The sequence below is a fragment of the Tessaracoccus terricola genome (assembly GCF_054776555.1).
Genome location: NZ_BAAHBS010000001.1, coordinates 284,002 through 399,344, shown reverse-complemented (window position 1 = coordinate 399,344; position 115,343 = coordinate 284,002). Strand labels below are relative to the sequence as shown.

90 protein-coding genes, 2 tRNA genes and 1 pseudogene (2 of these 93 only partly in view) are annotated in these 115,343 nt (G+C 68.6%); 36 read left to right on the top strand and 57 right to left on the bottom strand.

Annotated features, from left to right (window positions below):
- The 9 genes from ACYU7G_RS01755 to ACYU7G_RS01715 all read right to left on the bottom strand — a co-directional run.
- A protein-coding gene (locus ACYU7G_RS01755; RefSeq protein ID WP_461104132.1) for a carbohydrate ABC transporter permease crosses the window boundary here: on the bottom strand, positions 1-738 show its 5' portion. The gene continues 81 nt to the left of window position 1, outside the view; the window shows 738 of its 819 coding nt (coding positions 1-738); it begins with the start codon at positions 736-738; the stop codon falls past the left edge of the window.
- Entirely contained in the window at positions 735-1,661 is a 927-nt protein-coding gene (locus ACYU7G_RS01750) for a carbohydrate ABC transporter permease (RefSeq protein WP_461104130.1), read from the bottom strand. The genes ACYU7G_RS01755 and ACYU7G_RS01750 overlap by 4 nt, the downstream gene beginning before the upstream one ends.
- A 75-nt stretch (positions 1,662-1,736) precedes the next feature.
- Complete coding sequence (locus ACYU7G_RS01745) at positions 1,737-3,038, bottom strand: ABC transporter substrate-binding protein (protein ID WP_461104128.1); 1,302 nt, start codon at positions 3,036-3,038, stop codon at positions 1,737-1,739.
- A 239-nt stretch (positions 3,039-3,277) separates the two neighbouring features.
- On the bottom strand, positions 3,278-4,645 hold the full coding sequence (locus ACYU7G_RS01740; RefSeq protein ID WP_461104126.1) for a hypothetical protein: 1,368 nt from the start codon (positions 4,643-4,645) through the stop codon (positions 3,278-3,280).
- A 210-nt stretch (positions 4,646-4,855) separates the two neighbouring features.
- Positions 4,856-5,098: a metallophosphoesterase family protein gene (locus ACYU7G_RS01735; protein ID WP_461104124.1), complete on the bottom strand. Its 243-nt coding sequence runs from the start codon at positions 5,096-5,098 to the stop codon at positions 4,856-4,858.
- Positions 5,099-5,128: 30 nt separating this feature from the next.
- Positions 5,129-6,055 (bottom strand): CAP domain-containing protein, encoded by a 927-nt coding sequence (locus ACYU7G_RS01730; protein ID WP_461104122.1) that lies wholly within the window; start codon positions 6,053-6,055, stop codon positions 5,129-5,131.
- A gap of 79 nt (positions 6,056-6,134) precedes the next feature.
- The gene (locus tag ACYU7G_RS01725; protein ID WP_461104120.1) at positions 6,135-6,944 is read right to left on the bottom strand and encodes a carbohydrate ABC transporter permease; all 810 of its coding nucleotides are present in this window, start codon (positions 6,942-6,944) and stop codon (positions 6,135-6,137) included.
- Complete coding sequence (locus ACYU7G_RS01720) at positions 6,941-7,870, bottom strand: carbohydrate ABC transporter permease (RefSeq protein WP_461104118.1); 930 nt, start codon at positions 7,868-7,870, stop codon at positions 6,941-6,943. Before ACYU7G_RS01720 ends, ACYU7G_RS01725 begins: the two co-directional genes overlap by 4 nt.
- The gene (locus ACYU7G_RS01715) at positions 7,845-9,212 is read right to left on the bottom strand and encodes an ABC transporter substrate-binding protein (RefSeq protein WP_461104116.1); all 1,368 of its coding nucleotides are present in this window, start codon (positions 9,210-9,212) and stop codon (positions 7,845-7,847) included. Before ACYU7G_RS01715 ends, ACYU7G_RS01720 begins: the two co-directional genes overlap by 26 nt.
- A gap of 227 nt (positions 9,213-9,439) precedes the next feature.
- Between ACYU7G_RS01715 and ACYU7G_RS01710 the strand changes: the two genes are divergently transcribed.
- Positions 9,440-10,036: a hypothetical protein gene (locus ACYU7G_RS01710; RefSeq protein ID WP_461104114.1), complete on the top strand. Its 597-nt coding sequence runs from the start codon at positions 9,440-9,442 to the stop codon at positions 10,034-10,036.
- Between the two features lie 45 nt (positions 10,037-10,081).
- On the opposite strand, the gene ACYU7G_RS01705 is transcribed toward ACYU7G_RS01710, so the two are convergent.
- Positions 10,082-10,612 (bottom strand): GNAT family N-acetyltransferase, encoded by a 531-nt coding sequence (locus ACYU7G_RS01705; RefSeq protein WP_461104111.1) that lies wholly within the window; start codon positions 10,610-10,612, stop codon positions 10,082-10,084.
- A gap of 81 nt (positions 10,613-10,693) precedes the next feature.
- On the opposite strand from ACYU7G_RS01705, the gene ACYU7G_RS01700 reads away from it, so the two are divergent.
- The gene (locus ACYU7G_RS01700) at positions 10,694-11,461 is read left to right on the top strand and encodes a hypothetical protein (protein WP_461104109.1); all 768 of its coding nucleotides are present in this window, start codon (positions 10,694-10,696) and stop codon (positions 11,459-11,461) included.
- Between the two features lie 146 nt (positions 11,462-11,607).
- Here ACYU7G_RS01700 and ACYU7G_RS01695 read toward each other — a convergent pair whose 3' ends face one another.
- A complete protein-coding gene (locus ACYU7G_RS01695) occupies positions 11,608-12,924 on the bottom strand; it encodes a CAP domain-containing protein (protein ID WP_461104107.1) in 1,317 nt (438 codons plus the stop codon).
- Between the two features lie 402 nt (positions 12,925-13,326).
- Between ACYU7G_RS01695 and ACYU7G_RS01690 the strand changes: the two genes are divergently transcribed.
- Positions 13,327-13,479, top strand: a complete 153-nt coding sequence (locus ACYU7G_RS01690; RefSeq protein WP_461104105.1) for a hypothetical protein — start codon at positions 13,327-13,329, stop codon at positions 13,477-13,479.
- A gap of 47 nt (positions 13,480-13,526) precedes the next feature.
- The gene (locus tag ACYU7G_RS01685) at positions 13,527-14,744 is read left to right on the top strand and encodes a tyrosine-type recombinase/integrase (protein ID WP_461104103.1); all 1,218 of its coding nucleotides are present in this window, start codon (positions 13,527-13,529) and stop codon (positions 14,742-14,744) included.
- A gap of 599 nt (positions 14,745-15,343) precedes the next feature.
- On the opposite strand, the gene mobF is transcribed toward ACYU7G_RS01685, so the two are convergent.
- The 7 genes from mobF to ACYU7G_RS01650 all read right to left on the bottom strand — a co-directional run bounded on the left by mobF (position 15,344) and on the right by ACYU7G_RS01650 (position 25,239).
- On the bottom strand, positions 15,344-19,315 hold the full coding sequence (mobF, locus tag ACYU7G_RS01680; RefSeq protein WP_461104101.1) for a MobF family relaxase: 3,972 nt from the start codon (positions 19,313-19,315) through the stop codon (positions 15,344-15,346).
- 2,594 nt (positions 19,316-21,909) lie between these two features.
- Entirely contained in the window at positions 21,910-22,521 is a 612-nt protein-coding gene (locus ACYU7G_RS01675; protein WP_461104099.1) for a response regulator, read from the bottom strand.
- Between the two features lie 222 nt (positions 22,522-22,743).
- The gene (locus ACYU7G_RS01670) at positions 22,744-23,595 is read right to left on the bottom strand and encodes a nucleotidyl transferase AbiEii/AbiGii toxin family protein (RefSeq protein WP_461104097.1); all 852 of its coding nucleotides are present in this window, start codon (positions 23,593-23,595) and stop codon (positions 22,744-22,746) included.
- A gap of 95 nt (positions 23,596-23,690) precedes the next feature.
- Positions 23,691-24,281 carry a type IV toxin-antitoxin system AbiEi family antitoxin domain-containing protein gene (locus ACYU7G_RS01665; protein ID WP_461104095.1) on the bottom strand — a complete coding sequence of 197 codons (591 nt, stop codon included), beginning with the start codon at positions 24,279-24,281 and terminating at the stop codon, positions 23,691-23,693.
- A gap of 65 nt (positions 24,282-24,346) precedes the next feature.
- Entirely contained in the window at positions 24,347-24,565 is a 219-nt protein-coding gene (locus ACYU7G_RS01660) for a hypothetical protein (RefSeq protein WP_461104093.1), read from the bottom strand.
- Positions 24,566-24,845: 280 nt separating this feature from the next.
- Positions 24,846-24,919: transfer RNA gene (locus ACYU7G_RS01655), tRNA-Ile, on the bottom strand.
- Positions 24,920-24,939: 20 nt separating this feature from the next.
- Positions 24,940-25,239: a hypothetical protein gene (locus ACYU7G_RS01650; RefSeq protein ID WP_461104091.1), complete on the bottom strand. Its 300-nt coding sequence runs from the start codon at positions 25,237-25,239 to the stop codon at positions 24,940-24,942.
- Position 25,240: 1 nt separating this feature from the next.
- Between ACYU7G_RS01650 and ACYU7G_RS01645 the strand changes: the two genes are divergently transcribed.
- The 3 genes from ACYU7G_RS01645 to ACYU7G_RS01635 all read left to right on the top strand — a co-directional run bounded on the left by ACYU7G_RS01645 (position 25,241) and on the right by ACYU7G_RS01635 (position 27,646).
- Positions 25,241-25,438, top strand: coding sequence for a hypothetical protein (locus ACYU7G_RS01645; protein ID WP_461104089.1), 198 nt, complete (start codon positions 25,241-25,243; stop codon positions 25,436-25,438).
- Between the two features lie 117 nt (positions 25,439-25,555).
- Positions 25,556-26,575: a LacI family DNA-binding transcriptional regulator gene (locus ACYU7G_RS01640; RefSeq protein ID WP_461104087.1), complete on the top strand. Its 1,020-nt coding sequence runs from the start codon at positions 25,556-25,558 to the stop codon at positions 26,573-26,575.
- 48 nt (positions 26,576-26,623) lie between these two features.
- Entirely contained in the window at positions 26,624-27,646 is a 1,023-nt protein-coding gene (locus ACYU7G_RS01635; protein WP_461104085.1) for a LacI family DNA-binding transcriptional regulator, read from the top strand.
- A 49-nt stretch (positions 27,647-27,695) separates the two neighbouring features.
- Here the strand turns inward: ACYU7G_RS01635 and ACYU7G_RS01630 are convergent, their stop codons facing one another.
- From ACYU7G_RS01630 to ACYU7G_RS01600, 7 genes are all read right to left on the bottom strand, one after another.
- A complete protein-coding gene (locus tag ACYU7G_RS01630) occupies positions 27,696-31,022 on the bottom strand; it encodes a family 43 glycosylhydrolase (RefSeq protein WP_461104083.1) in 3,327 nt (1,108 codons plus the stop codon).
- 260 nt (positions 31,023-31,282) lie between these two features.
- Entirely contained in the window at positions 31,283-32,920 is a 1,638-nt protein-coding gene (locus ACYU7G_RS01625; protein WP_461104081.1) for a hypothetical protein, read from the bottom strand.
- Positions 32,917-33,825: a hypothetical protein gene (locus tag ACYU7G_RS01620; protein ID WP_461104079.1), complete on the bottom strand. Its 909-nt coding sequence runs from the start codon at positions 33,823-33,825 to the stop codon at positions 32,917-32,919. The genes ACYU7G_RS01625 and ACYU7G_RS01620 overlap by 4 nt, the downstream gene beginning before the upstream one ends.
- A 403-nt stretch (positions 33,826-34,228) precedes the next feature.
- Entirely contained in the window at positions 34,229-35,350 is a 1,122-nt protein-coding gene (locus ACYU7G_RS01615) for a DUF3566 domain-containing protein (protein WP_461104077.1), read from the bottom strand.
- Entirely contained in the window at positions 35,343-37,979 is a 2,637-nt protein-coding gene (gene gyrA, locus ACYU7G_RS01610; RefSeq protein WP_461104075.1) for a DNA gyrase subunit A, read from the bottom strand. Before gyrA ends, ACYU7G_RS01615 begins: the two co-directional genes overlap by 8 nt.
- Before the next feature lie 54 nt (positions 37,980-38,033).
- Entirely contained in the window at positions 38,034-40,037 is a 2,004-nt protein-coding gene (gene gyrB / locus ACYU7G_RS01605; RefSeq protein ID WP_461105130.1) for a DNA topoisomerase (ATP-hydrolyzing) subunit B, read from the bottom strand.
- A gap of 262 nt (positions 40,038-40,299) precedes the next feature.
- Positions 40,300-41,631, bottom strand: a complete 1,332-nt coding sequence (locus ACYU7G_RS01600) for a serine hydrolase domain-containing protein (protein WP_461104073.1) — start codon at positions 41,629-41,631, stop codon at positions 40,300-40,302.
- A gap of 18 nt (positions 41,632-41,649) precedes the next feature.
- On the opposite strand from ACYU7G_RS01600, the gene ACYU7G_RS01595 reads away from it, so the two are divergent.
- The 3 genes from ACYU7G_RS01595 to ACYU7G_RS01585 all read left to right on the top strand — a co-directional run bounded on the left by ACYU7G_RS01595 (position 41,650) and on the right by ACYU7G_RS01585 (position 43,268).
- Positions 41,650-42,102, top strand: coding sequence for a helix-turn-helix transcriptional regulator (locus tag ACYU7G_RS01595; RefSeq protein WP_461104071.1), 453 nt, complete (start codon positions 41,650-41,652; stop codon positions 42,100-42,102).
- 49 nt (positions 42,103-42,151) lie between these two features.
- Positions 42,152-42,553 carry a VOC family protein gene (locus tag ACYU7G_RS01590; protein ID WP_461104069.1) on the top strand — a complete coding sequence of 134 codons (402 nt, stop codon included), beginning with the start codon at positions 42,152-42,154 and terminating at the stop codon, positions 42,551-42,553.
- A 163-nt stretch (positions 42,554-42,716) separates the two neighbouring features.
- Entirely contained in the window at positions 42,717-43,268 is a 552-nt protein-coding gene (locus ACYU7G_RS01585) for a Dps family protein (protein ID WP_461104067.1), read from the top strand.
- Here ACYU7G_RS01585 and ACYU7G_RS01580 read toward each other — a convergent pair.
- On the bottom strand, positions 43,263-44,180 hold the full coding sequence (locus ACYU7G_RS01580) for an SDR family oxidoreductase (RefSeq protein WP_461104065.1): 918 nt from the start codon (positions 44,178-44,180) through the stop codon (positions 43,263-43,265). The genes ACYU7G_RS01585 and ACYU7G_RS01580 overlap by 6 nt on opposite strands.
- A gap of 103 nt (positions 44,181-44,283) precedes the next feature.
- Between ACYU7G_RS01580 and ACYU7G_RS01575 the strand changes: the two genes are divergently transcribed.
- A complete protein-coding gene (locus ACYU7G_RS01575) occupies positions 44,284-45,024 on the top strand; it encodes a DUF6882 domain-containing protein (RefSeq protein ID WP_461104063.1) in 741 nt (246 codons plus the stop codon).
- 60 nt (positions 45,025-45,084) lie between these two features.
- On the opposite strand, the gene ACYU7G_RS01570 is transcribed toward ACYU7G_RS01575, so the two are convergent.
- From ACYU7G_RS01570 to ACYU7G_RS01525, 10 genes and pseudogenes are all read right to left on the bottom strand, one after another.
- Positions 45,085-45,633, bottom strand: a complete 549-nt coding sequence (locus ACYU7G_RS01570) for a DciA family protein (protein ID WP_461104061.1) — start codon at positions 45,631-45,633, stop codon at positions 45,085-45,087.
- A 102-nt stretch (positions 45,634-45,735) separates the two neighbouring features.
- Positions 45,736-46,896 carry a DNA replication/repair protein RecF gene (recF, locus tag ACYU7G_RS01565; protein WP_461104059.1) on the bottom strand — a complete coding sequence of 387 codons (1,161 nt, stop codon included), beginning with the start codon at positions 46,894-46,896 and terminating at the stop codon, positions 45,736-45,738.
- A gap of 123 nt (positions 46,897-47,019) precedes the next feature.
- Positions 47,020-47,973: a class C sortase gene (locus tag ACYU7G_RS01560; protein WP_461104057.1), complete on the bottom strand. Its 954-nt coding sequence runs from the start codon at positions 47,971-47,973 to the stop codon at positions 47,020-47,022.
- Positions 47,974-48,083: 110 nt separating this feature from the next.
- Positions 48,084-49,706, bottom strand: a complete 1,623-nt coding sequence (locus ACYU7G_RS01555; RefSeq protein ID WP_461104055.1) for a SpaH/EbpB family LPXTG-anchored major pilin — start codon at positions 49,704-49,706, stop codon at positions 48,084-48,086.
- 100 nt (positions 49,707-49,806) lie between these two features.
- Positions 49,807-53,790, bottom strand: coding sequence for a hypothetical protein (locus ACYU7G_RS01550; protein WP_461104053.1), 3,984 nt, complete (start codon positions 53,788-53,790; stop codon positions 49,807-49,809).
- A 270-nt stretch (positions 53,791-54,060) separates the two neighbouring features.
- Positions 54,061-59,346, bottom strand: a complete 5,286-nt coding sequence (locus ACYU7G_RS01545; RefSeq protein ID WP_461104051.1) for a carbohydrate binding domain-containing protein — start codon at positions 59,344-59,346, stop codon at positions 54,061-54,063.
- Between the two features lie 169 nt (positions 59,347-59,515).
- Positions 59,516-62,665, bottom strand: coding sequence for a DEAD/DEAH box helicase (locus ACYU7G_RS01540; RefSeq protein ID WP_461104049.1), 3,150 nt, complete (start codon positions 62,663-62,665; stop codon positions 59,516-59,518).
- A gap of 40 nt (positions 62,666-62,705) precedes the next feature.
- Complete coding sequence (gene dnaN / locus ACYU7G_RS01535; protein ID WP_461104047.1) at positions 62,706-63,866, bottom strand: DNA polymerase III subunit beta; 1,161 nt, start codon at positions 63,864-63,866, stop codon at positions 62,706-62,708.
- A 108-nt stretch (positions 63,867-63,974) separates the two neighbouring features.
- Positions 63,975-66,533 carry an ABC transporter permease gene (locus ACYU7G_RS01530; protein ID WP_461104045.1) on the bottom strand — a complete coding sequence of 853 codons (2,559 nt, stop codon included), beginning with the start codon at positions 66,531-66,533 and terminating at the stop codon, positions 63,975-63,977.
- A gap of 288 nt (positions 66,534-66,821) precedes the next feature.
- Positions 66,822-67,547, bottom strand: a pseudogene (locus tag ACYU7G_RS01525) (ABC transporter ATP-binding protein); the annotation flags it as partial.
- 546 nt (positions 67,548-68,093) lie between these two features.
- Between ACYU7G_RS01525 and ACYU7G_RS01520 the strand changes: the two are divergent.
- Both ACYU7G_RS01520 and ACYU7G_RS01515 read left to right on the top strand, forming a co-directional pair.
- Positions 68,094-68,246 carry a ribbon-helix-helix domain-containing protein gene (locus ACYU7G_RS01520; RefSeq protein WP_461104043.1) on the top strand — a complete coding sequence of 51 codons (153 nt, stop codon included), beginning with the start codon at positions 68,094-68,096 and terminating at the stop codon, positions 68,244-68,246.
- Complete coding sequence (locus tag ACYU7G_RS01515; RefSeq protein ID WP_461104041.1) at positions 68,243-69,004, top strand: VOC family protein; 762 nt, start codon at positions 68,243-68,245, stop codon at positions 69,002-69,004. The genes ACYU7G_RS01520 and ACYU7G_RS01515 overlap by 4 nt, the downstream gene beginning before the upstream one ends.
- 97 nt (positions 69,005-69,101) lie before the next feature.
- Here ACYU7G_RS01515 and dnaA read toward each other — a convergent pair whose 3' ends face one another.
- Positions 69,102-70,418, bottom strand: a complete 1,317-nt coding sequence (gene dnaA, locus ACYU7G_RS01510; RefSeq protein WP_461105128.1) for a chromosomal replication initiator protein DnaA — start codon at positions 70,416-70,418, stop codon at positions 69,102-69,104.
- Between the two features lie 427 nt (positions 70,419-70,845).
- Here dnaA and rpmH point away from each other — a divergent pair, with 427 nt between their 5' ends.
- The 10 genes from rpmH (at position 70,846) to ACYU7G_RS01460 (ending at position 79,971) form a co-directional block, all read left to right on the top strand.
- Positions 70,846-70,983: a 50S ribosomal protein L34 gene (gene rpmH / locus ACYU7G_RS01505; protein WP_461104039.1), complete on the top strand. Its 138-nt coding sequence runs from the start codon at positions 70,846-70,848 to the stop codon at positions 70,981-70,983.
- 9 nt (positions 70,984-70,992) lie between these two features.
- Entirely contained in the window at positions 70,993-71,334 is a 342-nt protein-coding gene (gene rnpA, locus ACYU7G_RS01500) for a ribonuclease P protein component (RefSeq protein ID WP_461104037.1), read from the top strand.
- Positions 71,335-71,634: a membrane protein insertion efficiency factor YidD gene (gene yidD, locus ACYU7G_RS01495; protein WP_461104035.1), complete on the top strand. Its 300-nt coding sequence runs from the start codon at positions 71,335-71,337 to the stop codon at positions 71,632-71,634. It begins immediately after the preceding gene.
- Positions 71,631-72,755: a membrane protein insertase YidC gene (yidC, locus tag ACYU7G_RS01490; RefSeq protein WP_461104033.1), complete on the top strand. Its 1,125-nt coding sequence runs from the start codon at positions 71,631-71,633 to the stop codon at positions 72,753-72,755. The genes yidD and yidC overlap by 4 nt, the downstream gene beginning before the upstream one ends.
- Positions 72,756-72,792: 37 nt before the next feature.
- Complete coding sequence (locus ACYU7G_RS01485; protein ID WP_461104031.1) at positions 72,793-73,284, top strand: Jag family protein; 492 nt, start codon at positions 72,793-72,795, stop codon at positions 73,282-73,284.
- Positions 73,281-73,931: a 16S rRNA (guanine(527)-N(7))-methyltransferase RsmG gene (gene rsmG / locus ACYU7G_RS01480; RefSeq protein WP_461104029.1), complete on the top strand. Its 651-nt coding sequence runs from the start codon at positions 73,281-73,283 to the stop codon at positions 73,929-73,931. Before ACYU7G_RS01485 ends, rsmG begins: the two co-directional genes overlap by 4 nt.
- A 163-nt stretch (positions 73,932-74,094) precedes the next feature.
- Complete coding sequence (locus tag ACYU7G_RS01475; protein ID WP_461104027.1) at positions 74,095-76,602, top strand: glycoside hydrolase family 3 protein; 2,508 nt, start codon at positions 74,095-74,097, stop codon at positions 76,600-76,602.
- A 987-nt stretch (positions 76,603-77,589) separates the two neighbouring features.
- Positions 77,590-78,594, top strand: a complete 1,005-nt coding sequence (locus ACYU7G_RS01470; RefSeq protein WP_461104025.1) for a ParA family protein — start codon at positions 77,590-77,592, stop codon at positions 78,592-78,594.
- Between the two features lie 2 nt (positions 78,595-78,596).
- A complete protein-coding gene (locus tag ACYU7G_RS01465; protein WP_461104023.1) occupies positions 78,597-79,496 on the top strand; it encodes a ParB/RepB/Spo0J family partition protein in 900 nt (299 codons plus the stop codon).
- A gap of 85 nt (positions 79,497-79,581) precedes the next feature.
- A complete protein-coding gene (locus ACYU7G_RS01460; protein ID WP_461104021.1) occupies positions 79,582-79,971 on the top strand; it encodes a DUF3817 domain-containing protein in 390 nt (129 codons plus the stop codon).
- A gap of 22 nt (positions 79,972-79,993) precedes the next feature.
- Here ACYU7G_RS01460 and ACYU7G_RS01455 read toward each other — a convergent pair whose 3' ends face one another.
- The 10 genes from ACYU7G_RS01455 to ACYU7G_RS01410 all read right to left on the bottom strand — a co-directional run bounded on the left by ACYU7G_RS01455 (position 79,994) and on the right by ACYU7G_RS01410 (position 89,254).
- On the bottom strand, positions 79,994-80,521 hold the full coding sequence (locus ACYU7G_RS01455; protein WP_461104019.1) for a hypothetical protein: 528 nt from the start codon (positions 80,519-80,521) through the stop codon (positions 79,994-79,996).
- 55 nt (positions 80,522-80,576) lie between these two features.
- Positions 80,577-81,341, bottom strand: a complete 765-nt coding sequence (locus ACYU7G_RS01450) for an SURF1 family protein (RefSeq protein WP_461104017.1) — start codon at positions 81,339-81,341, stop codon at positions 80,577-80,579.
- A gap of 1 nt (position 81,342) precedes the next feature.
- Positions 81,343-82,278, bottom strand: a complete 936-nt coding sequence (locus ACYU7G_RS01445) for a D-alanine--D-alanine ligase family protein (RefSeq protein ID WP_461104015.1) — start codon at positions 82,276-82,278, stop codon at positions 81,343-81,345.
- A 17-nt stretch (positions 82,279-82,295) separates the two neighbouring features.
- Positions 82,296-83,603 (bottom strand): aminotransferase-like domain-containing protein, encoded by a 1,308-nt coding sequence (locus tag ACYU7G_RS01440; protein WP_461104013.1) that lies wholly within the window; start codon positions 83,601-83,603, stop codon positions 82,296-82,298.
- Between the two features lie 60 nt (positions 83,604-83,663).
- Entirely contained in the window at positions 83,664-84,425 is a 762-nt protein-coding gene (locus ACYU7G_RS01435; protein ID WP_461104011.1) for a hypothetical protein, read from the bottom strand.
- Positions 84,426-84,427: 2 nt separating this feature from the next.
- Positions 84,428-84,748 carry a thioredoxin gene (gene trxA / locus ACYU7G_RS01430; protein WP_461104009.1) on the bottom strand — a complete coding sequence of 107 codons (321 nt, stop codon included), beginning with the start codon at positions 84,746-84,748 and terminating at the stop codon, positions 84,428-84,430.
- 66 nt (positions 84,749-84,814) lie between these two features.
- On the bottom strand, positions 84,815-85,753 hold the full coding sequence (gene trxB / locus ACYU7G_RS01425) for a thioredoxin-disulfide reductase (RefSeq protein WP_461104007.1): 939 nt from the start codon (positions 85,751-85,753) through the stop codon (positions 84,815-84,817).
- Positions 85,666-87,378, bottom strand: coding sequence for an MFS transporter (locus ACYU7G_RS01420; protein ID WP_461104005.1), 1,713 nt, complete (start codon positions 87,376-87,378; stop codon positions 85,666-85,668). Before ACYU7G_RS01420 ends, trxB begins: the two co-directional genes overlap by 88 nt.
- Positions 87,379-87,487: 109 nt before the next feature.
- Positions 87,488-88,087, bottom strand: a complete 600-nt coding sequence (locus tag ACYU7G_RS01415) for a TetR/AcrR family transcriptional regulator (protein ID WP_461104003.1) — start codon at positions 88,085-88,087, stop codon at positions 87,488-87,490.
- Positions 88,088-88,285: 198 nt separating this feature from the next.
- A complete protein-coding gene (locus tag ACYU7G_RS01410) occupies positions 88,286-89,254 on the bottom strand; it encodes a sugar-binding transcriptional regulator (RefSeq protein WP_461104001.1) in 969 nt (322 codons plus the stop codon).
- 111 nt (positions 89,255-89,365) lie between these two features.
- Between ACYU7G_RS01410 and ACYU7G_RS01405 the strand changes: the two genes are divergently transcribed.
- The 7 genes from ACYU7G_RS01405 to ACYU7G_RS01375 all read left to right on the top strand — a co-directional run bounded on the left by ACYU7G_RS01405 (position 89,366) and on the right by ACYU7G_RS01375 (position 97,192).
- A complete protein-coding gene (locus ACYU7G_RS01405; RefSeq protein ID WP_461103999.1) occupies positions 89,366-90,424 on the top strand; it encodes an ABC transporter permease in 1,059 nt (352 codons plus the stop codon).
- A gap of 73 nt (positions 90,425-90,497) precedes the next feature.
- On the top strand, positions 90,498-91,526 hold the full coding sequence (locus tag ACYU7G_RS01400) for a substrate-binding domain-containing protein (protein WP_461103997.1): 1,029 nt from the start codon (positions 90,498-90,500) through the stop codon (positions 91,524-91,526).
- A gap of 38 nt (positions 91,527-91,564) precedes the next feature.
- Positions 91,565-93,085, top strand: coding sequence for a sugar ABC transporter ATP-binding protein (locus ACYU7G_RS01395; protein ID WP_461103995.1), 1,521 nt, complete (start codon positions 91,565-91,567; stop codon positions 93,083-93,085).
- A 26-nt stretch (positions 93,086-93,111) separates the two neighbouring features.
- Complete coding sequence (locus ACYU7G_RS01390; RefSeq protein WP_461103993.1) at positions 93,112-93,771, top strand: SIS domain-containing protein; 660 nt, start codon at positions 93,112-93,114, stop codon at positions 93,769-93,771.
- An 18-nt stretch (positions 93,772-93,789) separates the two neighbouring features.
- Positions 93,790-95,241, top strand: a complete 1,452-nt coding sequence (gene xylB / locus ACYU7G_RS01385; RefSeq protein ID WP_461103991.1) for a xylulokinase — start codon at positions 93,790-93,792, stop codon at positions 95,239-95,241.
- Entirely contained in the window at positions 95,234-95,878 is a 645-nt protein-coding gene (locus ACYU7G_RS01380) for a hypothetical protein (protein WP_461103989.1), read from the top strand. Before xylB ends, ACYU7G_RS01380 begins: the two co-directional genes overlap by 8 nt.
- Before the next feature lie 303 nt (positions 95,879-96,181).
- Positions 96,182-97,192: a LacI family DNA-binding transcriptional regulator gene (locus ACYU7G_RS01375; protein WP_461103987.1), complete on the top strand. Its 1,011-nt coding sequence runs from the start codon at positions 96,182-96,184 to the stop codon at positions 97,190-97,192.
- A 6-nt stretch (positions 97,193-97,198) separates the two neighbouring features.
- On the opposite strand, the gene ACYU7G_RS01370 is transcribed toward ACYU7G_RS01375, so the two are convergent.
- The 4 genes from ACYU7G_RS01370 to ACYU7G_RS01355 are packed head-to-tail and all read right to left on the bottom strand — an operon-like array spanning position 97,199 to position 101,167.
- Positions 97,199-97,990 carry an alpha/beta hydrolase gene (locus ACYU7G_RS01370; RefSeq protein ID WP_461103985.1) on the bottom strand — a complete coding sequence of 264 codons (792 nt, stop codon included), beginning with the start codon at positions 97,988-97,990 and terminating at the stop codon, positions 97,199-97,201.
- A gap of 29 nt (positions 97,991-98,019) precedes the next feature.
- The gene (locus tag ACYU7G_RS01365; RefSeq protein WP_461103983.1) at positions 98,020-98,862 is read right to left on the bottom strand and encodes a carbohydrate ABC transporter permease; all 843 of its coding nucleotides are present in this window, start codon (positions 98,860-98,862) and stop codon (positions 98,020-98,022) included.
- Entirely contained in the window at positions 98,849-99,805 is a 957-nt protein-coding gene (locus ACYU7G_RS01360) for a carbohydrate ABC transporter permease (protein ID WP_461103981.1), read from the bottom strand. The genes ACYU7G_RS01365 and ACYU7G_RS01360 overlap by 14 nt, the downstream gene beginning before the upstream one ends.
- Positions 99,806-99,826: 21 nt before the next feature.
- A complete protein-coding gene (locus tag ACYU7G_RS01355; RefSeq protein WP_461103979.1) occupies positions 99,827-101,167 on the bottom strand; it encodes an ABC transporter substrate-binding protein in 1,341 nt (446 codons plus the stop codon).
- Between the two features lie 212 nt (positions 101,168-101,379).
- Between ACYU7G_RS01355 and ACYU7G_RS01350 the strand changes: the two genes are divergently transcribed.
- Both ACYU7G_RS01350 and ACYU7G_RS01345 read left to right on the top strand, forming a co-directional pair.
- A complete protein-coding gene (locus ACYU7G_RS01350; RefSeq protein ID WP_461103977.1) occupies positions 101,380-102,753 on the top strand; it encodes an FAD-dependent oxidoreductase in 1,374 nt (457 codons plus the stop codon).
- Positions 102,750-104,201, top strand: a complete 1,452-nt coding sequence (locus tag ACYU7G_RS01345) for a mannitol dehydrogenase family protein (protein ID WP_461103975.1) — start codon at positions 102,750-102,752, stop codon at positions 104,199-104,201. Before ACYU7G_RS01350 ends, ACYU7G_RS01345 begins: the two co-directional genes overlap by 4 nt.
- A gap of 34 nt (positions 104,202-104,235) precedes the next feature.
- On the opposite strand, the gene ACYU7G_RS01340 is transcribed toward ACYU7G_RS01345, so the two are convergent.
- Entirely contained in the window at positions 104,236-105,186 is a 951-nt protein-coding gene (locus ACYU7G_RS01340; RefSeq protein ID WP_461103973.1) for an enoyl-CoA hydratase/isomerase family protein, read from the bottom strand.
- A gap of 76 nt (positions 105,187-105,262) precedes the next feature.
- Positions 105,263-106,234 (bottom strand): sugar-binding transcriptional regulator, encoded by a 972-nt coding sequence (locus ACYU7G_RS01335; RefSeq protein ID WP_461103971.1) that lies wholly within the window; start codon positions 106,232-106,234, stop codon positions 105,263-105,265.
- Between the two features lie 125 nt (positions 106,235-106,359).
- Between ACYU7G_RS01335 and ACYU7G_RS01330 the strand changes: the two genes are divergently transcribed.
- The 3 genes from ACYU7G_RS01330 to ACYU7G_RS01320 are packed head-to-tail and all read left to right on the top strand — an operon-like array spanning position 106,360 to position 110,254.
- Positions 106,360-108,087: a glycerol-3-phosphate dehydrogenase/oxidase gene (locus ACYU7G_RS01330; RefSeq protein WP_461103969.1), complete on the top strand. Its 1,728-nt coding sequence runs from the start codon at positions 106,360-106,362 to the stop codon at positions 108,085-108,087.
- A 35-nt stretch (positions 108,088-108,122) separates the two neighbouring features.
- Positions 108,123-109,574, top strand: a complete 1,452-nt coding sequence (locus ACYU7G_RS01325; protein ID WP_461103967.1) for a TIGR01777 family oxidoreductase — start codon at positions 108,123-108,125, stop codon at positions 109,572-109,574.
- On the top strand, positions 109,571-110,254 hold the full coding sequence (locus tag ACYU7G_RS01320; RefSeq protein ID WP_461103965.1) for a hypothetical protein: 684 nt from the start codon (positions 109,571-109,573) through the stop codon (positions 110,252-110,254). Before ACYU7G_RS01325 ends, ACYU7G_RS01320 begins: the two co-directional genes overlap by 4 nt.
- Positions 110,255-110,320: 66 nt before the next feature.
- On the opposite strand, the gene ACYU7G_RS01315 is transcribed toward ACYU7G_RS01320, so the two are convergent.
- Positions 110,321-110,770, bottom strand: a complete 450-nt coding sequence (locus ACYU7G_RS01315; RefSeq protein WP_461103963.1) for an Hsp20/alpha crystallin family protein — start codon at positions 110,768-110,770, stop codon at positions 110,321-110,323.
- A 170-nt stretch (positions 110,771-110,940) separates the two neighbouring features.
- On the opposite strand from ACYU7G_RS01315, the gene ACYU7G_RS01310 reads away from it, so the two are divergent.
- Positions 110,941-113,649 (top strand): ATP-binding protein, encoded by a 2,709-nt coding sequence (locus ACYU7G_RS01310; protein ID WP_461103961.1) that lies wholly within the window; start codon positions 110,941-110,943, stop codon positions 113,647-113,649.
- Between the two features lie 187 nt (positions 113,650-113,836).
- Here the strand turns inward: ACYU7G_RS01310 and ACYU7G_RS01305 are convergent, their stop codons facing one another.
- The 3 genes from ACYU7G_RS01305 to ACYU7G_RS01295 form a co-directional block, all read right to left on the bottom strand.
- A complete protein-coding gene (locus ACYU7G_RS01305; protein WP_461103959.1) occupies positions 113,837-114,760 on the bottom strand; it encodes a proteasome assembly chaperone family protein in 924 nt (307 codons plus the stop codon).
- A gap of 276 nt (positions 114,761-115,036) precedes the next feature.
- Positions 115,037-115,109 (bottom strand) — tRNA-Ala (locus ACYU7G_RS01300).
- Positions 115,110-115,170: 61 nt separating this feature from the next.
- Positions 115,171-115,343 carry the 3' portion of a hypothetical protein gene (locus ACYU7G_RS01295; protein WP_461103957.1) on the bottom strand. It continues 40 nt past the right edge of the window, so 173 of the gene's 213 nt are visible here — the last part of the coding sequence; the start codon falls outside the window, past its right edge; its stop codon occupies positions 115,171-115,173.

Here is a 115,343-nt window from a genome sequence, read left to right as displayed (position 1 = left end):
GAGGACGACGACGCCCGCGGTGGTGATGCCGTAGTCGATGACCCCCATCACCTGCTGGCGCATGTTCACCAGCGCCAGCGGCAGCGGCGCGTTGTCCATGCTGAGCAGGTAGAGCGCCACCATGAAGTCGTTCCACGCGGCCAGGTAGGCGAACAGGCCGACGGTGATGAGTGCCGGGGTGGCGGTGGGGAGCATGACGCGGAAGAACGCGGTGAAGGCGGAGCAGCCGTCGAGCTTGGCCGCCTCCTCCAGCTCGCCGGGGATGGAGGCGAACGAGTTGCGCATCATGAACACGCCCATGGGCAGCTGGAACAGCGTGAGCACCAGGCCGACGCCGGGCAGCGAGTTCTGCAGGCCGATCTTCTGCATCCACACGATCAGCGGGATCAGCAGGGCGGCGACGGGGACCATCATCACCGAGAGCACCAGGATGAACAGGACGTTCTTGCCCCGGAACCGGAAGCGGGCGAAGGCGTAGCCGCCGGTGGCCGCGCAGACCAGGGTGACGACGATGGCCACGAGGGAGATGACCAGCGAGTTGACCAGGTAGACCGGCAGTCCGCGGCCGTAGGAGAAGAGGGCGACGTAGTTGCCGAAGCCGAAGCCCGACGTCTGCGACGTTCCGGGGGCGGGCGAGACGGAGCTGATCACGGCCCACACCAGCGGTGCGAGGAAGGTGATGGCGATGCAGGAGGTCAGGAAGTAGAACAGACCCTTGGACAGCGGTGTGGACTTCACTTGTCCTCCTTGTCGGACACGCCCATGGCCTTGAGCTGGATGGCGTTGATGACCACCAGCGCGACGAGCACCAGCACGGACAGCGCTGCGGCCATGCCGAGGTCTCGCTTGGTCTCGAAGGCGTAGCGGTAGATGAGCAGGACGACGGTCATCGTCGAGTTGTTCGGGCCGCCCTTGGTGAGGACGTAGAACTGGTCGAAGGCCAGCAGCGAGCCCGTGATGGACATGATCATCGTCATCGCGATCGTGGGCTTCAGCAGCGGCAGCGTCACCTGGGTGAAGGTGCGCCAGCGGGAGGCACCGTCGATGCGGGCGGCCTCGTAGACGTCCTGCGGGATGCCCTGCAGTCCCACCATGGTGAGCAGCATGTAGAAGCCGGCGAAGCGCCAGACCACCAGGAACACCGTCGCCCACAGCGCGCCGTTCGGGGTGCCCAGCAGCGAGGAGTTCTGGTCCATCAGGCCGAGGCTCGCGAGGAGCTTGTTGATGGGGCCGACCTGCGGCGAGTAGAGCGCGTAGAACAGCACCGACGCCGACGCGATGCCGAGCGCGGAGGGCACGAGGATGGCGGTTCGCAGGATGTTGTTCCAGCGTCTCGCCTCCTGCACCAGCAGCGCCAGCCCGAGCGCGATGGGCATCAGGATGACCGTGGTCAGGACGGTGTACTTCAGCGTGAACCAGACGGAGTCCAGCAGCATCGGGTCCGCGAGGACCTTGCTGAAGTTCTCGACGCCGTTGAGGCCCTGGTTGCCGCCGAGCAGCGTCCACTTGGAGCCCGACATGATCACCACGAGGACGATCGGGGCGAAGAAGAGCACGGCCAGGACGACCGTCACCGGCGTGGCGAATGCCCAGCCTGTGGCCGCCTCACGTCTCACGTGAGCGCTGCGGGTCCTGCCCGCGACGATGCTCGGTGCTGTCATGAAAGTTCCTCTGTCTCCGGGATGGTGTGGGGGTGGGGCGGTGCCGCCCCACCCCCACAGTTGCCTCGCCGCGGACTAGCCGCCCAGAGTGGCGGTGATCTGCTCGTTGAGGGAGTCGACCTGCGAGCCGTCGGCCCAGACCGCGTCCTGGATCAGGAGCTGCCAGTTGGAGCCGGCCGCGTTGAACGCCTCGTTGAAGTAGATGGCCACGGGGGTGCGGCCGTCCTTGATGGTGGCGTTGGCGATGAGGGTCCGCTCGTCGGCGTCGGCGTAGCCGTTCTCGAGGACGCTGAGGCTGGAGGCGGTGTCGTCGTTGTCGGCGAACACCGTCTGCTGGGCCTCGTCGGACATCAGCCAGGACATGAAGTTCCAGGCCTGCTCGACGTTCTCGGAGCTGCGGGAGATGCCCAGGGCGTCACCGCCGAGGAAGGTGGACTGGTTGCCGTCGACACCGGGGATGCCGGCGACGCCGATCTCGAAGTCGACGGTGTCGAACAGGCCCGTCACCGCGGTGTAGGGGTACTGCATGACGCCGATGTTGCCCTCCTGGAACGGGGCGGTCCAGGTGGCGCCGGTCTCCTCCTTGGAGCCTGCGCCGAGGCCGTTCTCGGTGCTGGCGAGTTCGTTGTAGGCCGCGTAGACCGCCTTGGCGTTCTCGGAGGCGACGTTGGCCTGGGTGCCGTCGGCGCTGAGGGGCTCCTCACCGCTGGCCCACATCATCGGGAACAGCGTGAACACGAGCGCACCGCCCGACTGGCCGGCGAGGTAGCTGCCCGCCACGCCGTCCTTGCCGAGGTCCGCGACGGCCTTGGCCTGCTCGAGGAACTCGCCGACGGTGGTGGGGCCCTGCTCGGGATCGATCCCGGCCTCCTCGTAGAGGTCCTTGTTCCAGACCATCACGGAGATGTCGGTGACGAACGGCAGGGTGTGCATGCGGCCGTCGATGGTGCCGGCGTCGATGTGGCCCTTCTGGAGGTTGTCCACGTCCAGCGTGGAGATGTGGTCGGTGATGTCTGCGAAGACGCCCTGCTCCACCCAGTACGGGATGCGCACGACGTCACCGGCGAGGATGTCGGGAAGCGTGTCGGTCTGGATGGCGCCGCCCACCTTCCCCTCGACGTCGTCGTTCGGCAGGATCTCGAGGGTCACCTGGTTCTCGTGGGTGGCGTTGTAGGCCTCGACGGCGTTCTTGGCCTGGCGCTCCAGCGGGGCGCGCGTCCACATGGTCAGTTCCGTGCCGTCATCGATGCCCTCCGCGGACACTTCTCCACCGTTGGTGGCCCCTTCGGTGGGGTCCTCCGCCGGGGTTTCGCCGCCACAGGCGGTAAGGGCGAGGCTCAGGGCCGCGGCAGCGGCCAGGATCGAGCGAGACTTCATTTTGATCCTCTCTTCTTTGAGGTGTTGTGCTGCCGGTCCTGTCCCCCGGCTTTCGAAACCTTCGTAAAGGGTTGCGTGAATCATTTCACGCGTGATCAAGCAAGTCAAGAGTTCTAGAACCGACCAAGCCTTTAGGAGTTTTCGAAAGCTTTCGGATGTTCGAGCCGTCGATGTCCAGGCGTGTGTGCACGCCACCGGAGCTGGTGGGTCGGGTGGTGGGCTTGCGACTTGGTGGGCGGTCAGCCCTTCGGGAGCAGGATGCGGATGCCGACTTCGCCCTCGCCGCTGCGCTCCTGGATGCTCAGGTAGCCGTCGACGACGAGGGTGTCCACGTAGTTGCTGGTGCTGAACTCAGCGATCACGGCTCCGTCGGAGACGCGGTGGATCGTGGGGCGGTCGTAGTTGTCCATGACGGCCACCACGGAGCCGTCGGGGCTGACGGACAGCGGATTGCTGGACGGGATCGGTTCACCCCGGTTGTTGAACTGGAGCCCGATGTCGCTCAGGAGCGCCTCCCCGTCAGGGGAGAACATCACGGAGGTGGGGATCTTCTCCACCCCGATGCCCAGCATCTCCAACGGGTAGGTGGGGGTGAGGCCCAGGAAGACATAGGGGAAAGGCTGCACGGCGTACCCGCCCGCCGGGTTCGACAACTCGTTGCCCTCCCAGTCGAAGAACGCGGTGCCCGCCCCGTCGGTGTAGACACCGAAACCGTCCCACTGCACGTCAGTGAAGGCGTCATCGCTGTCCTGCTGGAACACCATTGATCCATCCGCCAGGTCTATGAGCTGGAGCACGTTGCCCGCCAACAGCGCCAGCCTGCCACCCTCCACCAGCGCGGCCTGGCCAAGTACGTCGTCGATGCCGGTGCTGTGCCGCCAGGCCACCTCGCCGGAGGGACCGAGCGCCAGCACCTCGATCTGGCCGAAGAGCGCACCTGATGCCGCGTGGTCGGCCACCAGGTAGATCGCCAGCTCGTCATGTGACCCGACCATCCGGATGTCCGACGGAAGGAACTGGGCGTCAACCTCGTAGGCGACGGTGCCGGCAGCGATGTCGACGCCGACCAGCGGCGCCGTGGTCTTGCCGGGGAAGTAGTCCTGCGGGACCTCGATGCTCGAGCACAGCGCCACGCCCTCGCGGGTTCCCACGGAGCACAGGTAGCTGGGGAACTCCCACACCTGTTCTCCCGTGGCCGTGGAGATCCCGTGCAGCACGTCGTCGAGCATGAACGCGTAGACGGAGCCGTCCGCGCTCAGCCCGACGGGCCGCGCGTTCAGACCCTCGAAGGAGACCTCGGTGGCGCCGGAGGCGTAGCCCTCGTCCAGCCAGCTCCCAGCCAGACCGCGCGGGTGCAGGTCCTCGGACGTCGGGGAAGGCGAGGGCGAGGGCGAGGGAGAGGGTTCCGGCCCGCAACATGTGGGGGACGGGGTACCCGACACGCTGGGTGACTGTGATGCAGGTCCGACGGGCGCGTCCTCTGCGTCGGAGGTGAGCAGTCCGTAGGCGACGAGTCCGCCGAGCACACAGGCCAGGACTCCGACCACCACCCACCAGAGGGAGCGGGTGCCGGATCGACGGGGCTGCGGGTGCGGGTGCTGGCTCACGGGTGACCAATCTAGGCCGTCCCGGGTTCGCCGCCCGGCCCGCTGGGCCGGAGACCACGCTGAAACGCTTCTGAACTCAGGCCATGGTGGCTACTGGGCGACGGTGTGGTCGCGGTGGTTTCGACTCGGTCCGGCTCGCTTCGCTCGCGCGGACCGGCTCAACCGGCGAGAAGCCCGAACCGGCTCAACCGGCGAGAAGCCCGGACCCGCTCAGTCGGCGAGGAGCCCGGACCGGCTCAACCGCAGGAAGTCGTCCCAGTTGCCGCGCACGTTCACCTCGCACACCTCGCGGCAGCGACGCACGGCCGCCTCGCCGCGGGGGCCCTTGCCGGCGGTGTCGCCGAGGTTGAGGACGCGGGTGATCCCACGGGCGGCGATGTCTGCCAGGACGGCCTCCAGCGCGGTCAGGTTGCCGTGGACGTCGGAGATGAGGGCGATTCGGTCCAGGGTCACCCGGCCATCCTATTCATGGCCGGGAACCGTTCAGGACGTGAAGCGGACGATGTTGTTGAACACCCAGTCGGTCTTCTGGCGGTACTGACGCTGGCCATTGCCGTCGAGGTAGCCCTCGTGGAAGGTGGCGAGCACGAAGCTGCGGCAGCCGTCGGGCCCGGTCCAGGAGTCCCCGCAGCTGGTGCGCCACTGGCGCCCGTCGTCGGCCCGCCACTGGCCCTCGTTGGCAAGCGGGTTGTTCTTCCACTGGGACCGCGGCGAGGGCAGGTAGGTGAGGTTGTTGAACACGAAGTCGTTGACCTGCTGCAGCCTGCCGCCCACGTTCTTGACCTGGGTGGCGTAGATCTCTGCCCGGCAGCGCACGACGGTGGTGCTGTAGTCGCTGCACTCGGTGCGCCAGTGGCGCCCGTTGACGTAGTGCTCACCCGGGGTGGTGTAAACGTCCACGTCCGGGGTGTTCCCGTCAGGGTTGCCCGAGTACTGGAAGAAGTTGATGGTGGCGTACCAGAGGCCTCCGGAGGCGCGGGCGATGCCGATGCCGACGTGGGTGTACTTCGCGTCGCGCATGATCGCCTCGTGGCCGGGTGAGTTGATCCACTGGTTGATGAACTGCTGCGCGCTGCCCGACGAGTTCAGGGCGATGATCTCGCCCGCGGCGCGCCAGCCGGCCGGCACGCGGGAGTCGTCGTGGTAGTGCGGGTTGTGGTTGAAGTCTCCGGTGTCGGCCATGTGCACCGTCCAGTCGCGCGCGACGGGGGTCAGCGCGGTGCTGACGGTGACGGCCGGGGCACCCTTCTGGGCGCGGTAGGAGTTGAGTCCGGCCAGCATCTGCTGGACCTTCGCGGGCTCGTTGACGTTCGTGGCCGCCTGCGCGCCCTGTGGCACGACGAAGGCGGTCCCCAACAGCACCAGTAGCGCCGCCAGGCGGGTGAACCAGGCATTCCGGGTCTTGTTCATCGGGGCTCCTCGAATCGGTCAGAGTTCCCCCGGGGCGGCAAGCGTAACCCCGACGTGGGTCACTCCCCGATGCCCCGTCTCAGCCGCGGGTGGCCCCCTCGAGCATGCCGTTGATGAAGTAGCGCTGGCCGAACACGAACGCGACGACGATGGGCGCGGCGATGATGACACCCGCCGACGCCATCAGAGCGGTGTCGGCGGTGTACTGGCCCTGGAACACGTTCAGCGCGAGGGGCGCCGTTGCCCACGTCTTGTAGGGCGACATCACCAGCGGGATCAGGAACTCGTTCCACGTCCACATGAACATCAGCACCGCGACGGTGGCGAGCGACGGCAGCAGCGGCGGCACGCAGATCCGCCAGAGCGCGCTCCAGCTGGTGCTGCCGTCGATGGCAGCGGCCTCGAGGAGGTTCTCGGGCAGCGCCCGGAACTGGGCTCGCATCCAGAACGCTCCGAACGCCGTCGACTGCGCGATCTGCGGCAGCGCAACACCCCAGATGGTGTCGGTGAGGCCGATGGCCTGGAAATCGAAGAACAGCGGGATGACGATGGCCTCGGCCGGGATCATCAACCCCAGCAGGAACAGGTAGAACAGCAGTGTGGAGCCGGGGAAGCGCATCGTCCCGAACGCGTACCCGGCGAGCACGGACAGCGCCAGCGCCGACGTGACGACGAGCGCGGCGACGGCGAGGGACCGGCTGAGCGCGCTCCCGAAGTCGCCCTGCGCCCAGGAATCGGCGAAGTTGCCCCAGTGCAGCCCGCCGGTGGCGACGCCGAGCTGCGGCCCCAGCGCGGTCGCGAAGATCGTGGCCACGGGGGCCACGGCGAACAGCGCGAACAGCGTGAGGACGACGTAGTTGAGCGTCCGTTCGGTGCTGGAGACCCTCATCGCGGCCTCCGTTCCTCACCGACGCGGCTGACGAAGACGTTGATGATGAACACCAGCACGGTCAGCACCACCGCCACGGCCGCGGCCGAGCCGATCTGCTTGTGGTTGAACGCACGGTTGAACACCTCGAAGGCCGGCACCGTCGTCGCCGTCCCGGGGCCGCCGCGGGTGGTCATGTAGACGAGGTCGAAGGTCTTCAGGGCGGCGATGATGGTCAGCACCAGCGCCGTCGCGATCTCGCCGCGGATACTGGGCAGGGTGACGGCGAAGAATTCGCGGACGGGTCCCGCGCCGTCGAGCCGGGCCGCCTCGTAGAGCTCGCCCGGGATGCGCGTCATGCCGGCCAGGAGCAGGAGCATCACCAGGCCGGTCTCCAGCCAGAAGCCGATGATGCCGACGGCGGACAGCGCGAAGTCGGCGCTGCCGAGCCAGCCGACGTCGGAGTCGATCCCGAACAGGCCGAGGAGGCTGTTCAGACCGCCGGATGGTGCGTAGATCTGGCGCCAGGCGACGGCCACCACCACCAGCGCGATCACCTGCGGCAGGAAGATCAGCGCCCGGTAGACGCCGAGGCCGCGCACCTGTCCGCGGCGCAGCACGGCGGCCAGCACCAGCCCCACCGCAAGCGGCAGCAGGGAGTAGAACACGATCAGCACCAGGGCGTGCCAGATGGCGGCGAGGAAGGCGCGGTCGCCCAGCAGCGACGTGTAGTTGTCCAGGCCGACGAAGGTGGCCGCGCCGAAGCCGGACCACTCGTAGAACGAGTAGCTGATGGTCCGGCCCAGCGGGTACAGCATGAAGGCGCCGTAGACCACCAGGGCCGGCAGCAGGTAGAGGTAGGGCGCGGCCCGGGAGCCGGCGACGGCCGACGGCCGCCCCCAGCGCCGGGGCGCCCGGACCTCAGCCCGTGAAGGCGGCGTAGTCATCCTCGAACGCCTGCAGCACCTCTTCGGGCGTGCGCTGTCCGTCGAGTGCCTCCTGCAGGCCCTGACCGGCGGTGTCGGCGAAGGTCGGGGTGGCGTAGTCCAGGTACGGCAGCAGCGTGCCCTCCTCCGAGACCGTGCTGAAGGCGGTGTAGATGTCGTTCTGCACGCCGCTCTCCGGCGCCAGGTCCGCCGTGTTCAGCACCGGCATGCCACCGTTCTCGGCGATGATCTCCATCGCCTCCTCGGTGGTGATGAAGTCGATGTAGGCCGCCGCCACCGCGACGTTGTCCGCCTTGGCCGGGACGGAGAACGGAATGCCGGTGCCGCCGGTGGTGGCCACCTGGCCGTCGAGTCCGGGCGGCGGGGCCATGAAGCCGAGGTCGTCGCCCATCACGGCCTCCATGTCGGTGCCCAGCCAGTTGCCGGCGGGCAGGAAGACGCCCGTGCCGGTGGTGAAGTCCGCCCAGGCGGCGTCGTAGTCGGTGCCGTTCGGGGAGGAGCCGAAGTAGCCCTCGGCGCCCCAGGTGGCGAACTGTTCCATCGCGGCGACGTTGCCCTCGTCCAGCCAGGACGCCCCGGCATTGCCCATGCCCAGGGCGACGATGTCGTCGGCCGGGACGTGGTTGGCCTGCAGCGGACCGAAGACGTGCAGGGCCGGCCACTGGTCGATGTTGCCCAGCACCATCGGCAGCTCACCCGCCTCCAGCGCGGCGTCCAGGGCTGCGTGGTACTCGTCCCACGTCGTCGGTACCTCGAGGCCCAGCTCGTCCAGCTTGGACCGGGAGTAGAAGATGCCGACGATCTCACCGGTCTGCGGGAGACCGTAGAGGTTGCCCTCGCCGAAGGTGGTGCCGTCGGCGGAGTAGCGGACCTTGCCGAGCACCGAGTCCGGGAACCGGTCGGTCCAGCCGTAGGCGTCGGCGTACGGGGAGAGGTCCGCGAGCTGCCCGGCCGCGACGTACTGACCCATGTCGCCGCGGGCGTTGTTGACCTGCACCACGTCCGGGACGTCGTCGCCGCCGAGCGCGAGCGCGATCTGCTGCTGCAGGTCCTCGTTGGCCTGGCTGGTGCGGTTGATGGTGACGTTGGGGTACTTGTCCTCGAAGGCGGCGTTCAGGGCCTCGAGGGCGTCGTTCTGGGACCCGCGGACCTCCTGGTCCCAGACCACGAGTTCGACGTCGCCGAGCGAGCCGATGTCGGTCTCCACGTCGATGATGGTCTCCCCGCTGTCAGGTTCCTCCGACGGGGTTCCGCTGCCCGGCGCGCAGGCCGTGAGGGCCAGGGCACTGACCAGCAGTGCGCCTCCGAGTGCGCGCAGCGAGCTGGATGGTCGAGACTTCATCGGGATCCTCCTGGGTACAGAACCGGTGGGTCCATCGTGCCAGAGTGGCGCCGTGGGAGATCCACTTGTTCGCCGAGGGCGGGGAGGTGGTGCACGGCGATGCCCCGTCGTAGTGACCGGGGTGCCCGGCACAATCGATGGGTATGAGTGGAACCGGAACAGACCCCCGAACCGCCCGCCGCCGCAAGCAGCGACGCACCCGGAGCTGGGGGGAGGACCTCCGCAGCATGCTATTCAAGTCCGCTCTGGGAGCGGTGTTCTGGACCGGCGCGGTGTTCATCGCCGCCACCGGTCTCCTGCAACAACCCAATGGCGACGTCATCGAGCCCACCGCCGTGTGGGCCGGCATCGTCGGTGGTCTCGCGGCGGGGGTCTGGGGGTTCCTGCAGGTGGACCTCCAGCGCCCCGGCGGTGGTCTGCGCACCGATGGGCTGCCGAGCCTGCTCTCCCTGGGCGTGCCCATCTCGGCAGTCATCCACCTCGCGGGCGTGATGCTCTGGCCCTTCGCGATCGACGGGTCCCACGGGAGCTTGGTCACGCAACTGCACTCCGAGCCCACCGCAGTCGTCCAGGTGGCGCTGTTCCTGGTGGGGACCATGGCTTGGTCGATGACTCCAATGTTCGGCTTCGCGAGCGGGAGGATGATGCTCGGGTTGCTCTCCGGCCTGCTGTTCCTGGTGGTCCTCGGCCTCGGGCTCTGGCAGGGGTTGGTGCTGTTCGACTCACCCGTCGAACCCGGCAGGACGCTCCTGTGGGCCGTGGTGGCCGCCCTCGGGTTCGCCGCGATGACTGCCGGAGCCGCCACCTTCGCCAAGAAGGCGTAGGGGTGCGCCGGTTCGGGATGACGTGCCGGACCGGCGATCCCGGGTCTACAACTCGATCCAGTAGCGACGCAGGCGCGGATCCCCCGGCTCCTCGCCGTCGACCACGTCCTCCAGCACCCCGCCGGCACCCTCGATGGTGCGGTAGGAGCCGACGTTGTCGTCGTCGCAGGTGACCAGGACGCGCTCCAGCCCCAGCTCGCGGCAGCGTTCCAGCGCGAGCGCCAGGCCGGCACGGGCGTATCCGCGTCGTCGCCGCGAGGGCCGCACCGAGTACCCGATGTGGCCGCCGAAGCGCCGCAGCCAGTCGTTCAGCTCGTGCCGGATGGAGACGAACCCCACCACCTCGTCGGCGTCGGTGATCCAGAACAGGTCGTTGTGGACCAGCCCCTTGGGCGGCGCGACGGACGTGTCGGCCATCGTGCGGGCCTTCTCCACGAGCAGGTCCAGCACCGACGGCTCCCCGGCCACCGGCGCCTTCAGGCCGGAGCCGTCGATGTGGACGCCGGCGAACTCCGCCACGGCTTCGGCCCAGCTGGGGAACAGCGCGACGGTGGGAGGGGTGAGCGCGATGGTCATGGCGCGAGCGAACCAGATCCCCGCTGCGGGCCGCAACCGCACGCTTGGCTTCCGGCCTCCCAGGCGCCCTAGAGTTCCCCCGTGCCCACCCGCGAAGAAGTCCTGAACACCGCGGCCGCCTGGCTGTGGATCCCCTACGACGCCGAGGTCCACGAGACCGAGCACGCCAAGGTGGTGGTCAAGGACGGCAAGGGCAGCGTCCACCGCGCCGAGGGCCTGCCCGCCGCGGAACTGGTGGCGCACGTGCGGGCGCTGACGCCTTCGGTCCCCACCGAGTGGGCCGTCCACGACCTGACCGTGCCCACCGACCTGGCCGAGACCCTCCTCGGGCTGGGCGCGAGCGTGAAGGAGGACTTCGACGTCCTCGCCCTCGACCTCGCCGGCGGCGTCCCGGACCTGGCCGTGCCCGACGACGTCGAGGTGCGCCGCGCGGACGGGCCCGAGGTCCTGGACCTGATCTACCCCGTCACCGCGGCCGCGTTCGGCACCCCCGTCGCGAGTCCTGCCTTCCGCGAGGGCGACATCGCCGACGTCGCCCGCCAGGTGGCCGCCGGAAGGGACCGCACCGTCTTCCGCTACCTCGGACTGGTCGACGGCGTCCCCGCGGCCCACGCCGGACTCACGCTCGACGACGGCGTCGCCAAGCTGTGGGGCGGTGGCGTCGTGGAGCAGTACCGGCGTCGCGGCGCCTACCGGGCCGTGATGGCCGCCCGGTTCACCGAGGCCGTCGAGCACGGCGCCCGCTACGCCCTGGTGAAGGCCCGCAAGGGCACCTCCAGCCCCATCCTGCGCCGCGCCGGGTTCGAGGTGTACGGCAACGAGGTGCACTACCTGCTGCCTCCGACCTGACGCCCGCCAGGCGCCCTGAGGTGCACTACCTGCTGCCCACGAGCGACACCCACCAGTCGCCCTGAGGTGCGAGCGCCAGCGAGCCTCGAAGGGTCTCCCGTCGAGCGCCTCAGTCCGAGTGCGCCGTCGCCGCGGTCTGAACCAGCTCAGCCGAAGCGCACGATGTTGTTGAACACCCACTTGGTGACAGTGCGGTAGCCACCGGCGGGGTTCACCTCGATCACGGTGCTGCGGATGTAGGCGCGGCAGCCGTTGCGGCCGGACGTGGCGGTGTCGCACTCGGTGCGCCAGGCCCGTCCCTCGCTGGTCCACTGCTTGTCGTAGCCCGCCTGCGCGTAGCCGCCCAGCGGGTTGTCCTTCCAGATGGAGCGCGGGCTGGGCAGGTAGGTGAGGTTGTTGAACACCCACCCGGTCCGCTGCACGTAGCGGCCGTCCACGAGTGCGATCTGCGTGGCCCGGATCTCCGTGCGGCAGCGCTGGGTGGTGGAGTAGGGCTGGCAGGTGGTGCGCCAGTCGCGGCCGCCGACGTGGTGCTCGCCGGGCGTGGTGTAGACGTCCACCCAACTGCCGTCGATGACGTCGACGTTGTACGTGTGCGTCCGCGGGGCGCCGTCGCCAGTGATGCCGCTGACGGTGACCGCGTAGCGCACCGATCCCTGCCCCTCCACCTCCGGCAGCTCCGGCATCTCCCACACCAGCCGGTCGGCGGCGCCGTAGATCACCCGGGCGGCCAACTCCCCCGTCGGCCCCGTCACCCGCACCGTGGCCGCGCTGAGCCTCGCCGTGCCCGTGGCCTGGATGGACCAGCGCCTGCTGGTGGGCACCCACTCGCTCGGGAAGTAGCCGGCCACGGGCCAAGTGGTCAGCTGCGGGGCCGTGGCGCGCGGCGACTCGTCGATGACCCACAACGCGTTGGTGTTGTTGGTGCTGCCGGAGCCCATGGTGGTGGTCTCCGGGCGCAGGATCCACCAACGGTGGCCGACGGCGGTGTTGTGGTAGCCGTAGTCGTCCATGTAGAGCTGGATCGGGTCCGGCACCACGTCCAGCGCGTCGAGGCCCCAGCTGATGGCCAGGTTCGACTTGCCGGCGGCCGTCGCACCCGCCTCCGAGTAGCAGCGCGATTCCGCTGCCGGGTAGTGCTCCAACGTGTCATTGGCGGCCATGATCAGGGCCGCGGCCTGCGCCGAGGCGCTGTACGACGGTGAGAACTGGACCGGCTCCAGGCCCGCCAGTCCGCGCACCAGGTTCACCCGGCGCAGGATCGCGGACTGGTAGGCGGCCGACACTGTGCCGGGGGCGCAGCTCGCCACCGAGCCGGTCCACCCCACGGGCGTCTGCGCCAGTTTCGTGTACTCACGATATGCGGCCCGCACCGCGTCAGCCTTCGAGGCATCGACGGTGGGTGCCGCGGCGGCATCGATCGGTGCCAGCACCGACGAGCCCAGCACGAGCGCAAGACTCACGAGGAGTGTGCGCAGAAGTCCCCCAAGTTTTTCCCCCATGAGAAATGAAAGCACGGATTCCGCGTCTCGGAGGGATCGGACTCGATCGGGCCGGGGCCGTTGGGTGCAACCGAGAGCTGGACTGTTGGAGACCTCGGTCACAACGGCCCGCTGAATGACGAAACCCGCACCGGCCGGGGCGGGTGCGGGTTCTTCGGTGGGCCTAACTGGACTTGAACCAGCCCCACCGCTCAATCATCTTTGGACCCTCTGAACCCAGTGAAATCAGCGGTCACTGCAGTTTGACTAGGAGTTATGGACTGATCCACAGGATACTTTTACGGCACAGCGCAGGAGGCTCAACGGGCTACACTGGACCCAGATCGTCCCCTATTCGTCCCCTGTCCAAGGGAGTAGGACACCATGAGCAAGCGCAAGGCGACGCTGGGAACCGTGGTCCGTAGCGGCCGGAACTGGCGAGCCCGCTACGAGCGGCTCGGCATCCGCCACACCCCGGGTCATACGTTCTCCACCGAGGCCGCTGCCTGTCATGGCTGCGCGGCGAGCAGACGTTGATTGACCGGGACACCTGGACCCCACCTGCCGCCCGCCGGGCTGGGGCCATGGCCGAGCAGGCCGCCACCGAGCTTACATTCGACATCTACGCCCGGGAGTGGATCACCAACCGTGTCACACCCAAGGGAAGCCCGCTGCATCCACGCACCCGCGCCGAGTACCTGAGGTATCTCACGGGCATCCTGCAGCCGCTGGCAGCCCGTCCACTGGTCAGCCTGACCGCCTCGGACGTGTCTCGTTGGCACGGATCCAATGCGTCGACCCCGAGCCTCAGACACAAGGCGTACGCGTTTGCCAAGTCCGTCATGGCCAGCGCCGTCGAGGTTGATGAGTTGGTATCAAAGAGCCCATTCATCGTTGAAAACGCCACCCGTAAGCCCGGTGCGAAGGTGAACCCCGACAGGGCCGTGAGGGCTCTGGACCATAACAAGGTCCGCCAACTGGCTGAACTGGTGCGCCCGAGGGATCGGGTACTCGTGTTATTGCTGGCGTACTGCTGCTTGCGCACCGGTGAGGCGTGCGCGTTGCGTCGCCGCGACGTGGAGTTCGGTACCGCCGACGGGTTGCCGTACGGCTGGCTGACCGTGGAGCGAGCAATCTCGAGCTACGGCGGTCAACGCCACGAAGGCGACACCAAGACCGGCGCGCAGGGTGAACGTGTAGTACCGATCCCGCCACACCTGCTGCCCGAACTCGACGCCCACCTGAGCCAGTGGGCCGGGACTGGCCGGGACGGCCTGCTGTTCCCGTCAACCAACCCAGCCATGGACTTCCGGACAAGTCAGCAGATCAACGGGCACGCTGAAGTGCTGGACAAGTCCGGGCGTGTACGGAAGGCAGGGTTCGGCTGGTATCACGCTCGCCGTGAGCTCGGGTTGCCACTCTTTCGGTTGCACTGGCTGAGGCACTGGGGAGCCACGCTGTGGGACGAGGCAGGCACGCCCGAGGCGATGCGCCGTGCCATTCTGGGACACGCCCAGCCGGGCATGACCGGGAGCTACACCCATCCAGACACTACGAAAGCGTCACCCTACGCGCTGCGCGTCTCCGAGTTGGCCGGGTGGACCTCGCACCGGTCACCAGGGCCCACGGCCACGTTCGGCCCACTGTTGGCTACCTTGGACGACGCCACGCTGGCCCAAGTACTCAGCAGACTCGAAGCCGACCAAGTAGCCGAGCTGGTCCCACAGCTTCCAGCGAAGCGCATCGCGGCTGTGCTGGGACAGATGAGGCACTCGGGATGGCGGCCACAGAATTCACCGTGAAGCAACGGAGACCGGAACAAGGTCCGAACCGTGAGCTGCCGGACCTTTGCGGTGACGGCCTTCGGCGTCGAACAGCCGAAGGGGGTACCCCATTCCGGCCACCCTGAGAAGCTGTCGTCGTTATCCCAGATGGAGACTCAATGACACTTCAACGCCGACTGCGACCCCGGTCTGGTCATGTCAGCCGACTCAGTCACATCGAGACTTCGAACCGGTCACAGCAAGGAACCCGCTCGGGTACTGGCGGTTCATGAATAGCTGCTCCGGTCGCCACGGCCAACCGTAAATCACGCCACACCAGATACACGAAGTTGCCGACATGCCCCGCGCAGGGCTGCGCGATTGAAGAGAAGAATGACACACCCCAACCGGGTTGCCAACACGGGGGTCAAACAACACCACAGAAATGACGACCACAACCCGCGCAGCAACACGGAATCGCATTAAAGGCGGCTGTCCCCCGCACGCTCAACGGCCGGAAACTCGCAGATCCATGAACGCCACCAGGGCACCGAACAGCAAACCAGAAGACAATCCTAGAAAGTCACCTTCGCCGTCTCAGCCCGCCGTCACGGGCCCACCGACACGAAGGATCGTGGCTATCGCCGAGGACCCACGGCTCGCGGTCCCTGCCGATTCGCATTCTGTCGATGTAGCTGACGGACGCGATCCGATTCAGCTTGACGATCCACGGGCTGCGCCCTGCCCCCAGCCACGACATGTGGTTCTGCCGCTCGTACCGCCCTCGGGACAGGCACATCGACCGTTGATCCCAACAAGACGACGCCCGTCTCATGCCGGCCCGGGAGGTCCTCACCACCTGGTTCCGGATCGTCAAGATGGCGGGACAAGCGCCACCACAACGCTGCTGCAGCGTGCTCCACAGGCAGTGGACCCTCCGCGATAGCTTCCCCCAGTAACTTCTCGATGGGGACTCCTTCGCCATGGAGTCGAGAGATGTTCCTGCTGAGAGTGGCAGCGAAGGGATCACCACGGAGCGCGGGTTCGAGGTGGGCAAGCAGTTTGGTGCCCATGATGGTGTCGGGTTCGAGCCTTGATTCGAGGCGTCCTTGCCAGAGTCGTGCAGCGCCGAACTGAACGGGACCGGTTGGGCGTCGATCCGATGGGTCGACCCCGACGGTGGCTCGCCAGGTCTCCACGTCTGTGATCAGATCCGTGGTGAGTTGCTGCCCTGACGGAACCCATGGCGGTGTCCCGCCGGCTGGGGTTTCGGCGGCAAGTGCGCGGACGCTACGCATGATCTGGCCTGCGCGTCCGCTGAGATAGCGTCCCCAGTCGGGGTGGTTGTTGAGGGTGTCGGGGATCGGGGGTAGCCACGGGAGCGGTCCACCGGTTGGGGTGTGGATGCGCCACGTCAGGACGGCTGCGGGGTCCTTGGCGGAGTCCAGTTCGTGGCCCGCGGCCGCGGCCCGGAGATCGTCGATCGGGTCGTGGCCGAAGAGGGAGTTGAGGAGCAGGGCCGCGCGCAGTGTTGTCCATGCGGGACAGTCAGTCAGCCCGTCGACGACTTGGTCAGCTTCACGGTCCAGGGCCTTCACGTTCTCGGCTCCCAGGACGTCGGCGGCTGCGACGTGCAGGCCGTCAAGGTACTGCACGGTCGCGTCTCTGAGTTGGGTGGCGGCTGCGGTGGCTTCCCGGTGCGCGGTGGTGGCCGATCGTGCGGCTTCGTCTCGGGCGAGGATGTTCTCCACGACATCGACGCAAGTCTCGGGCCGAAGTGTGTTGGGGTGCAGCAGGCTGTGCTCATCGCCGTCGCCAACTATGGGTGTGTAGATGTGGTTGGCGTGCCGGCCGCGGGTCATCATCACATACAGCTGCTGCCTCGACTCGGCCCCCGACAGGACGCCCCGGGTGACGTCGACGCTGACGCCCTGGGCGCAATGGACGGTGACGGCGTAGCCAAGTTGGACATGCTGTACGACGTAGGCGGCAGGCAGCGTGACCAGCAGACCAGAGGTGCGGTGACGGGCACGGATGCCGGCCTTGGTGATCTTCTCGACGCTCCAGCGGTCGCCGTTCTTGACCCAGTCCGTGGCCGAGACCGGCAACCGGCGGGCGTTCATCCGCGTCACGATCACATCACCCCTCGAGGCATGGTTCCCATCACCCAACACCACCGACGGCCCCGACGGTCCGGTGCTTGTGGCGAGGCGGTGTTCGCGTGCCAACCGGTTGAGGTCCGCGACTGTCGCTTTGGTGCTGGCGAGCATCAGGCTGTCCAAACCCTCGTCGATGTCGTGGGTCCAGGCTTGGAATGCGGCCTCGATGCTGCCCTGTCCGGTGCCGGCATGGATCCGGTCCTGGTCCAGGTAATAGCCCAACGCCTCGGGACGGCCCTCACGCAGGGCGAGGGAGGCGGCGGCCTCGGCAGGGTCGGTGAACCGCATCAGTTCGGTCAGCTCCACGGCGCCATGGGTGGTGGCGATGTCCCGAAGGACGCCGCCGGCGTTGACCGCGGCCAGTTGCTGATCATCCCCGACCAACCGCACCGACCCGCCACGGTCCACGACGTGGTCGATTACCCGCGCCAAGGAGATGGTGTCGACCATTCCCGCCTCGTCAACCACAACCAGAGTCTCCGGACCAATCCGGTGGCCAGGGCGGTTGTGGTCCAAATCCCACACCAGTTTCGCAACCGTGTCCGCATCACCAGTCTGCTCGCGGAGCAAACCCGCGGCCACTGCTGATGGTGCCAACCCGAGGACCTGTCCTCCGCCTTCTCGCCACGCATCGGCAAGCACTCTCAATGCGGTCGTCTTGCCTGACCCCGCGGGAGCCAACGCGAGCTGGACGCGCGCACCGCTAGCGGCCATCCGACCAACCAGATCTCTCTGCCCCTGGTTCAATGTGACGCCGTTCGCAGTCGAGGCCAGCAGCGCCAACGGCACCTCAACCTCCCCCACATGGTGACCGTCGTAGCGATCGGCAAGCTCGACGATGCGCTGTTCCGCAGCGACGATCCGCGCCGACGTGTACTGCCGGGACCCAGCCACCGAATACATCGACGACCCATCCCGTCGCCGCAGAACCGCAGGCGCCCCCTGTCCCGTATGTGGGTCACCGATGGGCTGGCAGATTCGCAGGGCCCGGCGGAGCAACTCGGCGGTGAGAGCCTCGGTGGTGGCGGGATCCAGCACGTGCTCGCGGACACGGCGGGACGCCTCGGCCCGCAGATGCCACGACTGCCACACAGCACGCGACTGCTCCACAGCAGCCACGACCTCGGCAGCCGTCGCATCGACCCAACCCTCAGTGACCCGGGACGGGGTCCGGTCACCGCCGGTGGCTTGCGCGACCATGGCGGCGATGCCGGGTTCGCCGATCACCGCGGCGGCTTCGGCCCGCCAGGTTGCCCGCTGCTCGGCGAGGCTGCGGGGTTCATGTTTCGCGCCGCGGGTCTCCAACGTGGCCTGCTGCGCCAACTTCAACGCCTCCCCCGGCGTCGGAGGCCGATGATGATCCCGCTGGAACCGCACCGCCAACTCCTGCTGCCGAACCGTAATCACCGCCCGCCGAGACGACCACCGTCCGCTCAACGCGGCCGGGACACCGACGATCTCACGCACCGGCCGCTTCCCCGGATCATCACCCGCCCGCTCAGCGAAACGGATCCCCAGACCGGCGAGATGGGCCTCGAGCTGGGAGTTGTAGGTCTCCGAGATCGCCACCTTCGCCTTGAACATCAACCGGCCATCAATCGCCAACCACTTCCCCGACAACGTCTGCACCTTGTTCGCCACAGCAACGTGCGTGTGCAGATTCGGATCCCCAGCCCGGGAGTCCCGATGCACAAACGCCGCAGCCAGCAAACCAGTCACATCGACCTGCCGGACACCACCAGCACCCTCACGCGAAAACAACGCGTTCTCCTCCAGGAACCGCAACGCATCGGCCACAGCCGCGTTGTGGGCCTCCTCAATCTTGGCCGCCAACCCCGGCGGGGCCACTGCCCACAACGCCGACACCGACTTCACCGGCGTGAACGACACATCAAACCCAGCACACGCCGTCGACACATCCCTCGACAACCGCGCCACCTCCGACGACAACTCCAAGATCCCCGGCGCTCGACCCATCCGTCTGAGGAATCCCGCAGTGGCCACGGCGTTGCGGATCTCCGCCCTCACCCCCTCTGGAACCTCCGAAGCCCCGGGGTGCTGCCGCTCCCACGCCGCGCACCGCAGCGCCACCTCGCTCTGGAACTTCGAGGCCCCCGCATGGACCGGGAACGGCCGTCCCAGCCTGACCGCGGCAGCCACCTCCCCTTCCGTTGCGTCCGCCCGCAAGGCCGCCTGCCGCGCCCTCATGTTCGGGTGGAACCCGCCTCCGAACAGTGCCTTCATCTGCTCCGCCGAGACCGGATCACCGGCGCCCACATCACCGAGCGAGACCAGGCCGCTGCCACACCAGGACCCGGGGATCTCACCCTTCTCCGAGTAGTACGACGCCAACGAAGCCCGGCCCTTCTCAGTGGTGTCCTGGGCAGCGACCTGCCGGGTCAGGTAGTCATACCCCGACCCAGCCGTCAGCTTGTGGAGAGAGGCCGTCATACTCTCTATATCCCGCCAGCCGGCTCCTACAGCGCAAACGAAAATTCCGTGGTGCAGTAGGTGTGTTCAACTCCAAAGACTCAGGGGGTACGTGGCGACGGTGGTAAGGCGCTGCCTGGTTGCGTGCTGCATGGGATCTGTGGTCGGAGGTTCAGAGGGTTCTTCCGATCGTGTCACGACAACACTTGTATGGGTGGGGACAAGTGTCCCAGTCGAAGTGATGCCAAGTGATCGCGCCAGTGGTGGCCGGGTTCGGTGGCCGCGAGGGATCGCCACATCCCATGTGGAGGCCGAGACCCGCGACCCATTCGCCGCATGCATGTCGCTCTGCATGACGCCGTACAGCCGGTGCCGATGCTCGCTAAGCCGGCACTGCAGCAGCTCCCGCTAATCCACGATCGGCGCGAACTGATCGCCTCCAACCTCAGCGGCTCGCACCTGAGCCCGGGAACCCCGGACGCGCTAGCCTCATGGTATCGAGCAGGCCGACGCCTGCTGGTGCACCGACTCGTGGTGGCGCCCCCATATACAAGGAGTGACGAATGTTCGCGACACTATTGACCGCGCTGCTCATCGGCGGATGGGTGGGCTACGCCGCACCCCTCGGCCGGAACGGATCCCTCCGCACACGAGCAGGCCTGGGTCGCGCACTTTTGTGGCTCCTCTGGTTCGCGGCGTTCGCACTGCCCGCCTACGCACTCCCGATCAGCGACGGGACCATTGCTTACTGGGCTGGTTGTGCCGTAGGCGTAGTGGCACAACTACTCGTCCCCGCGGTCTCCCAGCCTGCGCCGTCGGCCGTTCAGTCAGTTCCTGCCGGCGATCGGAGTCCCACCCAAGGAGGCCTGGGGAACGCGACCAAGGATGAGTCCTGAGCAGACTTGCGCTGAACGCGTGTTGGATGCCGCTTGCGGCGGTTGGCTGGGGTCCCGGCGCATCTATTGACCGGCAACGCGAAAACGTGACGATCGACCACGTGGCTGGGGTCACGGTCCGGCATCCACAGATCTTGGAAGTCGGCGCCGCTACGGCAGTCAGGTCTACACGTGTCCCGTTCGACCCCGAGAGCAGGGTGGGACCGAGGCCACGGTCCGGTTAGCGAAGCCGACCTGGTCCACCGAGGCGAACCTACTCGATGATCTGCGCATCGTTCCGGAGTTGGAGCAGGCGTGTGCGGAGTTCATGGCCAAGGTCAACGGTCGCCAGCACCGAGACCGCACGCATCCCGGCCGAAGTCCCTCATCGCACAGGCCGTCCGCTGGGCTGCCTCAATCGGGCCATCGCGGTCTGGTCTGAGGTATTCACGGCCGCAGTCCAGGTCCGGAGACAGCGCAGAAGCGGGTGTGCGGCCAAGTCAGGGTACGAAAGTCCCCTCTCTCGCTGCGCGGCAGTTTGATCAGCATTCTGCTGGCTAGCCTGCACGCACAGACACGAAGGTCTGAATGCCGAAAGGAAGTTGCAGTGATTCGAAAGCTCTTGGCCTCAGTGGTCTTGGGATGCCTCGTAATGGTGGGGGCAGTGAGCACAGCCAGTGCCGCCGGTCCCACCGTCCCGAGCGCCACAATCTACATTCCAGATGAGAGGCCGACACCTGGAACGGTGACGCCGAACGCCCAGCTCGGATGGTCATGGGGCGGACCGGCGGTCTTCTTCAACAAGACGGAGACCCGACAGGCCCGCAGTGCGTCGGGTTGGGTCGCTCTGTGTGCGACCCTCCCCAGGCCGGTTGCCATCTTCTGCGGTCTCCAGGTGGCTGCGATCACAAAGGCCGCCAACGCGGCCTACGACTCGGGCAAGTGCCTTATGGTCTACACCACGCCGCTTGGTGGCGTCCCGACGGTGTACACGGGTAAAGAGTGCTTCTAATACTGAGCGCGCTGCTCATCGGTGGTTGGGTGGGCTGCGCCACCCCACTGGCTCGGAATGGGTTCCTCCGCACGCGGAGGAGCCTGTTCCGGGCGGTGTTGTGGCTGGTTTGGTTTGCGGCCTTCGTGCTGCCGGTGTATGTGGATCCATCCCATGCCTGGACGGGGGCGTACTGGGCAGGTTGTGCCGTCGGCGTCGTGTTGCGTCTCATTGTTCCGGATTCTCGCGAACCATCGCTGCCGACGCCACAACCTGCGACGTCAGCGGATGTCGTCCACAACCACGCATACAGTGACGACCCTGCTGCGCTCAGATGGGTTCGATAGTGAACAACATGCCCCCGAGGCGACGGGGCTGAACCGACTGGTCAGTGAGCTCGACCTCACCATCCCGGAGACAACCGCCTGGGTTGTGGATCGGCGCAAGCGTTTCGCTGTCAGGGTGGTCACAGGCCTCCGCAGCGTATGAACGGAATCCCACACCTTTCACGAAGAGAGGGCACAGGTCACGACAACAGCCAACGAGACCCGAGATGATCCGCTCAGCAGACCCGGTTCAGAGTCGACGGCTCCGAGTACAAGACCAGACAGCCCGATGGCGCGCGCCGGCTCGTTATTCGTGCCAGCACGAGTCGTGACCTGCTTTCTCGGTGCGCGATCTCACGCGAGGCCGTCGTGGACTGGCGGCCCTTCCAGCCTAAGAGCGTGGCAACCCTGCGTGCTGGTCCGCTATCCGTGTCCTGACCCGTAGAGCTTGGCCATAAGCATTGGTCTGGAGGCGACTCCGGCGCGTTGCATCAGCTTGTTGATGCGCTTCTTCAGCCCAGACTCGGAGAGGTGTAGCGCCTTGGCCATCTCGCGATTGGATTGACCTGCCAAGATCAAGCGCGACAAGTCGACATCGACGTTGTCTGTAGCGAACTGATTCAGGTCGGGGCTGGGGCGGGTCTCCACCAAGGTGGCAACTGCTGCTCGGCTCCCGACACCCAGTCCTGCCGCGACTGCCCTCACTGCTGCAATGATGTTTTCCGGACGCTCGTCCTTGTAGAGGTAGCCGTGTGCGCCAGCCCTCATGCTCTCCTCTACGCACTCCTCGGGGAAGGAGGTGAGGAATACGACACGCGACTTCGAGTTACCTGCAAGGAGCGCCTCGCACGCTGCGCGACCGCCCATGCCTGGCATTCGAAGGTCCATGTGCCAGTCCTTCTTCGGGCATTGGACGCAGAAGGCTGTGGAAGTGGTGTCGTAACGGCGCTCGAGCAACTCCAGGAGCATGCTGCGCATGCTCTCGTCGGGCGGGTCGAGGAGCCACTCATCGATCCCGCCGCGTGCCCAATACACGCGGCGGGAGGAGCCTAGAATTCAGCGGCACCCAGCCACGCCACGGCTGGCCCCCAACGAGACGATCAGCACCGCGAGCCCGTGGCCTCCAAGCACACGATCAGTGGGCCCAGCGGCGCTGATATTCAGACTGAGGTGAGCATCGCCGCCGCGGTCGACGAACTTGATGGTCAGCGCGCGCTACTGCGCTCCCCACCCATTCATCCAGGGTCGATACACGGATCAACCTGTCCGCGGCCACGAATCTAGCGGCGACGGGGAAGCTCCTTCGGGTTTCCACTGGCGCGTCGACGGATCCCATACGGCGCCGGCGCCGAGCCCTTCGATGACTGGGTCAATGAACGCAACCACCCCGGCGATTGCGTCGACGAACCGCTGCGGGAGTCCGTGGACAGTCGATCCCAGGCCCTTGCGGTAAGCGGCGTACGTCGTTGCTCGCAGCGTCCCCAGACCCGAGGCTGCGTGCGCCAGGGGCGTGAGAGCGACACTCCGGAAGGCTGCAGTCGCTTCGACCGCCGCACGTAGCTCACCGCAGCGAACGGTCTGCGTGCCAGTGAGGATGTGAACGTCGACGAAATCCCGCATGCGAGTGTTGGCACGCCCCAAGTCGATCGCGGTGACGAGCTTCTCAGCCAGCACCGTCTCGATCGGGTACCCCAGAACCCGGATCATGGCAGCACCGGGGAGGAGGGCAGGCAGGTGCACAATGCGGGGCGCCGGGGTGACAGGGTCGCCGAAATTGATGTCGAGACGCAACTTCACCTGGGCGGTCGCGAGCTGCGCGTCCATCGTCACCCGAACGCCGGCATAGTGCGCGGCCTCACGGATCACGGCCGTCGTGACCGAACTGGTCAGGAACTCCACGCCGTCGTCAAGGTCCTCGAGCGACGCGATCTCGGCAACGCGACGGGCGACGGTCGCGTGGTCGGATGGCATGTTCCTGGCCAGCGCATCCGCATCGATGGTAGGGCGACGGGTGCCGAATGACGCCAACAACATCCCGCCCTTGAGCACGACGTCGTCCGCGAAGGGCGAGACGGACAAGCGCGCCAACCATCGCTCCACGACGTACATCGTCAGCAGTTCTTGTGTCCCGCGCTTCTCCCGTCGGGCACGGTTCTGCAGATCCAGATATGCGCGTCCTGCCGCGCTATCTCGGGTAGGCCGGTTCATCGGGCACTCGCGACGTCGAGAGCCGCACGCACCGGCCCGAACGTGCCCAGCGCCTCCGCATACTCCAGGAGCAGCACGGGTCGAGCGCCGGGGGAAGAGAGGTACCGGTGGAGGGCTCCGTGCGCGAGGGGCTCGCCGAGTCGGCGGCGGAAGCGCATTAGGTCCACCACTGTGCGCGCAGCGTCGTAGACCCGGACCTCCTCGCCCGGTCCCGCTTCGAACGACGACAGGCCACATTCGAACGTTGTCTCCTCGAAGCGGAACACCGTCACCGGCGGGTAATCGATCACGGGGGTGTGAGAGCGCTTCGACACTGCGATCTGCACCGCCGGCACCATCTCGTCGGTCAGGTCATGGATCGCAGCCGCTGACACACAGCAAACGATGGCGCGTGGTGATCGATACGCCACGGCCAGCGCATCCGGATAGGACGCAGGCGGCGCGTCGGCACGTCGAAACACGCCACGGGAGAGCTCCACCACCAGCCCGCCATCCCGCCACGCATACAGATCACGCGGATGCACCCCGCGGGAGAGCGCCACTTGCGTCGTGAACGTCGACGGCAGGGACTCACTGATCACCTTCATGGATACGATCCTCACACATAAGAGCTTACTGTGCGCGTATTCTATCCCACCGACGGGGAGCGTCTTCAAACCACCCGTTGAATCAGAGCTGCCACATCGGAGGTCCGAAGCCGCAGCACGCGCGCGCGGCCAATCTGGTACACCGGCAAATCACCGGCCGCCGTCAGACGCTTCAACGTCCGGACGCTGGCAGTCGTGATCTCAGCTGCCTTGGGATAACTCACGAATCGGCCGTACTCGGATTCGAGCGCGTCTAGCTCGCTGCGCAACTGGGTCCTCTTCATACTTCACCCCTCAGGTCTGAAACAGGCTTGTCCATGACTCTGCTAGGCCCGCAGCACTGACTCCCAGGCGCAATCCGCTACCGACTCGTTACCCGGAACCTCGGCGCTTCTTCAGACGACCGGCAGGGCCTACCACCGTCCGCACGGCTACGAGGCACTCGGTCGACGGGGTGGTTTTCCCTCCCTGAAACGTCGCACCCGGGGCTGCGAATCGTCCCGTATTCGTCCCCTGCATAAACAGCGAACCCGCGTTGACCGAAGTCAAACGCGGGTTCATCGGTGGGCCTAACTGGACTTGAACCAGTGACCTCTGCCTTATCAGGGCAGCGCTCTAACCGTCTGAGCTATAGGCCCGAGTCAACCGACGACAAACTCTAACGCACCGCGTCGGCTCGGGGCAAAACGGAGCGCAGACCACCCAGCAGGAGGTCCACCATCCGGTGCGCGTCGTAGTAGGGATCGGGTCCCGCCGGTTGAGGCCGTGCTTGGTGCCGAGGAAGGCGACGAAGCCGTGCACCCATGCCACCACCGCCTGGAACGGCTGGCTCGGACGCCAGCAGTTCCGGTCCCGCCTCGGCGCAGTCCTCCACCTGTTGCCGGTAGACGGCCACCACCAGGTCCGAGCGCGTCGGGAAGTGGCGGTAGAGCAGCCCCGGATCCCGCGCCCTGGTCACGGTGCTGGGCGGCGAGCACTACCTCGGCGGCATCCAGGGCTACAACCGCACTGAGACCACCGACGAGAGCCCCCAGCGGGTGGAGGCGGTCCGAATCACGTCGACGGCGTTCCTCCGCACCGCCCTCGGGCGGGGCATCGGCGCGTGGCCCGCTGTGGTGGCCGCGCTGCCCGTCGGGTCCCGGATCGAGGAGGTCTGATTCTCGCCATCAGACGAAATGACTCGAAAACCCTTTCGATCTCGGCTAGAGTGCTGGTGGCGACGCCGCTCCGCACGGCGGGCTGCCGAAGATTTTCGGGGATCGAAAGGAGTTGCGATGTCCGCAGGCAACGACCGTGCCACCACCCTCAGCGAGGTCGCGCGCGTGGCCGGCGTCTCGTTGGCGACGGCGTCCAAGGCCATCAACGGCCGGGCCGACGTGGCCGAACGCACCCGCCGTCGCATCCTCGAGGTGGCCGAGGAGCTCCACTTCACCCCCAACCCCATGGCCCGCGGGCTCCTGACCAACCGCACCAGCACCGTCGGGATCCTCACCAGCGACCTGGAGGGCCGCTTCGTGCTGCCCATCCTGATGGGCGCCGAGGACGCGTTCGGCGCCGGCAAGGTCAGCGTCTTCCTCTGCGACGCCCGCGGCGACGCCATCCGCGAGCAGCACCACCTCAAGGCGCTCCTGAGCCGCCGCGTCGACGGCATCATCGTCGTCGGTCGCCAGACCGACCCCCGCCCCTCGATCGGGCGCGACTTCCCCATCCCCGTGGTCTACGCCTACGCCCCGTCGGTGAACCCCGCCGACACCTCGCTCACTCCTGACAACGAGGCGGGCGGCCGCATCGTCGTGGAGCACCTGTTGGCCTGCGGACGCTCCCGCATCGCCCACATCACGGGCGACCGCTCCTACGCCGCCGCCAGGGACCGCGTCGTCGGGATCGAGGACGCCCTGTCCGAGGCGGGCCTCGGCCTCATCGGCCCTTCCATGTACTCCGAGTGGACAGAACGCTGGGGCCGCAACGCCACCGCCGTCCTGTTGCAGCAGCACCCGGACGTCGACGCCATCATCTGCGGCTCGGACCAGATCGCCCGCGGGGTCATCGACACCATCCGCGACGCCGGGCGCACCGTCCCCGACGACGTCGCCGTGATCAGCTTCGACAACTGGCAGGTGCTCGCCACCAACGCCCGTCCCGAGCTCACCACCGTCGACTTCAACCTCGAGAACCTCGGCAAGACGGCCGCGCGCTACCTGCTCACGGCCATGGGCGAGCGCAAGCTGGAGCCCGGCGTCCACCGGCTCCCCGTCAGCCTGGTCATCCGCGGCTCCACCATTACCCAGCGCTGACGGCGCCCCCGTGTGCTTTGATACTCGCAAGATGCACATGGGAGTGAAGTGAACAAGAACAAGCGCAGCAGCGCCCCGACACTCAGCCAGGTGGCGGAGCTGGCCGGGGTCTCGATCGCTACCGCGTCCAAGGCCATCAACGGCCGCGACGACGTCGCCGCGGCCACGCGCGCCCGCGTCCTCGAGGCCGCGGAGAGCATCGGGTTCACACCCAACGAGGTGGCGCGCTCGCTCCTGAACGGCAGCACCGGGACGGTCGGCGTTCTCACCAGCGACCTCGAGGGCCGCTTCGTGCTGCCCATCGTGATGGGGGCCGAGGACGCGTTCGGCGCCGGCAAGGTCAGTGTCTTCCTGTGCGACGCCCGCGGCGACGCCATCCGCGAGCAGTACCACCTCAAGGCCCTGCTCAACCGGCGCGTTGACGGCATCATCGTCGTCGGTGCCTCCACGGACCAGCGCCCCTCCATCGGCAACCTGCCCGTACCCGTCGTCTACGCCTACGGCCCCTCCGACGATCCCTCGGACATCTCCCTCACCCCGGACAACGTGGCCGGGGGCAAGCTGGCGGCCGAGCACCTCATCAACTGCGGCCGCACCCGCATCGCCCACATCAGCGGGGACCCCGCCTACGCCGCAGCCCAGGACCGCACGCTCGGGATCCGGCAGGCGCTCGAGGAGCACGGCCTCGAGCTGCAGGGCAAGACGATGTTCTCCCAGTGGTCCGAGCGCTGGGGCCGCGACGCCACCCACGTGCTGCTGGAGCGCCACCCCGAGATCGACGGCATCGTCGCCGGTTCCGACCAGATCGCCCGCGGCGTCCTCGACACCCTGCGCGGCCTCGGCCGCAAGGTGCCCGACGACGTCGCCGTCATCGGCTACGACAACTGGGAGATCCTCGCCACCAACTCCCGGCCCGAACTCACCAGCGTCGACGCCAACCTGCAGCAGCTCGGACGCGAGGCCGCCCGCTGCCTGTTCCAGGCCATGGGCGACGACGAGCTCATCAACCCCGGCACCCACCACCTGCCCGTGCGGCTGGTCATCCGCGGCTCCACGATCCGCGAGAGCTGACGCCTCCACGGGCGGTGGTGACCAGCGTGAACGACTGTCACCAGGGTTGTCAGCCGCCGAAGCGCACCATGTTGTTGAACACCCAGTCGGTGGTCCAGGCGTAGGTCCAGGTGCCGTCGGCGGCGCGGGTGCCGGCGACGAAGTCGGCCTCCACCCAGGTGCGGCAACCGTTCCTGCCGGTGACGGCGGTGTCGCACTCGGTGCGCCACTGGCGGCCGTCGCTGGTGAACTCCCCGGCGTTGGCAAGCGGGTTCTCACCCCACTGCGCGCGAGTCATCCACGGCAGGTAGGTGAGGTTGTTGAACGTCCAGCCGTTGGTCTGGACGAACTCACCGTTGCGCTCCGCCACGGTGCTGGCCCAGATCTGGGTCTCGCAGCGGGCCGTCTGCGAGTACGCCTCGCACTCGGTGAACCACCAGCGGCCGTTCACGTTGTGGAACCCGGGCACCGAGTACACGTCCACCTGCGCGGGAGCACTGGGCTCCTCGGACGGTTCCTCACTGGGCTCCTGCGAAGGTTCCTCGCTCGGCTCCTCACTGGGCTCCTGCGAAGGCTCCTCGGACGGCTCCTCGCTAGGCTCCTCCGAGGGTTCCTCGCCCGGGTCGGTGTCGGCGGCGAAGACCTGCCACTCGGTGATGCCGGCGGAACCGCCGCCCTCCTCCTCGCCCCAGCTCTGCATGACGGCACGCAGGGAGGTGGTGGTGACGGGCTCGAACGTGACGGGGTTCCACTGGTCGCGGGCCCGGTCGTAGGTGGCGTCGTCGGTGAGGACGACGTCGTGCCACTCGGAGTCCTCGCCGAGGTACTGCAGCACCCAGTCGGCCGGCGCGATCATGCCGGCGTTCGCGGCGTCGTCGGAGTCCTGGAACCACCAGATGGCGGAGCCGTCGATGGTGACGTCGTAGCCCCACTCGAGCGTGGCCACCTGCTCGCCGACCTCGGGCCAGGTGCCCCACGGCACGCCGAGCTTGCCGGGCGCGTCCTCCAGCGGTGCGGCGGTGCCGTCGTTGACGCCGTCGACGGTGTTCCACGGCGCGGTGTAGGTGGCGGTGGCTGCCGCGTAGGGGGCGATGTTGCCGCTCAGCTGGGACGGGTCCGCGATCGGGATGGAGACGCTGCCGGCGGTCTCGTTGCCGGCGACGTCGGCGGCCCGGTAGGCGAGCTCGTGCGGGAGCGCGTCGGGTGCCGGGATCGCGTCGCCGGATGCGACGTCGCGCCACTCGCCCCCGTCCAGGCTGTAGCGCAGCGACGCCAGCCCGGAGAGCGCGTCGGTGGCGGTGATGGTGGTGGCCCGGGTCTCGGGGTCCACGACGGCCGATGCGTCAGGGGCGTCGGTGTCGATCCTGACCTCGCGGGTCACCACGTCGGAGGTGTTCCCGGCGGTGTCGGTCGCGCGGGCGCTGATGGCGCCGGAGGCATCCAGCACCACGTCGACGAAGCGGGCGTCGGCGTTGGCCTCCCAGTCGCCCTCGTCGAGGCGGACCTCGATGTCGGTGCGGTAGTCGACGGCGTCGTCGGCCGTGACGCGGGCGGTCACCTCGGAGGAGAACCAGCCCTCGTCGCCCTCGTCACCCAGCAGCGAGATCCCCACCACGGGGGCCTGCTCGTCGGTCGACGGAGTGGGCCCGGCCTCGTCGTCCACGACCACCGTTGCCGTGACGTACTCGACGGCGTGTCCGAGCGCGCGGCCCTGAACGGTGAAGCTGCCCTCGGCGGCGTAGTCAGCCGGGTCCACGGGGAACCAGGTCACGGGCGCCCAGGCGGTGCCTGCGTCGCCGAAGTCCAGCCGGACGGCCTCGGGCAGTTCGGGCGCGACGCCCGGGCGGGTGGCCACCTCGACCGGCGCGACGGCGTCGGCCGCCACCCCGTACACCTCGAGCTCGGAGACGGAGACCGAGTGGAAGTAGGGACCCTCGGGGGCCCCGTTGAAGGTGGCGCGCAGGGCCGTGGTGGTGACGGGGGTGAAGTTGACCTCGTTCCAGGTGTTCACGGCCGTCGGGTGGGTGTCGGCCTCGACGGGCTGCCAGGCGCCGTCGGCATCCAGGTACTCGAGCACCCAGCTGGCCGGCGGGCGGATCCAGTTGCTGTCGCGGTGGAACTGGATTCCGGCGCCGTCGATGCGGACGGGCGCCTCCCAGGTGTAGGCCACCCAGTCGGACTCACGGGTGTTGTCCGTGCCGCGGTAGTTGCCCCACTGGTCCGGCGGCAGCAGCGCGGTGGGCTGGCGGCCGTCGTTGAGGGCGCCGATCCGCATCGGCGGGGTCTCGGTGAAGGAGGCGACGGGGGTGGCGTCGAGGGCGACGTTCTCGGTCAGCTGCAGCGCCGGGTCGTCGGCCCAGGTCTGGGTGACCGGCAGGATGGTGTCGCCGTCCCAGAACACCTCGTCGATGGCGACGGAGCGGCGGAAGTGGCCGCCGCCGTCGGCGTCCTTGGTGTGGTAGGTCACGTACCAGGAGCCGTCGAACTCGATGATCGACGGGTGCACGGTCGTCGACGAGGTGCCGCCCAGGATGATGCCCTGGTAGTCCCAGGGGCCGAGCGGGTTGTCGGCGGTGGCGTAGGCGATGCAGGCCTGGTAGTTCGACGGCGTGCAGTCGCTGCCGGCGTCCTTCCAGTCGTAGGCCATGTAGTAGAGGTCTCCGCGCTTGAACACCCACGGGGCCTCGAAGAAGCTGTCGAGGCCCTCCTGGACGTGGATCTCGCCTACGAGCTCGGTCATGCTGGGCGCGAGTTCGATGGCGCGGGCGACGTACCAGGAGCCCCAGTAGAGGTACCAGGTGCCGTCGTCGTCGCGGAAGACGTGGGGGTCGATGATCTCCTGGCCGTTGGTGGAGGTGCCGAACACGTCGGCCCAGTCCAGCAGCGGTTCGCCCAGGGCATCGGTCCAGGGGCCGACGGGGGTGTCGGAGACGGCGACGCCGATGGCCATGCGGTTCGGCTGCGAGGCGTCGACCGTCTGGACCGGGGCGTACCAGTAGAAGCGGCCGTCGTCGCCCTGGACGGTGTGGCCGGCGTAGGCGCCGTCGCCGGTGGCCCACGCGAAGACGTCGCCGGGGATCAGGTTCTGCGGGTGGTGCACCCAGTCACCAGAGGCCACGTCGGCGGTCTCGAGGACGCTGTAGTCATGCATGTTGAAGGTGCCCTGCTGGGGGTCCGCCTCGTCGTGACCGGCGTAGATGTAGAGCTTGCCGTCGGCCACCAGCGGGGCGGCGTCGGCGGTGTAGTACGAGCCGTCGGCGATGATCGGGTTGCCGTCGGAGTGGAACGGCACCGGGTCCGCCGCGGCGGCCGGTAACGACGGCGCCGCGAACGCGGCCACCATGGCCACGGCCAGTGCGGGCGCCGCCCAGGCGCGTCTACGGGTTGTTGTTGTCATGCGAGCCACTCCCTCGTGTCCAGTCCTGCCGGGTGACTGCGACGGTCCCGGCCCGGCGCTTGCCGCGCCCTCGACAGCGAGACTAGACATGGAGAACGGCGCTTCGCAACCCTTTTCGAAACCTTTCGCATGGGGCGCCTGTCCTTGTCACCCGTCACCTGCGTTGCAAGGCGGGTGACGGCGCGGGAGGCAGGTGTTGGCGCTCGCGACGCGACGACGCCCGCCCGGATACCACCGGGCGGGCGTCGTCGCTGTGAGCATCAGGGCATCAGGGTGCGCTCCCCCAACGACTCCTTGGCCAACTCACGGTCCTTGTAGATCCGCTCCCAGGCCTCCTCGTTGGCGATCATCTGCTCCTCCTCCCAGGCCGCCTGCTGCGGGTCCGTGGGCTCGACGGGGGGCGGCACCGGCTCCGCGGTCCCCGCACCGGGCTGCGCGGGCGTCGTCGGCATCGGGTCGGGCACGGGCTCCGGCTGCGACGGCGCGGGCTCGGGCTGCGGCTGGGGCACGGGGTCGGGGGCAGTCTCCGGTTCGGGTGCCGGATCTGGCTGCGGCTCGGGTGCAGGATCCGGTTCCGGAGCGGGCTCCGGCTCCGGTACGGGGTCGGGGTCGGGCTCAGGTGCGGGATCTGGTTCCGGCGCAGGTTCTGGCTCGGGTTCCGGTGCGGGGTCGGGCTCCGGTTGGGGTTCGGGGTCCGTCGGGTCGGGCTCGGCAGGTGTCTCGTCCGGGGCCGGTTCATCCCCCGACTCGGGACCGGAGTCCCCCTCTGCGCCGGAGTCCTCGCCTCCCGGAGCCTCCTCGTCCTCGGCGCCCGGAGTCTCGTCCTGGCCGGGCTCGTCGGACCCCGTCTCGTCGGTGGCCGACTCGTCCCCGGGGCCGCCCTCGCCGTCGGCGGCCTCTTCATCCGCGCCGCCGTCGGTGGGCTCCTCGTCGGCGTTCTCGTCGCCGTCGGTGGGTTCCTCGTCGGTGACCTCGTCGCCGTCGGCGGGCTCGTCGCCGGTGCCGTGCTCGTCGTCGCCGGGCTCGTCGCCGGTGCCGTGCTCGTCGTCGCCGGGACGCGGACCACCTGGGCCGGCCGGACCGCCGTGACCGCCGTCGCGTTCGTCCTCGCCACGCTTCTTGCGATCGCCGGGGTCCTTCTCACGGGTGGCCCTGGGCCACTCGAACCCGATGCCGGACGTGGCGTCCTCGAGCCCCTGGCTGAGGTCCTGCGCCGACTGCTTCCAGGTGCCCTCGCCCGAGAACTGCTGGTCAAGGGCCTTCAGGAGGGCATCCAGGATGCTCACCAGCGCCACCGTGCGGCGGTAGAGGACGGCGGGCACGACGTCACCGGGCGGACGCACGTCCACCTGCACTGCGGCGGCCACCATCAACAGCGCGGACGCCTCGAATATGGTGTTCTGCAGGGCTCCGACCGCGATCACGGACTCGCCTGCGGTCACGGCCTGGCTGCGGAGGCTGCGCAGCGCCTCGATCTGGGCGGGGATGGCGCTGAGGTGAGCCTCGGCAGCGGTGCCCTTCCACTCGGGCGCCTCCAGCAACGTCTGCGCCGTCTCGATCATCTCGTCGATGTGCGCGATCTCCTGGATCCAGGAACGTCCCAGGTGGGCGGTCCTCGGCGGGGTGGTGATGACGCGCATCAGGTGCTCGAGCATCGAGTCGACTTCCACCAGCTGCTTCTGTGCCCGGTCGATCCAGCCGCGCGCCTCCAGCTCGACCGCCGCGACGGCGGGCTCCAGGACGCCACCGAGGTGTTGGAACACGATTTGCTGCTCCCGGGTGTCCAGCATGATGGCCGTGTTGGCGCGGTCCCGCAGCATGGCGTGGGCGCGCACCACGGACTCCACCTGTTCCCGGTCCGCGATGGTGAGCAGTTCATCCATTCGCTCCGTGCTCATTCGGTCAGTCCCCCCAGGCTCGCCGTGGCGTCGTCCTCAGTGGCGCGGAAGGCCGCGGCGCTGGCGGCCAGGCCGGCCGAGATCTGCTCGAACTCCGCGGCGGCACCGCCCGATCGGCGGCTCAAACCGTCGGTCATCTTGCCGTAGACGGGTTCCGGGTCGCGGACCATGCCGAAGGCCCCGGCGTCGGCCTGCAGGTTGCTGATGTTGGTGCTGAGTCCGGTCATGGAGTCGGACAGGGAGGACCACTCCTTGGCCAGCCGTTCGATCTCGGCCGGATTGACCTCCACCACGTCGTCGGGCGGGAGGTCCGTGTTGGTGGGCGGGAGCGGGTTGATCCGGCCGATGCCGTCCACCGGACCGCCCTCCCCGTCGTCCTCCTCGGCGACCGGATCGGGGTCGGTTCCGGGGGATTCCGGCTGGTCCTCCCCGACTCCGGGATTCCCCGGGTCCTCCGACTGGGCCGCGACCACACCGGCACCGAGCCCCGCCGTCGGAACCCCGCCACCCCCACTGGGGAGGCCGCCCCCGCCGAACGACGGCGTCGAGCCGGCCCCGGCGGTGCCCGCACCCGCTCCGGGGGAAGCGACCGGGGCGGCGGTCGTAGTACCGGCGGCCATCGGGCCGGGGACCGCGCGGGCAGTGGCGCCCGCCGTCGAGACCGCTGCTGCCTGGGAGGCGCCGGCCGAGGCCGCCGCGGAGGACCCGCCACCCGCTCCCGCGCCGCCCATCATCATCGGCGGCATCATGCCGCCCCTGCCCTTGTTGCCCCCGGAGTTGGCCTCCTTGGGGTTCACCAGCGCCTCGTAGACCTCCAGGTTGTCGACCGTGTCCTCGGTCTCGGCGTCCACGCCGACGACGCCGGTGCGGTGCGCCCGCCTGCCGCTCTCGCCATAAACGTCCACCCGAATAGCCCCCTCTGGAAGGATTGCAGTCCGCTTCCGAAGATACTTGGGCCCGGGGTCAGCGCGGGCGGGCCGTGCGCCGTCGGCCCGGGTCAGCACGGGCGGGCCGTGCGCCGTCGGCCCGGGTCAGCACGGGCGGGCCGTGCGCCGTCGGCCTGATCTCCCGTCGACCCGACTCGCCGACAGAAATCGCCGGAAGGGGTGCGGGTGCCCCTTCCGGCGATTTCTGTCGGCGTGTCGGGTCAGTGGCAGTCCAGTCGCGGCAGTCGTGTCGGCCGGGAGCAGCAGTGGCGCCGACCCGGGGCGCACCAGTGGCGCCAGCCCAGGCGCACCAGTGGCGTCGGCCCGGCCCACCCAGTGGCGCAGCTCGGGCGCGCCCCAGTGGGTCGCGGGCGAGAGGAGCTCAGTCCTCGGCGAGGGTGACCTCGAGACCGCCGATGACGGTGGCGGCGAGGTTGTACAGGAACGCGAACAGCGTGGCGACGGCGGTCAGGATGACGATGTCGATGGCAGCGAGCACGGCCGCGGCACCGAGGACACGGGGCCCGTTCACGTAGTTCTCCACGTTGAACTGCTCACCCTCCTGCCCGATCAGCGTGGTCATGAACTGGTTCAGGGACTCCAGCGCACCGGAGCCGGCGAGCACCGTCCACAACACCCACGCGACCACCATCAGGATGACGCCGAACGCGATGGAGAACAAGAACGTCGTCTTCATCACGGACCAGGGGTCCAGGCGCGCTAGCCGGAGACGGGCCTTGCGGGTGCGGCGCGTGCCGGTGCGACGGGTGGCCGCCGCACTCGGCGTGGAGGTGGCGGGCGACGGGGTGGTGCGGCGCGTGGTGGCCGCTTGCTTGCCCTGGTCCGCGGCGCGGGCGGCGGCACCGGAGATGGCACCCCCGACGGCGGCGGCCGCCGGAGCGGAAGCCCCGGAGGCGGGACGGATGGTGGTGGCACTGTCCGCGGCGGAGCCGGCGGAGCGGGCCGACGGCGTCGCGTCGGGCTCGGCGCCGAGCGGCTGCCAGGCCCAGGACGCAGCGGACTCCTGCAGCTTCGGGTCCTGGCCGGAGGCCTGGGAGGCGGGGGTCTCGGGTGCCGCCCCGGGTGTGGGTGCCTCGGGGGCGGCGGTATTGGGGGCCGACGGCTTCGAGTCCGCCGGTTCCGAAACGGCCGCATCGGCCTTCGGCCGGGTGTCGCCGGAACCGGGTGCCGACTGGGCGGCGGATGCGCCGTCGCCGGTGCGGGGCGGGGTCTCGACGGAGACCGCGGCACCGGGCTGCGCCGACGTCTTCGGTGTGGCGTCGCCGGAAGGAGGTGGGGTGGGCCGGCTGCCGGCGGGACGGGCCGAGGCACCGGGTTCGGACGGACGGGAACCGGCCGAGCCGCCCTGGACTCCCTGCGAACCGTTCAGGCGCGCGGCGGGGCCGTTGGAGCCTGCACCGCCGCCCGCAGCGGGAGGCCGCGGGGAGAACTCCAGACCGGGGGATCCGTTGGACCCCGGCCAGCGTGGCGAGCTATCACTCATCGCCATCCTCCTCGATCACTGTGGCCGCATCTTCGGCCACGTGTTCGTCTACGGTACCCGCTTCGGGTGCGGATTCACCTTCGGCGGTCTCGTCCTCCACCTCCTCGGGCTCATCACTCTCGGGGTAGAGCGCGATGGCGGCCACCGCGTCCTTGCCCTTGATACCGACGAACTTCACGCCCATGGTGTCGCGTCCCTTGACGGGGACGTCGGCCACGGCACTACGCGTGATCTGTCCGGAGTCCTTGATCGCGATGACCTCGTCGTTCTCGCCGACGATGAGGCCGCCGACGAGCTGGCCACGGCCCTCGGCCAGCTTCATGGCCTTGATGCCGAGGCCGCCGCGGCCCTGCTGGCGGTACTCGTCCACCAGCGAACGCTTCGCGAAGCCGCCGTCGGTGACGGTGAACACGAACCGGTCGGAGAGGTCGACGTCGCCCTCCAGGACGGCCATCGACAGCAGCTCGTCGCCGTCGCGGAACTTCATGCCCGTGACGCCGGAGGTGGCGCGACCCATGGGGCGCAGCTGCTCGTCGTTGGCCTGGAAGCGAATGGCCTGGCCCTTGCGGGAGATCAGCAGCACGTCGTCCTCCGTCGAGCACAGGGCGGCGCCGATCAGGCGGTCGTCCTCCTCGCGGAAGTTGATGGCGATGACGCCGGCGGTGCGGGCCGAGTCGTAGGCGGACAGGGCGGTCTTCTTCACGAGGCCGTTCTTGGTGGCCAGCAGCAGGTACTCGGCGTCGGAGTAGCTGCGCAGCGTGAGCACCTGTGCGATGGTCTCGTCGGGCAGGAAGCTCATGATGCCCGCGATGTGGCCGCCCTTGGCGTCACGACCGGACTCCGGCAGGTGCCAGACCTTCTCCCGGTAGACGCGGCCCATGTTGGTGAAGAACAGGATCCACTCGTGGTTGCTGGCGGTGAACAGGTGCTGGACCTCGTCCTCGGCACGCAGCGTGGCGCCGCGAACGCCCTTGCCACCGCGCTTCTGGACGCGGTACTGGTCACCGCGGGTGCGCTTGACGTAGCCGCCGTGGGTGATGGTGACCACCATCTCCTCGTCGGGGATGAAGTCCTCGTCGGAGAAGTCGCCGTCAGCGGCGACGATGCGGGTGCGGCGCTCGTCACCGTAGCGCTCCACGATCTCGGCCAGCTCGTCGGTGACGATCCGGCGCTGCCGCTCCTCGCGGGCGATGATGTCCTTCAGGTCGGCGATCTTGAGCTCGAGGGCCTCCAGCTCGTCGATGATCTTCTGCCGCTCCAGCGCCGCGAGGCGACGCAGCTGCATGTCCAGGATGGCGGTGGCCTGCAGCTGGTCGATCCCGAGCAGCTGCATCAGGCCCTCACGGGCCGCCTCCGTCGTGGGCGAGCGGCGGATCAGGGCGATGACCTCGTCGAGCGCGTCGAGCGCCTTCACCAGGCCGCGGTAGATGTGGGCCTTCTTCTCCGCCTCCTCCAGCTGGAACTGGGTGCGGCGACGGATGACGTCGAGCTGGTGCTTGATCCACTGCGTGATGAACTGGTCCAGGCGCAGGGTGCGGGGCACCTCGTCGACCAGCGCCAGCATGTTGCAGCCGAAGGTGTCCTGCAGCGAGGTGTGCTTGTACAGGTTGTTCATCACGACGCGCGGCTGGGCGTCGCGCTTGAGCACGATCACCAGGCGCAGGCCGGTGCGGGCGGAGGTGTCGTCGCGGACGTCGGCGATGCCGGTGAGCTTGCCGCTGTTGACGAGCTCGGCGATGCGGGCGGCCAGCGAGTCCGGGTTGCACATGTAGGGCAGCTCGGTGATGACGATCATCTGCCGGCCGTTCCTGTCCTCCTCGAGGTCCATGACGGCACGCATCACGACGGAGCCGCGGCCCGTTCGGTAGGCGTCCTCGATGCCCTGGCGGCCGACGATCAGGCCACCGCCGGGGAAGTCGGGGCCCTGGATGCGCTCCATGGCCGCCTCCAGGATCTCCTCCTGGGTGGCCTCGGGGTGCTCGAGGGCCCAGTTGACGGCCTGTCCCACCTCGCGCAGGTTGTGGCTGGGGATGTTGGTGGCCATGCCGACGGCGATGCCGGTGGAGCCGTTGACCAACAGGTTCGGGAACCGGGAGGGCAGGACGACGGGCTCGTGCTCGCGGTTGTCGTAGTTGGGCTTGAAGTCGACGGTGTTCTGTTCGATGTCGCGCACCATCTCGGCGGCCGGCGGGGCCAGCTTGCACTCGGTGTATCGCATGGCGGCGGCCTTGTCGTCGCCCTGCGAGCCGAAGTTGCCCTGCCCCTGCACCAGCGGCAGCCGCATCGCCCACGGCTGGGCGAGGCGCACGAGGGTGTCGTAGATGGCCGAGTCACCGTGGGGGTGGTAGAGGCCCATCACCTCGCCGACGATGCGGGAGCACTTGTTCCAGCCGCGGTCCGGGCGGTAGCCGCCGTCCCACATCGCGTACAGGACGCGACGGTGGACCGGCTTGAGGCCGTCGCGCACGTCGGGCAGGGCACGCCCGACGATGACGCTCATCGCGTAGTCGAGGTAGGACTTCTGGATCTCGTCCTGGAGGTCGACGGGCGTGATGGTTCCCATCGACGGCGGCACGAGGCCGTGCTCCTGGCCCTCGTTGTCCTCGGGGCCTTGGGGGGTGTCAGTCATCGGTTACCTTCTCAGGGATCGATCTGCAGTCGGGGCAGCGGGCTAGAGGGTGGCTCAGATGTCCAGGAAGCGGACGTCGCGGGCGTTGTGCTGGATGAAGTTGCGTCGCGGCTCGACCTCTTCGCCCATCAGGATGTTGAACATCTGGTCCGCCAGGGCGGCGTCCTCCAGGGTCACCTGCAGCAGGATCCGCTTGTCGGGGTCCATGGTGGTGTCCCACAGGTCGTCGGCGTTCATCTCGCCGAGGCCCTTGTAGCGCTGGATGGGGTTTACGTTCGGCAGCTTCTTGCCCTCGGCCATTCCCTTTTCCCGCAGGCCGTCGCGCTCGGCGTCGGTGTAGGCCAGCTCGTGGGGGGCGTTGCTCCAGCGCAGCCGGAACAGCGGCGGCTGCGCCAGGTAGACGTGGCCGGCGTCGATCAGGGGCTTCATGAAGCGGAACAGCAGCGTCAGCAGCAGCGTGCGGATGTGGGCGCCGTCGACGTCGGCGTCGGCCATCAGCACGATCTTGTGGTAGCGCAGCTTGTCGACGTCGAAGTCCTCCTGGATGCCGGTGCCCAGCGCGTTGATGATGGCCTCGACCTCCTTGTTGGCGAGGATCCGGTCCATGCGGGCCTTCTCGACGTTCAGGATCTTGCCGCGGATGGGCAGGATGGCCTGGGTCCTCGGGTCCCGGCCACCGCGGGCGGAGCCGCCTGCGGAGTCACCCTCGACGATGAAGACCTCGCACTCGGCGGGGTTGGTGGACTGGCAGTCCACGAGCTTGCCGGGCAGGCCGCCGGAGCCGAGCAGCCCCTTGCGGTTGCGGGCCATGTCGCGGGCCTTGCGGGCGGCGATCCGGGCGGCGGCCGCGGCCTGGGACTTGCGGACGATGTCCTTGCCCTCGGCGGGGTTGCGCTCGAACCAGTCGCCCAGGCGGTCGTTCATGACGCGCTGCACGAACGTCTTGGCCTCGGTGTTGCCGAGCTTGGTCTTGGTCTGGCCCTCGAACTGCGGCTCGCCCAGCTTGATGGAGACGATGGCGGTCAGGCCCTCGCGGCAGTCGTCACCGGAGACCCGGTCCTCCTTCTTCTTGATCAGGCCCCAGGTCTCGCCCCACTTGTTGACGTTTGTGGTCAGCGCGGTGCGGAAGCCCTCCTCGTGGGTTCCGCCCTCGTGGGTGTTGATGGTGTTGGCGAAGGTGTGGACGTTGCTGGTGTAGCTGGTGTTCCACTGCATCGCGATCTCGAGGCCGAGCTGCAGCTCCTCGGAGTGCGCCTCGACGTCGATGACGCTCGGGTGGATCGGCTCCTTGTTGCCCGAGAGGTACTTCACGTAGTCGATGAGGCCGTCTTCGAACATGAAGGAGTCGGAGCGCTTCTCGTCCTCGACGTCCTCCTCCTCGTTGGGGACGGTGCGCTCGTCGGTGATGCTGATGCGCAGGCCCTTGTTGAGGAAGGCCATCTCGCGGAAGCGGTTGGACAGCGTCTCGTAGCTGAACTCGGTGGTCTCGAAGATGTCTCTCGAGGCGTAGAAGGTGATGGTGGTGCCGGTCTCGTCGGTCTCCTCCAGCTCCTGCAGGTCACCGGTGGGCACGCCCAGCTCGAAGCTCTGCTCGTAGCGGTGCCCGTCGCGCTTGACCTCGACGGTGAACCGCTCGCTGAGCGCGTTGACGACGGACGAGCCCACGCCGTGGAGGCCGCCGGAGACCTTGTAGCCGCCGTCGCCGAACTTGCCGCCGGCGTGCAGCACGGTCAGCACGAGGGTGACCGTGGGGATCTTCTCGACGGGGTGCTCCTTGACCGGGATGCCGCGGCCGTTGTCGGAGACGCGCACGCCGCCGTCGTCGAGGAGGGTGACGTTGATGGTGTCGCAGTGACCGGCGAGGGCCTCGTCGACGGAGTTGTCGACGATCTCGGACACGAGGTGGTGCAGGCCGCGTTCACCGGTGGAGCCGATGTACATGCCGGGGCGCTTGCGGACCGCCTCCAGGCCCTCGAGAACGGAGATCTGGTCTGCGTCGTAGTCGCCGATCGAGGAGGTGTCGGCCTTGTCCGTAAGGCCCTCCAACCGCTCGGTCACGAGTTCCTCTGCGTACTCTTCCGACACCGAATCTCCTTGTTCACGAAACAGCCGTCGGAATCCGACGGCCCGGGCAACGACCCCACTCTACCGTGAAACGGCTCCAAACCGGAGTCCGTGCCCGGCGTGCCGTTGCCCCCCAAACGCCGGGGAGGCCGGTTCGTAGCGATTTCGGGGGGTCGGGCCTAGGCCCGATACACCCCCCGGCCCCCGGAGGCGGCAGAATCGCGGAATTCGCCTCCGGGTCCGGCCGGGTCCCGGCTCACTCCCCGAGCACGTCCAGCACGCCCGCCACCAGGTCCGGCACGCCAAGTGATTCGATGCCCCGGTTCGGGCTGAAACCCATCCGCACCACCACGGTGTCCTCCGACGGGACGACGAAGACCCACTGCCCGTCGTGGCCGCTCATCCAGTACGCGTCGGCGGGCAGGTCCGGGAAGCGGAGTCCGCCGTCGGCGCCCTCGTTCAGCCACCAGCTGGCGCCGTAGGGGTCCACGCCGGGGAAGTGGCCGGTGGGTGTGGTGGCCTCTTCCATCCAGCCCTCGGGCAGCAGGGCCTCGCCGGCGACGACGCCGTCGTCCATCGCGAACTGGCCGAGGGCCGCGAACTCCCGCGGGGTGGCCCACAGGTAGGAGCCGCACGCGGGCACGCCGGCGGCGTCGGGCTCCCAGACGGCGTGGGTGAGGCCGAGCGGCGCGAGCAGCAGCTCGCGGGGGAGGTTCGCGTCGCCGTCGACCGCGTCCAGGGCCACGCTGCACAGCAGGTTGGTGGAGCCGGTGGAGTACTCGAGCACCTCGCCGACAGGGAACTCGAGTTCCTGCGAGGCGACGAAGGCGCCCATGTCGTCGGCGATGTAGAGCATCTCGGTGATGGGAGTGCCCAGGTCGTAGGTCTCGTCCCAGGCCAGACCGCTGGTCATGCGCATCAGGTTGTCGGGGGTGATCTGTGAGCGCTCGTCGCCGGCCCATTCGGGGCGCAGGTCCGTGGCGTGGATGTCGAAGCCGTGCTCGGCCACCAGCCGCCCGATGAGCAGGTTGGTGACGCTCTTGGACATGGACCAGCCCAGTTGCGGCGTCTCGGCGGTGAAGCCGTCGGCGTAGCGCTCGGCCACCAGTTCCCCGTCCTTGACGACGACGACGGCGCGGGTGCCGTAGTCCTCGCCGAAGGCGGCGTCGATTGCGGCGTCGATCCCCGACGGGGCGGCGGCGGGTGCTGGTGCGGCCACCAGTGGGTGGGCATGCGTGACGGGGAGCGGCTCGGGCAGGTCGGGGCGCTCGTCGGCGCGGGTGCAGCCGAAGCCCTCGGTCCAGGCGGCGCTCTGGCCGGCGAACAGGCCGAGGATGGTGGCGGTGACCGAGCCGTCGTCGGAAGTGGTGCGCAGGTAGGGCACCAGCGGGTTGGGCGGGAGGTCGTTCTCCGGGTCCGTGCGGTCCGAGACGTGGGTGACGGCGCAGGCGTTGTGGGCGGCGTAGCCGGTGCCGGTCAGCAGCAGCGGCCGCATGTACCAGTAGACCGCGACGAGGGCGGTCACCACCACCAGCACCAGCGCGAGCAGGATCTTCCACCAGAGGCGACCACGTCGTCGTTCAACCATGCCCCGACGATAGCGGGATTGTCAGGAGCGAACATCCCCGGCGCGCGCTGTAATCTGGCGCTCGTGGCCACCTCGGAACCCCAGTCGCCGGAGGTGCTGGTACACCTGCGGCGCGCTCGAGACCTGATGGACCGTGACTACGCCAGTCCCCTGGACGTACCGGCGATGGCCCGCCGCGCCCTGATGTCCCCGTCGCACTTCTCGCGCGAGTTCAAGCGCGCCTACGGCGAGACGCCGCACTCCTACCTGCTGACCCGACGGATCGAGCGCGCGATGCACCTGCTGCGCGCCGGCTGGTCGGTGACCGATGCGTGCATGGAGGTGGGGTGGACGTCGCTGGGCTCGTTCAGTTCCCGGTTCACCGAGGTGGTGGGCGAGACCCCCACCGCCTACGCCGCCCGCGAGCACAGCGCCACCGAACCGATCCCCGCCTGCATGGCCAAGATCCTGATGCGGCCCCCGCGGTTCTGAGCAGTTTTGGAGAAGCGGGTAACGGCGAGGGCTTTGTAGCGTTGCCGCCATGACCGAAACCACAGTGAAGTACGTGCCAGTGACCGTCCTGGACGTCGACGAGGCACTCGGGTTCTACCGCGACGCCCTGGGACTGGAGGTGGTCCAGGACGTCTCCAACGCCGGGTGGCGCTGGGTCTCGCTCGAGATCCCCAGCCAGAAGCTGAACCTGGTGCTGTCCGCGCCGGGGGCCGGCCGCTCCGACGAGGACGCCGCCGCACTGGAGCGGCTCGTCGCCAAGGGTGCCATGGGTGGGCTGGTGCTCGAGGTGGCGGACCTGCAGGCCACGTTCGAGACGCTGAGCGCGGCCGGGGCCGAGGTGCTGCAGGAGCCCATGGACCAGCCGTGGGGCCCGCGCGACGCCGCCTTCCGCGACCCGTCGGGCAACATGCTGCGCCTCAACCAGGCCTGAGGCGATCCAACAAGTGGTTCCGGCCCCGTTCCCGGGCCTGGAACCACTTGTCGAGTTCCTCCCATGCCGTCGTCGGCTGGACCGGTCCCGCACTAGCGTGGCGGGTACAACAGTTGGGCTCCCCCGACCTTCGGCGCCGGAGCCCACGAGGACAGGAGCAACGATGGCAACGAAGAAGAAGTCCACCGCGAAGTCCCACTACGGCCAAGTGGGCCCCAGCACGGTGCCCGGGCTGACCAAGACGGCCGGGCACAAGCTGGCCAAGGAACTCCAGAGCTGCCTGCACCAGCTCAACGAACTGCACCTCACGCTCAAGCACGCGCACTGGAACGTCATCGGCCAGCGCTTCATCAGCGTCCACGAGATGCTCGACCCGCAGGTGGACGCCGTCCGCCTGATGGCCGACGAGGTGGCCGAGCGGATGGCGACGATGGGCGTCGCGCCGATCGGGACCCCGGGCCACCTGGTGGCCAGCCGAAGCTGGGACGACTACGCCGTCGGGCTCGGGCAGGCCAACGAGCACCTCACCGCGCTGGACGCCACCTACTCGCGCGTGATCGAGAACCACCGTCGCGTGATCGAACCGGCCGGCGAGACCGACCCCATCACCGAGGACCTCCTCATCGGCCAGACCGCCGAGATGGAGAAGTTCCAGTGGTTCATCCGCGCCCACCTGACCCACGACGACGGGGTGGTGGACTCGCCTGCCTCATGACCGTTGCTGCGGGCGGATGAGTTCCTCCGCGACGTCCCACATCCGGCGCGCCGAGGCCGGCTCCGTGATGGAGCGCGCTGGGCGCACCAGCTTGGGGGCTCCGGCGAACTGGAGCATCCCGGCGGGGGCGAAGGCCGAGCCGGTGGGGACGTCGGCGGTGAGCGCGGCAAGCGCCGTTCCGGCCGCCCGCTGGGGCGAGTTGCCCAGCCGCTGGACCAGCTTCTTGCGGCCGGTGTTGCGGGCGCGGGCGCGCACGATGGCCGCGATCCCGGTGTCCGGCACCACGCCCGGGTGGCAGTGCACCACCCGCAGGCCCCAGCCCTGGTTGGCCGAGCGCCAGGCCAGTTCCGTGCCGAACAGCCCGAGCGCCACCTTGGAGCGGGCGTAGGCGGTGAGGGGTCGGTAGCCGCGCTCGAGTTGAAGGTCCGCCCAGTCCGGGCGCGCCGTCCGCGCGGCGAGGCTGCCCTGCACCGCCACGCGGGCACCGCCGTCGCGCAGGAGGGGCAGCAGACCGAGGGTCAGCACGTGGTGTCCCAGGAAGTTGGTCTGGAAGTGCAGTTCGTGGCCGTCCTCGGTGACGTGCCGCTCCGGGTCACCGAGCATGACCACGCCGGCGTTCAGCACCAACAGGTGGATCGGCTCCGCCGCGGCGACGAGCTCGTCCACCAGGCCCTGCACCGAGCCGAGGCCCGCCAGGTCCAGGTGGCGCAGCACCAGCCGGGCCGACGGCACCGCCTCCCGGATCCTCGCGGCCGCGCGCTCCCCCTTCTCACGGTTGCGCACCGGCATCACCACCCGCGCCCCCGCCCCGGCCAGCGCCTGCGCTACCTGCAGGCCCACGCCGTCGCTGGCGCCCGTGACCAGGGCGTTGCGGCCGGTCAGGTCGGGCAGTGTTTCGAAAGTCGTCGTCATGTTCCCCCAAGGACGAGTGCATCGGTTCCCGGGGAAAGAGTCAACGGGGTAAACCCTGATACATCGCCCGCGGGTTGGACCGGTGCGCCCGTAGGCTCGGGCCATGTTGACGCAGGTTAGGCGGGTCGGACAGCACGCGGCGCTCTATGCCCTGGTCCGGCAGGAACTGCTCTCGGAACTGCTCGAGGCCAACACCGACGGCGGTCGCTTCAGCCTGGACATCCTCAGCCACGAGATCCGGTTCTCCGACGCCGTCCACGGCCGCTGCCACCTGCTGGCCTCGATCGCCGTCAACCCCGCCTCGCTGGTGTGGGGCTGGTCCCCCATGTTCGCCGAGCACGTCAGCCCGGATCCGGCGGCCGAACGGATCCGCCAGTTCGGGACCCAGCACAACCTGCCCGAGCTCACCACCGAGGAGGTGGCCTACGCGGTCGCGGAGGGCCACGACCAGCTGCAGGTGATCACCGACCTCTCCCACGACGTCGGCATGCTCGGAGTGGAGGTGTTCGGGCCCGACGTCGTCTACTACTCCTTCCCCACCGGCAGCGCCGGCTCGCGGATGGTGGTTGTGGTCGACCAGCTGTCCGTACCCGTCCGGCGTCTCGAACTCGTCGATGTGATGGTCCGACTGCCGCGGCTGGCGCAGCAGGTGGACGACCTCGACTGGTCACTGGAAGGGCTTGCCACCCTCGCCGGCTGGCAGCTGGACCGCAGCCAGCCGGGCCCGACCTCACAGGGCTACCGGCTCACCGACACCACCGGTGCCTGGTTCAGCGCGGAGATCACCCGTGACGAGTACGGCCGCATCAGCAACATCAAGTTCCAAGGTGTGAACCAGGCCTGAGGGGTTTCGACTCGCGCTGGCTCGTTCCTCGCCGGCGCGGCTCAACCGGCGGTGGGTGGCTCAGCCGTAGGTGTCGCGCGGGCCGCGGCCGTCGCGGACCGAGCGTGGGCCCTTCTTCCAGCTGGGCGCGTTCGGGCCGCGGACGTCGACGCGCTCGACGCTCTGGTCCCCAAGTTCCTGGTTCAGCCTGGCCACCAGCTTGGAGGCGGCGTAGCGCATGCCGGTGGCCCAGGCGGTGGAGTCGCACACGACGGTGAGGACGCCGTCCTCGAAGAGCACCGGTTTGCTGTGCTTGGCGTTGTCCTCACCCACGAGGTCGGCCCAGCCCTGCAGCACCGTCGACAGTGAGATCCGCTTCTGCCAGCCGCGACGGGCGCTGACCTGGCCGAGGACGGAGCCGAGGGCCTGCGGGTCGCGGTCGTCCGGGCGCGCGCCGGAGCGCTGCTCCTCGAACACACGCGAGCGGAACTTGCGTGGCTGCTGCTTCTTCACCGGGACCGGCGGGAGCGCCTCGGTGTTGGCCGTCTGGCGGGCGATCTGCGCCGCGAGGTCCAGGCCGGTGGGGTCGTGCTCGACGGGTTCGTCGAACTCGTTCGGAGTCTCAGTCATCGGGTCTCCGAACCGGCTGGTGACCAGCGTCGGCGACACGCCGTCGGCCCATCCTCCAGAACGAGTTCACCGGCGTGTCGTCGGCTCTCGTCACCACGGGTCTCAGTCATCGCCGCCCTCCTCCAGGGAGACGGTGCCCGCGCTGACCCGGAACCGGCGCTGGGAGGGGAATTCCGGGACGTCGGCGCCGACGGCGGCGGTGATCAGCACCTGCTCGGCGTCGGCGACGGCCCCGGCCAGGCGCTCGCGACGGGTGGTGTCCAGCTCGGCGAACACGTCGTCGAGCACCAGCACGGGCTCGGTGCCCTCGTCTCGGACCAGCTGGAAGCCGCCCAGCCGTAGTGAAAGCGCAAGCGACCAGGACTCGCCGTGGGAGGCATAACCCTTGGCCGGCAGCTCCCCGATGAACAGCTCGACGTCGTCCCGGTGCGGCCCCACCAGCGTCACACCCCGCTGGATCTCCTCGTCGTGGCGCAGCTGGTAGGCGGTGAGCAGCCTCTCGGTCAGAGCCGTGCGGACGTCGTCGGAGCCGGTGACACCGTCGAGGTCCAGCGACGCCTTGTAGCGGGCGTCAATGACGTTGTTCACCGGGGCGATCCCCTCGTAGGCGCCGCGGGCGTGCGGGAGGACGTCGGCCAGGGTGTCGAGCCGGGCGTGCAGCAGTTCGGCGCCGATGGTGGCGAGCTGCTCGTTCCACACCTCGAGGGTGGACTCCTCGTCGCCGCGCATCTGGCGCATGGAGCGCCCCGACATGGACTTCAGCAGGGCGTTGCGCTGCTTGAGCACCTTGTCGTGGTCCTGCTTCACGCCGGCCATGCGCGGCCAGCGGGTCATCACCAGGGAGTCGAGCCAGGCGCGGCGGTCCGACGGGTCGCCGCGGACGATGACGAGGTCCATCGGGGAGAACACGACGGTGCGCAGCGCCCCGACGATGTCCCGGTTGCGCGGCACCGGAGCCCGGTTGAGGCGGGCGACGTTGGACTTGCCGTTGGCGATCTCCAGCTCGATGGAGATCACCCTGTCGTCGTCGAGTCCCCGCTGCACGCGGACGCGAGCGATGGCGGCGTCGCACCCGGCCCGGATCAGCGGGGCCGTGGCCGAGACGCGGTGGGAGGTCATCGTCGAGAGGTACTCGACGGCCTCCACCAGGTTGGTCTTGCCCTGGCCGTTGGAGCCGACGAACACGTTGACACCGGGCGCGAGGTCAAGCCTGGCCTCGGAGTAGTTGCGGAAGTCCGTGAGGGACAGCTCGGTGACGAACATGGTGTCCCCGATCCTAGGCCAACGTCCAACACAGCGGCCGGGCACGGCCGTCGGGGAGAGGATGCCCCGGCGTGCCGCAGCAGGCCGCGTGGAAACTCACCGGCCGCTCCTCGTCGGCGCACCTCAGCCGGCGGCGTTCCCGGTCCGCCGGGAACGGGGCGGGTAACCGCTCAACCAGACGTAGCCCACCACCACCACCAGCACGCCGCCGCCGATGACGGCCCACCAGGGGAAACCCGGCAGGTCGGAGGTTTGGCCGGCGGCGGCGATGTCCTCCTCGGGGGTGGGCGTGATGCGTTCGGCCGTGACGATGATGCGGTGGGTGTTGATGCCCAGCGGGGTGCAGGTGACGAGGGTGACGAGGTCCTTGGTGGGAACCGCAAACAGCTCCTCGGTGTCCTCGGGGGCGATCACCTTGATCTCGGTCACCCGGTACGACAGGACCTCACCGAGGACCTCGATGACCAAGGTCTCACCGACGGCGGCCTTGTCGAGGTTGTTGAACATGGTGGCGTGGGCGAGGCCGCGGTGCGCGGTGAGGACCGCGCGGGTGCCCACGCCACCCACGGGCAGTGAGGTGCCCTCGAGGTGCCCGACGCCGACGTCCAGGGTGGCGTCGCTGGTGCCGTGGTAGACGGGCAGGTCGATGTCGAGCGCCTCGTATCGCAGCCTTGCCATCAGGCCGGTGTGGGAGGCGGCGAGGAGTCGGTTGTAGTCCAGGGCAGGGTCGGCCTGTTGGCCACTGCCGGTGGGGACGTTGGTGTTGGCGCCCACGGTGGCCCCCGATGCCAGTGCCTCGTTGTAGCGGCGGGCCAGTTCCAGCTGCTCGGCGCGGTACGCGGCGTCCTCGTTCGAGGGTTGGTCCCAGTCGTTGAGACCCAGCGCAATCACGCGGGCCTGTTCCGCCTGGGCGAACCAGGCGGCGGTCTGCGGGTAGAGGAAAACCCCTGTCCCCGTCAGGATCAGCAGCCCGGCGACGAACGGGAGCACCGGGAATCTCCAACGTCGTCCGGCCTTGGCGGGCATGGGCGACGGCGGCACCGACGGTCCAGCCACTGCCGTGTCCGTGGTTGCCATGCCCACCTCCTTGGGGTGTGGTTGTGCTGATGACTCTGGCGGCAGCGCCGTGGGGCGCCACCGCCAGAGCCGGGGATCCGCAGTTCGCTCAGCGGATCATGGTGTCACGCTCAGGCAACCGCGTGGTTGCGCTTGCGGGCGAGCAGCACGGTGCCGACGCCCAGACCGACGAGGGCCAGGCCGCCGAGCGACATCAGGATGGTGCCGGCGCCACCGGTGACGGGCAGGCCGGGGCCGTCCTTCTGCGGGTTCTCCCACACCAGGTCAGAGGCTTCGGTCAGATCACCGGCGTTGATGGTCACCTGCTGGACGTCCGTGGCGGTGTAGCCGGCCGGGGCCTGGGTCTCGTAGACGCAGTAGTCCTTGGTGGGGTTGTCGAGCTGGGTGTCGCTGTTGGCCACCCACAGGTTCAGCGGGGAACCCAGCGGGGAATCCCCGGAATCGAACCACTGCACCACACCATTTTCATCGGAGTCACCGGTGGCGACGGTTTCCTGCTCGCCCAGGTCCGCGACGCACTCATCGGTACCTGCGGGCAGCTCGACGACGGCGAACTCGGCGTTGGCGAGGACGGTGGCCGGGTTGGACTCATCAACCTTCAAGATGGCCAGCTGACCCCAGTAGGTGTAGGGCATGGTGGTGGGAACGGTGGTTTCGTTGAAGGTGAAGTCGGCCGGGTTGTTCACGCCGTCGCCACCGTTGGTGATCTCACCCACGCCGGTCACCTGCGTGTTCAGCGTGATGACGATCTCCGCGCCCTGGTTGGCGAGCAGGAAGTCCAGGCCCGCCGGGGCGGTGAGGGTCCACAGCGCATGGTCGTCGTCGACGTCGGTGGACAACGCAACGATGTCGGCCACGTCCACGGTGGTGTCGTCGACGTCGGAGTAGACGACGACGCCACCGACGGTCACGGTGGAGCTGGAGTAGGTCAGGCGGTCATTCAACTTGTCACGCAGCACAGCGTCGGTGAAGGCCACGTCTTCGCCGTTCAGGCTGGGGACAGTGCCCGTGATGGTCCAGGTGACCTCGCTGCCCGTCACGAGGTCTGCAGGACGGTCGCTGATCACCTTCTGGGGCTGCTGAATGATCTGGTTCTTCGGGTAGACGTGGACGTTGTAGTTCCAGTCGTAGACGGCGGCATCGCCCTCACCGGTGACGGTGGGCAGCGGGATGGTGACGAAGAACGGCGTGGCCTCCTGGACGATGTTGTTCTCGCCCGGGTCCGTCTCCTCCACGTGGTAGAGGCCAACGGGCAGCGTCCAGGTGAGGAGGCCTAAAGGCTCTGTCGAGCCGTCTCCGGTGGTGTCGACGTACACGTCCGAGGTAGCGCAGAGGTCACCGGCGACGGCGAGGGCCTGGTCCACGATCTCACCGGCGGCGCCGGCACCCAGCACGGACTCGGCTGCGTCCCAGCCTGCCGGGTCGGTCAGGTCGATCGCGACGCACTCAAGGGTGCCGGCATTGTCGGTCCAGGCGCCCACGCGGGTGGCGGTGAACTCGACGCCACCCAGCAGATCTCTGTCGGAGAAGTCGGCTGGGTCGAGCTCGGTGCCGTCGTTGGGGGCACCGGTGGGGCTACCCGCGTACTTGTGGATGGTGAGGGTGCCCTCGGTGGGCGCACCCGGCTGGTCCGGGCCGACGGCACTGGCAAGGGCGGTGGTTGCGAAGCTGAGCCCGGCGACGGCGACGCCTGCCAGAGCAGTCCTCCCGAGCTTCCGCATCGTGTTGGTCATGTTGTTTCCTTTCGGTGCCCCCGCACCTCGCAGGGAGCCGTTCTTTGGTGGTGTGTGTTGCAGATGGCGGTCTGAGTTGCCTCTGGCCGCCCAGGTGGCATCAGATGGTTGTGCGCCTCCTTCGTGCCAGGGCCGCGGTTGCGGCGGCGCCCAGCAGGAGCAGGCCTCCGATGACCGCAAAGAGTTCTGCGCTGGTGCCGCCCGTGAAGGGCAGTACCGGAGCAGCAGGCGTGGTGTTGACGAAGCGGAAGATCCCGCGCTCGCCGGGCTCGAGACTCACCTCAGCGGAGTCAACGTCGCTCCAGCAGTCGTCGTCAGCGAAACTGCCGGTGGTTGGGGTGGCGGGGCACTCGTCGCCGGGCACGTAGCGCTGCAGTCCGCGCTGCAGGTACGGCAGATCCGGGTTCTTGGGTGCCTCACCCAGGGTGTAGTCGGCCCCGGGCAGGACCAGCACCGAGTTCTCCGCGGTGGCTTCCTCGGAGCCGTCCGTCTCCAGGCCGGGCAGGCCCTCGGGGGTATCGGGTGCCACGGCGGTGAGCGTGAAGTCCGCCGGCGCGAACCTGTCACCGACCACCTGCTTGAGGACGGTGAGCTCGGCCGTGGAGTTGGTGAGCGCACAGGTCACGTCCTGGCCGGGTCCGACATCGACGACGCCGTCGCTGACGGGCACCTCCACTGCCTGGCTGTCCTCATCCGGTGCGGTGCAGCTCCACAAGCTGGCCGCGTAGGCCACACCCGGGACTGCATCCGAGGTTTCGGCAAGCCGGTAGCTGTCAGCCGCCACCGCGACGGTCTGGGTTGCGAGCGTTGTCACGTCACCCTCGCTGACCTCGACGGTGGGGGCCTGGCTGATGGCAGGATCCGCGCCGACGGCGGTGGCGCTGAGGATCCAGTCACCCGGTGCCAGGTAGGTGTCATCCAACAGGCCGTCCGGGTTCACCAAGGTCTTGACCAAGGTGAGTGTGGAGCAGGTGACCGAGTTGGTGATCTCCACCGTGTTGAGCAGTGGGGAGGCGGTGACGGTGTGGTTGAAGCCGTCACCCAAGGCAGTGTCCGTCGCGGATCCGTTGACGGCGGTCACGCTGCTGGTGAGCTCGCAGGTGTCCGGGATGGTGACGTCCTCGCCGATGGTCACGATGTCGTCGACGTCGTACGGGTAGCGCTCACCGAAGGCGGGCTCGGTCACCCCCGTCGGCATCGGGGCCAAGGTGGGCTGGGCCTCCCCGAAACCGTCGGGCAGCGCGGGCAGCGCATCCTCGTCACCGGCGGGCGGGGTCAGGTAGTTGCCGTACTCCACACCGTTGATCCACCAGACCTTGGTGACATGCAGTTCAGGGGTCACCTCGATTTGTGCCGTGTCGGTGTTGTTTTCCAGGTTGTCCTCCTGCGGCCCGCCCACGGGGCTGGCCGCCACCACTGCGGTGTTGGGGTACCACTGGTCAGCCACAATCTCGGACTGGCCGTCGGTTCCGTCGGAGACGGCCCCGACGAAGGTCACGGTGATGCCGGACTCGTCCGCCCCGACGGTGGTCCGTGACGGCGCATACCAACGCAGTGGGTTGTCCTGCGTCAGCGCTCCGGTGCCGGTCAGTTCGGTGTCCCAGTCCCTGCAGACGTTGGCGTCAGTGTCCCAATCGGTGCACAGCAGTGCACCGTCGGTGGCGGTGGCCGTCCAGGTGACCGCTGCCACGTCGCCGAACGGGACGGCATCCAGACCGTCGACGAGCGTGGCGGGGTAGGCCGGGAGCATGTCGGAGGCACCGTTGTTCCATGCCTGCACCCGGTAGGCGACGTTCTCGCCGGCGCGGCCGGTGTCCTCGTCAAGCCAGGTGACGGTCTCTGGAGGAGTGGTGTCGTCCCCGATGAACGCCACCTGCTTGGCCACCTCGAGGTCGATGACGGAGGTCACCGTCACGTTTCGGATCTGGTGGTAGTTCACGGCCCAGCCGGTGGAGGCGGAGAAGCCCAGCCGGAAGTTCGCGGGCAGGTCTGCCTGGTAGCTGCTGGCCGCAAGGTCATAGCTGAACATCTCTTCGTACGCCAGCGAATCACCCTTGTCATGGCTCCAGGTTCCGGCGTCGCCGTCCGTCGGGTTGAGGCAGGTGTCGATGCTCCCGTCTGCGTAGCGGCCCTCGAGCTCCACGCCCTGGCTGGTGTAGCACTTGTCGTCTGCCACATTCAGCTTCTCCTTGGTCCAATACACCCTCACCGTGCGGGTGCCGTCCGCCTTGGGGGTCAGGGTGACGCGGATGCGGCGATACTTCGTGGAGTCCGTCGCGCTGTTGTCGATGACGGCCCCGCGCCGGGCTGCGTCGTTGGCCCCGATCAGGTCCGTGTTGTTCGGGTTCGGGTAGGCCGAGAGGTTGTCCGTCCCCGCCAGCCAGCGGTAGCCGCCCACGTAGCGGTAGAGCGGCGTGTAGTCGGGGGCGTTCCCGAGGCTGACGTCGCCATCACCATCTGCGCTGCCGTTGATGTTCTGGAACGGGTCGCCCGCCGAGACCCCGTCCCGGCTGTACCGGAAGTCGAAGGCCGCCACGGTGTCGACCTTGAACATCACGTAGCCCCTGGGGTCACTGAAGCCGCTGGGCAGGTCTGCCGCAGGCACGTCCAGCGCGGTGACTGCCGTCCAGGCGGAGCCGTCGGTCGAGTACTGGCCGACGTACAGCGACGCGGCATCGCCTGAATTCCACTTCACCTGGAACAACGTGGTGTGATCAGCATTGGTCACGAGGCGCTTCTGGATCATGCCGTAGGCCGCGTTCATGCCGCCGCTGGAGCCGGAGTTGCAGCCCGGCGTGCTGTTGTAGCGGACGCCCGAGCCCCTGAGGCCGATCGACTGTGGGATGCGCGCGGCGTTCAGCGCCGAGGACACACCCTCGAAGGCCGCCGGGTTGCCCGAGGCCACACCGTAGGGCCTGGTGGCCCGGTGGTACGTGCCGAAGCCCTGGGCGGTCTCTGCCTTCTGGTAGTTGCCGTAGACGTCGAAGCCCACGCCGATGTAGCCGCCGGCCACACCCTGCTGGGCCGGGCACCAAGCGTTACCGGTGTCCGAGACGGCGGAGTAGCCGAGGCCCGCGCCGTAGCCGCCGGCCTTGCCGACGGAGGTGTCGACGGCGGTGTTGCCGTAGTTCGGCGGGGCGGCGTCGGTCAGGTACACGGCAATGCCGTCGCCACCACCCTGGTTTGCCGGGGTGCCGTCCTGGCGGCCATCGTTGGTGCGGTAGACGCGCTGATCATACTCGAGCACCACGCCCAGGTCCGAACTGAAGTCCTCCGTGTGGAGCGCAGTGCCGGCCTGGCCCGCACCGTCGTTGGTGTTGTCCGTGGTCAGCGTGAGCCAGGCAGAGTCTCGCGTATTGTTGCGCGTTGCCGTGCAGCGGGGCCAAGCGTCATCGGTGATGCCCACACCACAGTATTTCGTGTTGTAGCTGTGGGGAAAGTTGTTGTTGTCAGACACCGTCGTCTGGCGCGGGGTCCAGGACGTACCCCGGCTGCCGTTGCTGTTGGACTCGTTGCCGGAGCCCTGCAACTCCCAGTTGGTCAGGGTGCCGCCCTGGAGGGGCTCGTCGATGTAGACCGAGCCCTCACCCGCAGCCAGGGAAACCTGGCTCTGGGAGGGGGTGAAGGCCGGGGCATCCGGATCAGCCTGCACCCGGGCGGCACCCAGCTCCCGGGCGGCGTCGGTCTCGGTGGTTCCGTCCTGGCCCGCAGGAGCAGGACCGGCGGAGGCGTCGCCCTCCTGGGGGGATGCCGTGGCATCGCCTCCGCCGTCCTGCGGTTCCTGGGTGGGGATGGTGGCCGACGCCGTGGTCTCGCTGGTGGCGGTGGCCCGACCGGCGGGATCCTCGGTGGCCGGGGCGTTTGTGGTGGGCACCCCGGTGGCCGGGAGCTCGGAGGCGGCCTCGGCGGTGACCACTGGCGCGGTGGGGGCCTGCGAGGTCTCACTGACGCTGGTCCGGGTGGGCCCCTGGGACGCGATGGCGGCCATGCCCTCCAACGACTGGGTCAGCACCAGCGCGCCCAGCAGGAGTCCCCCGCCGGTTGCTGCAACAACGCGTCGCAGCGCTTCCTTCCTCGTGGCCATGCATGCCCCCATCCCTGTGGCTGGGCGGACTCCACGACTACTGGGAAGCCCCCTGATCTACCTGCCGCGCAACGTTACTGCAAGTTTCATTTTGTTTGCGCGTTTTTTTTCAAATTGTCCCAATCTTTGGGTAGTATTTGGCTTCTGGCAAGGTTTCTTGCAGGATCCTTGATTGAAAGCCGCAAACGGTTACAGAACTGGGCCAAAGAGAATCAGGGATCCGGCGCCGGTGACTGGCGCCGGATCCCTGATTGTTCTTGCGGGCTCTACCTACTTCAGGAAGGGGCTGCCGTCACCCACCTTTCCGGGTGCCGGGTTCCCGGGAAGGTCAAGCACGTAGGCGCGAAGATTGCCCTGGCCGGACAGTGAAACGGTCAGGGTGCCGTTGCCGACCACCTGCGTGTCACCTGTTACGGCGTCGACGTAGGTGCCATTCGGGATGCCGCTGAACGTGGCCCCCTGGGACACCGCCACCAGCACGAAGCTGTCCACCCCGCCGTCGGTGTAACGGCGCTTGAACGCCATGTTGCCGCTCACGCCCTCCGTCGAGTACTGCCCCTTCTGCAACGCCGGCACGGCCCGCCGGATCTGGTTCAGCGTCTGGACGTGCTTCACCAACGGTTGCTGCAGCGTCTGGGCCACCTGTCCGGAGGCCGACTCCACCACGCCGTAATCGCTCGCGACGACGGTGCCCTCGAGGTGGTCACCGAAGTAGGCACGCCCCGTGGTGGCCAACGGGCAGGTGGGCCCGCAGTCAATCTGCTCGCCCGCCTGGAACTCGATCTCCGAGCCGTACAGCAGCACCGGGATGCCGCGGAACGTCCACATCAGGGACATGTTCTCCGCCCACGCATCCGTGCCGCCCGAGTAGCGCTCCTGGGACTTGCCCGGACCGTAGTCGTGACTGTCCACGTAGACGGCGTTGTAGGTGGCGTCATTCGTGGCGTCGTCGGAGTCCATTCCTGCCCAGAACGCGGTGGAGGCATCCGAGAAGTTCATGTGCATGCGCATGTCGATGATGCTCATGCCCGAGGACTGCGAGTGGTCCGGCTCGTGGTAGCTGTTGCCCTCCAGCGCATGGTTGGTGCTGGTGGGCTGGTTGCCCGTGCCCATGTCGTTCTCGTAGGCGAACTGCTCGGCCGCCGCCACGACGTCGTCCAGCGAGTACTCCTTGCGCTCCTTCCACGTGTAGAACGGCGCCGAGTGGTTCACCGAGCCCCGGTTCCACTTGTCGTGGACGAACTGGGCAACCTCGCCGAAGACGTAGAAGTCCTTGCCCTTCTCCCCGTGCACCTCGACGGCGTGCGCCTGCAGTGCCGGCAGGAAGTGGCGGTTCCACATGATGCGCGGGATGTGCACTGCGGTATCCACCCGGAAGCCGTCCACACCCATGTCGATGTACTTGTTGTAGGTCTCGATCAGGTAGTCCTGGACCTGCTGGCTCTCCGTGTTCAGGTCAGCCAGGTCCTCGTGGATCCAGCAGTCCTGGGAATCCTTGCCCTCCCAGTTGCCGATCCAGCACTGGTGGAACAGGTCCGCCGGGAACATCCCGGAGGTGGCGTTGGGCCACTGGCAGTTGTAGACCTTGTAGCCCTCGGCTGACCATCCACTCTGGGTGCCCCAGTTCTGGCAGTTCTGGCCCTCCGGCTGGGTCTCGCTCCACAGGTCACCGTTCCAGGTGCTGCCGTCCTCGTCGGTCTGGGTCGGATCATAGATCCGGTCCTCGTCGTGGTCGTCGTAGTACCAGCTCCACTCCTCGTCCTGGACGCCGTAGACCGTGGGCACGAACAGGTTCTTCTCACCCCACCGCGACGAGTGGTTGTAGACCACGTCCTGGTAGATCTTGATGCCCTTGGCGTGCGCCGCGTCGATCAACTCCTGGTAGGTGGCACCCTCGGACTCCAGCCGCGGGTCGATCCGCTGGAAGTCCCAACCGTGGTAGCCATGGAAGTCGTAGTCGCTGCGGTTTGTGACCACTGGGGTGATCCAGATGGCCGAGAAACCGAGGCCCACGATGTAGTCCAGCTTCTCGATTACGCCGGAGAAGTCCCCCCGGAACATCGGGTCGTCGTAGTCCGCGTTGCCGGACTTGACGTGCTGGTTGCCACCCATGTTGTTGGACTCGTCACCGTCGTAGAAGCGCGCGGTCATCATGAAGTAGATGCTGTCCTCGCGGGGGTCCCCACCCAGCATCTCGCCGGTGGTGGCACCCGCCTCGGAACCGGGACCGTCGGAGCTGACCGCATCCTTCGTGGTGACCGTGACCGGGTCCGATGCGGCCCCCACGATGCCCTGCGCATCCACCGCGGCGACGGTGATGGTGTAGGTGGTCACCGGCGCCAGCCCCGTGACGGCGATGCTGTCGGAGGCGGTGGAGACCGTTCCGGAGTTGCCGTCACCATCGGCCCAGGTGACCCGGTAGCCGGCGGCACCGTCGACGGTGTCCCAGCTGACGCGCAGCGCGGTGGCGCTGGTGGCCGTGGCCACCAGGTTGGTGGGGACGTCGAGTGGTCCCGCCTCGTCAGTGGTCACGCTCACGGCTTCCGAGTACTCGGACTGCACCGAGTCGTCGGCCGTCCCGGCCCGTACCGCGAACGAGTAGGCAGTCTCCGGCTGCAGGCCGGAGACCACCAGGGAGTTGTCGGCGGTGCCCGAGCGGTACGACGTCGTCCCGGCGGCCGTGTCCTCGACGGCCACCACGTGGTGTTCAGCGTTCTCGACGGCATCCCAGCCGAGCGTCACCGAGGTGGCGCCGACGGAGGTGGCCACGAGGTTCACCGGGGTGTCGAGTTCCGTGACCACCGGAGACTCACCGCAGGGGTTGGTGGTGCTCACCACACCGTCGCTGACCGCGGCGGTGCTGGTGGTGAAGGTGTAGTCCTGGGAGCTGTTGTTGTCCCACGAACCAGCACCGTTGTTGAAAGCAGCCGTGACGCTGGCGGCAGTACCCGTGTCAATCGTGGTGGAATACCAACCCTCCCCAGCCTCACACGATGCCACCCTCGTCATCTCCACACCCGGAACCGAAGTCCAGGAACCAGAACCCACCCGATAGTGCACATAGGCGGTGTTCCAGCCGGAGCCAGCCTGGTAGTAGACGATGGTCTGGCCGGTCTCTTCCTCGCCGTCATCATCGCCATCGTCGTCACCGTCATCGTCGCTCGTGCCGCAGGGGTTGGCGGTGCTCACCACACCGTCGCTGACCGCGGCGGTGCTGGTGGTGAAGGTGTAGTCCTGGGAGCTGTTGTTGTCCCACGAACCAGCACCGTTGTTGAAAGCAGCCGTGACGCTGGCGGCAGTACCCGTGTCAATCGTGGTGGAATACCAACCCTCCCCAGCCTCACACGATGCCACCCTCGTCATCTCCACACCCGGAACCGAAGTCCAGGAACCAGAACCCACCCGATAGTGCACATAGGCGGTGTTCCAGCCGGAGGCGGGCTTGTAGAACAGCGTCAGTTCGCCGTCGAGGAGCTCGGTCTTGACGGGCTTGCCCGCGGTCACCTTGCCGGAAGCCACCGAGACATCACCGCCAGCGGCGATGGTGTAGTCGCTGCCGGAGTTGTTGTCCCAGGTGCCGGAGCCGTTGTTGAAGGCAGCCGTGATGGACTCGCCCTCCGCCACGTCCAGCTCCACGCTGTACCAGTTGTCAAAGCCGGCCGCGGACATCGCGACGCCCGGGGGCTGCGTCCACGCTCCGGAACCGACGCGGTAGTGCAGGTAGGCACTGCTCCACCCTGTGGGGGCCTGGAAGTGGACCGTCGTGCCAGCAGACTGCTCATCGGTGGTGGCGGACACGGCTTCGGACCACTCGGAGGCGGGGGCGCCCTGGTTCTTCGAGACCGCCCGCACCTTGTAGGTGTAGGTGGTGAGCGGCTCGAGGCCGGCGTCGGTCAGGGAGGTGCCGGCTGCCGTCAGGGAGACGGTGCCGGTGGTGCCGCCGGTGCGCTCGACCTCGTAGGCGGAGATGCCGCAGGGGTGGCTCGAGGCCCCCCAGCCCAGCGCGGCCGCCGTGCCCGAGGCCGTGACCGTGACGTCGCCCGGCGTGCTCGGTGCGCTGGTGTCCTCACACGTCTGCTCACCGTCGGTACGGGCGCCGGTGTGCAGGGCAACAGCACTCTTGGCCGGGACCCGGGCGGTGAACTTGCCGCCGGAGACCGTGATGGTCTCGCCCTCCCAGGCCGCGCCGTCGCGCGTGGCGGAGATCACGTTGTAGTAGTCCCCGTCGGGCAGCGACGTGGTGAACTCGCGCTCCAGGTCACCGTGGCCGTTGTTGATGGCAATCGAGCCCTTGTCGCCGCGGTCGAAGGACACCGCGGTGCCGTCGCTGCTGGTCCACTTGTTCGACACCTCGGTGCCGTAGGTCTCGTTGCGGAAGCCCACCATGTTCACGATGTCGTTCTGGGCGTGCTTGAACGTCCAGCCGTTCTGGCCGGGCTTCGGGTCCACGACGCGGCCGGAACCGTCGAGCGCCGGACCCCTGTCCTTGTCGCTGAACTCGTAGCCCGAGTGGATCGACGGCGAGCCGTAGTCCCACGCCAGGGTGAAGATCTGCGCCAAGTCGTAGGTGGAGCCATTCTTGTAGGACAGCGTCTCACCGTTGCGTTCGGTGTCGTGGTTGTCCACGAACACGGCAGCGTCCGAGTTGCCCAGGAAACCATCCCACGTGCTGCCGATGCCGGCGCCGGAGACCAGCCAGCCGATGTTGCCGCCGTTGAAGGCCTCCTTCAGCTTACGGGCGTAGGCAAACTCGTGGATGTCACCGATGCCGATGTACTCCTCGGGCTGGATCGGCTCATTCGCGCGGATCACCTCCTGCACGACATAGAGGCTGTCCTTGTTCTCCACCTTGTTCCAGATGCCCCACATGTCCTCCGAGGAGATGTGCTTCACCGCATCGAAGCGGAACCCGGCCACCCCCATGTCCACCAGGTTGTTCAGGTAGCCCGCGATGGTGGAGCGCACGTACTCCGAGCCGGTGTCCAGGTCCGAGAGGTTGACCAGGTTGCAGTTCTGCACCTCCCAGCGGTTGCCGTAGTCGTTGATGTCCCTGCGGCAGCCGTGGAAGTCCGAATCCGAGTAAAGCCCCGGGTAGTTGTAGTGCTGGAACGAAGAGCCGGCCCAGCCGGTACCGCCCCCACTCTTGCCGGACATGTGGTTGATCACCGCATCGACGATGACCTCCACGCCCGCGTCGTTGCAGGTGCTCACCATGTTGCGGAACTCCGCCTCGGTCCCCATTCGGGACTCGAGCTGGTACGACACGGGCTGGTAGTAGGTCCACCACTCGGAGCCCAGCACGTGCTCCTGCGGCGGTGAGGTCTGGACGTATCCGTATCCTGCAGGGCCGAGGGTGTTGGTGCACTCCTCGGCAATCTGGTTCCAGGTGTAGCTGAACAGCACCGCCGTGGTGTCCTTCGGCCCCGGGGCCGCAGCTTCAGCCCGGGGCGTCTGCCCCGGTACCACGATCCCACCCGTGACGGCCACCACAAGGGCGGCCACCACACCGATGAGCCGTCGCCATCCGATCCCCCGCTCGCTCCTGTGCGAACTCATGATCTCTCCATATCCGTCGTTGGCTGGTCTCTGGTCGACCAGGTCAGCGCGGCTGATCCACACCGACCATCGGGCCCGACAGTAACAAGAATCAGAGATTTGCAGCGGTTTTGCGAGAAATTTGCCAGAAATTACAAAGAGGCGCGTCCGCGCAGGCCACGGGGAACGCTCAGGAGGCGTCGAGCAGGCCGCGGATGTCGTCGGCCGACAGCGGGGCGTTCAGGTCCTGGGTGCGGGCGACGACGGCGTCGAACAGGTCGCGCTTGCGTTCCTGCAGCGCCACCACCTTCTCCTCGATGGTGTCTGCGCTCACCAGGCGGTACACGTTGACGTGCTTGTCCTGGCCGATGCGGTGGGTGCGGTCGATGGCCTGGCTCTCGGCGGCGGGGTTCCACCAAGGGTCGAGGATGAAGACGTAGTCGGCCTCGGTGAGGGTGAGCCCGAAGCCGCCGGCCTTGAGGCTGATCAGGAACACGGGAGCGTCGCCGGTGCGGAAGTCCTCGATCCGCTGCGCCCGGTCCCGGGTGCGGCCGTCGAGGTACTCGAACCTGATCCCGGCGCCGGTGAGGCGTTCCCTCACGATGGCGAGGAACCCGGTGAACTGGCTGAACACCAGGGCCCGATGGCCGGCGGCGGTGAGTTCCTCGAGGTGCTCCAGCAGGGCGTCGATCTTGGCCGACGAGTCCGGGTAGGTGTCGTCCACCAGCGACGGCGCCAGGCTGAGCTGCCGCAGCAGGGTGAGCGAGCGCAGGATGGTGATGCGGTTCTTGTTCAGGTCCCCCACCAGGCCCAGCACCTTCTGCCGCTCGCGCGTGAGGTGGCGGTCGTAGAGCTTGCGATGGGCGGGCGAGAGCGGGACGGAGACCACCTGCTCCTGCTTCTCGGGGAGTTCCTTGGCGACGGCGGACTTGGTGCGTCGCAGGATCAGCGGGCGGATGCGACGGTGCAGCGCGGCCAGCACCTCGGCGTCGCCGCCCTCGATGGGTTTGCGGTACAGCTCGGTGAACGCCTTCGGATCCGGGAACAGGCCGGGCGCGGTGATCGACAACAGCGACCACAGGTCCATCAGGTTGTTCTCCAGCGGCGTGCCGGTCAGCGCCACCTTGACGCGCGCCTTCAGCTTGCGGACGGCCTGGTAGACCTTCGCCGACGGGTTCTTCACGAACTGCGCCTCGTCGAGCAGCACCGCGGACCAGGCGATGTCGGTGTACTCGTCGGCCTCCAGCCGCAGCAGCGTGTATGAGGTGAGCACGACGTGGGCCTGCGCGACGGCGTCGGCCAGGCCGTGGCCGCGGCGTCGGCCGGTCTCGGAGATGGCGACGACGCGCAGGTCGGGAGTGAACTTGGCGGCCTCGGACTGCCAGGTGCCGATCACGGAGGTGGGCGCCACCACCAGCATCGGCCGGTCCAGTTCACCGGCCTCATGCGCGGCCTGTGCCATGGCCAGGGACTGGATGGTCTTACCGAGGCCCATCTCGTCGGCGAGGATCCCGCCGAGCCGGGTGCGCCACAGGAACTTCAGCCAGGCGTAGCCCTCCAACTGGTAGGGCCGCAGGGTGGCGCGCAGGCCTGCTGGGGGTTCCTCGTCGCCCAGTTCGGTGTGGTCCAGGAGGGTGCCGACGGCGTCGCGCCAGGCCTCGGACTGCTGCCGCACCACGCCCAGCTCGACCAGCTCCTGCCACAGTCCGGCATGCTCCGGGCGTAGTCGGAACGTGTTTCCCTCGTGGTCGACGAGGACGCGGGCCTCGTCGACGAGTTTGCGGAGCTGGTCCAGTTCGGGGACGTCGAGCGGGAACCAGGTGCCGCTGTCCAGGATGATGTGGTCCTGGCCGGATGCGAGGGCGCTGAGCAGCGGCGCGAACGGCACCGACTCGTCGCCGACGGTGATCGCCACCTCCAGGTCGAACCAGTCGCCCTCCCGGGAGTCCTCGAGGTCCAGCTGGATGGTGGGTGCCTCTTCGGCGCGGCGGAACTCCGGCGCCTCCTCGCTCAGGACCACCTCGACGTCGTCGCGGGTCTGCAGTTCGGGGAGGATGTCGGTGGTGAAGCGGATCATCCAGATGCCGTGCAGGTGGGCGTCGCTGAGGATGGTGCGGCCGGTGTGGTGGGTGCGGCGCCAGGGTCCGGCGGGCAGCGACTCCACCAGGGCGCGCTCGGCCTCCGGGTTGCGCAGGGGCGGGTCGGACGGGTGCGGCTGGATGCCGACGTCGTGGACCTGGTCCCCGAAGCGGTAGCGGAACCCCCACTCCAGCTGGGCGCGGTGGCCGTCGAAGGTGACCCGCAGCAAAAGCACGGGCGGCTCCACCTCCGGCAGGACCACGCCGGGCTCGACGTCGACGTCGAACCGGTTGCGCAGGCGGGGCAGGTAGCCGCCGGCGAAGAGGGCGGTGTCCTTGGCGGGGATGGTGACGCTGCCGGCCATGAACAGGCTCTGCTCCACGTCGGACAGTGGTCGGCTGAGTGGGCCGAGGAGTAGTTCGTCGTCGGTGCGCAGGCAGATGCCGTGGGTGGGGACGCCGACCAGTTCCCGCGCGCTGACGGGGACTTTTCGGCCCTCCACAAGCACGGTGGGCGAGGCCACCAGGCCCTCGGCGTCCTTGCCGATGGTCATCGCGGCGTGGACTGGGGCGTCGAGCACGCGTGGGTTGAGGGTGGACCCTCCGCGTTCCTGCGATGGCAGCAGCGGGATGCCGACGGTGGCCGCCGAGCGCAGCACGCGCCACACGTCGGAATTGAAGTCGTGCAGCCGGAGCCGACTGCCCGTGAACCAGTCCCGCGGGTGTGCGGCGGCGAGGTTGGAGAACACCTCGGCCTGGGCCGGGTCGAACTGGGAGCCGTGGCGGATCTCGTGCCAGGTGGCGCCGGTCTTGACCCAGCGGTCCGTCTTCCCCCAGCGCAGCGGGGTGAGGCCGGGGCCGTGGCCGTCGTCGTCGATCTGGAGCGCCAGCTTCACGCCGCCGGCGAGGGTTCCGGTGCCGGTGAGGACCAGGTCGAAGGCGCGCTGCCAGAACGGGGTCTGCCCGGCCTGGAGCGTGTTGCGGGCGTGGAGGATGAGCGCGGCGCCGTGCTTGCAGGCCTGCTTCACCGGGCAGCTGCACACCGTCGCGATCCGGGAGCCGGGGCTAGTGATCAGCGTGGTGCGGTACTCGTGGTAGCCGGAGCCCTTGACCCTGGCGGTGACCATTTTCGGCGACGACTGGGTGCTGCTCACCCGGGACTCCCGGGCGTAGGCCTCACCGCGCGCAAGCGTCGGCTCCCCGAAGTATCGGGTGAGCTCGGCCTCAGTGGGTGTGAGCACCCAATCCGGAAAATCTGTCATCCTCCCCATGATCGTAGTGGGGAGAACAAGTGCGCGATGATCAGTTCGGCAGGCGCATCAGCATGATGACGTGGCGGTAGTCGAGCAGCTGCTCGCCGTCGATGCTGGCCAGTCCCGTGATCAGGCAGGGCTTGCCGGGGGCGGTGAACGAGAAGTGGGCGAACGGCGCGTCGATCGAGTTCAGGGCGTCCAGCAGGTACTGCGGGTTGAAGCCGGCGGCGGTGATGCTCTGCTCGTCGGTGGTGACCTCCACCTCGGCGGAGATGGCCTCGGAGGCCTGCGCCTGGTCTCCGGTGGCAGCCTCGAGTGCGACGTTGTCCTCGTTGATGATCATGCGCAGCGGGGTGTTGCGCTCGGCCACGAGGGACACGCGCTTCACGGCGGCCAGCAGGTCCGTGGTGGAGATGCGGACGGTGACGGTGGCGTCGACGTCCATCAGGTGGCGCACCTTCGGGAACGCCTGGTTGAGCAGGCGGGTGGTGGCCTCGCGGCTGCCCTTGGCGCCCTCGCCGATGAAGCCGGCCAGGCCCTCGCCCTCGGACTCGGTGGTGGAAAGGGAGACGGTCACGGTCTCGCCGGAGGTGAGCGACTTGGCGGTGTCGGCCAGCACGCGGCCGGGAACCAGGACGGCGCCCTCCACCGACGGCGACGACGGCTTCCAGTTCAGTTCCTTCAGCGCCATCCGGTAGCGGTCCGTGGCGAGCAGGGACAGCTGGTCTCCGTCGATCTCGACGCGGACACCGGTGAAGACGTTGAGCAGCTCGTCGCGACCGGCGGCCACGACCACCTGGGAGACGGCCTTCTCGAACACCCCGGCGTCGACGACACCGGTCTGTGTGGGCATCTCGGGCAGGCTCGGGTAGTCCTCGACGGGCAGCGTCTGGAGCGTGAAGCGGGCGGAGCCGCAGGTGAGCTCCACCTTGGAGTGGTCGGCCACCATCTCGACGGGCTTGTTGGGCAGCGAGCGGGCGATCTCGGCCAGCAGGCGGCCGGAGACCAGGGAGGTGCCCTCGTCGCTGACCTCGCCGGGCATGGTGACCTTGGCGGAGGTGGTGGAGTCGAAGCTGGACAGGGTCACCGAGTCACCCTCGGCCTCGATGAGAAGTCCTGCGAGGATCGGTGCGGTGGGGCGGTTGGGGAGGCTGCGGGCCACCCATGCAACTGCATCTGCCAGCGCGTCGCGTTCCACTCGGATCTTCACGTCAAACCCCTATTTGGTCTCGAACTGGATCGGTTCCCGACACCTGTGTCGGGCCGGTTCGCGGCCAGCATACCGGCTGATCGGTCGTGCCCGCTGGCCCGGTCGGTGTCATTCCTCGGCGATCGCCTCGAGGACGTTCATCCGGGTGGCCCGCCGCGCCGGACCGATGGCGGCGATGATCCCGAACACCGCCGCCAGGACCAGGAAAACCACCAGCTGGATCCAGGGGAACACGAGGTGGGTGATGCCCGAGTCGCGCAGCAGTTCGACGATGACGGCGCCGAACAGGATCCCCAGGGCCACGCCCAGCACTGATCCGAGGACCGCGACGATGACGCTCTCCAGCGTGACGAGGCGACGCAGCTGCGGCCGGGTCATGCCCACCGCACGCAGCAGCCCGATCTCACGGGTGCGCTCGAAGATCGACAGCCCCAAGGTGTTCACGATGCCGAGCACCGAGATCACGATGGCCAGCGCCAAGAGGGCGTAGATGACGCCGATGGCCTGGTCGAACTGGCCCACGAGGGTGTCGGCGTACTCCTGGTTGTCGGTGACCACGACGGTGGGCAGCTCGGCCGTGGCGTCGTCCAGGGCGGCGCGCACGGCGTCGGCGTCGGCACCCTCGGCCAGTGCCACCTTGACCTGGTCCACCACGCGGAAGTCGCCGAGCTCGGGGTAGGTCTCGAGGTTGACGATCATGTGCGAGAACAGCGCGCCGGTGGTGCTCTCGTCGTAGATGCCCGCCACCAGCAGTTCGACGGTGTCGCCGGTGATGGTGGGCAGCTGGAAGGTCTTGCCCATGGGCAGGTCGAAGCGCTGGGAGGCCTCGTGGCTCAGCAGCACCGAGTTGTCGTCCGGGTTGAGGTGGCCGGCGAGCACGTCGGTGGCGGTGCCGTCGGTCAGGCCCTCCGGGGTGGTTCCGACGACGAGGATGCGCTCGCCGTCGAGCTGCACGGGAGTGCGGGCGAACGTCCAAACGGCCGCGACGCCGTCGATGGTCTCGGCCTCGTCGGCCACGGACCGGTCGAAGGGCATGAAGTTGACGGGGTTGACCAGGAAGTCGCCGCGCTGCTGCTCCGTGAGCCCGGCCCGCAGGGACGTGGTGGTGGAGCTGGCGAGGATGGCGACGGTGCTGACCAGGGCGAGCCCGATCATCAGCGTGGCGGCGGTGGCGGCTGTGCGGCGCGGCTGGCGCAGGGAGTTCAGCTCTGCCATCTTGCCCACCTCGCCGAACAGCGCGCGGTAGAGCCTGCCGAACAGCCAGATGACGGGCCTCCCGACGACGGCGGCGGCCAGGACCAGTCCGACGAGCACCAGGGCGCACCCGATGCCCACCCACACCAGTGGCCGGGGCACGGCGAGCCAGACCCCGCAGATGATGGCGGCCGCGCCGAGTTGGAGGGCGCCGAGGCCCACCATGATCCCCGCGGTGAGCCCTTCGGGACCGCTCGCCGCGGCCGCGGACATCGCCTCGACGGGCCGGGTGGCAGACGCCTTCCGGGCCGGCATCCAGGCCGCGAGCAGCGTGATCACCAGCGCCACGGCGTAGGAGGCGACGACGGCGGTGACGGTCAGCTCTGGCGGGCCGCCACCCAGATCGATGCCGGCCAAACCCATCGCCAGCGAGATGCCCCAGGTCAGCAGCCAGCCGGCGAGGATGCCGAGCGTGGCACCGATCAGCCCGATCACCGCCGCCTCGAACAGCACCGAGTTGCGGACCTGGTTGCGGCGGGCGCCGAGCGCGCGCAGGAGCGCGAGTTCGCGGCTGCGCTGGGCCACGAGGATCGAGAAGGTGTTGAGGATCAGCAGGGAGGCCACCAGCAGCGCGATCGCGGCGAAGACCAGCAGGAACGTGTTCACGAACGACAGGCCGACGCCGAGCTGCTCCTCCAGGTCGGCCGCCATCTCGTCGCCCGAGACTGCCTGCAGGCCGTCGGGCAGGAGGGCGGCCACCTCGTCGGTGACCCGCTCCACGTCGGCGCCGTCCTCGGTGGCGATCCAGACGCCGTTGAAGACCTCGGCGCCGTCGGTGAACAGTTCCTGCGCCTCGGCGGTGGTGAAGAACAGGTAGCTGGCGCCGGCGCTGCCGCCCCCTCCGAAGGTGGCGGTGCCGGTGATCGTGTAGCTGCGCACACCGTTGAACGGGGTGGCCACCTCGAGCTCGTCGCCGACGGCGTAGCCGCCGCGGCCGAGCGTGGTGGGGTCGATGGCGAGTTCGTCGTCGGCCTCGGGTGCAGTCCCCTCGAGGACCGTCATGCCGGGTTCGCCGCCCGCGGCGGGGGTGGTGAAGAAGTTCTGGCCGATCCCCGGGGCTCCCGCGAAGGCGAGCACCTTGCCGTCGCGGTCCAGGGCGTAGACCGAGTACGACGAGATGGTGCCGGTGGCCTCGGCCACGCCGTCGACGGCGGAGATCTGCGTGACCAGGTCCGGGTCCACCACCACAGGTGTGGTGGGCTGCGCCGGTCCGCCGCCGCCCTCGTCGTCGGTGGCGGCCGAGACGTTCACGTCTGCGATGGCGCCGCTGAGAATCTGGTCGAAGCTGTTGCCGAGCAGGTTGGTGAAGATCAGCGATCCGGAGACGAACGCGATGCCGAGCACGATCGAGAACGCGCTCATCAGCAGGCGGATCTTGCGTCCCAGGAGGGACTTCCAGGCGGCCCTGAGCACGGGTCAGTCCATCAGGGCACGACGCGGCATGCTCTGCTCGATCGTGGGTTCTTCGAGGTCCGGGTCCGAGACGGGGTCCGGGCCGCCCTCGCGATAGAGCTCCTCGGCGAACCGGCCGCGGGTGGCGGGTTGCTCGTCGGTGGGGGTCGAGGGTCCTTCGAGGCTCGCTGCCGCTCGCACCTCAGGACGACTGGTTGGCGCGGCCACCTCAGGACCACCGGGGGGCGCGGACACCTCGGGACCACCGGGGGGCACAGGCTTGTCGGTCAGCACGTCGTGGCGGGGGTAGATGCGAGACATCGCCAGCAGCAGGTCCTCCTGGGAGGCGTCGCGCATCTCGTCGACGATGCGGCCGTCGGAGAGGAACACGGCCCGGTCCGCGTAGCTGGCGGCGTGGGCGTCGTGGGTGACCATGACGACGGTCTGGCCGAACTCGTCGACGCTGCGGCGCAGGAATGACAAGACCTCGGCTGCCGAAGTGGAGTCCAGGTTCCCGGTGGGCTCGTCGCCGAAGACGATGTCCGGGCGGTTCATCAGGGCGCGGGCGCAGGCGACGCGTTGCTGCTGGCCGCCGGAGAGTTCCGACGGCTTGTGGGTGAGGCGATCCGCCAGGCCGAGGACGTCGACGATCCTCTCGAACCAGTCCTGGTCCACCTTCTTCCCGGCGATGGCCAGGGGGAGCACGATGTTCTCGCGCGCCGTGAGCGTCGGCACCAGGTTGAAGGCCTGGAAGATGAACCCGATCCGGTCGCGACGCAGCTCCGTGAGCGGGGTGTCCTTGAGCGAGGCGACGTCGGTCTCACCGATGTGGACCGTCCCGCTGGTGGGGGTGTCGAGGGCTGCCAGCAGGTGCATGAGCGTGGACTTGCCGGAACCCGACGGGCCCATGATGGCGGTGAACTCGCCCTGGACCACCTCGAAGTCGACGGCATCGAGGGCGACCACCTTCGCGGTCCCCTGTCCGTAGGTCTTCGTCAGCTCCGTCGCCCGTGCAGCAATCGTCACGGGGGTCACGGTACCAGCGGGGTCCTCGGGATCGGCTGCCGGGTTGCTCGCCCTGTGCTGTTGTTGCTGCCAGGTCTGTTGGTGCGTCCGGCCTCGAAGAGGCTGAGTCCACAACTTCGAGCGGTCCTGACTTTTAAGGGATGAAGACTTGTAATTACCAGCTGTAGTCATAACAGCTGTGGATCCTGTGGAGAACCAGCATAAGCCCTTGTAATTACAGGATCGGGGCTGTGGAGCTGCTTCTGGAGAACCGTAAATTACACGGGGAGGATTTGTGGGGACAACTTTGGCGTCCGACCCGTCCACATCGATGTCCCCAGTTTTCCCCAGCAGTTGTGCACAAGTCGTCGGGTCGCGCGAGGCGACCTGGCGTCGTCGCTGCGGGGCCCTGGTGGCGGGCGTCTTGGTGCTCGCCCCAGCGGGGACGGCGGCCCCGGCGGTGGGTGGCCGACCCGACACGCCGACAGAATCGGGCGCAAGGGGCACCGGTGCCCTCTTCGACGAACTCTCTCGGCGTGTCCGGTCGCTACCGAGCTAGAGTGCTAGCATTCTCGCATGACAGACGCGAAGGTGCAGTTCAACGTGTACCTCCCCAAGCCGCTGGTGGTGGCCGTCAAGCACCTGGCCATCGACGAGTCGACCAGCCTCAGCGCCCTGGTGGAGCGAGCCCTCACCCGATACCTGGAGACCAAGGGAGACCCGAGATGACAGACCAGACGTTCACCGTCTTCCCGCTGCGGTTCAGCAGCGACCCGCCCGCGATGATCGCGTTCCTGCGGACCCTCGGCATGGCCGACGTCGTGACCACTGACGGCGACGGTTACGCCGAGCTCCGCGCCGGTGCCGGACGCGTCATGGTGCACCGGGCCGAGGGCTCCGACTCCGGCGTCGCACCCGTGACCACCGACCTCTGCCTGCAGGTGCCATCGGTCGACGACGCGGCCGCGGCCCTGGAGCGGGCCGGGCTGGAGGTACGGGTCTGGGACGAGAGCTACGGCCGCCAGGCCTCGGTGACAGGACCCCTCGGCGAGGTAATCGCCATCAACGAGGTGCAGCACGACCTCTATGGCTATCGGGGCCACGACGGCGCGGCCGACGCCCGGCTCGTGGTCACCGCCGTCCGCCCCAGCACGGACTTCGCCACCGACACCCACTTCTTCGGGCAGCTCGGGTTCACGCCCGATGCGGACGGCGACCAGTGGTGGCAGGGATTACGCAGCCCGGGCGGCGTCGTCGGCCTGCACATGCCCGGTGAGGAGCCGTCGTCGAGGGACACGGGTGAGCCCTTCGGCCGGCAGGCAACGGTGCGGCTGGGATTCGAGACCTCCGAGGACCTGGACAAGCTCGCGGCACGTCTGGTCGCCGCCGGGTACGAGGCCCGCGTCGTCGAGGAGGACGGGCTCCGGTCCGTGCAACTGACGGACCCCGACGGCTGCCACCTGGAGATCCACCCGGCGGGGGCGTGACCACGATCCGCGACACGCCGCGTTGAGGCTCTGGAGATCCTCGTTGCTGTGGCTCGCGGACAGCTGTCACGGGCCCTGCCCTCAGGCCCGATGGGCGTCAGGTGTGCTTGATGCGGTTGGTGAGCTCGGCCACCTGGTTGAACAGGTCCCGGTCCTCGCCCATCTTCTGGTCGATCTTGCGCACTGAGTGCAGCACCGTGGTGTGGTCGCGGCCGCCGAACTTGGCGCCGATCTTCGGCAGTGACAGGTCCGTCAGCTCGCGGCACAGGTACATTGCGATCTGACGGGCGGAGGCGATGGTGGCGACGCGGCTGGCGCCGGTTAGGTCGTCCATGGAGATGCTGAAGTAGCGCGAGGTGGCCGTCATGATGGTCTCGGCGTCGACGCGGACCTCGCCGCCGTCGGGCATCAGGTCCCGGAGCACGTCCTCGGTGAGGGTGAGGTCGATCTCCTGCTGGTTCAGGCTGGCCAGGGCGGCGACGCGGGTCAGCGCCCCCTCGAGTTCACGGATGTTGGTGGTGATCTTCGAGGCGATGAACTCGAGCACCTGGGTGCCGGCGGTGAGGCGCTGCGAGGCGGCCTTCTTGCGCAGGATGGCGATGCGGGTCTCGAGGTCCGGCGGCTGGATGTCTGTCATCAGCCCCCACTCGAACCGGGAACGCAGCCGGGGCTCCAGTGCCTCGAGCAGCTTCGGCGGCCGGTCGGAGGTCATCACGATCTGCTTCTGCGAGTTGTGCAGCGTGTTGAACGTGTGGAAGAACTCCTCCTGCGTCTGGATCTTGGACTCCAAGAACTGGATGTCGTCCACGAGCAGGATGTCGACGTCGCGGTAGGCGCGCCGGAACTCGGCGGTCCGGTTGTCGGAGATGGCGTTGATGAAGTCGTTGGTGAGTTCCTCGGTGGAGACGTAGCGCACGCGCAGGTTCTCGTAGTAGCTGCGCACGTAGTGGCCGATGGCGTGCAGCAGGTGCGTCTTGCCCAGGCCGGAGGGGCCGTAGATCATCAGCGGGTTGTACGACTTGCCGGGCTGCTCCGCGACGGCGGCCGCGGCCGCGTGCGCGAACCGGTTGGAGGACCCTGCCACGAACGACTCGAACGTGTAGCGGGGGTTCAGCTTGTCGTCGCCCTTGGCGGTTCGGGTGCCTCCGTTGGCGATGGGCGACGGCGGGGGCGGGGCGGCCTCGACGGCCGGCTCCTCGGCTGCGGCGGGTTCGGTCTCGATCACCAGGGACGGGTCGATCATCACGGCGAGGTGGGTGATCTGGCCGGCGTGGTCGCTGAGGCGGTGCTCGATCTCGGTGCGCAGCTTGGTCTCGACGCGCTCGCGGGTGGTCTCGTCGGCGACGGCGAGCATCAGGGTGCTGCCGTGCATCGCCAGTGGCTTGGTGCGACGCAACCAGGCTCGGGTGGGCATGTCTGCCGCGGTGACTACTTCGTTCCACAGATCCGTCAGGTCCGGGGCCGGCGTGGGTTGACTCACCTAACCCCTCTCTGACTTGGGGTCATGGACCCTCCGACGATTCTTTCCACACACTTGTCCACAGTAGGGTACAACTCACCCGATTGCGATGCTGGGGACCATCCGGTTGTGGATAAGTCAATGCATAGGCTCACGAAACTAGCCGTCCCTGAGAGCAACCGCAACAATTCCGTGGATTTCACAGCGTGTCGATTGGACTTACATGCGTGTCATTTGCTTAGGTGCTTGGTCCCGCCCCTCTGGTTTGTGGAAACAGGGTCCCGGAGCGTATCGTTGACCAGTCGCCGCCCACGCGCGGCGGCCACTTCCCCTGCCCGAGAGGGCAGTATTTCCGATTCAGACAGACCAGGGAGTTTGCCCCATGAGCAAGCGCACGTTCCAGCCGAGCAACCGTCGTCGCAGCCGTACCCACGGCTTCCGCCTCCGCATGCGTACCCGCGCCGGCCGCGCCATCCTGAGCGCACGCCGTCGCAAGGGCCGCAGCGAACTGGCTGGCTGACCCGGCCAAGTGCTTCCCAAGGACCGCAGGCTGACCAGACCCGGTGAGTTCACCGGCGCGTTCAGGTCCGCGGCCCGCGCGGGGACACCCAGTGTCGTCGTGCACATGCACAGGCTCGACAACGATCCACCCGAGTCCACTCGGGTGGGTTTTGTTGTGTCCAAGAAGGTCGGCAACGCCGTCGTCCGCAACCGTGTGAAGCGTCGCCTGCGCCATCTGGCGGCCGGCAGGACCACGCCGTTCGCAGCCGACGTCGTGGTCAGGGCCCTGCCGCCCGCGGCCGCCGAGCCGGAGCGGCTCGTCGCCGACTTCGAGTCGGCCTGGAGCCGTGCAGAACGCAAGGCACACTAGATGTTGAAGTACCCGCTCATCTGGTTCGTGAAGGGGTGGCGAAAGTTCATCTCCCCCCTCTACGGCGACGTGTGCAAGTTCCACCCCACCTGCTCGGCCTATGGGCTGCGGGCACTCGAGTTCCACGGGGCGATCAAGGGCAGCGGCCTGACGATCGCCCGGATCGCGAGGTGCCACCCCTGGTCCGACGGCGGCGTCGACTACGTGCCGGACACCCCCGAGGCCCGGGAGTGGGCCGCGAATGAGTTTTCCGAAAGTTCGGGCGAGCCCGACAAGACCACGACTGAGGTGGCCAAGTGATTGAACTGTTGATCCCGCTGAGCATCTGGGACTCCATCTACGGCGCAATGTCGACGATGATCCAGCCCATCTACTGGGCGGTCTCCGGCCTGCTCGTGCTGTTCCACTGGCTGTGGGCGCAGATCCTCGACCCGGACTCGGGCGTCACCTGGGTGCTGTCCATCGTGACCCTCACCGTGTTCATCCGCACCCTGCTGATCCCGCTGTTCGTCAAGCAGATCAACAGCGCGCGCAACATGCAGCTGGTGCAACCCAAGGTGCAGGCCCTGCAGAAGAAGTACGGCTCGGACCGGCAGCGTCTCGGCGAGGAGACGATGAAGCTGTACAAGGAGGAGGGCATCTCCCCAATGGCCTCCTGCCTCCCGCTGCTGCTGCAGATGCCCATCTTCCTGGCGCTGTTCCGGGTGCTGGAGGGCGTGGCGAGCAACAACATCCGCGGCCAGTGGTTCAAGGACAACCCGGACCTGGTCTCCTCGCTGCAGCACGCCGACTTCTTCGGAGCAGAACTGTCGGCGCGCATCTTCCCGTTCACCCCGTTCGGGGCCACCCAGGTGCTCGGCATCGTCCTGGTCATCGCCATGGTGGCCTCGCTGTTCTTCACCCAGCTCCAGCTGATGCGCAAGAACATGCCGCCGGAGGCCCTCAACGGTCCGATGGCCCAGCAGCAGAAGATGATGCTGTACCTGTTCCCCGTCATCTACGCCGTCTCGTCGGCCGTCATCCCGATCGGCGTGCTGATCTACTGGCTGACCTCCAACATCTGGACCATGGGCCAGCAGGGCATCCTGATCCGAAACAACCCCGCCCCGAACACCCCGGCGTTCATCGACTGGGAGGAGCGGATGAGGGCCAAGGGCAAGGACCCGGCCCAGATCATGGAGGAGCGCGCTGCCAAGCGTCGCCGCACCAAGACCGCACCCACCGGTCGCGTGGTCGGTGCCGCCTCCGCAGCATCCGCGACGTCGGCCACCTCGCCGGACTCCCCCACCGAGGCCGAGGCCAAGCCCAAGGTGGTCCGGCAGCAGGTTACGCGGCAGACTGTGCGCACCGGGCAGGACGGCAGCACCGTCGTCCGACGTCAGCCCAAGGCCCAGACCCGCTCCGCCCGCAAGAAGAAGTGAACCCGCGAACCCCGCGGATCGAGAGAACTGAGAACCGATGAGTGAGAACACCTCCACCGAGGAGAAGAAGCCGTCCGCGCAGGAGGCGCTGCTGAACGAGGGCGACCTGGTCGCCGACTACCTCGAGGAACTGCTGGACATCGCAGACCTCGACGGTGACATCGAGAACTCCGTCGCCGGCGGCCGCGCACACGTGGCGATCGACACCGACGACGACCGCCTCGTCGGCGCCAAGGGCGAGGTCCTCGAGGCACTGCAGGAGCTCAGCCGCCTCGTGGTGATGACCGAGACCGGCAACCGCTCCCGCCTGACGCTGGACGTCGCCGGGTACCGCGAGAAGCGCCGCGTGGAGCTCGTCGCCCTCGCCAAGGACGCCATCGCCGAGGTGCTCGAGACCGGTGAGCCGGTGCGGATGTCGCCGCTGAACGCCTACGAGCGCAAGATCGTGCACGACGAGGTGGCCGCCGCAGGGCTGGTCAGCGAGTCCGAGGGCGAGCCCCCGCACCGTCGCGTCATCGTCTCCAAGTGAGCGAGACCACCAACCAGGTGAACCCCGACGAGGCGGCCGCGCGCCGAGCCCTCGTCGAGCGGTTCCCCGATGCCGCCGAGCAACTCGACGCCTACGTCGCCATCCTCGGCACGAAGGGCATCGAGTGGGGCCTGATGGGCCCGCGCGAGGGCGACAAGCTGTGGAGCCGGCACGTGTCCAACTCCCTGGCACTGGTGGATGTGCTGCCGCTCGGGTCCGACGTCGCCGACGTCGGCTCGGGGGCCGGACTGCCCGGGATCCCGCTGGCCATCGTCCGGCCCGACCTGCGGTTCACCCTCGTCGAGCCGCTGCTGCGTCGTGCGACCTTCCTGAACGAGGCCGTCGAGGAACTCGGACTCGGGGACCGCGTACGGGTGGACCGGATCCGGGCCGAGGACTCCGGCGACGTGTTCGACGTCGTGGTCTGCCGCGCAGTGGCGGCGCTGGACAAGCTGCTGCGCTGGACCACTCCCCTGTTCCTTCCCAACGGGGAACTGCTCGCGCTGAAGGGCCAGAGCGCGGAGGACGAGGTCTCGGCGGCCGCCAGCTGGATGAAGCACGCGAAGCTGCGTGCCGAGATCCTCGAGATCCGTGCGGCGGCCGACGTCGAGGGCACGCGGGCGATCCGCGTCAGCCGGGCTTCCTGACCTCACCCCGGTCCGAGAAACACCTTTCTCTTTCCCTCCTTCTGGAGCGGGGACTCCTCCCAGGACGTAGTGTGACGCGGGTGGCCGACTCCGGCCCACCGCCGGGTCAGCGTCACGCTTTCGAGGTGGAGCGCACAGCCGCGCTCCCGAACTAGGAGGAGCCTTGTCCCGGAAGTCAAGAGGCGCCCGATTCGGCGCCGTACCCGTGCTCGCAGCAGGTCTGGTGGTGGCTGGCATCGCGCCCGCGAACGCCGAGATCCCCCCACCGGAGTCCCCAGACGGGATCGCCGAGATCGTCGAAGCGATGACGCTCGAACAGCTCGTCGGCCAGATGACCTGGACCCACGTCTACGGCAACTCTGCCGACGACACGTCCATGGCGGCGTCCAACCAGGAACGCTACGGCGTCGACACCCCCGCCGAGGTGATCGAGAAGTTCGACCTGGGTGGAGTGCTCTACTTCGCCTGGTCCAACCCCGTGGTCACGAACGACCCCGAGGGCACCGCGGAACTCTCCAACGGGCTGCAGGCCGCGTCCATCGGTGACGACGGCTCGGGCATCCCACTCGCGGTCACCATCGACCAGGAGGGCGGCATCGTCGCCCGCATGGGTGCCCCCGCAACTGTCCTGCCGGGCAACATGGCCCTGGGCGCAACTTTCGACGCCGGGCTCGCCGAGGCGCAGGGTGCAGTGCTGGGCTCGGAACTCGCCGCGGTCGGCATCAACGTCGACTTCGCACCCGTCGTCGACATCAACACCAACCCGGCCAACCCGGTCATCGGCGTGCGTTCCATGGGTGCCGACCCGGAGACCGTCGGCGAGCTGGGTGCCGCGCAGATCCGCGGCATGCAGGGAGAGAACGTCGCCGCCGCGGCCAAGCACTTCCCCGGCCACGGTGACACCGAGACCGACTCCCACACCGGCCTGCCCATCGTCACCTACCCCCGGGACGTCCTGGACCAACACCTGATTCCCTTCCAGGCGGCCATCGACGAGGGCGTCGACATGATCATGACGGCCCACGTCATCGTGGAGGCCATCGACCCGGACATGCCCGGCACCCTCTCGCACGCGGTCCTGACCGACCTCTTGCGCGGTGAACTGGGATTCGACGGCGTGGTCACCACGGATGCCCTGGACATGGACGCACTGAAGGTCCTCCCCGAGAACCCGCTCGACGACGGGCAGATCGCCGTCCTGGCCATCCAGGCCGGATCCGACATCCTGCTCAACTCCCCCGACGTGCAGGCCTCCCTCGACGGCGTCCTCGACGCCGTCGCGCAGGGTGACCTGACGCGGGAGCGCCTCGAGGAGTCTGTGACGCGGATCCTGGAGTGGAAGCTCGAGCGGGGCGTCTGGGAGGACGACCCGAGCGTGCCGCTGGACGGTGTCACCGACCTGGTCGGCAACGACGACCACCTCGCAACCGCCGCCGAGATCTCCGACCGGGCCGTCACGCTGCTCCGCAACGAGGGCGACGTACTACCCCTGGACCCGGACTCGGACTCCATCCTGATGGTGGGTGCCGGCAGCGCATGGCCCGAGCGGATGGGCCCGATGCTCATCGAGCGCGGATTCCAGGTGACTGAGGACTACGAGAACGGCTCCTCCCCCAGCGAGGAGTACCGAAACCGTGCGGTGGCTGCTGCTGACGAGCACGACGCCGTGATCTTCGCCTCCTACAACGCCTCCGGCAACGCGGCCCAGCAGGCCATGGTGGCGGCGCTCGCGGAGACCGGGGTCCCGCTCATCGTCGTCAGTGTCCGCAACCCCTACGACATCAACGTCTTCCCCGACGCGGATGCTGTGCTGGCCACCTACGGTTGGGGCGTCCCCAACTTCACGGCGGCAGTGCGTGCGGTGGCCGCTGACTTCAACCCCAGCGGTCGACTCCCCGTGGACGTGCCGTCGGCCTCCGGTGACGAGGTCCTCCTGGAGCTTGGCTTCGGGCTGCGGTACGGCGAGGAGGTGACTCCCGAGGACGTGGTGTTCACCGACGAGCCCGGTACCGAGGAGGACATCTACACGGTGCCCGACGTTGCCGGCGTGGTCTACCTCGTGGATGGTGAGATCGTTGAGGCCGGGACGCACCCCGGAGCTGGCGAGGTCACCGTCACCGCGGAGGCGGAGGGGCTGAACTACCTCGCGGACGGGGCGACGACGTCGTGGAGCCACACCTTCGACGCCACTTCCCCGTCGCCATCGCCGTCGCCCAGCCCCACGCCCACCGATGAGCCGGAGGAACCCGGTGTGGACGTGTACTCCACGCCAGGCTTCCACAACGTGAACGGGCGCTGGTGGTACACCGAGTGTGAGCCCTACTCCCAGACGATCCGATGCACCACCGACATCTGGGCGACGCAGGTCACCCACGAGAACGGTCGCTTCGTGGGCAGCACGGACTGGCACTTCAACAACCTCACCTACCTGCCGTTCATGGCCCGGGCACAGTGGTCCCAGAACCCACTCGGGTACGCCGGTGAGTGGACTTCCACTGACGGGCGTCAGTGGAGGACCGAGTGCGACACGGCCGAGACCGGCCGCAACGGATGCCGCTCCTGGATCCAGGCTCGATTCATCGCAGGCACGCAGGGTGCCGACGGCACGTGGAGCTACTCGTGGCAGGAGGGCTGGGTGTTCAACAACATGGTGCGCTTCAAGGTGAACTGACGCGTACCTACGCAGGCGGCCGACCGGGGATCCTGGTCGGCCGCTGTCGTTTCAGGAATAAACAGGGAAAGCTCTAGAGTGATAAAGCGACAAACGTGTATATGGGTGTAACGACTGGAATGAGGAGCGAGCAGGGTGCCGCTGGAAGGTCAGGACGTAGTGCCAGCACCTGCCAGACGAGCACCCCGACAAGGCATACCCGGTGCATGGCTTTCCCGGTGGGCAGGGGTCTGCGGTGGAATCACGGTGCTTCGGGGCCCTGCGGGATGCCTGCGGCAGCTGCGGAGTGGTCGTTGCTGCCCGCGGGTGGAGACTAACCTCTGGCTTCCCCGCTGAGCCGCAGCTGATCCGCTACCTGCGCCTTGCCAGCTGCTCTGCGGCTTCCCCGCCACCCGACGGCCCCCTCTGCTTCCCTGCTTCCCCTGGGCTCCCCGTCACGCGACGGCTTCGGCTGCGGCCTTCCCGTTACCCTGTGGTTCCCCGCTTCCCGGGGCTCCCCCGCCACGCGACGGCTCCCTCGCGGCTTTCCCGCTACCCCGTGGCTTCCCCACTACCGCCATAGCGGGACATCCGGCGGCGGGGGTAGCGCAGGGTTGTGCGGTGGGGTCAGCCTGGTGCGGCAACACTCTCCTGTGAGGGCGGACGGGTGTTGCGCTCCCCTCTGGGTGGTCGCCCGTCTGTTTGGGCGCTGTGTGGCCGTACGGCAACGGGGACGGCGCAGCACATGACACGGCCGAGGCGCTGAGGAGTTGGGGTATCCGCTTCCAGTTGTCCGTGCCGGATGACTACTTGAGGTGCGCCCAGGCTGGCCCGGGGAGACCGTGACCTTGATGGGCTTTCGTTTCACGTGAAACGGCATCTGTTTCGGGTCGATGTTGACAACGTTTGACCACGAGTTGAGACTTCCGCATCCGAATCATGCATCGATTGGGTGTGTCCCAAGCCTGCGCACTAGAGTTGCGGCAGCGTTCGAGAGGAGACTCCCCAATGGCCCTGTTCTTCCGCAAGAAGGCGAAGACACCCAAGGCTGAACCAGCTGAAATCTGGAAGAAGCACGAGAACGTTTCACGTGAAACGGCCATCAAACTGCCCCAAGGGCCGAAGCGTGCCGCCTTCGACCGCGCGGACGACGACTGGGACACCGAGGACGAGTACGGTACGGAGATTGAACCGGAAGCGCCCGAGTTGACACTCCCCCGCCCCGCTGAGCCGAGAATCTTCGTGGTCGCGAACCAGAAGGGTGGGGTCGGGAAGACGACGACGGCCGTCAACATCGCCACGGCCCTCGCGTTCGGCGGCCTGAACGTGTTGGTGGTGGACACTGATCCGCAGGGGAACGCCTCAACCGCCCTCGGTGTAGACCACTCCCCCGGCGTCGAAGGAACGTACGAAGTGCTGCTTGACGGCGCGAGCATCATCGACCTTGTGCAACGCTCCCCCCACACCCCGAACCTCCATGTGCTGCCGGCGACCATCGACCTGGCCTCCGCTGAACTCGAACTCGTCAACGAGCAGGGCCGCGAGACGAAGATGAAGCGAGCTCTGGCGAAGTACATCGAAGCCTCTGGTGTCGACTACGTCTTCTTCGACTGCCCCCCGTCCCTGGGGCTGCTCACGCTGAACGCACTGGTTGCCGCGACGGAGATCATGATCCCCATCCAGTGCGAGTACTACGCGCTGGAAGGCGTCTCCCAGTTGATGCGCACCATCAACAAGGTCAAGGGGAATCTCAACGACGAACTCGAGCTCTCGACGGTGATCCTCACCATGTACGACGGACGCAACAACCTCTCGCAGGAGGTTGCACGTGAAGTCCGCAACCACTTCCCGGAGCAAACGCTCGACGCGCCGATCCCGCGTTCCGTACGTGTCGCAGAAGCGCCCAGTTACGGACAGTCGGTCCTCACCTACCAGCCCAAGTCCCCGGGCGCAGTGGCATACACCCTCGCCGCACAAGAACTCGCCGGCAACGCACGAACCGAAGGAGCCTGATCATGGCAGCGAAGCATTCTGGACTCGGAAAGGGTCTCGGTGACCTCTTCGCGCGCACCGACGAGGAGGTGGCGACGGGCAAGCCATCCAAGCCGCTGGCGGACGGCTCGTACTTCGCAGAGGTTCCGCTGGGGCAAATCGTGCCCAACCCGCGTCAGCCTCGTACGAACTTCGACGAGGACGACCTGGCAGAGCTGGCCGCGTCCGTCCGTGAGTTCGGAGTGCTCCAGCCGGTCGTGGTACGCGAAGTCGGCAGGGACGCCTACGAGCTGGTGATGGGGGAGCGGAGGTTCCGGGCCAGCCAGCTGGCCGAGCGGGAGACCATCCCGGCCATCGTCCGCGGCACCGATGACCAGGATCTGCTGCGAGATGCGCTGCTCGAGAACCTGCACCGGGCCAACCTCAACCCGCTGGAAGAGGCCCACGCCTACAAGCAGCTCCTCGAGGACTTCGACTGCACGAAGGAGGAACTCTCGAGGCGCATCCACCGCAGTCGTCCCCAGGTCTCCAACACGCTGCGGCTCCTGAACCTGCCCGCAAAGGTGCAGAACAAGGTGGCCGCAGGCGTGCTCTCGGCCGGACACGCCCGGGCCCTACTGGGCCTGTCCGACGCGCGCTCGCAGGAGCTCCTGGCCGAAAGGATCATCGCCGAGGGACTGTCGGTGAGGAGCACCGAGGAGATCGTCGCCATGGGGGAGGGGACCCCTGGCAAGGCGCCCGTTCGACGTGGCATCCGGCAGCCGTCCGAGCGCGAGACCAACATCTCCCGGAACCTCTCGGACCACTTCGACACCCGCGTGAAGGTCAACATCGGCCGCAACAAGGGCAAGATCACCATCGAGTTCGCCTCCGGGGAGGACCTGGACCGGATCCTCGCTGTCATCGAAAACCGAACGATCTAACGATCAAGCGATGTACCGCTGTATAGCTTTGTCGACAAGCCGACAGAGCTCTAGAACGATTCCTCCACGCGGATAGGATGGCCCTGTGGCTGACGCTGAGACCGAACCCCTCGACCTGGACGACGAGGGCCTCGACCCCGAAGACCTCCCCGGAATCCGGGGTGCACTCCTGCGCTACCGCGTGATGGCCTACATCGTGGGCGTCCTGCTGGTGGTCCTGGTCTGCGTGGGACTGCCCCTGAAGTACATCTGGGGCAACGGCATCGTGGTCACCTGGACGGGCGTCCCACACGGCTGGCTCTACATGATCCTCCTGATCACGGCCTACGATCTGAGTCGTCGCGTCGGATGGTCCATCAAGTGGGTACTCGCCATCATGGCCGCCGGCACCGTCCCGTTCCTCTCCTTCGTGGCAGAGCACTACGCCACCAAGGACGTCAGGGCCAAGGTGGCCGACGTCGCGGAGACTCCCTGAGCCCAACCGGGCAGGGGATGGCTCAGGCGGGCCGCGCCAGCAGCCGCTCCCGAACCTCCACCAGGGGCACCCGGGCACCCAACTCCGCACCCAGCAGGCCGGCGAGCTCAGCATCCGCCAGCGGACGGGTCAGCGTCGCCTGGCTCACCAGCAGCGAGACCTCGAGGATCTCGTACCGCAGCGAGCCGTCGGCGAGCCGCTCCTGGAAGCGTGAGGTGCCCGGCCAGAACTCCCCGTCGACGGCGGGGAAGGTCTTCTGCTGGTCGGTGAGCCGGTCCCAGGTGCGCACGGAGGACACCGAGTCGCCCACGCTCTGCCCGTAGGCCTCCGCATTGACCCGCGTGGCCTCAGCGACGGTACCGGTCACCCCGGAGAGCGCCTCGATGCCGACGAGCTCCTCGGCCACCGCCCGTGCGACGACGTCGTCCCACAACTCCTCGCCACCGGCAGAGACACCGACACCACAGGTCACGGAGAGGTCATCCACCGAGCACCCGGTGAAGTCCACGTCGATGCCGGTGATGAGATTCTTGAACTGTGGAGTGGCCATGCACCCATTCCACGCCCAGTAAATTGAAGAGTCAAGTAGTTTCGCGAGTGGAGAACTACTCGGAACCGTCCGCGTCCTCGGCTGCGGCGCGGGCCTGCTGCCGCTGCCTCGCCCTGGCGAGCTTCTTCTCCTCGTCCTTTGCGAATCCCCGCGCCACGAAGATGCTGAAGGCGATCGCGGCCCCCGCGAAGACCCACCACTGCATGGCGTAGCCCTGGTGCATGGCGGTCCCGCCGCCCTCGGGCAGCACCGCCTGTGCCTCGCCGAGGCCGTAGCGCTCGGAGAACTCCGCCGGCATGGTGACGTAGCCCTGGATCATCGGCTGGGGCCAGGTCTGGACGAGTGACTGCAGGCGCAGCGTCGGCAGCGATCCCTCCGGGGCGTCGGCGGGGACGGACTCGCCCGCCTCTGCGGACGCGTCGCCACCGAGGAACACTCCCGTCAAGGAGGTCACGGCAAGCAGGTCATCCGGCAGCGCCGAGTCCCGGTCCGCGGTTCCCACCACCACGGCCACCGACCTGCCGTCGGTCATCTCGAAGGCCACCACCGAACGCAACGGCCACTCGGTGCCCACCAGGAGGGAGTGCTCCGGCTGGAACTCGCCCTCGAGGGTCGCCATCCGCCCGTAGATGTCCTCGATGGTGCCGTCCTCGGCCACGTTCTCGGCCAAGGACACCTCCGGCATGGCGCGCCGCTCGGCGGCGACGTCCTCCATGGAGAGCTGGAACCGGGCCATCTGCCACAACCCCAGCAGCAGCATCGCGATCGCCACCACCACACCGACGATGATCGCGATGCCCTGCTTGGTGCGAAGTCCCACGTCAACCCCGCTTCGCGAGCTCGACGAGGCCGGCGAACACGTCACCCAGGTCCAGGCCCGCCGCCTCGAACGCGAGCGGCGCCAGGGAGGTCTCGGTCATGCCGGGAGCCACGTTGCCCTCGATGAACCACGCCACACCGGCGCCGTCCACGACGATGTCCGTGCGGGACAGGTGTCGCAGTCCCAGCACCCGGTGTGCGGCCAGTGCGAGGTCCTTGGCGGCCGCCAGCTGCTCGTCGGGCAGTTCGGCCGGCGTCACGAACCGGGTGGCCCCGGCGGTGTAGCGGGCCTCGTAGTCATAGACGCCGGTGTTGGGCCGGATCTCCACCGGCGGCAGGGTGCGCAGGCCGTCGGGGCCCTCGAGGACGGTGACTGCCACCTCGGTGCCGGTGATGAACTCCTCGATCACCGCCATCGGACCGTAGGCGTAGGCGCCGACGAGGGCGCCGGGGAGTTCGTCTGCCGACGACACCTTCGCGGCCCCCAGCGCGGAGCCGGAACGCGACGGCTTGACCATCAGCGGGTACCCCAGCTGCTCACCGATGGCGGTCATGATCGACTGCGCCCCGAGCTGCCGGAAGATGTCGTGGGGGAGGGCCAACTGCCGCGGGGCGTGGAGACCGGCGGCGTGGATGGCCGTGGTGGCGATCGACTTGTCGAAGGTGACGCGGGCCGGGCCGGAACGGGGACCGACGAAGGGGACCCCCAGCACTCCCAGGACCTCGCTCAGCGCCCCGTCCTCGCCCAGGCCGCCGTGCAGCATGGGAATGACCACGGGGTCCTCGACGGAGCCCAGGAGCCCCACCAGGTCCGCGTTCACGTCGGTCTCGACGACGTCGTGGCCCCTGTCCCGCAGCGCCTGCGAGACGCGCCTGCCCGAACGGATGGACACGTCGCGCTCGTGGCTCAACCCACCGGAGATCACGATGATGGTCATGGTTGCATCATTCCTTGTCAGGAGAGATCAGGGCCGGGTCCGACGACGCGACCCGGCTGCGGGTTGGGGGAGCGGACACCGAAGGTGCGCAGAACGTCGAGTTCACCCTCGAGCACGTCGGCGAAGCGCTCGACGCCGATCCGGATGTTCTCGACGGTGGGGAAGCAGTACGAGAGCCGCACGTTGCGGGCGCCCTGGCCGTCGGCGTAGAACGCGCCCCCGGGCACGAACGCCACCCGGGCGTCGACGCCGCGGGCCATCATCGACTGGGAGTCGACGCCCTCGGGCATGCTCACCCAGACGAAGAAGCCGCCCTTGGGGTGGGTCCAGGTGGAACCGGGGGGCATGTAGTCGTCCAGGGCCGCGAGCATGGCGTCGCGTCGCTCCCGGTACATGTCGCGGTACACGTCGATCTGGCCGCGCCAGTCCTGCTTCTCCAGGTAGTTGGCGATGGCGAACTGACTGAACACGGGCGGGCACAGCGTCGCGGACTCCTGCGCGAGCACGAGTTTCTCGCGGATGGCGTGCGGCGCCAGCGCCCACCCCACCCGGAAGCCGGGGGCGAAGGTCTTGGAGAAGGAGCCGAGGTAGATGACGTCGGCGTCGACGGAGCGCATCGCCGGGATGGGCTCGGCGTCCAGGCTGAGCAGGCCGTACGGGTTGTCCTCCACGACGAGGATGCCCTGCTCCGCGCACACGCGCAGCACCTCGAGGCGCCGCTCCCACGGCTGCGTGAGTCCGGAGGGGTTGTTGTAGTTGGGGATGGTGTACAGGAACTTGACGCGCCGACCCTCGGCCGCCAGCCGGACCGCCGTCTCACGCAGTGCTTCCGGGTCCAGCCCGGACTCGTCGCTGCCGACGTGGACCACCTCGGCCTCGTAGCTGAGGAACGTCCCCAGTGCCCCGACGTAGGAGGGCGACTCGGCGAGCACCACGTCGCCGGGATCGAGGAAGATGCGGGAGACCAGGTCCAGCGCCTGCTGCGAGCCGGCCGAGACGAGCACGTCGTCGGCGTTGGCGTCGATGCCCTCGAGGGCCATGACCTCCAAGATGTGTTCGCGGATGCGTGGCTCGCCCTGGCCGGAGCCGTACTGCATCACCTGGGTGCCGTTGTCGCGGATCAGTTGCGCGAGGTCATCGGCGATCTCTGGGAGGGGCAAGTCCAGGATGTTGGGCATCCCGCCCGCAAGGGAGACGATCTCAGGACGATTCGCGACGGCGAACAGGGCTCGGACCGCGGAGACCCTCATGCCGCGGGTGCGCGTCGCGTAGTTGTCGACGAACCGGTCCAGCCGGGTGTCGAATCTCGGTCCTTGCGATGTCATGGTTCCCACTCTGCCGCATCCGGCCAAGCCGGCGCCCCCGTCCGTGCGGCGGTTCTGTTGTCAGGACGTGAGGGTGGTGTGGAAGTCGTCGACGGTGCCGGCGAGCTGCTCGGGGGTCTGCTCGGTCAGACCAACCACCATGATGGCCGTCGAGTCCGCGATCCGCACGCACACCGGCGAGCCCGTGTCCGACGACGTCCCACAGCTGGCCGATCCGACCTCGGCCACACCGGAGATGCCGGCGTCGGCGAGGTAGTTTCGCAGGTCGTCCTCCGGCCGGGACAGCACGAGCGCCACCCGGTCCGTGCCGTCGGAGTAGTCGGCGCTGATGATCACCCGGCCCGGGATGGCCGGGTCCTGGGACTCGGAGGTTGCGCCGCGCACGAAGTCGCCGACCAGTTGCGGCGCCTCCAGCGGCCAGGCGGCCTCCGTCGCCGTGGGGGAGGGGGACGGGGACTCGTCGGGGGAGGACCCGCCCAGCGAGAGGCCCAGCCAGAGCGCCAGCAACAGCAGTACGGCCACCGAGACCAGTCCGGTCCACTTGACCCAGGTGGGCATCGGCGGCGGCGCGGCGGGCAACCCGGCGTCGGCCACTGGACCGAGGTCGTCGACGGCGGGCGGGGCCTTGGTCACCTTCCGCCAGGAGCCGCTGGGCTCCGGAGTGCCCTCAGGGGTGCCGCTGACCTCGTAGGGTTCCGCTGCCGACGTCGCGGAGAACGCGGTGGGCGCAGAGTCCGCCGAGGGGGCCGAGTCCGCCGAGCGGCGGGGAACCGGTTGGGGTTCGTCGGCGTCGCCCTCGAAGGGGTCGCGAGGACTGGACACGATCAGAGGTGCTCTTCGATGACCTTCTTCAGGGCGTTCTTCGACTTGCCGCCGGAGATCGACTGCACGATCTCGCCGCCCTTGATGAACTCCAGTGTGGGCAGGCTGAGGATGCCGCGCTCGGCCGCCAGGGCGGTCTCCGCGGAGGTGTCCACCTTCACGAACTTCACCTGCCCGGCGTAGGTGTTGGAGAGCTCCTCGACGATGGGGGACAGCTGCTTGCAGGGCCCGCACCAGTCCGCCCAGTAGTCGACGACCACGAGCTGGTCCGCCGCGAGGACCTCGCCGGGGAAAGTAGCGGTGGTCACGTCAGTCACTGCCATGTTTTCGGCCTTCCTAGGTCATGCCCCGGTGGGGCGTGATGGACCATTCTAGTCCTGTGGTTGTGGTCAGTCGTTGAGCGCCGCGAGGAACTTCTCGGCGTCCAGGGCAGCAGCGCAGCCGCTGCCGGCGGCGGTGATGGCCTGCCGGTAGGTGTGGTCGACGAGGTCACCGCAGGCGAACACGCCGCGCAGGTTGGTGGCGGTGGAGCCGTGCTGGGTGAGGACGTAGCCCTCGCCATCGAGGTCCACCTGGCCGGCCACCAGTTCGGAGCGCGGCTCGTGGCCGATGGCGATGAACAGGCCGTTGACGGGGTAGTCGCGCTCCTCCCCGGTGATGGTGTCGGTGAGGGTGAGGGACTCGACGGACTTGTCGCCGTTGATGGCGGTGACCGCGGAGTTCCACTCGAAGCTGATCTTGGGGTCCTTCTCCGCGCGGGCGGCCATGATCGCCGACGCGCGCAGTTCGTCGCGACGGTGGATGACGGCCACGCTGGAGCCGAAGCGGCTGAGGAAGGTGGCCTCCTCCATGGCGGAGTCGCCGCCGCCGACGACGGCGATGGGCTTGTCGCGGAAGAACGCGCCGTCGCAGGTGGCGCACCAGGACACGCCGCGGCCGGAGAGGCGCTCCTCGTCCGGGATGCCGAGCTTGCGGTAGCCCGAGCCCATGGCGAGGATGACCGCGTGGGCCTTCCAGACCTTGTCGTCGGAGTCCGTGACGAGCTTCACGTCACCGGTCAGGTCCAGCGCGGTGGCGTCGTCGGTGATGATGTTGGCGCCGAAGCGCAGCGCCTGCTTGCGCATCTCATCCATGAGCGCCGGGCCCATGATGCCCTCCGAGAAGCCGGGGAAGTTCTCCACCTCGGTGGTGTTCATCAGGGCACCGCCGGCGTCGAACGAGCCCTCGAAGATGACGGGGTTCAGCGACGCGCGGGCTGCATAGATGGCCGCGGTGTAGCCGGCCGGTCCGGATCCGATGATGATGAGGTCGTGGATCTCTTCGGACATGCATGCTCCTGAGGGTGTGGCGGATGGGCGATCGTCCCCCATCCTATGTGGCAGTTGACGGGACTTCCCCATCGACGGCGCTCGTTCGCCGACGGCTTTGCCCGCGCGGGGCCGGGGGCATCGGCGGAGCGTTCCACCAGCAGCGAGAACACCAGCCCAAGGGCCAGCACCGCCGCGGCCACGCCGACGGCAATCGCGCTGGCCGACGAGAACCGGGTGGCCGTGGCCTGCTGCATAGTCAAATCACCCAGACCGATTGCCAGCGCTGTCCCACCCAGCGCGCTGCCGAATGCCGAACCCACCTGGCGTACTGTGCTCTGGGTGGCTGAGCCAGCGCCGGAGGCTGCGACTGGGACGTCGCGCAGGACGGTGGAGGTGAGCTGGGCGGCGGCCAGCCCGAGGCCGAGGCCGTAGGGGAGCAGCGCCAAAGCCACCAACCACGGACTGGACCCGGCTCCCACCAGGAAGGCGGTGACCAGCGCACCTGCCACCTCGAGGGCCAGTCCCAGGACCACCACCCGTGCCGCCCCGATGGCCGCGGCCAGGTGACGGGCGGCGGCCCCGGCGATGAAGGCGCCACCGGCCATGGCGGCCAGCACCAGGCCGGCGCCCAGGGCGTCGAGGCCCAGCGAGACCACCAGGTGCAGGGGCAGCACGAACACCAGCGCGAACTCGCCCACGGCCACAAGGCCCGCGGTGACGTTGCCGAGCGAGAAGGTGGGGATGGCGAACAGCGACACGTCCAGGACGCCGCCGGTGCCGTGACGCTGGCGGCGGGTCTCGTGCAGGACGAAGCAGCCGATGGCGACGAGGCCGACGAGCAGCACCACCGGGACGGCGGAGACGGGGGCGTCGGTGCCCCAGTGCAGCGGGCCGAGTTCGAGCGGTGCCTTGGGAACCCACCAGCCGAGGTCATTGCCCTCGATCAGGCCGAACACCAGCGCACCGAAACCGATGGCGGACAGCACCGGCCCCAGGATGTCCACCCGGGAGAAGTCCTCGTCGCTGCGGGTCTCGGGAACCAGCAGGGGAGCGGCCACCAGCAGCGCGGCCCCGATGGGCACGTTCACCCAGAAGATCCAGCGCCAGTCTGCGGCGGTGGTGAGCCAACCACCCAGCAGCGGACCGACGGCGGCTGCGCCGGACATGACCGCGCCCCAGATGCCGAACGCAGCTGCCCGGTCCGGGCCACGGAAGGTGGCGTTCACCGAAGAGAGGGTGGTGGGCAGGATGAGCGCGCCACCCACACCCTGCAGCGCGCGGGAGCTGATCAGCAGAGCGGGGTCCGTGGCCAGTGCCGCCGCGATGCTGCCGAGGACGAACGTCGCTATGCCCACCAGCAGGAGACGACGTCGCCCCAACCGGTCCCCGAGCCGACCGGCGGTCAGCAGCAGGGCGGCCAGCACGACGGAGTAGAGGCTGCCCACCCACTGCGCGTCGGTGAGGCTGAGGCCCAGGTCGGCGATGATCGTCGGCAGGGAGACGCCGACGATGGTGCCGTCCAGCACGATCATGGCCAGCGAGAGCGCCAGCACCCACAGGCCAGCCCACTCGCGGCGCGTGGCGCGGTGGTCTGGTGGAGCGGCGTTGGTGGGTTGGCCGCCGGTTCGAACCTCGGTTTCCATGCGATTTCCCAGTGATAGAGACGTGGTGTCTCCAACAATGGTAACACTTCGAGACAGGGTGTCTCAAAGAGGGGTTGGGGGTGTGTGCCGCGGGGCCGAACGGGATGGGTCAGGCGTGGTGCGTGGTCAGGCCGGCCACGATGCCGCGGACCGCGTTGGTGGACACCGCCACCACGGCGTCGATGGGTTCCCCGGCGTCGAGCTGCCGGAAGCCGGCCTCGAGCACGCCGCGGGTCAGGCCGCCGGCGATCCGGGCGGCTGTGGGATCGGGGAGCAGCGCCCCCCAGGCGGAGGCCAGGGCATCGCGCATCACCTTGTGCGCCTGCTCCATGATGGCCTCGCTGGCGGGGGAGACGTCGGTGCGGCCCAGCATCATCAACCAGCCGTGGCCGGTGCGCGCCGACTCCCGGAGGTTGGCCGCGGTCCACACGACGATGCGCTCTGTCGGGTCCTCGACGTCGGCCAGTGCGGCGTCGACGGCCTCCAGCCAGCCAGGCAGGGAACGGGCCAGCACCATGCCGTGCAGGTCGTCGACGGAGTCCACGTAGCGGTAGATGGAGTTGCGTGCGATGCCGGCGGCCTGGGCCACGGTGGCGGCGGTCAGTTTCTCCGGCTCGCCGGAGCGCAGGATCTCCTCGGCGGCGTCAACCAGCTTGTTCTGGATGATCGCCCTGTGTTCAGCGACGGTGGCTGCGGAGATCCTGGGCACGTCAACAGCCTATCGAGCTGTGCGCGGTCCCCTTCCCCAGGTGCGAGCGGCTCTCTTCCCAGTCGCACTGAGGTGCGAGCGCCAGTGAGCCTCGAAGTGCATCCGGCAAGTGGATCTGGCAAGGCCCTTCGAGGATCGTACCTCGCACCTCAGGGGGCAACTTTGGGTGTGGCGAGTCAGGGCGACTGGGGGTGGGGGTCAGGCCGACTGGGGCGACTCGAGGAGCTCCAGGATGGCTGTTGCCAGCGCGACGTCGATGATCAGGGTGTTGGCGATCCCGGCACGGACGGCGGCCACCACCGTGCCGGCCTTTGCGACGCCCTCAGCCACCACCACGATCTCGGGAACCGTCCGTAGCTCGTCGGCCGTGATCCCGATCAGGCGCTGCAACTGCGGGGTCTGGATCACCTCGCCGTCCCGGGTCAGGAAGATGCCGGAGACCTCCCCCTCCACCCCGGCCGCCTCGAGCTCGGACACCAGCGGCTCGTCCAGGTAGCTGCGCATCTGCGTGGTGGCAGGCTCCCAGGAACCCACGGACAACATGGCGACGGTGAGTTCGGAGAAGGTGTCCAGCGCCAGCCGGATCTGGGACTGCTCCCGCATCATGGCAGCGGCCTCTGCATTGTCCGCGACGAGGGGGGCCATGATCGGGATCGCTGCACCGCCGGAGTGCGATGTCGCGCGCCGGAGGATCTCGATGGGCGAGATCGCCAGCACGCTGCCCAAGGAGCCGGTGAGCTGCACCACCTTCACCGGTGGCAGCTCGATGAGGTGCTCCGTCATCAGTGCCAGGGTCCGGCCCCACGACAGCCCCAGGACGTCGTCGGGCACCAGGCGCCGGGAAAGGAAGCCGGCCCCGGCCGCGGCCACCCGACGTCGTGGGTCGGCCGAGCCGGTGGTGGGGATCACGATGCACTCGCGTAGGCCCAGCCGGTGCTGCAGCTGGGTGGTCAACCGGTCCTGTGGTTGGGGCTTCTGGTTGATGGCGACGGTGACGATCCCGGTCTCGCGCGCCATCGTCAGCAGCCGGGCCACCTTGAACCGGGAGACCTGCAGCCTGTCGGCTATCTGGACCTTGGTCAGGTCCTCGAGGTAGTAGAGCCGGGCTGCGAGCACGGCGAGCTGCTGCTCCGTCGCGCGCTCATCAGTATCTGGTGTCTCGCTCATATGAGCATCATCCTGTGTGAAACATGGGGTTGTCAATCGTTCTGGCGCTCGTTAGAGTGTGCCCAACACGCGGAAACGCTCAAGTGAGCACATTCGACCCAAGGAGGCGTCGTGAAATCTCGGTTCAAGCTCCCAGATGAGCTGGGGATCCTCGGTGTCCTGGTCCTCGTGGCCATCGCCATGGCGATCATGTCCCCGCGGTTCGCCACCACCGGCAACCTCACGGTGCTCCTCGAGAACGGCGTTGTGGTGGCCTTCCTCGCCCTCGGCCAGACCTTCGTGCTGCTGACAGGCGGCATCGACCTGTCCGTCGGCTCCAACATCGCACTCACCGGCATGCTCGCGGCGCTCACCATGGCGGCCGGGTTCCCCTGGTGGGTGGCCATCATCGTGGCAGTGCTCGCCGGCATCGCGGTGGGCCTGTTCAACGGCATCGTTGTCCACTACGTCGGGCTACCGCCGTTCATCGTGACCTTCGCCACGTTCGGGATCACCGCCTCCATCCCGATGATCCTCACCAGCGCCCAGTCCGTGAACGTGGCAGACCCGATGTTCGCCACCATCGGCCGCGGCTCCTTGGCCGGCATCCCCACGCCGGTGGTGCTCGTGGTCATCGCGCTGCTGATCTTCATGTTCATCCTGCACCGCACCCCCTACGGCGTGCACCTGTACGCGGTGGGCGGCAACAAGGAGACCAGCCGCCTGGCCGGAATCAACATCGCACGCGTCACCATCTCCGCCTACGTCGTCAGCGGCATCTGCGCCGCCATGGGTGGACTGATCACCATGAGCCGCCTCATGGTGGGCTACCCCAGCGCCGGCTCCGGCAACGAGCAGTTCTACTCCATCGCCTCCGCGGTGGTGGGCGGCGTCAGCCTCTTCGGTGGCACCGGCACCATCCTCGGCGCGTTCATCGGCGCCATCCTGATCGCCACCGTCTCCAACGGCATGAACGTCCTCGGCGTCCCCAGCTTCTGGCAGCCGCTCGTGATCGGCGTCATCATCCTGCTGGGCGTCACCCTCGACGGCTACCGCCGTCGCACCGCCGCGCAGCGCACCGGCTTGCGTCGCATCCGCAGCAACCAGGACGACGGGTCCAAACAACCATCCGACGCCACCGGCGCCGAGACCTCGGCCGCTGCCGGGGCGGGCGACGACACCCAATCCTGAACCAACCCACCAACGCGCCCGGCCACGCACGGCCATGCGCATCCCAACTTCCTCCACGAAAGGACGAAACAACATGAGGAAGCTCTTCACGGCAGCCGCGGGCATCTCCGCGCTCCTGCTGGCCGCGTGCAGCACGGGCGTGGCCCCCACTGAGACCCAGGGCACCGAATCCACCGGTGGCGACGAGACCGCCGCCGCCAGCATCTACCTGGACGAGATCCCCCGCCCGGAGTCCTGCGACTCGGAGAACCCGTTCGTCGCCGTCTCCCTGCCCAACCTGACCAACCCCTACTACGTCTACATGAAGAAGGGCTTCGAGGAGGCCGGTGCTGAGGCCGGCTTCGACGTCGAGGTCCAGGTCGCCGGCGACGACGACGCCGAGCAGCTGGCCCAGGTGACCGCCATGATCCAGCGCGATCCGTGCGCCATCGCCCTCAACCCCGTGAAGTCGGCACCCGCCGCGGCCATCGTCAAGGCCGCCAACGACGCCGGCATCCCGGTGTTCACCGTCAACGTCACCGTGGACCCGGACGCCATGGCAGCCCAGGGCGCCAAGATCGTCCAGTACCTGGGCGCTGACAACTTCGCCGGCGGCCGCCAGTCCGCCGAGCTGGTGCTGGAGCACATGGGTGCCGACGCCGAGATCAAGGTGGGCTTCGTCTCCGAGCCCGACGAGATCCCCGTCGTCCAGCGCGACGAGGGCTTCGAGGAGGGCATCTCCGCCAACCCGAACGCCGAGGTGGTGGCCGTGGTGGACGGCAACGTCAAGCCCGACGACAGCCTGCGCGTGACCCAGGAGATGCTGCAGGGCAACCCTGACATCAACGTCATCTTCGCCTCCACCGGCCCCGCCGCCTACGGCGCCATCCAGGCCGTCACCGGCGGCAACCACGACGTCAAGGTCTACGGCTTCTGCGCCGAGGGCGAGCCCACCACCGACGTCTACCCCGGCTGCGTCGCCCAGGAGCCCGAGCTCTACGGCCAGCTGGTGATCGAGCAGATCAAGACCTGGTTCGACGGCGGCACCGTCGAGCACGAGGCCCTGCAGGACCTCAAGGTGTTCTCCGACGGCGAGCAGCCGGCTGAGAACGAGCTCGGCTGAGTCAAACACAACAGGACCGGAAACGAAGGGAGCTGGAGATGTCCACTGAGAAGGCAGGTTGGCGGGCCGAGGGGATCGTGAAGATCTACGCGGGCACACGCGTGCTGAAGGGTGTCTCCATCTCCCTTCGTCCGGGAGAAGTGGTGGGGCTGGTGGGGCACAACGGCGCGGGCAAGTCGACGCTGCTGAAGTGCCTCTCCGGCGCCATCCGCCCCGAGGAGGGCACCATCCACCTGGATGGTGAGGAGATGCGGTTCACCGGGCCGCAGGACGCCATGCGCCACGGCATCTCGACGGTGTACCAGGAGCTGGCGCTGCTGCCCAACCTCACCATCACCGAGAACATCTTTCTGGGCGAGGAGCTGCGCTCCGGCCCCGCGCTGGACAAGCGCGGAATGCGCAAGGTGGCCCGGGAACTGGTGCAGGACTTCAAGCTGGACATCGACGTCGACAGGCGGCTGGGAGACTACCCGGTGGCCACCCGGCAGCTGCTGGAGATCGCCGTCGCCACCCACCGCGACGCCAAGTACCTGCTGCTGGACGAGCCCACCACCTCGCTCGAGGCCGAGCAGGTGAACCAGTTCCTGGACCTGGTGCGGGAACTGTCCAAGGAACGCGGACTGGGAATCCTGCTGATCGACCACAAGATGAGCGAGCTCTACGCCGTCGCCGACAGGATCGTCGCGCTGGTGGACGGCGAGGTCAGGATCGACGCGGACGTCAACAGCGTCTCCCAGGAACTGGTCATCGAGGCCATCACCGGCGAACCCGCCACCACCACCGCCGACGGCGTCCAGGTGCAGTCCCTCAGCGAGGGGGAGTCCAACCCGCCCGGCGAGGTGGTGCTGCGCGTCAACAACCTGCGCAACCGGGACCTGGACGACGTCTCCCTCACCGCCCACGCGGGCCGGGTGCTGGGCATCTACGGGCTGATCGGCTCGGGCCGCACGGAGTTGCTGCGCGCCCTCGTCGGGCTGGGCGGAGTGGAGTCCGGCACCATCGAACTGTTCGGCAAGCCCTACGTGCCGCGGACGCCGTCGCAGGCGCAGCGGCTGGGAATCGCCTACCTCACCGAGGAGCGCAAGACCGACGGCATCATCCCGCTGCGCAACAGCATGGACAACGTGACGCTGCCCGTGGTGAAGCGCTTCACGAAGGGGATCGTGCTGCAGCCGCAGGCCATGGCCGCCGCCGCGCACGAGTACATGGACACCATGCGGGTGCGCGGCAACCGCGACGCCCCCGTCTCCAGCCTCTCGGGCGGCAACCAGCAGAAGGTGCTGCTGGCCCGCGTCCTGGCGCAGCGCCCCAAGGTGCTGCTGCTGGACGAGCCCACCAAGGGCGTGGACATCGGCGTCAAGAAGGAGATCCACCGCATGCTGCGGGAGCTCGCCGCCGACGAGGGACTGACGGTCATCGTCGTCTCTTCCGAGGAGGAGGAGATCCTGGCCGTGGCCGACGACGTCGTCATCTTCAGCGACGGCCGCTGCTCCGGGAAGAGCACCCCCGCCGTCGAACTCACTGACGCGGACCTGCGCAAGGCCGCCTGGAGCCACTGAGAAAGCAATTGAGAGGAACAGCAGAAATGTCTGAGCTGGATGAGATCCTGGCCACGGCGCGCGAACGGATTGCCACCGAGGCCGCCGGCGTGGCCGCCGTCGCGGGCGAACTGGACGAGGCATCGGTCACCGCAGCCAGGTTGTTGTTCGGGTGCCGCGGCAAGGTCTTCGTGAGCGGCTCGGGCACCTCGGGCACCATCGCCCGCCGCATGGCGCACATCTTCGCCGTCACCGGCACCCCCGCCATCTACCTCCCCCCGATGGACGCCCTGCACGGCACTCTCGGCGTCGTCACCGAGGGCGACATCGTGATCGTCATCTCCAAGGGCGGCGGCTCCGACGAGATCAACGACCTCGTCACCCGCGCCCAGGACCGGGGCGCCGGCGTGATCGCGCTCACCGTCACCCCGGACACCCCCATGACGCGCAAGGCGGACCTCACCGTCGTCGTCGGCAAGGACCCGGAGCTGGACCTGGGCGGGATCATCGCCATGGGATCCACCCTGGCGCACGCCATCTGGGGCGACGCCATGGCCACGGTCCTGATGCGGGCCCGCGGCTACAGCTGGAAGAAGGTGCACCACACCCACCCCGGTGGCGCGGTGGGCGCCAAGACAGAACTGCCGGACGAGCTGGAGACCCTGGCCATCGAACCGCTCAACCTGGCCGAACTGCGGGCGGGCTGATCCGCGATGGTTGCAGTGGTGGCAGGCGTCGACTCGTCGACGCAGAGCTGCAAGGTGGAGCTGCGCACCGTCGACGGCTTCGAACTGGTGGCCAGCCGCACGGCTGCCCACCCGCAGACATCGCCGCCGGTCAGTGAGCAGGATCCGCAGGCTTGGTGGACGGCACTCGTGGCGGCCTTCCGGGCCGCGCTCGCGGAACGCCCCGACGCCGAGGTGATGGCGGTTTCCATCGCCGGGCAGTGCCACGGCCTGGTGGCCCTGGACGCGGCCGGTGAGGTCATCCGCCCGGCCAAGTTGTGGAACGACACCAGCAGCGACGGTGAGCTGCGCAAACTGATCGGAAACCTTGGCCCGGAGGCGTTCATCGAACGGACCGGATCCCTCCCGACAGCGGCCTTCACCATCGGGAAGGTGGCGTGGCTGTTCGCCAACGAGCCGGACAACGCTGAGCGCATGGCCACCATGCTGCTGCCGCACGACTACCTCACCTACCGCCTGACCGGTGAGTTCGTCACTGACCGTTCCGAGGCCTCCGGGACCGGCTACTTCGACCCCGACCGCAACGAGTACGCCTTCGAGCTGCTGCGCGCAGTCTCCTCCGACCGGGACTGGGAGACCATGGTGCCGCGGGTGGCCGGCCCGGACGAGGTGATCGGCACGGTACTGCCCGACGCCGCTGCAGAGCTGGGCATCAAGCCCGGCGCGGTGGTGGGCGCGGGCGGCGGCGACCAGCACGCCTCCGCCGTCGGCCTCGGGCTGACCACCGGGCAGATGTGCATCGCACTGGGCACCTCCGGCGTGGTCTTCAGTCCCACACCTGATCCCGTGCGGGACCCCACCGGGCTGCTCAACGGCGTCGCAGCCATGCAGGGCGGGTTCCTGCCCCTGGCGTGCACGCTCAACTCCACACGGGTCACCGACACCTTCGCCCGCCTGCTGGGCGTGGACCACGAGGAGCTCGCGCGTCTGGCCCTGGCGGCCGACGAGGAGGGGCCGGTGCTGGTGGCCTTCCTCGACGGCGAACGCACCCCGAACCGTCCGCGGTCAAGTGGTCTGTTGGCTGACATCACCGCCGACACCACGCGCGAGCAGCTCGCCCGCGCCGCCTACGAGGGCGTGGTGTGGGGGCTGCTCGTGTGCGCCGAGTTGCTGGCGGAGGCTGGCGTGCACACGTCGGGGCCGGCGCTCGCCGTCGGTGGTGGTGCCCGCTCGGCCGCCTACGCCCAGTTCCTCGCCGACGCGCTCGGCAGGCCGATTGACGTGGCCGAGACCGAACAGGCCGTTGCCCGCGGTGCCGGGCTGCAGGCCCTGGCACTGGCCACCGGACGACCGCTCACCGAACTGATGCAGGAACTGGCACCGGAGCGCACGCGAGTGGCAGAACCGCGTCCCCGCTCGGAGCGACGGTGGGCCCGCTACCGCCAGGCCGCTGCCGTCGACGCCCTGGACGCGGCCCCTGCCGATGGCTGAGCCCGTCGTCGGACCGGCCGCGTGGACGACGTCGCTTCCGGTGGACGTGGCGGCCAGTGTCTACGCCCTGCCCCCGGAGCTCCGGGTGGCCGGTGCGGGCACTGCGCACCGTGCGGGACAGTGGGTGCACGCCGACGTCATCCTCCGACGCGACGCAGACGGAAACCTGCACAACACCGGGGTGGACACCGGTGACGTCGGGCGCATCCTGCGGAAGCTGCCCGGCGTGCGGGTGGAGGTGCACCTCATGGTGCTGGCCGACGGGCCGGACGTGGCACAGGCCGTGGCCGACGTCGGCCGGAGCCTGCAGGGTCTTGGGGTCCGACGCTGGGTGGCGCGGTCGGAGGTGCTGGCGTGGCTGGCGCCCTCGATTGCCGACGGCGTCGAGCGTTGGGTGGAGGTGTCCGGTGCACCGGGGCAGGACGACGCCGCGGCCGACGGGTTCCTGGTGATGCTGATCGAACCCGGCACCAAGGGCGTCGCGGACCCGGCGGCCATCGACGTCGTCGCGGAGCTGGCCGGGGGCCGTGGGCGCGTGGGCGTCGACGGCGGGGTCACGCCGGAGGTGGCGGCGTCGGTGGTGGCCGCGGGTGGGCGGCACCTGGTGGTTGGTCGGGCGCTCTGGGGCGACGCCTGACTGTAGGCGCTGGCTGACGCTGCCGTTGGCTCCTGACGCTACCGCTAACCGGTAACTCCAGACGCTGCCGGTGTACCCAGAGGGTTTGAAGACAGCGGCAGCGTCTGAGATAGCGGCAGCGTTGACGGCGCTCGCGCGTCAGGTCCAGTTGCTCGGCAAAGGGTTTCCGCTCACGTCTGCAACAAGAGCCTCCAGTACCCATGGGGTTGAACGCCCGGTCGTTGGTGGCGCCGCGCACAGGTATTACGATTGAGCCCTCCGTGCGCGCGGTGTGCACGGGGCTCGAGTCGGCAAGGAGACGATGTGGCGAAGAGTGCCCGACTCTCCGATGTCGCCAAACTGGCCGGGGTCTCACCCGGGCTGGTCTCCCGGCTGATCAACGACGACCCCAACCTCAAGATTCGCGACGATACAAGGGTCCGGGTGCAGGCGGCCATCGACATGCTCCAGTACACCCCCCACGCGTCGGCCCGGGCACTGCGCAGCAAGCAGACGGGACTACTCGGTTTTGCGCTCTACCACGTGACCGACCCCATCTACGCCCGCATGGTGGAGAACGCCGAGGCCGCGGCGACGGCGGCGGGCTACTCACTCATGTTGCTCAATGCCGCCGAACTGGCCTCCCGCCCGGAAGCCCTCCGCAGCCTCGCTCAGGGACGCCGGGTGGACGGGCTGCTTATCCAGGGCGGCTACGCAGGGGACCGCCCCGCATTGCACGCGACCCCCGCGATGCCGACGGTGCTGTTCAACGCCGACGCCAGCCCCGGCTCCCGCACCGTGCGGTTGGACGACGCCGGCGCGGCGTCGCTTGCCACGTCGCACCTGATTGAGCTCGGCCACAGCCGCGTCGCGTTGGTCGGAGCCGAGGGCTCCTCGTCCGAGCGTCGCTACCAGGGTTACCTGACGGCCATGGCCGGCGCCGGGCTGACGCCACACCCGCCCATCACGGGCGGCTGGGAGGCGGGGTCTGCGCGTCAGGTGGTGGAGAGCTACTACGCCAGTGGCGGCAACGCGACGGCGCTGGTGGTGGTCTCCACCACGAGCGCGCTGGGTGTGCACGCCGGGGTGATCGCCTCGGGTCGGCAGGTGGGCAGGGACGTGTCCCTGGTCAGCATCCACGACACCTGGTTCGCCCCCCACCTGAGCCCTGCTCTCACCGTCGTGGCGATGCCGCTCGGGGAGCTGGGGCGGGTGGGCGTCGAGCTACTGGTGGAGCAGATCCGGGAGCCGGGCGAGGGCGAGGTAGTTCTCAACGAGCCCGCCGCCCACGTGGTACACCGCGCCTCCAGCGCACCGCCGGCCAGCCCTGCCTGAGCAGGGTCAGGGGCGGGTCATCTGGTCCAGCGTGGCGATGGCCTCGGGCAGCCAGCCGGAGTCCCACCGGTGCGCGCGGCGTCGTTCGTTGTCATAGAAGTGGGGGATGCCCAGCTCGTCCAGCAGTTGGTGCGCCTCGCCCAGGTGGTCGCGGCTCCAGTCGGGAGCGTCCTTGCCGAAGTTGCCGTAGCCCAGCAGCGCGATCCGGGCAGCGTCCCCGAGGAGTGCGCCGCGCGTGCGCAGCAGGTTCGGGATGGAGAAGGCCTCGAAGTGCTCCGGGTTGGGCCAGAAGTAGGGCATCTCCCACTGGTCCGGCGCGGTCTTCATCACCGGGGAGTCGAAGGCGGCGGCCGCGGCGAAGAGCTCGGGGTGGCGCAGCAGGATCTGGAGCGCCGCCGAGCCGCCCTTGCTGTATCCGACGAGCAGCCGTGGCGACGACGGGTAGAGCTGCTCCACGAAGGGGACGATCTCCTCCAGGAAGAACATCAGCTGCTGGAACATGGGCTGGTCCGGCAGGTCCGTCATCCACGGCCAGTCGGAGTAGGTGGGTGCCACGACGACCATGTCGTGGCGGTTGTGCAGATCGTGGCGCAGCACCTCGTCGAGGCCGTCGCCGGAACGGTGGCTCAGCTCCGGAGTCGAGGGCAGCAGGAGGACCACCCGCCGTGACGCCGCCGGCCCCTGGGGCTCCCGGGACGGTTCGAGCACCCTAAGGATGGTCTCGAACTGCTGCCGGGTGGAGTTCACCGTGTACTGCAGGTACTCCAGGCGAAGTGGTGCGGAGAAGGTGGCAGGCATGGCGGTCCCATCTCAGGAGGTCTGGCGGTTCAGGACTTGAGGCCGCCGGCGGTCAGGCCGGAGACCACGTGCTTCTGGGCGAGGAAGAACACGATCAGCACCGGCAGCACGGACAAGGTGGTGGCGGCCATCTGGACGTTCCAGCGCGGGCCGGCCAGTGGGTCCTCGAACAGGGTGAGGGCGACGGGCACCGTGAGCATGGTCTGTGAGCGCAGGTACACCAGTGGTTCCAGGAACTGGTTCCAGCTGAACCACGCGGTGAACACCACGGCGGAAGCGATGGAGGGGCGCACCAGCGGCAGGAAGATCTGCATCATGGTGCGGCCGCGGCTGGCGCCGTCGAGGGTGGCGGCCTCCTCGAACTCGGCGGGCAGCGTGAGGAAGGCCTGGCGCATGATGAACATCGCCACCGGGCCCGTGGACAGCACGGAGGTGAAGATCACCAGCGGGTAGAAGGTGTCCACCCAGCCGATCTGCGCGGCGGCCTGGAACAGCGGGATGATGACGGCCTCCGGCGGGATGAACACGCCGCTGAGCAGGATGATGAAGATGACGGCGGTGCCGGCGGGGCGGACCCGTGCCAGTGCGTAGCCGGCCGGGATGGCCAGCAGCAGGGTGAGCAGGCACACCAGCACCATCACCAACGCCGAGTTCAGGATCTGCCGCGCGAACGGCTGCAGCGTGAACACCTCCGCGTAGTTCTCCCACCGGAACACCTCGGGGAACAGCACCGGCGGGTACTTGAGGATCTCCGTGATGGACTTGAACGAACCGCTGACCATCCACAGCACCGGGCCGATGAACAGCAGCGAGACCACCGTGAGGAGGACGTAGGTGGGAAGGTTCCGCAACCACGAGCTAGTCCTGTTCATGGAACACCAACCTCTTTCGGAGCTGCCAGATGATGCCGATCAGGGCGATCACCAGGACGAACAGGAACACGGACAACGCGGCGGCGTAGCCGATGTCGTTGAGCCGGAACGCCTGCCGGAAGATCTCGAACGCCAGGACGGAGGTCTGCACTCCCGGACCGCCGTTGGTGAGTAGCAGCACCAGCTCGAACACCTTGAAGGAGCCGCTGACCATCAGCATGAAGACCATGATGATGGCCGGTGAGATCTGCGGGAACACCACGTGCCGGAAGCGTGACCAGCGCCCCGTCCCGTCGACGTGGGCGGCGTCGATCAGCTCCTGCGGGACCGCCTGCAGCGCGGCCAGGAAGATCATCATGTTGATGCCCACGTTCTTGGTGAGCTGGATCACGGCGAACACGGCCAGCGTCAGCCAGCCACCCCGCAACCACGGGTACGGCCCAGCACCCACCAGCCCAACGATGCCGTCGAGCAGGCCACCGGGCTGCAGGATGAAGCTCCACACCAAAGTCCACGCCACCGTCGTGACCAGCGCCGGGATGAAGATGGCCGCGCGGAAGATGTTGATCCCTGCCAGCTTCTGGTTCAGCAGCAGAGCCAGCGCAAGGGCGAGCACAGTGCCGCCGATGCTGAGCACCACGACGAAGAAGAAGGTGTTGGCCAACACCACCGACATCTCCGGGTCCTGGAAGATCCGCGCGTAGTTCTCGAGCCCGACGAACTCGCGGGTGCCTGCCAGCACGTTGACGTGGGTGAGGCTGAGCTGCACCACCCCGCCGAGCGCGACGATCCCGACGACGAGCATGCCCAGCGTCTGTGGCGCCAGCAGTGCGTAGCCGAACAGGTTGCGCCCCTGGTGCACGGAACTGCGACGTACCCGGGCCCGTCCCGACCCCCCGATTCCTCCGGGAGCCGGGACGGTGGTGTCCTTGCTTGTGGTCATGGTTGCGAGTTGGCCCTAACCTCAGGGGAGCATTGGGCCGATGGCCTCACAGACGCCGCTGAGGGCCTGTTCGACGTCGATCCCGGGCTGGTAGAACAGCTCATCCAGCGAGGAGTTCAGGGCGTCGGTGACCTTGGCGTTGCTCTTGGTGACGGGGAAGACCTGACCGTTGTCCTTGATGCCCTCGATGATCGGCACCACGGACTCGGGCGTGAGGACTTCGGAGTTCGCGGTGAGGACCTCCGGGGTCAGCACGCTCTCCCGGATGGGCGGGAAGAACGCAGAGTACTCCGCCATCGGCTCCTTGCCACCCAGGAACGCCACCAGCTCCTGTGCTTCCTCGGTGTTGTTGCCTGCGGCGAAGGCCACGATCGAGGCCTGGCCCGTTGCGACGACGTCGCCTGCGGGACCGCCGGGCGTGGGGGCGATGCCCCACTCGAAGTCCACCTCGGAGAGGTTGGCGCTGGAGCCGAGGAACGCCGAGGTGGCGGCCGCGCCGCCGCCCCAGAAGTCCACCTGCTGGCCCGGGATGGGCATGGAGCCGTCGTCGAAGGTCATGCCGTGGAACACCGAGAGGGCGTCGACGGCCTCCGGGGCGTTCAGGGTGCAGGCGGTGGAGTCGTCGCTCCACGGCGAGGCCCCGTACGCGGTCAGGTAGGGCAGCAGTCTGGTCCAGTTCTTGAAGTCGAAGTCGTTGAGGACGTAGCCAGGCAGGTCAAGGGCGTCATGGACTTCCTTGGAGGTCTGGCGGAACGTGTCCCAGTTCCAGTTGCCCTCCTCGATCAGCTGTCCCGGATCCTTGACGCCGGCCTGCGCGTAGAGGTCCTTGTTGTAGTACATGATCAGCGGGCCGGTGGAGAACGGGATGCCGTAGACGGCGTCGTCCACCTGCCAGCGCTCGAGCAGCGACGGGATGAAGTCGTCGAAGTCGAAATCAGGCGTGTCCGCGATGATGCCGCTGAGGTCCAGGAGCGCACCGGCATCGATGTACTCGGCGCTGCTCTCGACGGGCAACCAGCTGACGTCGGGGGCATTGCCGGCGGCGATCTGGGTGGTGAACAGGGTGTCCAGGTCAGCCAGGTTGAAGCTCTCGATGGTGACGCTGGAGACGCGGTCGTTCTGCTCGGCGAACTCGGCGCCCAGGGACTCGAAGACCCCGACGTGGTCCGGGTTGGCGGACCAGATGGTCATTCGCAGTTCGACGTCGTCAGCTCCCGAGCTGCCGGCCGAGGTGGTCTCACCCCCGGTGCCTTGGGTTCCGGTGGCTCCGGTCTCCGGGTCCGCCCCGTTGCTGCAGGCGACCATCAGGCTGGCTGCCGCGAGTGCGGAGACGGCGAATCTCACACGTTTCGTGGTACGCATTTCTATCCTCCTTGATATCTGCGGGCCGCATGGGGTCAGCCCCACACACTGAGTATAACGAACTACTTGCGAAGTGGTCAACGGATGCAGGCCGATCGTGACCTGCGCGTTACCTGAGGGATTCGCGGTGAGGATGGGGTGGCGCCAGTTGCGGTAAAACCATATACTTGCGCCAGAATCTGCAGTTTGGGCGACGGAGGCCGAGGTAGACCATGCGACGAGAGAACAGCGCGGTGTTCGTGTCCGAGCCTGCCCGCCGGGTGGAGGTGGCGGGCTCCTTCGACGTCGTCGTCGCCGGTGGTGGACCGGCCGGTGTGATCGCTGCCGTCGCCGCCGCCCGGGGTGGGGCACGCACCCTCCTGATCGAGCGTTACGGCTTCGTCGGAGGGATGGCAACCAGCGCCCTGGTCACACCCATCAGTGAGTTCCGGGTGGCGGGACAGCAGCACATCGGTGGCATCCCGCTGGAGCTGATGCAGCGGGCCGCGGAGCTGGGGGGTGCGGAGCTGGACCGGGACAGCGGCAACTGGCCCGTCAACGACGAGATCCTCAAGCTAGCCGCACAGCGGATGTTGCTGGAGGCCGGCGTCACGGTGCTGCTGCACACCTGGTTCTCCGACGTCATCTCTGTGGGTGGGGACATCAGCCACGTCATCGTCCAGAACAAGGCCGGCCGCACCGCCATCGCGTGCCGGGCCGTGATCGACTGCACCGGTGACGCCGACGTCGTGCGCGCCGCCGGCCTGCCCACCACCAAGGGCGACGTGCTGCAGCCGGCGACGCTGTGGTTCCAGCTGGGTGGGGTGGACACCGCGGGGCTGGAGTACGTGTTCGGGGACGCCGTGGACGGGATCCTCCCGGTGTCCGAGTCCATCCGCGCACGCCTGGCCGAACTGCACGAGCAGGGCGAGGTGCCGCTGTTCGGGGGGCCCTGGATCAACCGGTTCTTCCACGACGGTTTCGTAAGCATCAACGTGCTGCGCGAGCCCACCGACGCGAGCGACCCGGAATGGTTCTCGCGGACCGAGATGAGCCTGCGGGAGAAGATGCACGCGCTCATCGCCACCATGCGCAAGGAGTTCCCGGAGTTCCGCGACGCCTGGCTGGCCAAGTCCGGCATCCAGACCGGCGTGCGGGAGACCCACCACATCGTCGGCCTCTACGAGCTGAGCCGCGACGACGTGATCCACCCGAAGGCGTTCCCGGACACCGTCGCCAAGGGCGCCCACACCATTGACATCCACCACAGCGACAGCATCGATCAGAACGAGTTCGTCCTGCTCCGACGCCCCTACAACGTGCCGCTGCGCTGCCTGATCCCGCAGGGGAGCGTGAACATCATCATCGCCGGTAGGTGCCTGAGCGCCGACGGCCCGGGTTTCGGTTCGGTGCGGGTGATGGCCACCTGCATGGCGATGGGGCAGGGGGCCGGCACCGCCGCGGCGCTGGCCGTCGCCAACCAGGTGCCCTTCCCCGAACTGGACCACGAGCTGCTGCGCAGGACGCTGATCGAGCAGGACGCCATCGTGGATTTCGACAATGTGGACATGGATCTGGTCGAGGCCGGGAACAGGAGCCAGGGATGAGAAGACTCAGCAGGGCCGCGCTCGAGGAGTTGCCGGCCGACGTGACCACACCCCAGTACCTCGACGATGTGGGCGTGGGGATCGTGCACTTCGGCGTCGGGAACTTCCACCGCGCCCACCAGGCGATGTACGTGGACAGATTGCTGGACACGGACCCGGATGCGCGGGACTGGGGAATCTGCGGCATCGGGTTGCTGGAGCGGGACCTGCGGATGCGGGAGGCACTCACGGGCCAGGACGGGCTCTACACCCTCACCCTCCGGCATCCCGACGGTACCGACGAGGCCCACGTCATCGGCGCCATCCGGAGGTTCCTCCACGCCGACGACGAGGCCGACGCCGTTCTCGAACAGCTGGTGGACCCGGCGGTCCGGATCGTCTCGCTGACCATCACCGAGGGCGGCTACGTGGAGGACGCCACCGGGAGCCGGCGGGCCGTCGACGACGAACTGGTGCTCGCCGAGACGGCCGGCGGGCTGGTGAGGCCCCGGACGGCGTTCGGATGGATCGTTGCGGCACTGCGGGAGCGACGTCGTCGCGGCGTGGCCCCGTTCACCGTGATGTCCTGCGACAACGTGCCGGGGAACGGCCGGGTGGCGGCCCGCAGTGTCGAGGCGGTGGCGCGGCTCGTGGACGAGGAACTGGCCGACTGGATCGCCCAGAACGTGGCGTTCCCGTCGACGATGGTGGACCGCATCACCCCCGTCACCGTGGCTGCCGACGTTGAACGGGTCCGGGAGCGGCTCGGCGTCGAGGACGCCTGGCCGGTGGTCGCCGAACCCTTCGAGCAATGGGTGGTGGAGGACCACTTCCCCTCCGGTCGTCCGGACCTCGCGGCCGCCGGTGCCACCATGGTGGACGACGTGCACGCCTACGAGACGATGAAGATCCGGCTGCTCAACGGCGGGCACCAGGCCGTGGCCTACGTCGGGCAGTTGGCGGGCCACGAGTACGTGCACGAGGCGTTGGCTGATCCGCGGATCGCCGGTTTCGTGCGCGAGTTCATGGAGCAGGACGCCGCGCCCACGCTGGCCGTTCCGGAGGGGGTGGACGTGGCCGGCTACATCGACGAGCTCCTCAGCCGTTTCGGCAACCCTGCCATCGCGGACACCCTCGCGCGGCTCGGGACGGACGCCTCCAACCGGATGCCCAAGTTCGTCGTCGCCACGCTGCTGGACCGGATCCGCTCCGGGGCCACCCCGCACGCCGGGGCGCGGCTGGTGGCCACCTGGCGGGAACTGAACCGGCAGGCCGGACTCGGGCGGTTCGCCCTGGACGACGAGTCGGCCGACGCGCTGCTGGCTGCCGCGAGTGGCACCCCGCTGGAGTTCCTCACCGGTTTGCCGACCCTGGCCGCGCTGGCCGAGGACCCGGAGTTCGTCCGCTCCTACGCGGCGGCGGCGGAATCGCTGGAACGCGGTGGCGCCGACGCCCTCCTGGGTGTCTGAGGGCCGGTCACCAGGCTGCCAGCAACACAAGGCCTCAGTAGGCGAAGACCTCGTCCACCAGTCCGGCGGGGACGTCCTCGAGGCGCTCGTGGGTCCAACGGGGCGCGTTGTCCTTGCGCACCAGCACCGCCCGGACGCCCTCGGCGAAGTCCACCGGGATGACGCCCTCTGCCAGACGCAGGTCCTGGGTGAGGACCTCGGGGATGTCCAGGGTCTCGGCGCGGCGCAGGGCGCGCAGCGCGACGGTGACGGCGAAGGGGCTGCGGGCGCGCAGGTCGCGGGCCGCCTGCTGCGCGTCGGGGTGCGGGTGGTTCTCGAGGCGTTCGGCGATCGCCACGACGTCGTCGTCGGCGTAGCACTCGTCGATCCACTCGGCGGCAGCGTCGAAAAGGGGCGTGGGCAGGTCCGGGTCCAGGGACTCGTCGGCCAGGCCCAGGCGGATGGCGTCGCCGCCGTTGAACTGGGCCGACGTCAGGGCCACGTGGGTGCCGACGCCGCCGGCGCGGGACAGCTGGTACATGACACCGGCGTCGGGGAAGAGGCCGATCTTGGTCTCCGGCATTGCCATCAGCGTGCTGTGGTCGACGACGCGGGTGCCGGCTTTCGACGCGAACCCGAGGCCGCCGCCCATCGTGATCCCCGTCATCACCGAGCGCGTCGGCTTGGGGTAGCTGTGCACCAGCCCGTCGAGGGCGTACTCGAGCTCCAGGAACTGCAGCCAGCCGCCGTCGGACTCGACGAGCTCCAGCAGTTCGCGGACGTCGGCGCCGGCGCTGAAGCCGCGCTCGCCCTCGGCGGTGAACTCCACGGCGGAGACCTCGGGGAGGTCCTCCTGGCCGTCGTACGACTGGCGGCGGGTCCAACCAGTCAGGGCGGAAACCATGGCCTGCAGCATCTCCAGGTTGAGTGCGTTGATGGCCTTGGGGCGGTTGAGCGTGAGGCGGGCGAGTCCGTCGGTGACGGACGTCCGGATCAGATCAGACATGGCCCACAGCCTAAGCGAGAAGCGGCTGCAAACGGTGACCGCCCAAGTGGTGACGGCTTTGGACGCCGCTCCGGGATCACTCGAGCCGCAGCCCCGGGCGCATCCGGCGCAGCACCACTCGGGCGGTCTCGTCGTCGATCACCAGGTCCGTCGCCACCCCGGCGCGCAGGGCACCCAGCACCGCAGGGGCCTTGCTGGCGCCGCTGACCACGCAGATCCGCTTGGGGATGCGCCGCAGCTCGTCGGGCGTCATGCCGGTGGCGCGCTCGTTGAAGGCGATGTCGCGCCAGGTGCCGTCCTCGCGCAGCATCACGGTGCACACGTCGCCGACGACGTTGTTGGACTTCAGCTCACCGAGGTCGTCGGCGCTCAGGTAGTTGGATGCGTACACGTGGGACTGGAGTTCCGAGCCGAGGCCACCGACGCCGAAGACCGCCACCCGGGTGCGGGCCCGGACCCCCAGCATGTGCTGGGTGCTGCGCTCGGCCCACATGGCCTGCCGGGTCCCGGGGTTGTCGAAGAACGCCGGCAGCGGGAACAGCTGCTCGTCGGCGTTGAACGCCTGGGCGAAGCGCTGCAGGATGCTGCCCACGTACGGCAGCCCGGTGGTGCTGTGGTTGGCGCCGCCGTTGAGGCCGACGATGGTGACGCCGCTGAGGTCCCGCGGGCGCAGTTGCGAGGCCATCGCCGACGTCGTGGTGCCCCAGGCGATCCCCACCGTGTCGTCGTTGCGGACGGTCTCGTCCAGCAGTCGGGCCGCCACGCGCGCCACCTGCTCCAGCCGGAAAACGCTGCTGGCGCCGGGGCGGACGTTGACCAGGTGTGCCTGGACGTGGAAGAAGCGTTCGAACAGCTCCGAGATGCGGGTGGCGGGCCGGTCCGGGTCCACGATGCTGACACGCACCAGACCGCGGTCCCGGGCGTCCTTGAGCAGGCGGGAGACGGTGGAGCGGGACACGCCGAGCTGGTTGGCGATCGCCTCCATGGTCTCGGCCTGGACGTGGTACATGCGCGCCACCTTGAGCAGCGTGTCGTTGTTTCGACGCAAGTTGGCCTCCGTTGGCGACGCGGGTTGTTGCGACAGTCTAGCCGCTCCCTGCACGAACGTGCATCGCCCTTGCAACTACGTGCAGCAGGGGGGAATGTGGGAGCAGGCCGATTCGAAGGAGAACCATGTCCGAGCAGTTGTCCCCCCAACAACGCGCCGAGGCTGTAGAAGCACTCGGGAGCGAGGAGTTCGACGTACTGGTCATCGGTGGTGGCGTCACCGGTGCCGGCATCGCACTGGATGCCGCTGCCCGAGGACTTCGCACCGCCGTCGTCGAGGCCCAGGACTGGGCCGCCGGCACGTCGTCGCGTTCCTCCCGACTGGTCCACGGTGGCCTGCGCTACCTCTACAACCTCGACTTCAAGCTCGTGGCGGAGGCACTCTCGGAGCGAGGTGCCCTGCTCACGACGATCGCGCCCCACCTGGTGGAGGCCCAGCCCTTCCTGTGGCCGCTGAAGCAGCGCGTGATCGAGCGGGCCTACTCCGCCCTCGGCGTCGGCCTCTACGACGCCCTCGCCGTCCTCGGCGCGGGCAGGAAGACGGTCCCGTTCCAGCGCCACCTCAGCAAGGACGGCGCCCTCGCGCGGTTCCCCGACATCCGCAAGGACGCCCTGATCGGCGCCATCGAGTTCTACGACGCCCGCGTCGACGACGCTCGCCTGGTGATCACGCTCATCCGCACCGCCGTCTCGCTCGGGGCCGTGGCCGCCAGCCGGACCCGCGTCACCGAGATCCCCCGCGACGCCGACGGCCGCGTCACCGGAGCGAAGGTCACGGACCTGGAGACCGGCCGCGAGGTGGAGGTGCGCGCCAAGCACGTCATCAACGCCACCGGTGTGTGGACGGAGAAGACCCAGGCCCTCGCCGGGGGCTCCGGCGGCCTGCGGGTGCTGGCGTCGAAGGGGATCCACATCGTGCTGCCGCGCGAACGGATCAAGGCCACCTCCGGGATGTTCCTGCGCACCGAGAAGTCCGTGCTGTTCATCATCCCGTGGCAGTACTACTGGGTGATCGGCACCACCGACACCGCATGGCACGAGGAACTGCAGCACCCCGTGCCCACCAGCGCGGACATCGACTACCTGCTGGACCACGCCAACGAGGTGCTGGCCTCGCCGATCACCCGCGACGACATCATCGGCACCTACGCGGGTCTGAGGCCGCTGCTGCAGCCGGCCGTGCTGGACGAGTCGAAGTCCACCAAGGTCTCCCGTGAGCACACCGTCACCGAGGTGGCGCCCGGCATGGTGGCCATCGCCGGCGGCAAGCTCACCACCTACCGGGTGATGGCCGAGGACGCCGTGGACTTTGCCCTGGGCAAGCAGCGCGCCAAGCAGCAGCCGTCGATCACCAAGGACCTGCCCCTGCTCGGCGCCGCCGGGTTCGACGCCGTGCGCAACCAGGCCGAGCACCTCGGCGCCAAGTACGGCTTCGACGCGGACCGGATGAAGCACCTCCTGTCCCGCTACGGCTCCGAGGTGGGTGACCTGCTGGCCGAGATCGACCGCGACCCGGCGCTCGGTGAACCCCTGGCCGCCGCGCCCCGCTTCCTGAAGGCCGAGGTGCACCGCGCCTGCGCCGCGGAGGGTGCGCTGCACCTGGAGGACATCCTCGTGGCCCGGGTCCGCCTCAACTCCGAGTCCCGCGACCGCGGCGGCTCCGCCGTCGACGAGGTGGCCGACATCGCCGCCAACGTGCTGGGCTGGGACGAGGCCACCAAGAGCCGGGAGAAGGAGCGCTACCGCGCACGGATCGCCGCCGAACTGGCCGCCGAGGAGCAGGCGACCGACGCCGAAGCCGCAGCCGCCCGCCTGGAGGCCCCGGAGGTCATCGAGGGCGGCGCCCTGAACTGACCGGGAACGGACCATCCTCGGGGGAGGATGGGACCATGCCCAGCTTCGAGCACCTGACCCATCTCCCCTTCCCCCGACAGGTGGTGTTCGAGTGGTTCACCCGCCCCGGTGCACTCCAGCGGCTCGCCCCACCCTTCGGCGGCAGCGTGCGCCGGGAGGCCGACAGCATCGAGCCGGGCGCGACGGCGGAGCTGGGGATCGGGGCGCCCGGGTCGCTGGGCCTGATGGCTGGGGCCCTGGCTGCGCTCTCCCCACTGCTACCGCGCCCCGAACTGCGCTGGGTTGCCCGCCACACCGAGTTCACCCCCGGGCGGTCCTTCGCCGACGAGATGGTCTCCGGGCCGATGCGCTCGTGGGTCCACGAGCGCGGCTTCGACGACGACGGCGCCGGCACCGTGATGACCGACCGGGTCACATTCGAACTGCCCCGGCCGCTCGCGGGTCGGTTCGCCGAGCGCCGCATCCTCTCCGAACTCGGGCGGATCTTCGCCTACCGTGAGCGCCAGATCATGGCTGACCTGGAGTTCCACACCGAGCGGGACGCCACCCCTCGGACGGTGGCGGTCACCGGCGCGTCGGGGATGATCGGCAGGCAGGTCACCGCCCTCCTGCGCGGCGGGGGCCACCGCGTCCTGCAACTCGTGCGCCGCCCGGCCCGCCGCCCTGACGAGATCTCATGGGACCCCGACGGCGGGCGGGTGGAGCTGGACGAACTGGCCGCCTGCGACGCCGTCGTCCACCTTGCCGGGCACACCATCGGGGGGCGGTTCACCGCCGCCAACAAGCAACGGATGCTGGCCAGCCGCGCTGCGGGCACCGGCACGATCGCCCGCGCGCTCGCAACGCTGGCGGGCGACGGGGTGCGCAGGGCCCTGGTCTCGGCCTCGGCGATCGGCTACTACGGGGCACAGCCCCATGCGCAGGAGCGGGCCCGCGGCCAGGAGCCGTCGCCGCTCCCGGAGGTGGCCCCGCCGGGCGACGACTTCCTGGCCCACGTGTGCGTGGCGTGGGAGCAGGCCTGCGAGCCGGCCCGCGCGGCCGGGGTGCGGGTGGCCAACATCCGCACGGGCCTGGTGCAGAGCCCCGACTCCGGAATCCTGTCGCGGTTCCTGCCCCTCTACCTCGCGGGGGTCGGGGGCCGGCTCGGCGACCGCGAGTGGCAGAGTTGGGTCGGCATCGACGACATGGCCGCCATCCACGCCGCCGCCGCGCTGGACGAGCGGTACGAGGGACCGATCAACGCTGTCGCACCCGAACCCGTGACCGCTCGCGAGTACGCCGAGGTGCTGGGGCGGGTGCTGTACCGGCCCTCGGCCGTCCCCGTCCCCGCGCTCGGGCCCCGCCTCCTGCTCGGTGCCCAGGGCGCCCGGGAACTCGCCGCCGCCGACCAGCGCGTCGAGCCCGCCGTGCTGCAGGACCTCGGTCACCGGCTGCGGCACCGCCACCTGGAGGACCAGTTGCGCCACGTCCTTGGCCGCGGCGTGTGATTCACTGGGGCCCGCCGAGCCCGGGCCCCGCGTGGAGGTCCGTCCGGGACGCCGGGAACGCAACGGGGTTCGGCCCAACCCCCGGGAGGGAAGCCATAAGATTCAACAAGAACCCGATCGCCTGGGTCCTCGTCGGTGCCCTCGTCCTGTTCGTCGGCTACCGGTTCTACGACGCTGTCCAGTCCGGTGACGGGATGCTCGCCGCCATCGGGCTGTTCATCGCACTGGCCATCGTCGTCGTGGTTGTGGTGGCGCTGAACCGTTCGGCTGCCGGCCAGTTGGAGGGCGTCACCGCGATGAAGCAGGGTTCCCTGGTGAAGCCGGTGGTGGCCAGCAACGCGAGCCTGCAGGTGAACAAGGCCTTCGCCAGGTCCCGCGGCCGGAAGGCCAAGGGCCTGGTGACGGCGCAGGTGGCCAGTTTCGACCGCGAGGCCGCCACGCTGTGGACCGGCGGCAAGCAGCCCCGGATCGCCGTGTCCGTCCCAGCCTCCGAGATCCGCGCCGTCCACGTGCGCAAGGTCAACGAGGGGATGCGCAACTACAACGCCGTCATGCTCCTCACGGATCCGTCCAACGGGATCCTGCTCGCGCTCAAGGACTCCGACGACGCGCTGCAGCCGGCCATCGCCCAGATCGTCGACGCGCTCGGCCTGGACCGCAGTCTCGTCCAGTTCTCCTGAGCCCCGGAGACGCCGAGGCGGCCCCGACTCGGTTCGAGTCGGAGCCGCCTGCAATTCTGTCCGGGGTCAGGAGTCCTCGGTCTGCCCCTCGATCACCTCGGGTTCGATCTCGCGGTTGGCGCCGGCGTGCTGCACCGCGATCTTGCGGGGCTTGGACTCCTCGGCCACCGGGATGGTGAGCTCGAGGACGCCATCGCGGTAGTCGGCGCTGATGCGGGCGGAGTCGATGCCGCGGCCGAGTGACAGCTGCCGCGCGACGGTGCCGGACGTGCGCTCCCGCACCAGCCACTTGCCGTCCTCGCCGAGCTCTGCGTTGCGGCGCTCCGCCCGGACGGTGAGGGTGCGGTCGTCCATGTCGATGTCGATGGTGGAGGGGTCCACACCTGGGAGGTCGAAGGCGGCGACGAAGTGGTCACCTGTGCGGTAGAGGTCCATCGCCAGGCCGGGCTGGCTCGAGCGGGTGGCCTCGCCGAAGAGGCGCTCCATCTCACGGAACGGGTCGAAACTACGTGCCATTTTGTGCTTCCTTCCTCTGTTTGGGAACGGGGTTGAGCTTGATGCACTCAACTCTAGAACAGGGAGGAGAAGAGTTCAAGTAGGAGTTGAGTCATGTCCACTCAAGTTCGCTGAGAGTGAAATCTTCGAGTCCTCCTGACGGCGGCTTCGGAATTGCCTAGGCTGCCTGCATGTCGCTGGTCGACCGCAACTCCCGCAGGGATGGTCCGAGTCCAGCGCGCCTGTTCGCCACCTGGCCGCTGGTCGGCAGGGACCGGGAACTGGAGTTGCTGACGGACGCCATCTCGTCGGCGCCTGCGGGGGAGGGACCCATGGGCGCCGTGGTTGTGGCGCCAGCGGGCACGGGCAAGACCCGGCTGGCCCGCGAGGCCAGCCGGCGCGCCGGTGCGGCCGGGGTCACCACCCACTGGGCGGTCGGAACGGCCGCGGCCTCCCTCATCCCCTACGGGGCCCTGGCGCACCTGGCTCCCCGGGTCTCCCCGAGCAACTACACCGACGCGGTCTCCTTCCATGCGGCCTTCATAGCCGCGCTCGCGCCCGAGGGCGACGTCCCGCCGTTACTGGTGGTCGACGACGCCCAGCACCTCGACGCCGGCAGCGCATCACTCGTTCTGCGCATGGCACTGACCCGTGCTGCCGTCGTGCTCGCAACCGTCCGATCCGGCGAGCCCGTCCCCGATCCGATCGCCGCCCTGTGGCGTGACGGACTCACCCACCGCCTCGACATCTCGCCCCTGAACCGCAGGGACGCGGCGTCGCTGGTGCGCACCGCGCTCGGGGGCATGATCTCGGAGCCGGCCCTCCGCCGCCTCTACGACGTCACCGGCGGCAGCCCGCTCCACATCCGCGAGTTCGTGCTGGCCGCCGTCGAGGCCGGTTCGCTCACCAGGCACGACGGGGTGTGGAACTGGGACGGTGGGGTCCCGCTGCCCAACCGTCTGGTGGACGCGGTGGGTGGCCGGCTCGGCGCCCTTTCGGAGCACGAGCAACGGGCACTCGCCGTCCTGGCGCTGGGCGAGCCGTTGGAGCCGCGGCTGGCTGAGTACGCCTGCGACCGGCAGGCCCTCGTGAGCCTGGAGCGTGCCGGGATGGTGGAGCGCGTGCGCGCCCCCCAGGAGGGCCACCCGGACAGTTACCGGCTCGGCCATCCGCTGCTGGGTGAGGTGGCGCTGGCGGCGCTGACGTCGTCGCACCGGCGAGAACTGCTCCACACCCTGGCGGACGTGGCCTCCAGGCAACTGCTCGACGGCGCCGGCCGGATGCGGCTGGCCTGCTGGCAACTCGACGCGGGTGACCAGCCGGACCTCGAGACCCTGCTCAGCGCCGCGCGGCACGCCAACTCCGTGTTCGCGTTCGAGGAGGGGATCCGCCTGGCCGAGGCCGCCGTCGGACAGGGCGACGACGTCTCCGCCACCGTGCTGCTGGCCGCGGCGCTGAACGGTCTGGGCCGGTTCCGGGAGGCTGCCGACAGGCTCGCCGCCGTGGAGGCGGTCGCCTTCGCCGAGGAACGCGCCGACGTGCGGATCCAGTACCTCGACTGCCGCTTCGTCGCCCTGTACCACGGCTTGGGCGCCGACGCGGACGCGGAGGCGATGCTCGACCGCTTCCACGAGCACTGCCGCGACCCCCACTCCCGCCGGCACGACGCCACCCTCCGAGCCGTGATGCTGCTGGAGGCCGGCCATCCGCGGGAGGCGGCCGAGCTGGCGCTGGAGGTGCTCCAGGACCCGGACGCGCAGGAGCACACCTTCCTGGTGGCCGGCGAGGCGGCCGGTGAGGCGCTGATCCTGATGGGGGAGTCCAAGCAGGCCAGGGCGGTCCACGCCCAGCTGCGCAGCTTCGCGGCCCAGGGCGGCCCCTTCGCGCCGCGGGCGCGCCGCACCTCGGACCTGCAAGAGATCCTCTGCCAACTCCAGGAGGGTCGGCTGGAACTGGCCGAGAGCCTGATCCGGGCCAACTACACGCAATGGGTTCCCGGCTACGACGACGTGACGCTGGGGCTGGCCGCCTTCGGCCTGGGCAACATGCAGCTGCTCCGTGGCCGCCCGGCCAGCGCACTCAAGGAACTCCGTGAGGCAGCCGCCTGCCTCCACCGGGCGGGACTCGACGGCACGTTCGCCTGGGTGCTGGCCGCGACGGCGAGCGCCGAGGCCCGTCTGGGCGACGGCGACGGCGCGCGCGAGACCCTCGCCCGGGCCCGGAGGATGCCCATCGCCGAGCAGCGCTCGCGTGGCCGGTTGGACTTCGTCCTAGCCGACGTCTTCATCCGGGCCGCGTTGGGCGACAGCACCGGCGCCGCACGCCTGGCCCTGGACCACGCCGACCGCTTCCGCGAGCTCCCCGTGCACCGGGCCCGGCTGCTCCACACCGCGATGCGCCTGGGTGCCCCGGCCACGACCGTTGCGCCGCTGCTGGCCGAGTGCGCCGCTGCCTGCTCATCACCCCTGCCCGCGCTGCTGGCCACCCACGCGGACAGGGCTGCGGCCGAGGACGCCGTCGGGTTGGACGAGGTCTCGCAGCGGTTCGAGAAGTTCGGGTTGCGGCTGGAGGCGGCCGAGACCGCCGTCGCGGCGGCGATGCTGCTGCACGCCGGACCCGCCGCGGACCGGGCGCGGGCGCGGGCCGCGCGGTTGGCGGCGGAGTGCGAGGGGGTGGCGATGACGCAGGTCTCGCAGGTGGAGCAACTGCCCGTCCTCACCCGGCGGGAGCGGGAGGTGGCGCGGCTGGCCGCCGCAGGTCTGAGCAGCCCGGCCATCGCCGAGCGGCTCGTGGTGTCGGTGCGCACCGTCGAGTCCCACCTCTACCAGGTGTTCGCGAAGCTGGGCGTGCGGCGTCGCGAGGAGATCGCCGCGCTGATCGGCACCCCCGAAGAGGGCTGACCACTGTGCGAAAGCCAGTACCCACCTACTTAGGTACTGGGATCACGGCACCCCTAGCGTGGTGGTCACCACGATGGCTGTATCGAACATGGTGGTCTGCAGGCCAGGGTGTGGCCGCGGCCGGGGGGCGACTCCCGCAAGGGGGTTGAGCGGCCGCACCCTCAGCCTTGCTGCGTGGCCCGCGCCCTCACTCCTCGTCGTTGCCCTCGTCGGAGACCGTGCGCAGGAAGTTCTCGAACTCCGCACCCAGCTGGTCCGCCGACGGCAACCGCGTGGCCTCGTCGGCCCACAGGTTGGGGTGCTCCTGCCCCTGGACGAACGCGTCGTACTGCTGTTCCAGCGCCGCCACCACGCCCTGGACCTCTGCGTTGTCCGCCACCTCGGACGCGATGGCGCGGCGGTTGGTCTCGGTGCGGGTGACGAGGTCGTCGTTGGGGAGGCTGAGCCCGGTCAGGTCCACGACGGCGTTGAGCGCCTTCAGCGCACCCTCGGCGAACTCGGTGGCCGCCAGGTAGTGCGGAACGTGGATGGCGAAGCCTGCCGCGTCGCGACCGTCCTCCCCGAGCCTCAGCTCCAGCAGCGCCCCGATTGACCCGGGCACCTGCACCCGGCCGAAGGGGGAGTGCACGTCGCTGATCAGTTTGACGTCGGTGGCGTGGGCGGTGAGTCCCACCGGCCTGGTGTGCGGGACGCCCATCGGGACGCCGTGCACGTGCACCACCAGCGAGACGTGCAGCGCGTCGACCAGCTCACGGACGGCGGCCACCACCCGCTCCCACTGGAAGTCGGGCTCCGGGCCGGTGAGCAGGTAGTAGGTGGCGCCGTCGCGGTCCGTGAGACGGCGCAGCAGCATTTCCGGGGCCTCGTAGGAGGCCCACTTGTTGACGTCGAAGACCATCGTGGGGCGGCGGCCGCGGTAGTCGACGAGCTGGTCCACGTCGAAGGTTGCGATCAGCTCCGCGTTGCCGGTCTCGACGAGGTGCTCACTGAGGATCCGCTGCACCTGCCCGGCGTCGATGAACGTCCCGAGCGCAACCAGCAGCACACCCGGACGCGGGGCGTCACTGACGGCGCCGGGCTCGAGTCGATAGAGATCTGATGGGTTCTGCACCCCTCCAGCCTCTCACGCCGGTCAAAGTCCCGTCAGCCGGGGCGCGGTGCAGGCGTCCTCGGCCCAGTGGCGCGTTCGGCTCCGTCTGCGATGCTGAGTGCGCCAGCCAAATGCGCCACCATGTTAGTGGGGCGCAGTTGGCTCCGTCTCCGGTGCAGAATGCGCCAGCTTGCCGGGGATGCGAAAACCCCCGGCCTGGGCCAGGGGGATGCGAAAACCCCCGGCCTGGGCCAGGGGGATGCGAAAACCCCCGGCCTGGGCCAGGGGTTCGGGTTGTGGAGCATACGAGACTCGAACTCGTAACTTCCACCTTGCAAAGGTGGCACTCTACCAATTGAGTTAATGCCCCGATCACACAGCCCGACCAGCATACCGGGGGCCGTCTGTATCTGTGAAATCGCGGGCGAGGGTCACCCGCCGCTCGTCAGGCCCACCACGACGCCGAGGACGGCGCAGACCGCGGCGAGCAGGAAGAAGGCCCGCAGGACGCCCTTGGCGCCCGGGTCGGACCAGCCCTTGGAGGCGCCCACGACGACGAACACGACGAAGGTCACGACGGCGACTGCGCCGACGAGCGCGAGGG

What these genes read in the sequence shown, in the direction of transcription:
- mobF (WP_461104101.1), bottom strand. Translation starts at nt 19,315, where the DNA reads ATGACGGCCTCTCTCCACAAGCTGACGGCTGGGTCGGGGTATGACTAC.
- ACYU7G_RS01705 (WP_461104111.1), bottom strand. Translation starts at nt 10,612, where the DNA reads ATGACCATCGCGCTCACCCCTCCCACCGTCGCGCTGTTCCCCAGCTGG.
- ACYU7G_RS01575 (WP_461104063.1), top strand. Translation starts at nt 44,284, where the DNA reads ATGTTGACGCAGGTTAGGCGGGTCGGACAGCACGCGGCGCTCTATGCC.
- ACYU7G_RS01520 (WP_461104043.1), top strand. Translation starts at nt 68,094, where the DNA reads ATGACAGACGCGAAGGTGCAGTTCAACGTGTACCTCCCCAAGCCGCTG.
- ACYU7G_RS01380 (WP_461103989.1), top strand. Translation starts at nt 95,234, where the DNA reads ATGGCTGAGCCCGTCGTCGGACCGGCCGCGTGGACGACGTCGCTTCCG.
- ACYU7G_RS01720 (WP_461104118.1), bottom strand. Translation starts at nt 7,870, where the DNA reads ATGACTACGCCGCCTTCACGGGCTGAGGTCCGGGCGCCCCGGCGCTGG.
- ACYU7G_RS01355 (WP_461103979.1), bottom strand. Translation starts at nt 101,167, where the DNA reads ATGCGTACCACGAAACGTGTGAGATTCGCCGTCTCCGCACTCGCGGCA.
- ACYU7G_RS01325 (WP_461103967.1), top strand. Translation starts at nt 108,123, where the DNA reads ATGCCCAGCTTCGAGCACCTGACCCATCTCCCCTTCCCCCGACAGGTG.
- ACYU7G_RS01370 (WP_461103985.1), bottom strand. Translation starts at nt 97,990, where the DNA reads ATGCCTGCCACCTTCTCCGCACCACTTCGCCTGGAGTACCTGCAGTAC.
- ACYU7G_RS01590 (WP_461104069.1), top strand. Translation starts at nt 42,152, where the DNA reads ATGACCGAAACCACAGTGAAGTACGTGCCAGTGACCGTCCTGGACGTC.
- gyrA (WP_461104075.1), bottom strand. Translation starts at nt 37,979, where the DNA reads ATGACTGACACCCCCCAAGGCCCCGAGGACAACGAGGGCCAGGAGCAC.
- ACYU7G_RS01725 (WP_461104120.1), bottom strand. Translation starts at nt 6,944, where the DNA reads ATGAGGGTCTCCAGCACCGAACGGACGCTCAACTACGTCGTCCTCACG.
- ACYU7G_RS01410 (WP_461104001.1), bottom strand. Translation starts at nt 89,254, where the DNA reads ATGAGCGAGACACCAGATACTGATGAGCGCGCGACGGAGCAGCAGCTC.
- ACYU7G_RS01445 (WP_461104015.1), bottom strand. Translation starts at nt 82,278, where the DNA reads ATGACCATCATCGTGATCTCCGGTGGGTTGAGCCACGAGCGCGACGTG.
- ACYU7G_RS01685 (WP_461104103.1), top strand. Translation starts at nt 13,527, where the DNA reads ATGGCCGAGCAGGCCGCCACCGAGCTTACATTCGACATCTACGCCCGG.
- ACYU7G_RS01485 (WP_461104031.1), top strand. Translation starts at nt 72,793, where the DNA reads ATGAGTGAGAACACCTCCACCGAGGAGAAGAAGCCGTCCGCGCAGGAG.
- ACYU7G_RS01690 (WP_461104105.1), top strand. Translation starts at nt 13,327, where the DNA reads ATGAGCAAGCGCAAGGCGACGCTGGGAACCGTGGTCCGTAGCGGCCGG.
- ACYU7G_RS01345 (WP_461103975.1), top strand. Translation starts at nt 102,750, where the DNA reads ATGAGAAGACTCAGCAGGGCCGCGCTCGAGGAGTTGCCGGCCGACGTG.
- ACYU7G_RS01420 (WP_461104005.1), bottom strand. Translation starts at nt 87,378, where the DNA reads ATGGAAACCGAGGTTCGAACCGGCGGCCAACCCACCAACGCCGCTCCA.
- ACYU7G_RS01560 (WP_461104057.1), bottom strand. Translation starts at nt 47,973, where the DNA reads ATGGCAACCACGGACACGGCAGTGGCTGGACCGTCGGTGCCGCCGTCG.
- ACYU7G_RS01330 (WP_461103969.1), top strand. Translation starts at nt 106,360, where the DNA reads ATGTCCGAGCAGTTGTCCCCCCAACAACGCGCCGAGGCTGTAGAAGCA.
- ACYU7G_RS01440 (WP_461104013.1), bottom strand. Translation starts at nt 83,603, where the DNA reads ATGACATCGCAAGGACCGAGATTCGACACCCGGCTGGACCGGTTCGTC.
- ACYU7G_RS01640 (WP_461104087.1), top strand. Translation starts at nt 25,556, where the DNA reads ATGTCCGCAGGCAACGACCGTGCCACCACCCTCAGCGAGGTCGCGCGC.
- ACYU7G_RS01315 (WP_461103963.1), bottom strand. Translation starts at nt 110,770, where the DNA reads ATGGCACGTAGTTTCGACCCGTTCCGTGAGATGGAGCGCCTCTTCGGC.
- ACYU7G_RS01390 (WP_461103993.1), top strand. Translation starts at nt 93,112, where the DNA reads ATGTCTGAGCTGGATGAGATCCTGGCCACGGCGCGCGAACGGATTGCC.
- ACYU7G_RS01670 (WP_461104097.1), bottom strand. Translation starts at nt 23,595, where the DNA reads ATGTACGTCGTGGAGCGATGGTTGGCGCGCTTGTCCGTCTCGCCCTTC.
- ACYU7G_RS01350 (WP_461103977.1), top strand. Translation starts at nt 101,380, where the DNA reads ATGCGACGAGAGAACAGCGCGGTGTTCGTGTCCGAGCCTGCCCGCCGG.
- ACYU7G_RS01625 (WP_461104081.1), bottom strand. Translation starts at nt 32,920, where the DNA reads ATGAGCACGGAGCGAATGGATGAACTGCTCACCATCGCGGACCGGGAA.
- ACYU7G_RS01600 (WP_461104073.1), bottom strand. Translation starts at nt 41,631, where the DNA reads ATGGTTGAACGACGACGTGGTCGCCTCTGGTGGAAGATCCTGCTCGCG.
- rpmH (WP_461104039.1), top strand. Translation starts at nt 70,846, where the DNA reads ATGAGCAAGCGCACGTTCCAGCCGAGCAACCGTCGTCGCAGCCGTACC.
- ACYU7G_RS01360 (WP_461103981.1), bottom strand. Translation starts at nt 99,805, where the DNA reads ATGACCACAAGCAAGGACACCACCGTCCCGGCTCCCGGAGGAATCGGG.
- ACYU7G_RS01730 (WP_461104122.1), bottom strand. Translation starts at nt 6,055, where the DNA reads ATGAACAAGACCCGGAATGCCTGGTTCACCCGCCTGGCGGCGCTACTG.
- ACYU7G_RS01750 (WP_461104130.1), bottom strand. Translation starts at nt 1,661, where the DNA reads ATGACAGCACCGAGCATCGTCGCGGGCAGGACCCGCAGCGCTCACGTG.
- ACYU7G_RS01550 (WP_461104053.1), bottom strand. Translation starts at nt 53,790, where the DNA reads ATGGCCACGAGGAAGGAAGCGCTGCGACGCGTTGTTGCAGCAACCGGC.
- recF (WP_461104059.1), bottom strand. Translation starts at nt 46,896, where the DNA reads ATGTTCGTCACCGAGCTGTCCCTCACGGACTTCCGCAACTACTCCGAG.
- ACYU7G_RS01665 (WP_461104095.1), bottom strand. Translation starts at nt 24,281, where the DNA reads ATGAAGGTGATCAGTGAGTCCCTGCCGTCGACGTTCACGACGCAAGTG.
- ACYU7G_RS01540 (WP_461104049.1), bottom strand. Translation starts at nt 62,665, where the DNA reads ATGACAGATTTTCCGGATTGGGTGCTCACACCCACTGAGGCCGAGCTC.
- ACYU7G_RS01400 (WP_461103997.1), top strand. Translation starts at nt 90,498, where the DNA reads ATGAGGAAGCTCTTCACGGCAGCCGCGGGCATCTCCGCGCTCCTGCTG.
- ACYU7G_RS01340 (WP_461103973.1), bottom strand. Translation starts at nt 105,186, where the DNA reads ATGTCTGATCTGATCCGGACGTCCGTCACCGACGGACTCGCCCGCCTC.
- ACYU7G_RS01455 (WP_461104019.1), bottom strand. Translation starts at nt 80,521, where the DNA reads ATGGCCACTCCACAGTTCAAGAATCTCATCACCGGCATCGACGTGGAC.
- ACYU7G_RS01395 (WP_461103995.1), top strand. Translation starts at nt 91,565, where the DNA reads ATGTCCACTGAGAAGGCAGGTTGGCGGGCCGAGGGGATCGTGAAGATC.
- yidD (WP_461104035.1), top strand. Translation starts at nt 71,335, where the DNA reads ATGTTGAAGTACCCGCTCATCTGGTTCGTGAAGGGGTGGCGAAAGTTC.
- ACYU7G_RS01585 (WP_461104067.1), top strand. Translation starts at nt 42,717, where the DNA reads ATGGCAACGAAGAAGAAGTCCACCGCGAAGTCCCACTACGGCCAAGTG.
- ACYU7G_RS01555 (WP_461104055.1), bottom strand. Translation starts at nt 49,706, where the DNA reads ATGACCAACACGATGCGGAAGCTCGGGAGGACTGCTCTGGCAGGCGTC.
- ACYU7G_RS01710 (WP_461104114.1), top strand. Translation starts at nt 9,440, where the DNA reads ATGCTATTCAAGTCCGCTCTGGGAGCGGTGTTCTGGACCGGCGCGGTG.
- ACYU7G_RS01630 (WP_461104083.1), bottom strand. Translation starts at nt 31,022, where the DNA reads ATGACAACAACAACCCGTAGACGCGCCTGGGCGGCGCCCGCACTGGCC.
- ACYU7G_RS01310 (WP_461103961.1), top strand. Translation starts at nt 110,941, where the DNA reads ATGTCGCTGGTCGACCGCAACTCCCGCAGGGATGGTCCGAGTCCAGCG.
- trxB (WP_461104007.1), bottom strand. Translation starts at nt 85,753, where the DNA reads ATGTCCGAAGAGATCCACGACCTCATCATCATCGGATCCGGACCGGCC.
- ACYU7G_RS01515 (WP_461104041.1), top strand. Translation starts at nt 68,243, where the DNA reads ATGACAGACCAGACGTTCACCGTCTTCCCGCTGCGGTTCAGCAGCGAC.
- ACYU7G_RS01570 (WP_461104061.1), bottom strand. Translation starts at nt 45,633, where the DNA reads ATGACTGAGACTCCGAACGAGTTCGACGAACCCGTCGAGCACGACCCC.
- ACYU7G_RS01660 (WP_461104093.1), bottom strand. Translation starts at nt 24,565, where the DNA reads ATGAAGAGGACCCAGTTGCGCAGCGAGCTAGACGCGCTCGAATCCGAG.
- ACYU7G_RS01715 (WP_461104116.1), bottom strand. Translation starts at nt 9,212, where the DNA reads ATGAAGTCTCGACCATCCAGCTCGCTGCGCGCACTCGGAGGCGCACTG.
- ACYU7G_RS01615 (WP_461104077.1), bottom strand. Translation starts at nt 35,350, where the DNA reads ATGAGTGATAGCTCGCCACGCTGGCCGGGGTCCAACGGATCCCCCGGT.
- ACYU7G_RS01745 (WP_461104128.1), bottom strand. Translation starts at nt 3,038, where the DNA reads ATGAAGTCTCGCTCGATCCTGGCCGCTGCCGCGGCCCTGAGCCTCGCC.
- ACYU7G_RS01580 (WP_461104065.1), bottom strand. Translation starts at nt 44,180, where the DNA reads ATGACGACGACTTTCGAAACACTGCCCGACCTGACCGGCCGCAACGCC.
- ACYU7G_RS01470 (WP_461104025.1), top strand. Translation starts at nt 77,590, where the DNA reads ATGGCCCTGTTCTTCCGCAAGAAGGCGAAGACACCCAAGGCTGAACCA.
- trxA (WP_461104009.1), bottom strand. Translation starts at nt 84,748, where the DNA reads ATGGCAGTGACTGACGTGACCACCGCTACTTTCCCCGGCGAGGTCCTC.
- ACYU7G_RS01465 (WP_461104023.1), top strand. Translation starts at nt 78,597, where the DNA reads ATGGCAGCGAAGCATTCTGGACTCGGAAAGGGTCTCGGTGACCTCTTC.
- dnaA (WP_461105128.1), bottom strand. Translation starts at nt 70,418, where the DNA reads ATGCCCACCCGAGCCTGGTTGCGTCGCACCAAGCCACTGGCGATGCAC.
- ACYU7G_RS01365 (WP_461103983.1), bottom strand. Translation starts at nt 98,862, where the DNA reads ATGAACAGGACTAGCTCGTGGTTGCGGAACCTTCCCACCTACGTCCTC.
- ACYU7G_RS01545 (WP_461104051.1), bottom strand. Translation starts at nt 59,346, where the DNA reads ATGAGTTCGCACAGGAGCGAGCGGGGGATCGGATGGCGACGGCTCATC.